This is a genomic window from Metabacillus indicus LMG 22858 (assembly GCF_000708755.2).
Classification (GTDB): Bacteria; Bacillota; Bacilli; order Bacillales; family Bacillaceae; genus Bacillus_P; species Bacillus_P indicus.
Map to the genome: position 1 here is coordinate 690223 of NZ_JGVU02000002.1, position 114757 is coordinate 804979.

Annotated in this window: 124 protein-coding genes and 1 pseudogene (2 of these 125 running past the window's edge); 30 read left to right on the forward strand and 95 right to left on the reverse strand. The window is 43.8% G+C overall.

All coding sequences use genetic code 11. The annotated features are described in order from the left end of the window. The 3 genes from AZ46_RS06575 to AZ46_RS06585 all read right to left on the reverse strand — a co-directional run. Window positions 1-950: the 5' portion of an LLM class flavin-dependent oxidoreductase gene (locus AZ46_RS06575; RefSeq protein WP_029280809.1), read on the reverse strand. It extends 58 nt beyond the left edge of the window; 950 of the gene's 1008 nt are visible here — the first part of the coding sequence; it begins with the start codon at window positions 948-950; the stop codon falls past the left edge of the window. 144 nt (window positions 951-1094) lie between these two features. Further along, on the reverse strand, window positions 1095-1667 hold the full coding sequence (locus AZ46_RS06580; RefSeq protein WP_029280808.1) for a YitT family protein: 573 nt from the start codon (window positions 1665-1667) through the stop codon (window positions 1095-1097). A 96-nt stretch (window positions 1668-1763) separates the two neighbouring features. Next, window positions 1764-2636 (reverse strand): VanW family protein, encoded by an 873-nt coding sequence (locus AZ46_RS06585; protein WP_051827197.1) that lies wholly within the window; start codon window positions 2634-2636, stop codon window positions 1764-1766. A gap of 239 nt (window positions 2637-2875) precedes the next feature. Between AZ46_RS06585 and AZ46_RS06590 the strand changes: the two genes are divergently transcribed. Then, window positions 2876-4810, forward strand: a complete 1935-nt coding sequence (locus AZ46_RS06590) for an LTA synthase family protein (RefSeq protein ID WP_029280805.1) — start codon at window positions 2876-2878, stop codon at window positions 4808-4810. Between the two features lie 42 nt (window positions 4811-4852). Here the strand turns inward: AZ46_RS06590 and AZ46_RS06595 are convergent, their stop codons facing one another. The 5 genes from AZ46_RS06595 to cdaS all read right to left on the reverse strand — a co-directional run bounded on the left by AZ46_RS06595 (window position 4853) and on the right by cdaS (window position 10736). After that, window positions 4853-5407: a superoxide dismutase family protein gene (locus AZ46_RS06595; protein WP_029280803.1), complete on the reverse strand. Its 555-nt coding sequence runs from the start codon at window positions 5405-5407 to the stop codon at window positions 4853-4855. A 498-nt stretch (window positions 5408-5905) separates the two neighbouring features. After that, complete coding sequence (locus tag AZ46_RS06600; protein ID WP_029280801.1) at window positions 5906-6934, reverse strand: C40 family peptidase; 1029 nt, start codon at window positions 6932-6934, stop codon at window positions 5906-5908. Window positions 6935-7344: 410 nt separating this feature from the next. Beyond that, complete coding sequence (locus AZ46_RS06605; protein ID WP_029280800.1) at window positions 7345-8541, reverse strand: MFS transporter; 1197 nt, start codon at window positions 8539-8541, stop codon at window positions 7345-7347. Window positions 8542-8672: 131 nt separating this feature from the next. Next, window positions 8673-10007 (reverse strand): NCS2 family permease, encoded by a 1335-nt coding sequence (locus tag AZ46_RS06610; protein ID WP_029280799.1) that lies wholly within the window; start codon window positions 10005-10007, stop codon window positions 8673-8675. A 126-nt stretch (window positions 10008-10133) separates the two neighbouring features. Continuing rightward, window positions 10134-10736, reverse strand: a complete 603-nt coding sequence (gene cdaS / locus AZ46_RS06615) for a sporulation-specific diadenylate cyclase CdaS (protein WP_051827199.1) — start codon at window positions 10734-10736, stop codon at window positions 10134-10136. 299 nt (window positions 10737-11035) lie between these two features. On the opposite strand from cdaS, the gene AZ46_RS06620 reads away from it, so the two are divergent. Next, window positions 11036-12397, forward strand: a complete 1362-nt coding sequence (locus AZ46_RS06620; protein WP_029280796.1) for an MATE family efflux transporter — start codon at window positions 11036-11038, stop codon at window positions 12395-12397. Between the two features lie 77 nt (window positions 12398-12474). On the opposite strand, the gene AZ46_RS06625 is transcribed toward AZ46_RS06620, so the two are convergent. After that, window positions 12475-12882, reverse strand: coding sequence for an Lrp/AsnC family transcriptional regulator (locus tag AZ46_RS06625; RefSeq protein WP_029280795.1), 408 nt, complete (start codon window positions 12880-12882; stop codon window positions 12475-12477). Between the two features lie 116 nt (window positions 12883-12998). Between AZ46_RS06625 and AZ46_RS06630 the strand changes: the two genes are divergently transcribed. Continuing rightward, complete coding sequence (locus tag AZ46_RS06630; RefSeq protein WP_029280793.1) at window positions 12999-13757, forward strand: MBL fold metallo-hydrolase; 759 nt, start codon at window positions 12999-13001, stop codon at window positions 13755-13757. A 45-nt stretch (window positions 13758-13802) separates the two neighbouring features. On the opposite strand, the gene bshB2 is transcribed toward AZ46_RS06630, so the two are convergent. The 4 genes from bshB2 to rarD form a co-directional block, all read right to left on the reverse strand. After that, on the reverse strand, window positions 13803-14468 hold the full coding sequence (gene bshB2 / locus AZ46_RS06635; RefSeq protein WP_029280791.1) for a bacillithiol biosynthesis deacetylase BshB2: 666 nt from the start codon (window positions 14466-14468) through the stop codon (window positions 13803-13805). Window positions 14469-14484: 16 nt separating this feature from the next. Then, window positions 14485-14835, reverse strand: a complete 351-nt coding sequence (locus AZ46_RS06640) for a YojF family protein (protein WP_029280790.1) — start codon at window positions 14833-14835, stop codon at window positions 14485-14487. Window positions 14836-14847: 12 nt separating this feature from the next. After that, window positions 14848-15120, reverse strand: a complete 273-nt coding sequence (locus AZ46_RS06645) for a hypothetical protein (protein ID WP_029280788.1) — start codon at window positions 15118-15120, stop codon at window positions 14848-14850. A gap of 86 nt (window positions 15121-15206) precedes the next feature. Further along, the gene (gene rarD, locus AZ46_RS06650) at window positions 15207-16139 is read right to left on the reverse strand and encodes an EamA family transporter RarD (protein ID WP_152554726.1); all 933 of its coding nucleotides are present in this window, start codon (window positions 16137-16139) and stop codon (window positions 15207-15209) included. Between the two features lie 136 nt (window positions 16140-16275). Here rarD and AZ46_RS06655 point away from each other — a divergent pair, with 136 nt between their 5' ends. Then, complete coding sequence (locus AZ46_RS06655) at window positions 16276-16743, forward strand: Hsp20/alpha crystallin family protein (protein WP_029280786.1); 468 nt, start codon at window positions 16276-16278, stop codon at window positions 16741-16743. Between the two features lie 72 nt (window positions 16744-16815). On the opposite strand, the gene AZ46_RS06660 is transcribed toward AZ46_RS06655, so the two are convergent. The 4 genes from AZ46_RS06660 to AZ46_RS06675 all read right to left on the reverse strand — a co-directional run bounded on the left by AZ46_RS06660 (window position 16816) and on the right by AZ46_RS06675 (window position 18694). Further along, window positions 16816-17055: a hypothetical protein gene (locus tag AZ46_RS06660; RefSeq protein ID WP_029280784.1), complete on the reverse strand. Its 240-nt coding sequence runs from the start codon at window positions 17053-17055 to the stop codon at window positions 16816-16818. 89 nt (window positions 17056-17144) lie between these two features. After that, the gene (locus tag AZ46_RS06665) at window positions 17145-17525 is read right to left on the reverse strand and encodes a DUF2188 domain-containing protein (protein WP_029280783.1); all 381 of its coding nucleotides are present in this window, start codon (window positions 17523-17525) and stop codon (window positions 17145-17147) included. A 120-nt stretch (window positions 17526-17645) separates the two neighbouring features. Beyond that, window positions 17646-18374, reverse strand: coding sequence for an SDR family NAD(P)-dependent oxidoreductase (locus tag AZ46_RS06670; RefSeq protein WP_029280781.1), 729 nt, complete (start codon window positions 18372-18374; stop codon window positions 17646-17648). Continuing rightward, window positions 18371-18694, reverse strand: a complete 324-nt coding sequence (locus AZ46_RS06675; protein WP_029280780.1) for a winged helix-turn-helix transcriptional regulator — start codon at window positions 18692-18694, stop codon at window positions 18371-18373. Before AZ46_RS06675 ends, AZ46_RS06670 begins: the two co-directional genes overlap by 4 nt. A 147-nt stretch (window positions 18695-18841) precedes the next feature. On the opposite strand from AZ46_RS06675, the gene AZ46_RS06680 reads away from it, so the two are divergent. The 3 genes from AZ46_RS06680 to AZ46_RS06690 all read left to right on the forward strand — a co-directional run bounded on the left by AZ46_RS06680 (window position 18842) and on the right by AZ46_RS06690 (window position 21652). Next, a complete protein-coding gene (locus AZ46_RS06680) occupies window positions 18842-19465 on the forward strand; it encodes a nitroreductase family protein (protein ID WP_029280778.1) in 624 nt (207 codons plus the stop codon). Between the two features lie 102 nt (window positions 19466-19567). Continuing rightward, window positions 19568-20854, forward strand: coding sequence for a GntP family permease (locus tag AZ46_RS06685; RefSeq protein WP_029280777.1), 1287 nt, complete (start codon window positions 19568-19570; stop codon window positions 20852-20854). Between the two features lie 21 nt (window positions 20855-20875). Beyond that, window positions 20876-21652, forward strand: a complete 777-nt coding sequence (locus tag AZ46_RS06690) for a 3-hydroxybutyrate dehydrogenase (protein WP_029280775.1) — start codon at window positions 20876-20878, stop codon at window positions 21650-21652. 40 nt (window positions 21653-21692) lie between these two features. Here the strand turns inward: AZ46_RS06690 and AZ46_RS06695 are convergent, their stop codons facing one another. The 3 genes from AZ46_RS06695 to AZ46_RS06705 all read right to left on the reverse strand — a co-directional run bounded on the left by AZ46_RS06695 (window position 21693) and on the right by AZ46_RS06705 (window position 25016). Further along, window positions 21693-22298 carry an alpha/beta hydrolase gene (locus AZ46_RS06695; protein WP_029280773.1) on the reverse strand — a complete coding sequence of 202 codons (606 nt, stop codon included), beginning with the start codon at window positions 22296-22298 and terminating at the stop codon, window positions 21693-21695. Window positions 22299-22359: 61 nt separating this feature from the next. Then, window positions 22360-22971, reverse strand: a complete 612-nt coding sequence (gene wrbA, locus AZ46_RS06700) for an NAD(P)H:quinone oxidoreductase (RefSeq protein ID WP_029280772.1) — start codon at window positions 22969-22971, stop codon at window positions 22360-22362. Window positions 22972-23612: 641 nt separating this feature from the next. Next, entirely contained in the window at window positions 23613-25016 is a 1404-nt protein-coding gene (locus AZ46_RS06705; RefSeq protein ID WP_029280771.1) for a S41 family peptidase, read from the reverse strand. A 181-nt stretch (window positions 25017-25197) separates the two neighbouring features. Here AZ46_RS06705 and AZ46_RS06710 point away from each other — a divergent pair, with 181 nt between their 5' ends. Then, entirely contained in the window at window positions 25198-25893 is a 696-nt protein-coding gene (locus AZ46_RS06710) for a class I SAM-dependent methyltransferase (RefSeq protein ID WP_051865312.1), read from the forward strand. A gap of 79 nt (window positions 25894-25972) precedes the next feature. Beyond that, entirely contained in the window at window positions 25973-26239 is a 267-nt protein-coding gene (locus tag AZ46_RS06715; protein WP_029280767.1) for a hypothetical protein, read from the forward strand. A 28-nt stretch (window positions 26240-26267) separates the two neighbouring features. On the opposite strand, the gene AZ46_RS22575 is transcribed toward AZ46_RS06715, so the two are convergent. The 4 genes from AZ46_RS22575 to deoD form a co-directional block, all read right to left on the reverse strand. Beyond that, window positions 26268-26522, reverse strand: a complete 255-nt coding sequence (locus AZ46_RS22575; RefSeq protein ID WP_412768594.1) for a uracil-DNA glycosylase family protein — start codon at window positions 26520-26522, stop codon at window positions 26268-26270. An 84-nt stretch (window positions 26523-26606) separates the two neighbouring features. Continuing rightward, window positions 26607-26798 (reverse strand): uracil-DNA glycosylase family protein, encoded by a 192-nt coding sequence (locus AZ46_RS22580; RefSeq protein ID WP_412768595.1) that lies wholly within the window; start codon window positions 26796-26798, stop codon window positions 26607-26609. Continuing rightward, window positions 26798-27613 carry a M15 family metallopeptidase gene (locus tag AZ46_RS06725; RefSeq protein WP_029280766.1) on the reverse strand — a complete coding sequence of 272 codons (816 nt, stop codon included), beginning with the start codon at window positions 27611-27613 and terminating at the stop codon, window positions 26798-26800. Before AZ46_RS06725 ends, AZ46_RS22580 begins: the two co-directional genes overlap by 1 nt. Window positions 27614-27769: 156 nt before the next feature. Continuing rightward, a complete protein-coding gene (gene deoD, locus AZ46_RS06730) occupies window positions 27770-28474 on the reverse strand; it encodes a purine-nucleoside phosphorylase (protein ID WP_029280764.1) in 705 nt (234 codons plus the stop codon). A gap of 180 nt (window positions 28475-28654) precedes the next feature. Here deoD and AZ46_RS22155 point away from each other — a divergent pair, with 180 nt between their 5' ends. Then, window positions 28655-28798 carry a hypothetical protein gene (locus AZ46_RS22155; protein ID WP_168713764.1) on the forward strand — a complete coding sequence of 48 codons (144 nt, stop codon included), beginning with the start codon at window positions 28655-28657 and terminating at the stop codon, window positions 28796-28798. A 33-nt stretch (window positions 28799-28831) separates the two neighbouring features. Here the strand turns inward: AZ46_RS22155 and AZ46_RS06735 are convergent, their stop codons facing one another. From AZ46_RS06735 to AZ46_RS22160, 10 genes are all read right to left on the reverse strand, one after another. After that, complete coding sequence (locus AZ46_RS06735) at window positions 28832-29140, reverse strand: hypothetical protein (protein ID WP_029280763.1); 309 nt, start codon at window positions 29138-29140, stop codon at window positions 28832-28834. 52 nt (window positions 29141-29192) lie between these two features. Next, window positions 29193-29816, reverse strand: a complete 624-nt coding sequence (locus AZ46_RS06740; protein ID WP_029280761.1) for a phosphatase PAP2 family protein — start codon at window positions 29814-29816, stop codon at window positions 29193-29195. A gap of 24 nt (window positions 29817-29840) precedes the next feature. Continuing rightward, window positions 29841-29987 (reverse strand): hypothetical protein, encoded by a 147-nt coding sequence (locus AZ46_RS21870; protein ID WP_161781200.1) that lies wholly within the window; start codon window positions 29985-29987, stop codon window positions 29841-29843. A 154-nt stretch (window positions 29988-30141) separates the two neighbouring features. Beyond that, window positions 30142-31011 (reverse strand): sulfite exporter TauE/SafE family protein, encoded by an 870-nt coding sequence (locus tag AZ46_RS06745; RefSeq protein WP_051865313.1) that lies wholly within the window; start codon window positions 31009-31011, stop codon window positions 30142-30144. 88 nt (window positions 31012-31099) lie between these two features. Next, window positions 31100-32134, reverse strand: coding sequence for a class I SAM-dependent methyltransferase (locus AZ46_RS06750; protein WP_029280758.1), 1035 nt, complete (start codon window positions 32132-32134; stop codon window positions 31100-31102). 780 nt (window positions 32135-32914) lie between these two features. After that, window positions 32915-33136, reverse strand: a complete 222-nt coding sequence (locus AZ46_RS06755; RefSeq protein WP_029280757.1) for a hypothetical protein — start codon at window positions 33134-33136, stop codon at window positions 32915-32917. A 37-nt stretch (window positions 33137-33173) separates the two neighbouring features. Then, window positions 33174-33464, reverse strand: a complete 291-nt coding sequence (locus AZ46_RS06760) for a hypothetical protein (RefSeq protein WP_029280755.1) — start codon at window positions 33462-33464, stop codon at window positions 33174-33176. A gap of 177 nt (window positions 33465-33641) precedes the next feature. After that, window positions 33642-34412, reverse strand: coding sequence for a sporulation protein (locus tag AZ46_RS06765; RefSeq protein WP_029280753.1), 771 nt, complete (start codon window positions 34410-34412; stop codon window positions 33642-33644). Continuing rightward, on the reverse strand, window positions 34399-35214 hold the full coding sequence (locus tag AZ46_RS06770) for a serine/threonine protein kinase (RefSeq protein WP_029280751.1): 816 nt from the start codon (window positions 35212-35214) through the stop codon (window positions 34399-34401). The genes AZ46_RS06765 and AZ46_RS06770 overlap by 14 nt, the downstream gene beginning before the upstream one ends. Beyond that, on the reverse strand, window positions 35214-35378 hold the full coding sequence (locus AZ46_RS22160; protein WP_087946320.1) for a hypothetical protein: 165 nt from the start codon (window positions 35376-35378) through the stop codon (window positions 35214-35216). Before AZ46_RS22160 ends, AZ46_RS06770 begins: the two co-directional genes overlap by 1 nt. Window positions 35379-35489: 111 nt before the next feature. Here AZ46_RS22160 and AZ46_RS06775 point away from each other — a divergent pair, with 111 nt between their 5' ends. Continuing rightward, a complete protein-coding gene (locus tag AZ46_RS06775) occupies window positions 35490-36581 on the forward strand; it encodes a DUF2515 family protein (protein WP_051865315.1) in 1092 nt (363 codons plus the stop codon). A gap of 24 nt (window positions 36582-36605) precedes the next feature. Here AZ46_RS06775 and AZ46_RS21440 read toward each other — a convergent pair whose 3' ends face one another. Beyond that, on the reverse strand, window positions 36606-36782 hold the full coding sequence (locus tag AZ46_RS21440) for a YozD family protein (RefSeq protein ID WP_081414131.1): 177 nt from the start codon (window positions 36780-36782) through the stop codon (window positions 36606-36608). 139 nt (window positions 36783-36921) lie between these two features. Here AZ46_RS21440 and AZ46_RS21875 point away from each other — a divergent pair, with 139 nt between their 5' ends. Beyond that, entirely contained in the window at window positions 36922-37092 is a 171-nt protein-coding gene (locus AZ46_RS21875; protein WP_161781201.1) for a hypothetical protein, read from the forward strand. Here the strand turns inward: AZ46_RS21875 and AZ46_RS06780 are convergent. After that, the gene (locus AZ46_RS06780; protein ID WP_029280748.1) at window positions 37089-37763 is read right to left on the reverse strand and encodes a hypothetical protein; all 675 of its coding nucleotides are present in this window, start codon (window positions 37761-37763) and stop codon (window positions 37089-37091) included. The two genes, AZ46_RS21875 and AZ46_RS06780, sit on opposite strands and share 4 nt — an antisense overlap. 162 nt (window positions 37764-37925) lie before the next feature. On the opposite strand from AZ46_RS06780, the gene AZ46_RS06785 reads away from it, so the two are divergent. Continuing rightward, on the forward strand, window positions 37926-38048 hold the full coding sequence (locus AZ46_RS06785) for a DUF4023 family protein (protein ID WP_029280747.1): 123 nt from the start codon (window positions 37926-37928) through the stop codon (window positions 38046-38048). A gap of 400 nt (window positions 38049-38448) precedes the next feature. On the opposite strand, the gene AZ46_RS06795 is transcribed toward AZ46_RS06785, so the two are convergent. The 4 genes from AZ46_RS06795 to AZ46_RS06810 all read right to left on the reverse strand — a co-directional run bounded on the left by AZ46_RS06795 (window position 38449) and on the right by AZ46_RS06810 (window position 41863). Continuing rightward, window positions 38449-39162 carry a YwaF family protein gene (locus AZ46_RS06795; RefSeq protein ID WP_029280745.1) on the reverse strand — a complete coding sequence of 238 codons (714 nt, stop codon included), beginning with the start codon at window positions 39160-39162 and terminating at the stop codon, window positions 38449-38451. Between the two features lie 94 nt (window positions 39163-39256). After that, on the reverse strand, window positions 39257-40051 hold the full coding sequence (locus AZ46_RS06800) for an ABC transporter permease (protein WP_029280743.1): 795 nt from the start codon (window positions 40049-40051) through the stop codon (window positions 39257-39259). 14 nt (window positions 40052-40065) lie between these two features. Beyond that, complete coding sequence (locus AZ46_RS06805) at window positions 40066-40854, reverse strand: ABC transporter permease (RefSeq protein WP_029280741.1); 789 nt, start codon at window positions 40852-40854, stop codon at window positions 40066-40068. A 13-nt stretch (window positions 40855-40867) separates the two neighbouring features. After that, a complete protein-coding gene (locus tag AZ46_RS06810; RefSeq protein ID WP_029280739.1) occupies window positions 40868-41863 on the reverse strand; it encodes an ABC transporter ATP-binding protein in 996 nt (331 codons plus the stop codon). A gap of 292 nt (window positions 41864-42155) precedes the next feature. On the opposite strand from AZ46_RS06810, the gene AZ46_RS06815 reads away from it, so the two are divergent. Together AZ46_RS06815 and AZ46_RS06820 are read left to right on the forward strand one after the other, a co-directional pair. Further along, the gene (locus AZ46_RS06815) at window positions 42156-45218 is read left to right on the forward strand and encodes an efflux RND transporter permease subunit (protein WP_029280737.1); all 3063 of its coding nucleotides are present in this window, start codon (window positions 42156-42158) and stop codon (window positions 45216-45218) included. 80 nt (window positions 45219-45298) lie between these two features. Then, window positions 45299-45868: a GNAT family N-acetyltransferase gene (locus AZ46_RS06820; protein WP_029280736.1), complete on the forward strand. Its 570-nt coding sequence runs from the start codon at window positions 45299-45301 to the stop codon at window positions 45866-45868. A gap of 24 nt (window positions 45869-45892) precedes the next feature. Here the strand turns inward: AZ46_RS06820 and AZ46_RS06825 are convergent, their stop codons facing one another. From AZ46_RS06825 to kamA, 8 genes are all read right to left on the reverse strand, one after another. Continuing rightward, the gene (locus tag AZ46_RS06825) at window positions 45893-47050 is read right to left on the reverse strand and encodes an MFS transporter (protein ID WP_029565881.1); all 1158 of its coding nucleotides are present in this window, start codon (window positions 47048-47050) and stop codon (window positions 45893-45895) included. 232 nt (window positions 47051-47282) lie between these two features. Then, a complete protein-coding gene (locus tag AZ46_RS06830; RefSeq protein ID WP_412768598.1) occupies window positions 47283-48746 on the reverse strand; it encodes an alpha/beta hydrolase in 1464 nt (487 codons plus the stop codon). Between the two features lie 194 nt (window positions 48747-48940). After that, window positions 48941-49234, reverse strand: coding sequence for a DUF3817 domain-containing protein (locus AZ46_RS06835; protein ID WP_029280732.1), 294 nt, complete (start codon window positions 49232-49234; stop codon window positions 48941-48943). A gap of 168 nt (window positions 49235-49402) precedes the next feature. Further along, window positions 49403-51031, reverse strand: a complete 1629-nt coding sequence (locus AZ46_RS06840) for an MDR family MFS transporter (protein WP_029280731.1) — start codon at window positions 51029-51031, stop codon at window positions 49403-49405. Window positions 51032-51041: 10 nt separating this feature from the next. Continuing rightward, window positions 51042-51467 carry a MarR family winged helix-turn-helix transcriptional regulator gene (locus AZ46_RS06845; protein WP_029280729.1) on the reverse strand — a complete coding sequence of 142 codons (426 nt, stop codon included), beginning with the start codon at window positions 51465-51467 and terminating at the stop codon, window positions 51042-51044. Between the two features lie 149 nt (window positions 51468-51616). Next, complete coding sequence (locus tag AZ46_RS06850; RefSeq protein ID WP_029280728.1) at window positions 51617-51850, reverse strand: YozE family protein; 234 nt, start codon at window positions 51848-51850, stop codon at window positions 51617-51619. 84 nt (window positions 51851-51934) lie between these two features. Then, the gene (locus AZ46_RS06855; protein ID WP_029280726.1) at window positions 51935-52216 is read right to left on the reverse strand and encodes a YokU family protein; all 282 of its coding nucleotides are present in this window, start codon (window positions 52214-52216) and stop codon (window positions 51935-51937) included. Next, the gene (kamA, locus tag AZ46_RS06860) at window positions 52209-53621 is read right to left on the reverse strand and encodes a lysine 2,3-aminomutase (protein ID WP_029280724.1); all 1413 of its coding nucleotides are present in this window, start codon (window positions 53619-53621) and stop codon (window positions 52209-52211) included. The genes AZ46_RS06855 and kamA overlap by 8 nt, the downstream gene beginning before the upstream one ends. 105 nt (window positions 53622-53726) lie before the next feature. Here kamA and AZ46_RS06865 point away from each other — a divergent pair, with 105 nt between their 5' ends. Continuing rightward, window positions 53727-54011: a hypothetical protein gene (locus AZ46_RS06865; protein ID WP_029280722.1), complete on the forward strand. Its 285-nt coding sequence runs from the start codon at window positions 53727-53729 to the stop codon at window positions 54009-54011. 283 nt (window positions 54012-54294) lie between these two features. Here the strand turns inward: AZ46_RS06865 and AZ46_RS06875 are convergent, their stop codons facing one another. The 7 genes from AZ46_RS06875 to AZ46_RS06905 all read right to left on the reverse strand — a co-directional run bounded on the left by AZ46_RS06875 (window position 54295) and on the right by AZ46_RS06905 (window position 62122). Continuing rightward, window positions 54295-55701, reverse strand: a complete 1407-nt coding sequence (locus tag AZ46_RS06875) for a sigma-54 interaction domain-containing protein (RefSeq protein WP_029280719.1) — start codon at window positions 55699-55701, stop codon at window positions 54295-54297. Between the two features lie 34 nt (window positions 55702-55735). After that, window positions 55736-56590, reverse strand: a complete 855-nt coding sequence (ablB, locus tag AZ46_RS06880; protein WP_035319141.1) for a putative beta-lysine N-acetyltransferase — start codon at window positions 56588-56590, stop codon at window positions 55736-55738. A 74-nt stretch (window positions 56591-56664) separates the two neighbouring features. After that, window positions 56665-58095 carry an aldehyde dehydrogenase family protein gene (locus AZ46_RS06885; RefSeq protein WP_029280715.1) on the reverse strand — a complete coding sequence of 477 codons (1431 nt, stop codon included), beginning with the start codon at window positions 58093-58095 and terminating at the stop codon, window positions 56665-56667. A 65-nt stretch (window positions 58096-58160) separates the two neighbouring features. Then, a complete protein-coding gene (locus AZ46_RS06890; protein WP_029280714.1) occupies window positions 58161-59429 on the reverse strand; it encodes a peptidase in 1269 nt (422 codons plus the stop codon). A gap of 22 nt (window positions 59430-59451) precedes the next feature. Then, a complete protein-coding gene (locus tag AZ46_RS06895; protein ID WP_029280712.1) occupies window positions 59452-60090 on the reverse strand; it encodes a 3-oxoacid CoA-transferase subunit B in 639 nt (212 codons plus the stop codon). Further along, a complete protein-coding gene (locus AZ46_RS06900) occupies window positions 60069-60767 on the reverse strand; it encodes a CoA transferase subunit A (RefSeq protein WP_029280710.1) in 699 nt (232 codons plus the stop codon). The genes AZ46_RS06895 and AZ46_RS06900 overlap by 22 nt, the downstream gene beginning before the upstream one ends. Then, window positions 60767-62122: an aspartate aminotransferase family protein gene (locus tag AZ46_RS06905; RefSeq protein ID WP_029280708.1), complete on the reverse strand. Its 1356-nt coding sequence runs from the start codon at window positions 62120-62122 to the stop codon at window positions 60767-60769. The genes AZ46_RS06900 and AZ46_RS06905 overlap by 1 nt, the downstream gene beginning before the upstream one ends. Before the next feature lie 231 nt (window positions 62123-62353). Here AZ46_RS06905 and AZ46_RS06910 point away from each other — a divergent pair, with 231 nt between their 5' ends. Then, the gene (locus AZ46_RS06910) at window positions 62354-62548 is read left to right on the forward strand and encodes a DUF6954 family protein (protein ID WP_029280706.1); all 195 of its coding nucleotides are present in this window, start codon (window positions 62354-62356) and stop codon (window positions 62546-62548) included. A gap of 37 nt (window positions 62549-62585) precedes the next feature. Here AZ46_RS06910 and AZ46_RS06915 read toward each other — a convergent pair whose 3' ends face one another. Both AZ46_RS06915 and AZ46_RS06920 read right to left on the reverse strand, forming a co-directional pair. Next, window positions 62586-63029: a GNAT family N-acetyltransferase gene (locus AZ46_RS06915; RefSeq protein WP_029280705.1), complete on the reverse strand. Its 444-nt coding sequence runs from the start codon at window positions 63027-63029 to the stop codon at window positions 62586-62588. Window positions 63030-63046: 17 nt separating this feature from the next. After that, window positions 63047-63757 (reverse strand): nucleotidyltransferase domain-containing protein, encoded by a 711-nt coding sequence (locus tag AZ46_RS06920; protein ID WP_029280703.1) that lies wholly within the window; start codon window positions 63755-63757, stop codon window positions 63047-63049. Window positions 63758-63953: 196 nt separating this feature from the next. Here AZ46_RS06920 and AZ46_RS06925 point away from each other — a divergent pair, with 196 nt between their 5' ends. The 3 genes from AZ46_RS06925 to AZ46_RS06935 all read left to right on the forward strand — a co-directional run bounded on the left by AZ46_RS06925 (window position 63954) and on the right by AZ46_RS06935 (window position 66123). After that, complete coding sequence (locus tag AZ46_RS06925) at window positions 63954-64613, forward strand: phosphatase PAP2 family protein (RefSeq protein WP_029280702.1); 660 nt, start codon at window positions 63954-63956, stop codon at window positions 64611-64613. Between the two features lie 116 nt (window positions 64614-64729). Further along, window positions 64730-65140, forward strand: coding sequence for an adenosylmethionine decarboxylase (speD, locus tag AZ46_RS06930; RefSeq protein WP_029280700.1), 411 nt, complete (start codon window positions 64730-64732; stop codon window positions 65138-65140). Then, entirely contained in the window at window positions 65137-66123 is a 987-nt protein-coding gene (locus AZ46_RS06935) for a spermine/spermidine synthase domain-containing protein (RefSeq protein WP_051865319.1), read from the forward strand. Before speD ends, AZ46_RS06935 begins: the two co-directional genes overlap by 4 nt. A gap of 596 nt (window positions 66124-66719) precedes the next feature. On the opposite strand, the gene AZ46_RS06940 is transcribed toward AZ46_RS06935, so the two are convergent. The 10 genes and pseudogenes from AZ46_RS06940 to AZ46_RS06985 form a co-directional block, all read right to left on the reverse strand. Next, a complete protein-coding gene (locus tag AZ46_RS06940) occupies window positions 66720-67148 on the reverse strand; it encodes a MarR family winged helix-turn-helix transcriptional regulator (RefSeq protein WP_029280697.1) in 429 nt (142 codons plus the stop codon). 21 nt (window positions 67149-67169) lie between these two features. Further along, on the reverse strand, window positions 67170-67880 hold the full coding sequence (locus AZ46_RS06945; RefSeq protein ID WP_029280696.1) for a GTP pyrophosphokinase: 711 nt from the start codon (window positions 67878-67880) through the stop codon (window positions 67170-67172). A 40-nt stretch (window positions 67881-67920) separates the two neighbouring features. Next, window positions 67921-68328: a transcriptional regulator Spx gene (spx, locus tag AZ46_RS06950; protein ID WP_029280695.1), complete on the reverse strand. Its 408-nt coding sequence runs from the start codon at window positions 68326-68328 to the stop codon at window positions 67921-67923. A gap of 336 nt (window positions 68329-68664) precedes the next feature. Next, window positions 68665-69254: pseudogene (locus tag AZ46_RS06955) on the reverse strand (GNAT family N-acetyltransferase). 162 nt (window positions 69255-69416) lie between these two features. Continuing rightward, window positions 69417-70910, reverse strand: a complete 1494-nt coding sequence (locus AZ46_RS06960) for an amidase (RefSeq protein WP_029280693.1) — start codon at window positions 70908-70910, stop codon at window positions 69417-69419. Between the two features lie 31 nt (window positions 70911-70941). Then, window positions 70942-71385, reverse strand: a complete 444-nt coding sequence (locus AZ46_RS06965; RefSeq protein ID WP_087946321.1) for an NUDIX hydrolase — start codon at window positions 71383-71385, stop codon at window positions 70942-70944. A gap of 170 nt (window positions 71386-71555) precedes the next feature. Further along, entirely contained in the window at window positions 71556-72233 is a 678-nt protein-coding gene (locus tag AZ46_RS06970; protein WP_029280690.1) for an amino acid ABC transporter permease, read from the reverse strand. 15 nt (window positions 72234-72248) lie between these two features. Then, complete coding sequence (locus tag AZ46_RS06975; protein WP_029280688.1) at window positions 72249-73097, reverse strand: transporter substrate-binding domain-containing protein; 849 nt, start codon at window positions 73095-73097, stop codon at window positions 72249-72251. A gap of 77 nt (window positions 73098-73174) precedes the next feature. Next, window positions 73175-73426, reverse strand: coding sequence for a DUF2164 domain-containing protein (locus AZ46_RS06980; protein ID WP_051827241.1), 252 nt, complete (start codon window positions 73424-73426; stop codon window positions 73175-73177). 78 nt (window positions 73427-73504) lie between these two features. Continuing rightward, window positions 73505-73855, reverse strand: coding sequence for a hypothetical protein (locus tag AZ46_RS06985; protein WP_029280684.1), 351 nt, complete (start codon window positions 73853-73855; stop codon window positions 73505-73507). Between the two features lie 114 nt (window positions 73856-73969). Between AZ46_RS06985 and AZ46_RS06990 the strand changes: the two genes are divergently transcribed. After that, on the forward strand, window positions 73970-74935 hold the full coding sequence (locus AZ46_RS06990) for a DMT family transporter (RefSeq protein ID WP_029280683.1): 966 nt from the start codon (window positions 73970-73972) through the stop codon (window positions 74933-74935). 426 nt (window positions 74936-75361) lie between these two features. Here AZ46_RS06990 and AZ46_RS06995 read toward each other — a convergent pair whose 3' ends face one another. The 3 genes from AZ46_RS06995 to AZ46_RS07005 form a co-directional block, all read right to left on the reverse strand. Further along, window positions 75362-76405, reverse strand: coding sequence for a serine hydrolase domain-containing protein (locus AZ46_RS06995; RefSeq protein ID WP_029280681.1), 1044 nt, complete (start codon window positions 76403-76405; stop codon window positions 75362-75364). A gap of 144 nt (window positions 76406-76549) precedes the next feature. Next, complete coding sequence (locus tag AZ46_RS07000) at window positions 76550-77992, reverse strand: PstS family phosphate ABC transporter substrate-binding protein (protein ID WP_235728206.1); 1443 nt, start codon at window positions 77990-77992, stop codon at window positions 76550-76552. 119 nt (window positions 77993-78111) lie between these two features. Beyond that, window positions 78112-78333 (reverse strand): helix-turn-helix domain-containing protein, encoded by a 222-nt coding sequence (locus tag AZ46_RS07005; protein WP_029280678.1) that lies wholly within the window; start codon window positions 78331-78333, stop codon window positions 78112-78114. 161 nt (window positions 78334-78494) lie between these two features. Here AZ46_RS07005 and AZ46_RS07010 point away from each other — a divergent pair, with 161 nt between their 5' ends. Continuing rightward, the gene (locus tag AZ46_RS07010; RefSeq protein WP_029280676.1) at window positions 78495-78773 is read left to right on the forward strand and encodes a hypothetical protein; all 279 of its coding nucleotides are present in this window, start codon (window positions 78495-78497) and stop codon (window positions 78771-78773) included. 190 nt (window positions 78774-78963) lie between these two features. On the opposite strand, the gene cysI is transcribed toward AZ46_RS07010, so the two are convergent. Both cysI and AZ46_RS07020 read right to left on the reverse strand, forming a co-directional pair. Next, window positions 78964-80682, reverse strand: coding sequence for an assimilatory sulfite reductase (NADPH) hemoprotein subunit (gene cysI, locus AZ46_RS07015; protein ID WP_029280674.1), 1719 nt, complete (start codon window positions 80680-80682; stop codon window positions 78964-78966). 25 nt (window positions 80683-80707) lie between these two features. Then, window positions 80708-82531: an assimilatory sulfite reductase (NADPH) flavoprotein subunit gene (locus AZ46_RS07020; RefSeq protein ID WP_029280672.1), complete on the reverse strand. Its 1824-nt coding sequence runs from the start codon at window positions 82529-82531 to the stop codon at window positions 80708-80710. 195 nt (window positions 82532-82726) lie between these two features. Between AZ46_RS07020 and AZ46_RS07025 the strand changes: the two genes are divergently transcribed. Further along, entirely contained in the window at window positions 82727-83635 is a 909-nt protein-coding gene (locus AZ46_RS07025) for a LysR family transcriptional regulator (RefSeq protein WP_029280670.1), read from the forward strand. A gap of 73 nt (window positions 83636-83708) precedes the next feature. Here the strand turns inward: AZ46_RS07025 and AZ46_RS07030 are convergent, their stop codons facing one another. Beyond that, window positions 83709-83993, reverse strand: coding sequence for a hypothetical protein (locus AZ46_RS07030; protein WP_029280669.1), 285 nt, complete (start codon window positions 83991-83993; stop codon window positions 83709-83711). 19 nt (window positions 83994-84012) lie between these two features. Further along, a complete protein-coding gene (locus AZ46_RS07035; protein WP_029280668.1) occupies window positions 84013-84882 on the reverse strand; it encodes a cation diffusion facilitator family transporter in 870 nt (289 codons plus the stop codon). A 320-nt stretch (window positions 84883-85202) separates the two neighbouring features. On the opposite strand from AZ46_RS07035, the gene AZ46_RS07040 reads away from it, so the two are divergent. Next, window positions 85203-86387 carry a M14 family zinc carboxypeptidase gene (locus AZ46_RS07040; protein WP_029280666.1) on the forward strand — a complete coding sequence of 395 codons (1185 nt, stop codon included), beginning with the start codon at window positions 85203-85205 and terminating at the stop codon, window positions 86385-86387. 446 nt (window positions 86388-86833) lie between these two features. On the opposite strand, the gene bioB is transcribed toward AZ46_RS07040, so the two are convergent. Next, a complete protein-coding gene (bioB, locus tag AZ46_RS07045) occupies window positions 86834-87832 on the reverse strand; it encodes a biotin synthase BioB (RefSeq protein WP_029280664.1) in 999 nt (332 codons plus the stop codon). A gap of 181 nt (window positions 87833-88013) precedes the next feature. Between bioB and AZ46_RS07050 the strand changes: the two genes are divergently transcribed. After that, complete coding sequence (locus AZ46_RS07050; RefSeq protein ID WP_029280662.1) at window positions 88014-88505, forward strand: hypothetical protein; 492 nt, start codon at window positions 88014-88016, stop codon at window positions 88503-88505. Window positions 88506-88532: 27 nt separating this feature from the next. Here AZ46_RS07050 and AZ46_RS07055 read toward each other — a convergent pair whose 3' ends face one another. Next, window positions 88533-89420 (reverse strand): peptidylprolyl isomerase, encoded by an 888-nt coding sequence (locus AZ46_RS07055; RefSeq protein ID WP_029280660.1) that lies wholly within the window; start codon window positions 89418-89420, stop codon window positions 88533-88535. Between the two features lie 185 nt (window positions 89421-89605). Between AZ46_RS07055 and cls the strand changes: the two genes are divergently transcribed. Beyond that, complete coding sequence (cls, locus tag AZ46_RS07060; RefSeq protein WP_051865320.1) at window positions 89606-90817, forward strand: cardiolipin synthase; 1212 nt, start codon at window positions 89606-89608, stop codon at window positions 90815-90817. On the opposite strand, the gene brnQ is transcribed toward cls, so the two are convergent. From brnQ to AZ46_RS07085, 5 genes are all read right to left on the reverse strand, one after another. Then, complete coding sequence (brnQ, locus tag AZ46_RS07065; RefSeq protein WP_029280657.1) at window positions 90814-92133, reverse strand: branched-chain amino acid transport system II carrier protein; 1320 nt, start codon at window positions 92131-92133, stop codon at window positions 90814-90816. The two genes, cls and brnQ, sit on opposite strands and share 4 nt — an antisense overlap. Window positions 92134-92332: 199 nt before the next feature. Further along, window positions 92333-93007 (reverse strand): DUF4352 domain-containing protein, encoded by a 675-nt coding sequence (locus tag AZ46_RS07070; RefSeq protein ID WP_029280655.1) that lies wholly within the window; start codon window positions 93005-93007, stop codon window positions 92333-92335. 86 nt (window positions 93008-93093) lie between these two features. Beyond that, complete coding sequence (locus AZ46_RS07075) at window positions 93094-94494, reverse strand: alkaline phosphatase (protein ID WP_029280653.1); 1401 nt, start codon at window positions 94492-94494, stop codon at window positions 93094-93096. Window positions 94495-94650: 156 nt separating this feature from the next. Then, window positions 94651-95841, reverse strand: a complete 1191-nt coding sequence (locus AZ46_RS07080) for an MFS transporter (protein WP_029280651.1) — start codon at window positions 95839-95841, stop codon at window positions 94651-94653. Beyond that, the gene (locus tag AZ46_RS07085) at window positions 95838-96884 is read right to left on the reverse strand and encodes an ArsR/SmtB family transcription factor (protein WP_029280649.1); all 1047 of its coding nucleotides are present in this window, start codon (window positions 96882-96884) and stop codon (window positions 95838-95840) included. Before AZ46_RS07085 ends, AZ46_RS07080 begins: the two co-directional genes overlap by 4 nt. Window positions 96885-97111: 227 nt before the next feature. Between AZ46_RS07085 and AZ46_RS07090 the strand changes: the two genes are divergently transcribed. After that, window positions 97112-97459: a cyclic-phosphate processing receiver domain-containing protein gene (locus tag AZ46_RS07090; RefSeq protein ID WP_029280648.1), complete on the forward strand. Its 348-nt coding sequence runs from the start codon at window positions 97112-97114 to the stop codon at window positions 97457-97459. A 572-nt stretch (window positions 97460-98031) separates the two neighbouring features. Here the strand turns inward: AZ46_RS07090 and AZ46_RS22430 are convergent. The 7 genes from AZ46_RS22430 to AZ46_RS07120 all read right to left on the reverse strand — a co-directional run bounded on the left by AZ46_RS22430 (window position 98032) and on the right by AZ46_RS07120 (window position 103237). Next, complete coding sequence (locus AZ46_RS22430; protein ID WP_267881646.1) at window positions 98032-98160, reverse strand: hypothetical protein; 129 nt, start codon at window positions 98158-98160, stop codon at window positions 98032-98034. Between the two features lie 430 nt (window positions 98161-98590). Further along, window positions 98591-99850 carry an FtsW/RodA/SpoVE family cell cycle protein gene (locus tag AZ46_RS07095; protein WP_029280646.1) on the reverse strand — a complete coding sequence of 420 codons (1260 nt, stop codon included), beginning with the start codon at window positions 99848-99850 and terminating at the stop codon, window positions 98591-98593. Window positions 99851-99854: 4 nt separating this feature from the next. Then, window positions 99855-100262 (reverse strand): PadR family transcriptional regulator, encoded by a 408-nt coding sequence (locus AZ46_RS07100; RefSeq protein ID WP_029280644.1) that lies wholly within the window; start codon window positions 100260-100262, stop codon window positions 99855-99857. Beyond that, complete coding sequence (locus tag AZ46_RS07105) at window positions 100263-100799, reverse strand: sigma-70 family RNA polymerase sigma factor (protein WP_029280643.1); 537 nt, start codon at window positions 100797-100799, stop codon at window positions 100263-100265. It abuts the gene before it with no gap. Between the two features lie 174 nt (window positions 100800-100973). After that, window positions 100974-101219 (reverse strand): hypothetical protein, encoded by a 246-nt coding sequence (locus AZ46_RS07110; protein ID WP_029280641.1) that lies wholly within the window; start codon window positions 101217-101219, stop codon window positions 100974-100976. A 60-nt stretch (window positions 101220-101279) separates the two neighbouring features. Further along, window positions 101280-102344 carry an undecaprenyldiphospho-muramoylpentapeptide beta-N-acetylglucosaminyltransferase gene (locus AZ46_RS07115; RefSeq protein ID WP_029280639.1) on the reverse strand — a complete coding sequence of 355 codons (1065 nt, stop codon included), beginning with the start codon at window positions 102342-102344 and terminating at the stop codon, window positions 101280-101282. Between the two features lie 14 nt (window positions 102345-102358). Further along, on the reverse strand, window positions 102359-103237 hold the full coding sequence (locus AZ46_RS07120; RefSeq protein WP_029280637.1) for a LysR family transcriptional regulator: 879 nt from the start codon (window positions 103235-103237) through the stop codon (window positions 102359-102361). A gap of 108 nt (window positions 103238-103345) precedes the next feature. On the opposite strand from AZ46_RS07120, the gene AZ46_RS07125 reads away from it, so the two are divergent. Continuing rightward, on the forward strand, window positions 103346-104452 hold the full coding sequence (locus AZ46_RS07125) for a citrate/2-methylcitrate synthase (RefSeq protein WP_029280635.1): 1107 nt from the start codon (window positions 103346-103348) through the stop codon (window positions 104450-104452). Window positions 104453-104463: 11 nt separating this feature from the next. On the opposite strand, the gene AZ46_RS07130 is transcribed toward AZ46_RS07125, so the two are convergent. From AZ46_RS07130 to AZ46_RS07155, 6 genes are all read right to left on the reverse strand, one after another. After that, on the reverse strand, window positions 104464-104859 hold the full coding sequence (locus tag AZ46_RS07130; protein WP_029280634.1) for a hypothetical protein: 396 nt from the start codon (window positions 104857-104859) through the stop codon (window positions 104464-104466). Window positions 104860-105129: 270 nt separating this feature from the next. Further along, a complete protein-coding gene (locus AZ46_RS07135) occupies window positions 105130-105735 on the reverse strand; it encodes a class D sortase (RefSeq protein WP_029280632.1) in 606 nt (201 codons plus the stop codon). Next, window positions 105732-106925 carry a processed acidic surface protein gene (locus AZ46_RS07140; RefSeq protein ID WP_029280630.1) on the reverse strand — a complete coding sequence of 398 codons (1194 nt, stop codon included), beginning with the start codon at window positions 106923-106925 and terminating at the stop codon, window positions 105732-105734. The genes AZ46_RS07135 and AZ46_RS07140 overlap by 4 nt, the downstream gene beginning before the upstream one ends. A 598-nt stretch (window positions 106926-107523) precedes the next feature. Next, the gene (locus tag AZ46_RS07145) at window positions 107524-108579 is read right to left on the reverse strand and encodes a glycerophosphodiester phosphodiesterase (RefSeq protein WP_029280628.1); all 1056 of its coding nucleotides are present in this window, start codon (window positions 108577-108579) and stop codon (window positions 107524-107526) included. A 126-nt stretch (window positions 108580-108705) separates the two neighbouring features. Then, window positions 108706-109932 (reverse strand): efflux RND transporter periplasmic adaptor subunit, encoded by a 1227-nt coding sequence (locus AZ46_RS07150; protein WP_029280626.1) that lies wholly within the window; start codon window positions 109930-109932, stop codon window positions 108706-108708. Beyond that, window positions 109929-110609, reverse strand: coding sequence for a YIP1 family protein (locus AZ46_RS07155; RefSeq protein ID WP_029280624.1), 681 nt, complete (start codon window positions 110607-110609; stop codon window positions 109929-109931). Before AZ46_RS07155 ends, AZ46_RS07150 begins: the two co-directional genes overlap by 4 nt. A 283-nt stretch (window positions 110610-110892) precedes the next feature. Between AZ46_RS07155 and ppc the strand changes: the two genes are divergently transcribed. Continuing rightward, complete coding sequence (gene ppc / locus AZ46_RS07160; protein ID WP_029280623.1) at window positions 110893-113643, forward strand: phosphoenolpyruvate carboxylase; 2751 nt, start codon at window positions 110893-110895, stop codon at window positions 113641-113643. A gap of 18 nt (window positions 113644-113661) precedes the next feature. Here ppc and AZ46_RS07165 read toward each other — a convergent pair whose 3' ends face one another. After that, entirely contained in the window at window positions 113662-114228 is a 567-nt protein-coding gene (locus AZ46_RS07165; RefSeq protein ID WP_029280622.1) for a hypothetical protein, read from the reverse strand. A gap of 251 nt (window positions 114229-114479) precedes the next feature. Here AZ46_RS07165 and AZ46_RS07170 point away from each other — a divergent pair, with 251 nt between their 5' ends. Continuing rightward, window positions 114480-114757, forward strand: partial view of an SET domain-containing protein gene (locus tag AZ46_RS07170; RefSeq protein ID WP_029280620.1) — the 5' portion only. It continues 112 nt past the right edge of the window; 278 of the gene's 390 nt are visible here — the first part of the coding sequence; the start codon lies at window positions 114480-114482; its stop codon lies off the right edge, out of view.

Here is a 114757-nt window from a genome sequence, read left to right on the forward strand (position 1 = left end):
TTAATATCGTAAATGTTGGTCAGGATAAGGGCTTCATCTGTCTGATAATCATCCGCAATCCGAAGCAGGTCCTCCTTTATCCTTTCCGGAGTGCCGATCAGCATACGCTTGCGGTTCATTCGTATTTTGTTCTTTTGATCCTCATTGAACTTTATTTTTCCGGCTTGATCCGGAGAAATGATTCTTGTATCTCCCCCGCTTTCAACCTGAAGCAGCCAGGCATCCTGACTGCTTGCCAGATACTCTGCCTTCTCCTGAGATTCAGCACAGACTGCAAAAATGCAGAAATTTGTCTTCGGTTCTTTTAAGTGGCCGGCTGGCTTAAATTGCTCTCTGTAATCTTTCATAGCTTTTTTCCCGCTGACAGGGTTGATAAAGTGCCCGTATGTAAATGCCATCCCATGTTCAGCTGCCACTCTGGCTCCTCTGTGCGATATTCCGAGCAGCCACAAATCAGGTGAGGACGACAGTGGATCAGGCATCGCCTGTACCCCAGAAAAAGCATGCTCCGCAGGGAGGCCGCTGCTTAAGTACCCCTGTAAGTCCTTTAGCTGTCTTGGAAATTCGTTCATGCTCTTTCGCAGACCGTCTGTCAGTGCAAGACGTGTTTCTGCTGAACCTCCGGGAGAACGTCCAATGCCAAGGTCAATCCTGTTTGGAAAAAGCGTTTCAAGCGTACGAAACGTTTCAGCTACTTTCAGCGGACTGTACTGAGGAAGCAGCACACCGCCGGATCCGACTTTTATCCGTTCGGTATGAGAGGCGGCATGTGCCATCAAAATTTCCGGCGCTGTGCTTGCAAGACCGCTCGTGTTGTGATGTTCTGCAAACCAATACCGGCAATAGCCCAGCTTTTCAGCCTCTTTTACAAGGTGAAGAGATTGGGCAAGCGCATCTATGGCAGTAAACCCTTCTGAAATGGGTGACTGGTCTAATATACTAAGTTTCATTGCATCTGCTCCTCCCACAGGTGTCATTCCGCTTATGCCGAAGAAAAATGCTTCCTGCTTATTAGATTTATCGCAATGGCCTTTAAAAATCAAACAATTGAACTGCGTGAAAACAAAAACAGATCCCTCAGGACCTGTTATCTGCTATTCTTCCGGCTTCATGACAATTGACGTAACCAGCCCGATCACTGCGATGGTTATACAGGAAAAAACAAAACTCCTAAGTTCAAGTGTTTTATATCCCGCAAGAACGACAAGCCCGTCTACTAAAAGGATTGCGATGCCGATATTTAAGCTGGTATAGTCTGAAATCAGGCGTGCAAGCAGATCCGTTCCCCCGGTGCTTGTATCATTTCTGAGCATAATCCCGATTCCTATTCCTATAATGCATCCGCCTATTAATGAACTTAAAAAGATGGGCAGATCAAATGACGTCCTCAGAGGATCGAGCAGATCAATAAAGAACGCAGAAACGAGCAAACCATGAAAGCTGCTGTAAAAATACGCCGGCTTATAAAACCAGGCATACATGCATAGCGGAATACTGAACAATAAAATACATAATCCAGTCTTAAAATCAAAGTAATAATGCATAATAAGCGCCGCACCATCCACACCGCCGTCAATCAGATGGTGAGGGACAAGAAATCCGTTAATGCCTATGCCGATCAGCAAACTTCCTATTATAATGGCGGCTATCTTCTGTGTGATAAGCATCACCTTGCCTAAGAAAAGAGTCTTCTAACTATATGTCCAGGCATATTCTTTCAGAAGCATCTTTTTCAGACCGGCAAAATCAGCCGCCGCAAATCGTTACTTATTCCTTTCTGCACTCTTTTCGTACAACACTTCCTTTGTGGAATAAATAGTCACCGTCACACTTGAGCTGTAAACAGCAGCCATTATCAGAACAGGCTCACTGTACTTGTTTGTGAACTTGAAATCAGGACCATACCAGCTGACGGTGGCATCCCGTCCCTTTGGCACATAGGGAACATTCCTCGAATGAGAAAACCGTTCAACTGTTTTCAAACCAGCATTGTCTGTCGCGTTAAATAAAGTAGACGAGACTTGGCAGATTCCGCCGCCAATTCCTTCCGCAAGCTCCCCTTTGATGATAATCGGAGCTTTCATATACCCTTTTGCAGCCGTTCTGTTCCCTACAACACCATTAAACGAGAAGGTTTCTCCAGGAAAAACAACTGTATTATTAATGGCTTCTGCTGCAAGGATTATGTTTTTAGTTCTTTGTACATTCCGTTTGTTGAAAAAAGTAGCATAGCTGCCGATCCGTGCTGAACGGATGCTAATTAAGAGATCACTGTCCACCCTGGGGTATAGATCCATTTTCGGCGCCTGGACTGTCATAGGCCCTTTCCCGTAAAAATAGGAATATAAAAGTTCGCGGAATTTTTCTCTGTGCAGCCTGTAGCCTTTTTTCTCCTGTATGATTGCCCCTGATTTACTTACCCAGGCATTTACAGGAGGCTTATACATTACGTTGTCCATTCGCGTTGACAGCTGATTAATTTTTTCATCGTTCATTATGTACATTTCTTCAGTAAGCTGCGCGAGGTCTTCCTTTGAAATGGTTCCAATAATCTTCGTCTGGTCTTTAATCAGCAGACTGTCATTCCCTGGCTGCTGAGTCAGCGCAATCAGCAAAGCGAAAATAGCCATTTTCATACACCATCACTCCCCTGCTTACTATTGGCTGCAGAGCATGACTTTATGTATGATTTACAAACAATTTCGCAAGAATTCATGATAGATTGTCAGATTGATTGAATTATAAGAAAGTTGACTTTTATACAGGGTATGCGTTATGATTTTTCTTATCTTTTGCTGAACAACTTCAACTTTTTCAAACTGACTGCTAACGACTTTTAAAAATGATACTAATTGATTACTAGAGGTGAAAAAAATTGAACAAATTACTTGCTAAGGGTTTTTTAAATAAGCATCTTGGCTTTTTTATTTTCGCGGTAGTCTTGCTGTGGATTAAAACCTATGCTGCTTATCAAACTGAATTTACACTAGGCATTGATAATGCCATTCAGCAATTTCTGCTGTTTGTCAACCCGATCAGCTCTGCTGTTCTTTTTCTTGGATTAGCTCTTTTTGCAAAAGGAAAAAAGGCATTTATCTGGATGATCATTATTGATTTCCTTATGTCCTTCCTATTATATGCGAACCTTGTCTACTACCGTTTCTTTAATGACTTTATTACGGTTCCAACATTGACGCAGACGAAGAATGCAGGCGATCTAGGACAAAGTCTTGGAGCTCTTGTTAAGCCATATGATGTCCTGTACTTCCTGGATGTTATTATTTTGATGATTCTTGTATTCGGTAAATTCGTCAAACCTGAAAATGTTCGAATGAAAGGCAAAAGAGTAGCGACTGTAATCGTTTCAGCTTTTGTTTTGTTCGGGGCAAATCTTGCTCTTGCTGAAATGGACCGTCCGCAATTACTGACACGGACATTTGACCGAAACTACCTTGTGAAATACCTTGGAATGTACAACTACACGATCTATGATGCGATTCAAAGTTCCAAGTCTTCTGCTCAGCGCGCACTTGCTGACAGCAATGACGTCACTGAAGTACTCAACTACACAAAAGCGACACAGGCCAAGCCTAACCCTGAATACTTCGGCAAGGCTGAAGGCATGAACGTCATCTATATTTCACTTGAATCGCTGCAGACTTTTGCGATTGATTATAAAATAAACGGCGAAGAAGTAACGCCATTCTTGAACTCACTGACGAAAGATAAAAATACTCTTTACTTTGATAATTTCTTCCATCAAACAGGCCAGGGTAAAACGTCTGACGCCGAGTTTATGGTAGAAAACTCATTATACCCTCTTCCGCAGGGAGCTGTATTTACAACAAAAGCTGAAAACACGTATCAGGCAGCACCGGCAATCATGGATCAAAAGGGTTATTCGACCGGCGTATTCCACGGCAACTACAAGTCGTTCTGGAATCGCGATGTGATGTATAAATCACTTGGATATGAACAATTCTTCGACGCTGAGTATTACTCAATGAAAGAAGAAGATGTTGTAAACTACGGATTAAAAGATAAACCATTCTTTGAAGAGTCGATTCCGCTCCTAAAATCAATGGAGCAGCCGTTTTACACGAAGTTCATTTCATTAACAAACCATTTCCCTTATCCGATTGAAGAAGATGAGGCAACCATTGACCCTCATACAACCGGAGACGGATCTGTTGACCGCTACTTCCAGACGGCACGCTACATGGATGAATCTCTTAAGCAGTTCTTTGAAGACCTGAAGAAATCAGGCATGTATGACAATACAATGATCGTCATGTACGGTGACCATTACGGAATTTCAGAAAACCATAACAAAGCAATGTCTCAAGTAATGGGCAAAGAAATCAACGGCTTTGAGCACGCACAGCTGCAGAGAGTTCCGCTCTTCATTCATGCCCCTGGGTTAAAAGGCGGAGAGCAGCACCAATTCGGCGGCACAGTTGATATTCGCCCTACTGTTCTTAACTTGCTTGGCGTTGATACAAAAGACTATATCCAAATGGGTACAGACTTAATGTCAAAAGACCACCAGCAAGTTGTACCGTTCAGAAACGGAGACTTCGTTACTCCTGAATTCTCTTCTGTTGACGGCAAGTTTTACGATACAAAAACAGGAGAGCTTGTAAAAGAAAACAAAGAAATCAAACAAACGGAAGAAATGGTAGACAAAAAGCTGACAATCTCAGATAAAATCGTCTACGGTGACCTTCTCCGTTTCCACACTCCTGAAGGCTTTAAAAAAGTTGATCCTAATCAGTACCGCTACATGGGTCCTGATGAAAAAGAAGAGTAATCAAAAGCTGATGAGATCTCATTCTCATCAGCTTTTTTGTATTCAGTTCACGATAGCCCCGCAGGCAATCCGGTTTCCTGCATTTCCTGCCGGATCCGTCTGATAATCATCTTTCGACTCGTGGATAATCAGCGAGCTTCCATCCTCATCAAGCAGGGAATTCTTTTTCCCCTGCATCAAGGTAACATCCGCTGTCTGCAGTTCTACATCCACCTTCCCCTTCTCGTTAATTTCAATGTTAGGAAGATCTCCTGCATGATAGCCTTTTGGATTGTCGAATCCATGCTGTTTTTTCTTCGGATTAAAATGACCTCCCGCCGTTTTAAAATCTGGTTTATCGCACTTTCCCGTTTCATGGATGTGAATGGCTTTTATGCCTGGCGGCAGCCCTTCCGCCTTCAGCCTGATTGATACGCCTTTTCCCGTGTCAGTAAATACGGCCGTTCCAATTTTAATACCCTCGCTGTTTATCATCTCTGCTGTAACCGGAGCAGCAGTACGCCCGCTCACAGGTGCTGACTCCTCACTTGAAGCTGAGCAGCCGCTAAGCGCCGTGACAGCAGACAGTAACACCGCTGATACAATATGTTTTTTCATGATCCAGCCTCCATTTCAAAAAATTCTCTAGTAGGTTGTGCATAATGGTGGGATTTTAAAACGGAGTGAGTGATTATGTGAATCTTTCTTGAGTGTTTTCTTTCTCTGAATGGGGTTGTACCGGTTTATTGAGAGAACCATATGTAAGGCTTTTTTTATGCTGGGAGGTTATATCATGTGGGTTTATGACCCTTTAGATACTCTCCTTCATGCTGAAGGGTTATATCATGGCTGCTTATGACCTTTCACACATTCTCTTCCATGCTGAAGGGTCATATCACGCGGGCTTATGACCTTTCACACACTCTCCTTCATGCTGAAGGGTTATATCACGCCTGCTTATGACCTTTCACACACTCTCCCTCAATCTGAATGGTCATAACTTATTTCTGAAATGCAAAAATATAAGTCTTTTGCAAACAACGTCTTCATTATTAAAAACAAAAAAATCCGCTCCCTCTTTTAAAAGGAACGGATTTCATAAAGCACAGCAGCTTCTTATTTTAAATATCTTTTAGCTCCCAGGTATCTTGCTTTCCAGTAGGAGTTGTCAAGCTTCGAAACGGTAACACCTGATGAGCTTGCGTGAATAAATTCACCATTTCCTAGGTAGATCCCCATATGGGATGGACCTGCTTTATAAGTAGTGAAATAAACGAAGTCACCTTTTTGCGGCGAGCTGACAGACGTCATTATGTCCCAGTAGCCTGCAGTGCTCAGGCGGGATACGGACGTTACTTTGTTCAGTACATAGTACATATAGCCGCTGCAGTCAAAACCTGACGGTGTATTGCCGCCCCAGCGGTACGGAACACCGATGTGTTTTTTGGCTTCGGCAATCATTGTGTCTATTTTACTGCTTGCAGATGGCTTTGTTTCTTCCACTTCTTTAGGCGGCTGTGCGCCTGAACCTTTAACTTTGAGAACCTGTCCTGCATATATGGTATCAGATTTCAGATTATTCATCGCTTTCAGTTCAGCTACAGTCAGATCAAATGCATTCGCAATTTTACCGAGATAGTCGCCAAGCTGAACCTTATATGTAGAAGTTTGATTCACCGGTGCTGCCGGTTTTGGACTCTGCACAGGGGCTGAAGGTGCAGCTGAAGGGGCTGATTTGCTGACCTTTAAAACCTGACCAGGCCGGATCAAATCGGATTTAAGACCGTTCCAGCTTTTCAGCTCGTTTACAGATACCTTATGTTTTGCTGCAATGACCCATAGTGAATCACCTGATTTGACAGTGTATGCAGCCGTTTCCGCAGGCGTTTGCACCGGAGCAGGTTTTGCCGCTGAGGGCTTAGAATTTTGAACACCTGAAATTTGAAGGACTTGTCCAGGGTAAATCAGATCACTCGTCAATTTATTTGTCTGTTTAATCGTTTGGATAGTTGTTTTATAGTCACGTGACAATTTCCACAGCGAATCGCCTTTTTGTATGGTTACACTTGCTGCTGAAGCTGCAGAACCAATGAGGCCTGAGCCTATGACAGCTGAAGCAGTCAACCCGAGAATCTTCTTTTTCATCTTCTGCTATGTACCTCCTTTTTTCTTACTTCACTATTTTAATAGATTAGGGCATTAATTACTACAAATTTCTAAAAATAGTATGATTTTCTTACTTTTTACGACGGAAAATGTCAATTTTATCCCGAAAAATCCCCGTAAAATGACATACTGATGCTTTTTTCCCTGGAGCATCTTTTGTCTCAGGAACATATACTATTTAAAAGGAAACAGGGTGTTTGGGATGGCAAAAAGATCAAGAGGCAAGACTTTATGGAGAATGGCATCACGGGCCAGGGGAACGTGCCCAATATGCGGAACACAGCGTATTAAGCTCCTTTACCCGAGCCTTCAGGACGGACAGAAGCTGACAGTCTGCAAAAAGTGCAGAAATAAATAAAACGAAAAAAAGAGAGGTCTCACCTCTCTTTTTACTTGCTTTCACTTAAACCAGCAATCTCATTTCTCTGAAAATACTTCATACCGTATAAAATGACGAGCAGGAGCGAAAGCGTGCCGAATATAAGGACCATAAACTGCAGTCCAATCGTATCAAGAAACAGCCCTGTACCCAGCAATACGATCTGAAACATGACCCGGTCAAGCATATTCCTGAATGAAAAGAAGCGTCCGTGATACTCTTTTGGTATTTTTGTCTGAAAGATGGTTGAAACGATTGGGAAGAAGCATCCGACGCCAAGTCCAAATACCCCAAACGAAACAAGTGACATCCACATAATATCACTGAAGAATAAACTTAAATGAGCAATGGAAATAACGAGCGCAAAGACAAACAGCATGTGAACAGATGAAAAACGGTGCGTAATTTTCTTAACGAAAAAGGCGCCGATCATAAAAGCAATTCCCTCTACCGTATACAGCAGTCCTTTAATGGATGTGCTGTCCTGCAGTTCACTGATGTTGATGACCATGAGATTAAAACCGCCGATAAAAAGCACTGGTATAATTGTCAGGACAAGCGCTGTGATCGCGATAGGCGCAGCCTTCAGCACCGGAAGAACTTCTCTGAAGGAACCCGAACCTCCTGTACCGTTCTTTTCTTTTTTCTCTTCCTCAAAATCAAGCAGGAACGTTGCTCCGAACAGTATGGCATAGGCAGCCATAGAAAGAGCATAGATGGATGTTAAACTCATAAAGACAAGCAGTGCCCCTGCCAGTGCCGTCCCAATGACCCTTGCAATGGTCGCAACGTTCATATGGACCCCGTTCATCTGTATCAGATCCTGATCCTTGACGATAATCGGAATAACAGCCTGCAAAGCAGGAAAATAAAAAGCAGCCGACAGCTGAATGCTGATCATAAACAAAACCATAAATAAGAGTGAGTCAAGACCGATTGCAATAAACATAAACACGACACTCACCATCCGCCCGAGGCCGGAGTAGATCAGCACCGTTTTTTTCGAACAGCTGTCAATCAGTCTCCCCGCCAATGGACCGACAAGCACTCCGGCAAGCAGACCAGTAAACAGAATGAGCGATTTCATAAAGTCTGATGGTACATTTTTCTGCATGAACTCAAGGTTACCAATAATTCCAAACCACAGTCCCAGTCCGGCAATGAACTCTCCGCTAAGCACAATCCAGACATTTTTATTTTTCCACATCGTATTGTCCCCGTTTTCTTAGCTGATCCAGCTGAATATTTTCTATCTATACTATAGCACCGGCTGATTTATTTCGCCACACGAAAAAAGTTGCTTTTCATACGAAAAAAAGAGACCGTTTTTGGTCTCTATTAAATCATTGTATAAAAGTTGATTAAGAACGCAGCCGTAATGACATACATCATCCAGTGAAGCTCTCTCACTCTGCCTGTAAATACTTTTAGGAGTGTATAGGAAATAAATCCGAAAGCCACTCCTTCCGCGATGCTGAATGTAAGAGGCATCATAATAATCGTTAAAAAGGCAGGTATCAATTCTGTCAGATCATCAAAGTGTATTTCCTTCAGCTCTGTCAGCATGAAGGCGCCGATGATGACAAGGACAGGAGCGGTAGCTGCATTTGGAATGAACTGAATGAGCGGTGTGAACAGGAGTGTCAGCAAAAACAGCAGCGCGGCGAAGACTGCTTTCAGACCCGTTCTTCCGCCTTCTGCAATTCCGGTTGCATTTTCAATATATGTGTTCATGGCTGTGCTGCCGAAAACGGCGCTTATCATGGTGCCGAGTGCACCTGTTGTAAGTGCACGCTTCATATGAGGTGTTTCACCGTTTTCATCGGTCAGATTGGCTTTTTTCGTCAGCCCGATTAATGTAGCAAGCGTGTCAAAAAGTTCAACAATCGTGAATGAAAAAATGACTGAGAAAATCCCGTATCCGATGGCTGCCATAATATCCAGCTTCAAAAACGTCAGTTCAACAGAAGGCCAGTCCGTCGAAAAGATGTCGCCTGCTGATGCCGGAACAGGCGAATGGCCGGTTGCCATTGAAAGAATGGTAATAATAAAAATGCTCAAAATCAAGCCGCCTTTGATGTTTCTCGAAACGAGAGCGGCTGCCAGTATAAGTCCAAGAAGCGAAAGCCACGTACCTTTATCCGAGATGTTTCCCAGTGCAACATAAGTGGATTCATCAGGTACAATAATTCCTCCGTTTTTCAGGCCGATAAAGGCTACAAAAAGGCCGATTCCGGCTGTAATCGATGCTTTAAGCGTTTTTGGGATAGCCGAAACAACTTTAGAACTTACCCCGGTAACCGAAAGCAAAAAGAAAACGAGTCCCGAGATAAACACAGCGCCAAGTGCTGTTTCCCACGAAAGGCCCTGTCCAAGCACCACCGTGTATGTAAAAAAGGCGTTGAGCCCCATCCCCGGGCCGATGACGATCGGCAAATTAGCCCACAGACCCATGAGCATTGTTGTTAAGACGATAGCCAAAATGGTACCCGCAAGTGCTGCCTCTTTCGGCATCCCCGCTTCTGAAAGAATAATCGGGTTGACTAAAATGATGTAGCTGACAGTCATAAATGTTGTCAAAGCTGCCAGAAATTCCGTCTTAACGGATGTATTCCGTTCATCAAGCTTGAAATAATCATTCAGGAGTGAACGGGATTTGCTGCTGTCTTTCATGTCTATTCTCCTCCTCAAGTTATGAAGAGCGCTGTCTTACTATGATGAAAGTTCAATCAAAGAATAAAGGCAAAGCTCGTCAATTAAAAACTACATTATATGCTTTTTTTCAAAAAAAGAAAAGCCTTAATCCGAGCTGAACGGATACAGCCCCCCGTCAATCGCAAAGGACATTTTCCCCGTTTCTTCTGATACAACTAAAGCGATGGCGTCTGTTTTCTCTGTTATGCCGAGTGCGGCACGGTGCCTTGTCCCCATCTTTGTTCCAGAATTTTTAATGGAAAGCGGGAGCACGTTTGCTGCTGAAACGATTCTTGTGCCCGAAATAAGCACGGCCCCGTCATGAAGAGGATTTCCGGGATAAAAAATGCTCTCAAGCAGTGATTCTGTTAGCTCTGCATTTATCTGAACCCCGTTTTGAAGTAACCCCTTCAGCGGATCTTTCCGTTCAATCACGATTAATCCGCCATGCTTATGCTTTGCAAGCTCCTGAATGACTTTGGAAAGCACCTCATAGTGCGGTGTATATTCGGACAAATAGGCCTGAAGATAATAAGACGAAGCCTGTGCCTGCAGCTGCTGGAAAGTTTTATGCAGCTCATCGAGTTCGCACAGGAGGCAATAATTTTTCACATGCAGCGAGGACATAAGCTGCTCTGATTCTTTTATGATCACGCCAAGCTGATGATAAATATGTTTTTTAATCGGGTCCAGCGGTTCATGTTCCACTCCGCACTCTCCTCTCCGGAAAATCTTTTTTAGTGTTTGAAACGAAGAGTCATCTCATGCAAGAAATTCCCAAAAACGGTTAATACTAATAAAAATTTTCGGGGAGGGTTTACCGTGACTGTTATGAAAATTGTTCAATATTTGTTCTCTGGAATGGGTGTCGTCATCCTTGGTTTCTTCTATTATCAAATGTTTAAACCGCAAAAAAAAGAGATGGAACAGAAACCGAAATAATGACTGGCCATTCTCTTTTCGTGGTATAATTCTTTCGTTACTCTACAGAAACGGAGAAGGCAGCCATGAAACAAACATATACGTTATGGGATAAAAGCAAACAGTTCTTCCACATTCTGCTTCCAATCTTAATTACACAAGTAGCGCTTTATTCAATGAATTTTTTTGATACCACGATGTCCGGAAAGGTCAGCCCTGGAGATCTTGCAGGTGTTGCCATCGGTTCAAGCGTATGGGTTCCGGTTTATACAGGACTGAGCGGCATTTTGCTTGCTGTCACTCCAATTGTCTCTCAATACGCCGGCGCAAAGCAAAGAGACAAAATTCCGTTTACCGTCATTCAGGGACTATATTTGTCTGTTCTTCTTGCTTCAGCAGTTGCACTCGCCGGATTTTTTGTCTTGGATCCGATCCTGCATTCAATGAACCTGGAAGATCATGTACGGGAAACAGCAAAATATTATCTTGCGGCGCTCGCTTTAGGAATACTTCCGCTGTTTTCTTACAATGTTCTCCGGTGCTTTATAGATGCGCTGGGCTTTACACGGGTGTCAATGTTTATTACCCTGCTTTCCCTGCCGATCAATATCGTATTTAACTATCTGTTTATCTTCGGAAAGTTTGGCTTTCCGGCTCTTGGAGGCGTGGGAGCTGGTGTAGCTTCTGCGATTACCTATTGGTCGATTATGCTGATATCCGTTTATGTCGTTCATAAAAAAGTTCCCTTCTCAGATTACGGCATTTTCAGCAAATGGTATAAAGCTTCCGTCAAGGCATGGGTTGAGCTTTTGAAGATCGGCATTCCAATCGGCATTGCCATTTTCTTTGAAACAAGTATTTTCGCCGCTGTGACCCTGCTCATGAGCACTTACGATACCGTGACGATCGCTTCCCACCAAATTGCCCTTAATTTTGCTTCACTCCTGTACATGCTCCCGCTGAGCATATCTATGGCCCTCACCATTGTCATAGGGTTTGAAGTCGGAGCAAAACGCTACAAAGATGCAAAAGAATACAGTTATCTGGGAATTGTGCTTGCTGTTTTGCTCTCGTTGCTGACAGCTGCTGTCATTTACTTTTTCAGAAGCGAAATTGCAGGCATTTACACAAATGACCAGGTTGTTGTCGCCCTATCGGCACAGTTTTTGATTTACGCCATCTTCTTCCAGCTTTCCGATGCGATTGCTGCTCCTATTCAGGGAGCGCTCAGGGGATATAAAGATGTAAATGTTACGCTATTAATGGCCCTGGTCTCCTACTGGGTGATCGGACTGCCAACAGGATACTATCTTGCAGCAAACACAGATTTCATGGCCTTCGGCTACTGGATTGGCCTGATTGCAGGACTTGCAGCAGCGGCAGTAGCTCTTTCTGCAAGGCTCTGGTTCATACAAAACAGAGTATATGGTGAAAAACAGCGGGGCTGAGCGTTTTCTGCACTTATTCATATAAACAAAACCCCCGGATCTACCGGGGGTTTTGTTTATAATCAGAACATTTTTTATCAGCTGGATTTGATAACGATTGAAAGTTTGTAGTTCGCATACAAATTCAAGCCATTTAGGAATTCATCCAGGTCTTCATTTTTATGAAACTTACATTCAATTAAGTAACAGCCTTCCCCGCTTATTTTATAAAGACTGGAGACATCTTTTTTATCAATAAACTCAAGCAGGGGTTTATGATTTTGGTTTCTTGTATAAACATTGATAAATGCATGAATCAGTTTTCCTGTTTTCTGATCATTTACATGGATGGTATAACCTTCGATAATGCCCTCTTCCTCAAGTTTGAGTACTCTGGCTGATGCTGCCTGACCAGTCAAATGAACTTTTTTGCCCAGTTCTTTCATCGTTATTCTTCCGTTTTTTCTAAGCTCCCCAATGATTTTAAGGTCCGTAGCATCCGGCACGCGGCAAACACCCTTTCAATAATCAAGCCAAATCGCCTAAAGACTTGATTTTATCTATGTATTACCTTCTGTCTGTATTTTATACTAATACAGAAAAGTTGAGAAGGAGGAACACAATGTACATTCAACAAATACGAAACGCAACTTTAAAAGTGCAATATGCAGGTAAAACTTTTTTGATCGATCCATTTTTCGCAGAAAAACACTCGATGCCTCCGTTTCCAAACACACCAAATCAGAATAGGAGAAATCCGCTTTTGGATCTTCCTGTACCGGTTGAAGAACTCATACACGCTGATGCTGTAATTGTTACACATTTGCACCCTGATCATTTTGATCAAGCTGCCGTCGAAGCTTTGCCTAAAGACATAACCACACTTGCGCAGAGTACAGAAGATGCAGAAGAAATCCGTAAATATGGTTTTACTGGGGTTTCAGCCATTGATGATGTTCAGTTTTTTGAAGGAATTAGGCTGATGCGTACATCAGGACAGCACGGAAGAGGAGACATCACTAAAATGACAGGGCCCGTTTCAGGGATTGTCTTTAAACATGATAATGAGCAGACGTTATATGTTGCCGGAGATACGGTCTGGTGCAGCGAGGTCGAATCAGCACTCAATTTTCATCAGCCGGATGTTGTGGTTGTAAACGGAGGTTCAGCTCAGTTTCTTGAAGGCGGCCCTATCACAATGACAGCTGAGGACATTATTGCTGTTAAGGAAGCTTCTCCTCAGGCCGAGGTCGTCGTTTCACACATGGAGGCTTTAAATCACTGCCTTTTAACCCGCAGTGAGCTTCACCTTATAATTAAAGAGAAAAATCTCGGCAACACTGTTTTTGTGCCTGCGGACGGGGAAACTCTGAAATTTTAGAAACAAATAAAAAACGAGGGCGGAATGAAATCCGCCCTCGTTTTTTTAGTCGTTCCATTTATATGTCCAGAAGATTTCCTTCTCAATCCATTGTGAGACTTCAGGATCTTTGTTCTTGAATTTCTCTTCCATTTGCTTCAGCATGCCTTCTGTCTGGCTGCGGTGAGCACGCAGCGCGTTGAGCTTCATATCAGCAACACCTGTAATATCAATTGTCACATCATGCTCGCCAAGAACCTCCGTACGGTTGCGGGTTATGGCGATGCAGTACGTTTCAGGTCTTTCTTCAATCGGCTTTCTCTTCAGGGCATGAATGACTGCTTCCCCAGTTGCATCATGATCCGGATGGACCCCGTGACCCGGATAAAATGTCACGACAAGCGTCGGTTTGATTTCATCAATGATTTCTTCAATGATATCTGCAAATGTGTCAATGTCTTCAAATTCAAGCGTCTTATCGCGAAGACCGAGCATTCTCAAATCCTGCACATTAAGCGCATCACATGCATCCTTCAATTCTTTTTTGCGGATTTCAGGCAGCACTTCTCTATTGGCAAACAGAGGGCTTCCCATGTTGCGGCCCATTTGTCCAAGGGTTGCACAAGCATAGGTAACCGGAATTCCTTCTTTTCGTTTTAAAGACATTAATCCCCCCACGCCGAATGATTCATCATCCGGATGAGGCAGGACAACTAATACATGTTCTCTCATCTTTTCTTCTCTCCTTCTACTCAGCAAACGGTGTTTCGCTGATCTGAAGCGCGATGGCAAGCTTTCCGTCGCGGTCATGCCCAGCCATCAGCAGCTGATTGTTTTCATTGTAAACCCAGTCAGTCAGACCTTCTGCGTAAATCCAGCCATGATCCATTTTAAGTCCGACCCGGTATGGGCCCTGTCCTGTAATTTTTGCCTGGTTAAACGATACTTTTGCATTTCGGATAAAAGCAACGACCGTCATGTTATTTTCATTCATATGGGCAGAATAGGCGCCAGTTGTTGTTTCAAGATGCACATATACTTCTTTGTTTACTAAAACATCCAGGTATTTCTGAATATCTTCTTTGGAAATTGGGACCATGTGATTGCTCCTTTATGTAAGTACTATCCGTTCTTCTGCTACTTTTATATGCAGGTCCATCAGTGCGGCTTTCTCCTGATCACTGAGTCCGGATGCTGAAATGCGCTTCATAGCGGAAAAGAATTTCTGCTCCGGCTTTTTGCGGAGCCTTGGATGGGTGTGTTCATCCCTGAGGTCTCTTTCAATGGCGTCACAAAGAGTCTTCATTTCGTCGGATGAAGCCTCCAGACTGCGGTTTGACCAAAGGTTTCTGTATGCATCAAGCAAGCTTCTATCAAAACTCATCTTCCTCAACCCTTCCTGCAAGTCTTATTGTATACCTAAAATTCATTTCAATGAAAGAAAAAAGCCTCGCACAGGGGCAGGCTTTCCTACAATTCCATTGTTTTCTTTTTTTTCCATTTCCATGCGCTTCCCTTCACGTGTGAGAAAGAGAATAGAACAAGCGCAGACCAAATTAGTGAGAATGTAATGATTTCCGTTCCTGAGAACGATTCATTGTAAACAATAACCCCGAGAAGCAGTGTAATTGTCGGGGCGATATACTGCAGAATACCGACCATAAATAAAGGAATGTGCTGTGCTCCTTTTGCAAACAGCAAAAGCGGAACAGCCGTGACGATGCCCGCTCCGATTAAAAAGGCATTTGTTGCAGGGGACCAGTCAAAAAAGGCTGACTGGCCTTTTGCCGCAATCGAGAAAATATAGATCAGAGCTGCCGGCATAACCATCAATGTTTCAAGTGTAAGCCCTATTGACGCGTCAAGCTTGGTTACTTTTTTCGTGAGGCCGTAAAAACCAAAACTTAAAGCAAGCACGATAGCAACAAATGGAAACTTCCCGTACTGAATTGTCATAAACAGCACTCCTGCGGCTGCAAGGCCAAATGAAGCATATTGCCACTTATTAAGGCGCTCTTTCAGGAAAATCATTCCGAGCAGAACACTGATTAAGGGATTAATATAATAACCGAGACTTGTTTCAAGAATATGGTTGTGGTTCACAGCCCAAATGTAGAGATACCAGTTTATGCTGATCAGCACAGATGAAAGAACAAGAGATAAAAGCAGCAGCGGTTTTTTCAGCATGCGTTTGATCACTTCCGCGAGCTGTCCCCACTGTTTTTTCATCTGGATCAGGAACATCATGAACAAGAATGACCAGAAAACACGGTGTGCCAGAATTTCCTCAGATCCAACATGCTCAATCAGCTTCCAGTAAATAGGGAGAATCCCCCATAAAAAATAGGCGAGTGCCGTATGCATCAAGCCTGTCTGATAGGTATCATATTGTTTTTGTTTCATTTTTACAGCACCTTCCTTTACAAGCAACATGCCCATTATAATCCTGAAACAAGGATTGCGACAAGAAAAAAATCTTAACCGTTGCCCTGAATCATTCATATAGTGAACTATACCTGCAAAAAAGGGCGTGACATGCATGTTTCCCTGGAATAAAAAATTCCCTTTCAATCAGACAGACGCACAGATGCCGGATGCCTTTAAAAACATGAACCCTAAAAATGTGGAGGATTATATACAAAACATTATGGGCAACGTTTTTGGCGAAGGATTCCAGACTCAATTTCCCTATCAGGGAAATGTAGCTCCGTCAAAAACACAGCAGACTGTCTCCCGGAAGCCTGAACTTTTTGAAACGAACGATCACATTTTTGTGAAAATCAGTGCAACGGAAGAACAGGCTTCAAACCTCAGAATACAGCACAACAGCAATCAGCTCTTCATTATGAACTACCCGGAGAACGGCGGGCAGGAAAAAATCATCCTGCCGTCACTTGTCAGGAGAAAAGGCACAAGGGCTTCTTACAAAAATGGTGTTCTGGAGATCCGAATGCAGAAAAATGAAGATCTTCAAATGTCAGAAATTGATGTTGTGTCAGAAAACTAAAACCCCGGCAATAATAATGGACCAGAGAATATACGCTCTCTGGTCCATTATTTATCAGCAGAATCGATTTCGTCAGTATGGTCCTCCCGGGTATGGTCCTCCCGGATAGCCCGGATAGCCGCCCGGTCCTGGGTATCCTCCATAAAATGGAGGCGGTGGCGGCGGATAATAATAAGGTCTTGGATAGTTAAACAAGGCACTGCCAAGAAATCCTCCAAGCAACCCTCCTACAAGCGGCGCTCCAAATCCAAAAAAGAATGGTCCTCTGTTGCCTCCGCCTCGGTAGCCTCTGGCTGGATAGTACGGGTACATGCATTCCCCTCCTCTTTATTGCTTACCTTATAAGGGTATTCACCTAAAAGGTTTTGGAGTGGGCACATGTCTTAAAAATCCGAAAATAATCACTTGCTGTTTACGGTGTTTTCAACAGAGCCGTCCTTCAGATGCACAACTAATGAACAGTCGTTGTTTCTTACAAGCTCCCTTCCTTTTTCAACAGCTTCCTGTTTGGTATCAAATCTGTAGCTCGCCCTCTTGCTTCCCTCTTTTTTAACCATCCATCCTTGTTCGTCAGAAACAACATGATATTCTTCTTTTGAATGGCTGTCATCCGGACTGCTGCCGTCTGCCCATTTTTCAGCCTGAGACAAGGCAATCGGTATGGCACGGCCTTCATCATATCCGTCATCTACAAGTGCATTTCCAATTTCAATTGCTTTGTCTCGCGTTTTTGCGGGCAGGTTTTTCATTGATTGGGGATAATCCTCTTTAGTCCATGGCATTTTCTTCATTCCTTTCCGATTTTTTCTTATCTATTACCCGCCCTGCACGAATGCAAACAGAGTTGTCCAGTTTCACTCTTCATAAAAGAACATAAAAAAAAGACTGTTTAACACAGTCCCTTAATGCTCATAGATCATTTTTCTGGTCATGCCCCCGTCTACCACCAGGTTTGTTCCTGTGACGAAGTCATTTTCGGGGTCTGTCAGATAAAAGCAGGCTTTCGCAATATCCGCAGGCTTTCCTACCCTCTTAGACAGGTGCTGCTCGTGGTCGACAGATCTCAGCTGATCGTATTCCTTTGTCTCAATCCATCCGGGCGAGATGCAGTTTACTTTGATCCGGTCATCGCCAAGCGAGGCTGCCAGCGCATGAGTAATGGCCACGATCCCGCCTTTTGTCGCTGCATATGCCTCGGAATTAGGCTCAGACATTTGCGCCCTTGTCGACGCTATGTTCACAATAAAACCTCCAGCTTTATTTTTCTTCATCACTCTGGCAGCTTCCTGAGAAGCAAGAAAAATGCTTCTTAGGTTTGTATTCAGCACATCATCCCAGTCTTCAATGGTTAATTCGTAGAAAGGCTTAAAACGGGACACACCTGCATTGTTGATAAGGATATCGATTTTGCCGGTTTTACTGGCAGCCGACTGGATCAGCTTCTGAATATCTTCCATTCTTCTGACATCTGTCTGAACGAAGTGAATGTTTTCAGAGCGGCCAGCAATGGTATTGCCTTTTTCCGCATCGACATCAGCAAGGAAAACGGCATCTCCTTTTTCTGCATATTGTCTGACGAGCTCTTCGCCAATTCCATTAGCTCCGCCGGTAATGATAACAGTGCGGCTCATTTCATTTCCTCCCCAAGACAAAATTTATCCGCCCATTCTTTTACCTCATTCATAACCTTTTCGAGAGAATAGCCCATTTCTGTGAGCTGATACGTCACTTTTACAGGAGTATCAGGGATGACAACCCTCTCGACAATGCCAGCGGATTCCAGTTCTTTCAGCCGTTCAACAAGCATCTTTTGACTAATACTAGGAATGGTATCTGTCAGATCTTTAAAACGTTTAGGTCCGTCAAGAAGCACGTGCACGATTAAGCCTGTCCACCGCTTGCCTAAAAACCCGAAAGCCTTTTCCATTTTAGGGCACAAGTTAGATTCCATCGCGAATCTCCTTTACAGCTTATTTCTTGACATCTATTCATCATCATATTATGATTTTTAACATCAACACTTACTAAAAGTTAGTTTGTAACTTTTTGTATATTATACCTTATTTAAAATACTTATTCAACTTTGGAGGTTTTTCACATGACAGCAGCAACAACTGAAAGCATCTTATCTATTATGTCTGAACGCAGTTCCGTGCGCAAATATGATCCGTCCGTCAAAATCAGCAAGGAAGAATTAAAAGAAATTCTGGAACTGACGGGAAAAGCTCCATCTGCATGGAATCTGCAGCACTGGAAGTTCATGGTTTTTCACAGCGATGAATCGAAAGAAAGACTTCTCCCTATTGCATACAATCAAAGCCAGATTACCGAATCGTCTGCTGTAGTTGCCATTCTCGGCGATCTTGAAGCAAATAAAAACACAGATAAAGTATATAATCCTCTTGTATCAGCAGGGTTCATGAAAGAAGAGATCAAAGATACACTGGCAGGCCAGATTCACGGAGCTTATCAAAATCCTGTTTTCGCACGTGATGCCGCATTCAGCAACGCGTCTCTTGCAGCCATGCAGCTCATGCTTACAGCTAAAGCAAAAGGATATGACACTTGTGCTATCGGAGGGTTTAATGCATCTCAGCTTTCAGAAACATTCAAAATTGAGAATCGTTACATCCCTGTTATGCTGATTACTATCGGTAAAGCAGCAAAGCCAGCTCACCAAAGCTCGCGCATCAGCATTGATGAACTAAGCACATTTTTATAAGAAAAAAACCGGCGGTTATAAAAACTTGCCGGTTTTTCGTTTTTTTCAGCTTCTTTTGGGGAAAGTAAGGTCAGATAAATCTACTTAAGGAGCTAATGCACCATGATAAACATCATCATCGGCTTAGTTTTGCTGATGGCACTTGCCTATCTTGGCTGGTCCATCATCTGGATTGCGCCGCTAATTGCCTTAATCGTAGCCGGCCTTGAAGGAGTTGACCTGCTTCCCGCCTATACAGAGACATATATGAAGGGGTTTGTCGATTTCACCTTCAAATGGTTTCCGATTTTTCTGCTTGGTGCTATATTTGGAAAACTGATGGAAGAAACCGGCATGGCGCAGTCTGTCGCCTTTAAAATTACACAGTTCATCGGAAAGAAACGAGCTGTTTTAGGCGTTCTTGTCGGGGCAGCTGTTCTGACGTACGGCGGTGTCAGTCTGTTTGTCGTCGTTTTTGCCATCTACCCACTTGCCATCGCTCTGTTCCGGTCTGCAGATGTGTCAAGAAACCTGATTCCCGCAACAATTGTGTTAGGTGCGTTTACCTTTACGATGACCGCGCTTCCTGGAACACCCCAAATTCAGAATATCATTCCAACCGATTACTTTGGCACAACTCCGACAGCAGGCCCGATTATGGGGATTGTTTCCGGTCTCATCATGGCTGCAGGGGGCTATTTCTATTTAGCCTGGCGAGGCAAAAAGCTTCAAAACAAAGGGGAGAAATTTACAGAGCCCAAGGGCGGTGATGAAGTAAAGGACATTGATCCGTCCCAGCTTCCAAACGCCTATCTTTCCATTATCCCCCTTATAGTCGTTGTAGTGGTTCTGAATGTTTTCAAATTGGACATTCTGCTTGCACTTGTTATTGGGATCTTATCCATCATGCTTCTTTCCATTACTAAATTTAAAATGTTTATCAAATCAATTAACGGCGGAGCGGCAGGTTCTGTCATGGCCATCGTCAACACAAGCGCCGCAGTTGGTTTCGGAGCGGTAGTGACAGCTGTACCGAGCTTTGAACAGCTTACTGATCTGATTCTTGGTGTTAAAGGGAACCCGCTCATTTCAGAGGCGATTGCCGTTCAGCTTTTGGCCAGCATAACCGGTTCAGCCTCCGGAGGAATGGGAATTGCCCTTGAAGCACTTGGAAGTCAGTATATGGAGCTTGCCAAAAGCACAGGAATTTCGCCTGAAGCTTTTCACAGGGTTGCAGCAGTTGCCTCCGGCGCCTCAATCCTTCCGCATAATGGAGCCCTGCTTACGCTCCTTGCGGTTACAGGACTTAAGCACAAACAAACCTACCTGGATGTTGCCGTAGTAGGACTGATCATTCCGATCATCGCTGTCATTGCAGCGATTGCACTTGCATCCATGGGATTATATTAAAGAATAAAGGAGCGGTTGAATATGTTAAAAGATAAAGTTGTATTTATAACAGGAGCGGCACAGGGAATCGGCTACGAGGTTGGCGAGCGGTTTGCTGAAAACGGAGCAAAAGTTGTTTTGACAGATGTAAATGAAGAAGGTGTAAAAAAAGCCGCTGAACAGCTCGCTCAAAAAGGTTATGAAACACTTGGCCTGAAATGTGATGTCACTAGCGAAGAGGAAATCAAAAAGGCCATCGATGACACTGTTGCCCATTTTGGCGCCTTTCACATTCTCATCAACAATGCAGGACTTCAATATGTATCGCCAATTGAAGAATTTCCTACAGAAAAATTCGAGCTTTTAATCAAGATCATGCTGACGGCGCCGTTTCTTGCGACCAAGCATGTTTTTCCGCATATGAAAAAACAAAAATACGGACGCATCATCAACATGGCATCCATTAACGGAGTTATCGGATTTGCCGGAAAAGCTGCCTACAACTCAGCCAAACACGGAGTTATCGGGCTGACAAAGGTTTCAGCCCTGGAAGGAGCTGCTGAGGGCATAACAGTGAATGCTCTTTGCCCGGGCTATGTAGATACTCCGCTCGTTCGCAACCAGCTTCAGGATCTTGCAAAAACGCGAAATGTGGAACTTGAAAAGGTGCTCGAAGAAGTCATCTACCCTCTCGTTCCTCAAAAACGTCTGCTTTCAGTTGACGAAATCGCTGATTATGCCGTCTTCCTGGCAAGCGAAAAAGCGAAAGGCGTGACCGGACAGGCCGTGCTTCTTGATGGCGGATACACGGCTCAATAATAAAGAAATTGCCTGGATTCGAAATGAATCCAGGCATTTTTTAGTTCAAGTTTTCTCTGTACCATGCAGCCGCTGCTTCCACCTCAGAAGATGTCAGCTGATGGCCGTGGTTTTCCCAGTGCACCAATACATTTCCCCCTGCACCCTTCAGCAAATCAGAGAGCTCCTCTGTTTCTTCCGGACGGCAGATCGGATCGTTCATGCCTGCACCTATGAAAATCGGCAAGTCATTCAGCTCTGGTACTGTTACACCTCTCCTTGGCACCATCGGATGATGAAGGATCGCTGCTTTTAATGGCCGTTCAAAGTGAAATAACAGGCTCCCTGCAATATTTGCCCCATTTGAATAGCCAATTGCCGTTACCTCTGAACGGTCAAATGAATATGTTTCTGCTGCTTCAGATAAAAAGGCATTCAGTTCATTCGTTCTGAAAATCAAATCTTCTTCATCAAAAACGCCTTCAGCGAGTCGTTTAAAGAACCTCGGCATCCCGTTTTCAAGGACATTTCCCCTTACACTGAGAATATTTGCTTCAGGATCAATATGTTTGGCAAGCGGTATAAGATCATTTTCATCTCCGCCAGTGCCGTGAAGCAGCAGCAGAGTTTTATTACGGTTCTTTCCTTTTTCAAAAAGATGTTTCATGATGTGTCCCCTTCCATGATGACAGGGTCTGGCTGCACGCAAAACCCCTTATTTTTGAAATTTATTGCATTCCTTTTTTAATAGAATCAGCTACCATCACTGTCCGTTTAGCCTGATACTTAACGGCTGGTTCAACATTCTCTTTTAAATTTCCGTCCTGATCTGCTGTAACGGAAGTGCCGTACGGATTTCCGCCAGCCTCAAACAGCACCTGGTCTGTGTATCCCGGAGCAGCAACAATTGCACCCCAGTGGTACATCGTTGTATAAAGGCTTAAAATGGTTGCTTCCTGTCCGCCATGAGGATTACTGGCCGATGCCATCGCACTTACTACCTTATTAGCAAGCTTACCCTGGAACCATAGACCTCCCGTTGTATCAAGAAACTGCTTCATTTGAGCAGGTACATTTCCAAACCGGGTCGGAACGCTGAAGATGATGGCATCTGCCCATTCAAGATCGTCAAGCGTAACTTCAGGTACATGCTGTGTGGCTTCGAGATGCGCTTTCCATGCTTCATTCGATTCAATCGCAGATTGCGGAGCAAGTTCAGGAACTTTTAACACTTTTACTTCTGCTCCCGCTTCCTTTGCTCCCTCTTCAGCCCATGAAGCAAGCTTGTAATTTGTACCTGTTGAACTGTAGTAGATGACGGCTAATTTAACATTTGACATTCCGGTCTCTCCTCATTTCGGTTCATTTTTTATCTTTAAGTAATATATCTCGAAGTCGAATTAATTATATGATGACCCTATAGAAAAGTCAACAATTAACAGTTTCTATAGGTAATATACCCATGAAAGCAGGGAGAAAACATGTTTTATTACAGTTTGTCAGGGTTAAGTTGGCCCGCTATGGTTTAGAGCACTTTCTGTGGTTGGATTCTTTACTGTTGTTGACTCCGGTTTAGAACACTTGCTGCGGTCGGGATGCCGAACTTAGTGTTGCTTACTCCGTTTTAGAACACTTTCTGCGGTCGAGATTCCCTACTTAATGCTGTTTACTCCGGCTTAGAACATTTTCTGCGGTCGGGTATCCCGACTTAATGCTGCTTACTCCGGTTTAAAACACTTTCTGCTGTCAGAATCCCCTACTTAGTGTTGCTTACCCCGGTTTAGAACACTTTCCGCGGTCGGGATGCTCGATTTAATGTAGCTAATTCCGGTTTAGAACACTTTCTTCATGCCAAATACCTGACAAAGTGCTGCTAACTCTCCATAGAACACTTCCCCCTGTTTCATCAAGAACCCCGGCTTAATCAGCAAAATCCATTACATAAAAAAAACCGAACTAATAAATAGTCCGGTTCGTTTTTTTACTTCATTTGCTCATTCAGTACTTCAAGCGCTTTAGACATCTGAGTGTCATTTTCTTTTAGTTTTGCTTGCAGGAGTTCCAGCATTTTAATGGTGGTTTCTCCTTTGATTGTTCCTGTTTGGCTGAGATTGTTTTCAGACTGGAACCTGGTAACGGCTTTTTTGGTCGTTTCTTCAAAAAACCCTTCTGTTTTAATGTCCTCATAGCCCAGTGCCTGCAGCATCTGCTGTGCTGCTTTTACTTCTGCTGATGAGTCTCCCTGTTTCAGTTCTTTTTCAGGGTTTAGGTACGGGAGATTGGCATACGCAGGAAGGGAAGCTTTATGCTGGGGCTCAATTCCCTTTTTATGAATCCATGATCCATCAGGCGTCAGCCATTTTGCAATCGTATATTTAATGGAAGATCCGTCTTCAAAGCTTTTGGCTGTCTGAATCGTTCCTTTACCGAATGTTTTTTCACCGACGATCGGGATGCCTGCAGACTGATGAAGGGCTCCGGCCATAATTTCAGCTGCACTTGCGGTTCCGTTGTCGACGACAACGACAACAGGTACGTTCACTGCTGAATCGTTTTGTGATTTTTGAACTTCTTTTGTTCCGTTCTTATTTTCAATCTGCATAATCGTTTTGCCTTTTGGAACGAAAATATCGCTCATGGCAATGGCCTGATCAAGCAGGCCGCCCGGATTCTGGCGCAGATCGAGAACGAGGCCCTTGACGTTCTGATCATTTAATTCGTTTAATGCATCTGCGAGCTCTTTGCCGGTAGTTTCAGAAAACTTGGTAATTTGAATTTTTCCGATTCCATTTTCTGTTTCGGTGTAAACCGTTTCAAGCGGAATGGTATCTCTGGTCAAATTAAAATCAAGCTGTCCGACTCCATCGCGTTCAATGACAAGCTGAACCTTTGAGCCTTTTTCGCCGCGGATCAGCATGACAGCTTCATTGACTGTCATTCCTTCCACACTTTTGTCATCCACTTTAAGAATTTTATCTTTTGGCTTAAGTCCCGCTTTTTCAGCAGGCGAACCTTTGATTGGCGAAACAATCATGATTTTGCCGTCAGATTCCTGAACTTCTGCCCCGATTCCTTCAAAAGAGGATGAAATGTTTTCATTGAAGCCTTTTGCTTCTTCCTGATCCATATAAGCTGAGTATGGATCGCCAAGTGACTGAAGCATTCCTTTAATGGCTCCGTCTACAAGCTTTTCTTCATTGGTATTCTGGTAAAATTCGCCCTGAAGCGTGTCGTATGTAGAATAGAGCTTTTCAAACGGATCATCGCCGGTTCTTTCAGCACCGCTCACTCCTGTGCCTTTTTGAACTACGGCAAACGTAATTCCTGCACTGATGACAGCTGTCAGCACAATGGCAAACAAAAATTTCAATTTGTTGTTGGACAAAGTAACACCACCCTCGTTATGTAATCATTATGAGTAACGGAGAGAAAAACGTCAACTAAAATCACCGTCAAACAGATTCCTTAAAACAGTATGTGCTATATATGAAAATCCATTCTTTCAGCCTGCTTCCTCACACCAAAAGCAGAGCCTTCATACCTTAATCAGAAAGGAGTGGTTCATGATGCCGACTTATTTGGATCTGCTGGCACAGCTCGGCGTTGGCGGCGCCCATCCAGGGGGCTTTATGCTGACAAAAGAAATCATTGAAGCAGAAAAAATCCCAGAAACGGCAGCTGTTCTTGATGCAGGATGCGGCACCGGGCAGACCATGCAGTTTTTAAAGTCCATGATTACGGACGTGAAAGGAATTGACCCTGATCCTGTCATGCTTCAAAAAGCAGCGAAAAGGTTAAAAGATTCTTCCTGTCTCATCAAAGGATCGCTTGAGAAGCTGCCTTTTGAGAGCCGCGCATTTGATTACGTTTTTTGTGAGTCGGTTTTAAGCTTTACTGATGCAGAAACTTCCATAGAAGAAGCATACAGAGTTTTAAAAGACGAAGGCATTCTCCTTGCAATAGAAATTGTAAAATCGGAAAATGCTGAGAAATTGATGGCAGAGGAAATTGAAACGTTTTATGGGTTTAAGTCCATGCTGAATGAAGTTCAATGGATGAATCATTTTAAAAGCGCAGGATTTACTGATATCACTGTTCATTCTCAACAGGACTTTCTAATAGAAGAAGATGAACCAACGACAGAATTTGATATGTCTGAGGATATTCCCTCCCTCTATTTTGACATGCTTGCAAAACATGAAAGTCTCAGGGAAATCTTTCACCGCGCCGTCCAATTTCGCATTTTCAGGTGCGTAAAATAAGGGCACCGGGGTATTCGTACAAACCCTTTATGCTGTTTTTTCATAGTTTATGGTGAAGCAGGTGAAGGGAGGAAAAAAAATGTCGCAAAATTATTATAATCTATGCTGCCAATACAACGGGCAGGTAGTGCGCATCAGCGACCGTTTCGGCAGACAGCACGTTGGAAGAATAACAAATGTCACTAGACAGCGTGTATTTATCCAGCCGCTTGGCGGAGGCGGACGAGGACGCGGAGGCTTCGGCATGGGCTATTATGGCGGATACGGACCAGGATACGGGTACCCATACGGCATCGGCCTGGCATTTGTAACAGGTGTTGTCCTTGGCGGATTGCTGTTCTGGTAATCAAATAGGGAATTAAAAAAGCAGTCCATCACCTTTCAGAGATGGACTGCTTTTTCTTCATAATCAATGGGATTTCTTTGTATATATCAACAATTTCGCTGATTTTCATCCTGACAAGTCCGCTGGAAGAAGGAGCCGCAAATTCAAGAACACCACCGGCAACCGAATCGGGCTGGAGTCCCCATGCGGCTTTTTTCTTGCCGCTGTATGCGAGGTAAACTCCCTTTCCAACAAAACAGGCAAGCTTGGGCTGATAGGTTTGAAGTTTATTGAGCAGCTGCACTCTGCCAGCTTTGTATTCGCCTGGAGTAATTTCAGCAGCCGTTTTAGTCGGCCTGTCAACAATGTTTGTGAAACCGATTCCCTGCTAAAGAAGATCCCTGTCTTCAAAAGGGGAAAACTGTCTTTCTGTAATACCAGCCTCATAAAGAATCCGGTAGAAACGGTTGTTTTTGCCCGCATAGTGATGCATGACCTGTGCGGAATACAGGCTGGGATTGTAGCCAATGAACAATAAATCCAGTCCGTGTCTGATTCGGTCGAGCTCGGGCCTGCTCATCAGATTTTCTTCACTTTTTTAAAATATTCTTCAAGAGTCAGCTGATTTTCATATATTTCTGTCGCTTCTTTTACTCCTACATAACGCAGGTGCCAAGGTTCATAAGAGAACTTTGTAATCTCTTCTTTGCCTTTTTGATACCGGATGATAAATCCGAATTTATGCGCGTTCGCCTGTACCCATTTTCCTTCGGGAGTATCTCCGAATTTTTCCGTAATATCCATATCAGCGCTTTTGCTCGTAACATCCATCGCAAGTCCTGTTTGATGTTCGCTTTGCCCCGGAAGCGCAACCGTCTCAAGTGCTGTTGTGTCTCCTTTTCGTTCCTTTTCTACATTTAGAATGCCGGTCTGGCGCTCATAAGACCTGTAACCGGAGACTGCAAATAATTCTATCCCCTCTGCAGCAGCCTGTGCGAACAATCGTTCAAGGGCTGCTGCTGCTTCTTTTCGAATATAGCGCTGAGGCACCTCTGCATCTCCAAAAGAAAATGGAACATTCGGGGAGACCAGATCAGCAGGCTCGTAGTCAGCCGGCAAGGAGAACTCTTTATTCACGAGTACCATGCGATTCTCGGGATTGGCGATCGTTTGCTTTCCATTTACCTCTTTAATCTGATTAAAAAACGGCTCTTCAAGTGTCAGAATTTCTTCTTTACCTTCTTTTTCGGGATCTATTTTCTCTTGATGCTCCTGTGTCTTTGCCTGTCCTTCTTTAAAAGGGTTCAGGCTTTTGGAAAAATCCAAGCCGGAACATGCTGAAAGCATCAGCGTCAGCGGCAAAACAGCAGCCATCGTTTTTTTCGTTCCATTCATTTGATTCACCTTACCTGCATTTTGACATTTCATAGCTTTTATTCTATCACTATTGCCTAAAATGAGGAAAACTATATCTGTCATTTGTGACAGATTTTGTCGAAAAATGAGAAAAACGCACGAAAAAGTTTCGCGCGTTTCTAAAAAACATTTAGTTTACTTTTTGATTGCTGCTTCAAGCGCAATTTCCATCATTTCATTGAAGGTTGTCTGACGCTCTTCAGAAGTTGTTTCTTCCCCAGTAAGAATGTGATCGCTTACTGTCAGGACAGAAAGTGCCTGGCGGCCAAATTTAGCAGCAAGTGTGTAAAGGGCAGCGGATTCCATTTCGATGGCAAGTACGCCGTATTTCGCCCATTTTTCCAGCTCTGAATTGTCGTTGTAGAACATATCAGCGGTGAACACGTTGCCGACTTTCAATTTTAAGCCCTTCTCGTTTCCTGCTTCATAAGCAAAGCGCAGCAGGTCAAAGTCAGCAGTCGGAGCATAATCAACTCCGCCAAATGTCAATCTGTTCATTTGCGAATCTGTTGATGCGCTCATCGCAAGAATAACGTCACGGACCTTTACATCCTGCTGAATCGCACCGCAAGTTCCAACGCGGATCAGCTTTTGAACGTTATAGCTTTGAATTAATTCGTTTACATAAATCGCGATGGACGGCACACCCATGCCAGTACCCTGGACGGAAATTCTTTCGCCTTTGTAAGTTCCTGTGTATCCTAACATACCGCGCACTTCATTGTAGCAGACAGCATCTTCTAAAAACGTTTCTGCAATATACTTTGCACGCAGCGGATCTCCTGGCAGCAGAATGGATTCTGCAATTTCATTTGGTTTTGCTCCTATATGAACACTCATTTTCATTCCTCCAGTTTCTATGTAAAAAAGGTGCTTTTTCAATATACCATAATCCTGCTGAAAAAATCTTTTCCCTTTCTACATTTTTCGGGATTCCTTTCAATTCTATACATGATACTTATTTACTGGTGTGAAAACGGCTTATTTCGAGAAAAATAGGTGGGAAAAGGAGGGATACTCATGGGTAAAAAACATCGAAACAGAGTCAATGGACAGAAGAAAAACAATCATATTCCGGCTGAGGCTATTGAGGCTGAGCATAATGCGCACGGAAAAGAAGCTTCCCCCGAAAAACGCAAAAACGGTCCTGGAAACCACATGTAAGGAAAAGAAAAAGGGCAGCCGCTGGTGCTGCCCCTACCTTACTTGCATTCTGCTTATTTTCTTCCAGCCGCCTGAAAACAGCTTATAAAAAGTCTGTCCTCTCTTCCGCTCATCAATCAGCAGAATATCCCCGGTGGCAATAAACCTTGCCTTGTAGTCTTTAGGAACTCTGTCTTTCACATTAAACATGCCAAAGATGAGGTGCATGGCATCAATGTGCCCCGCTGCTTCAAGATTCATCCTGTATACTTCCTGATATCCGATTTTTTGTCCATATTCCGGCGTTTGAAAAATGGTAACCTCATATGTCTGCGGCCTCTCTGCAAAAAGACTTATTCCCATACATGCCACCCCCTTCTTACATATTAGGTGACTGCCGCCTTAATTCCTTCGTCTAAGTTGCACTAGTTTTGTCGATTGACATTTTCATCCATTCATACAGACGGATCAGTATTAAAAGCAGCACAATGCCTGCCGAAAATCCCGCGGCTACATCAATGGCATAATGAACGCCTAAATACACTCTGCTTAACCCAATCAATCCTATAAAACAAACAGCCGCCCAAAACCTTTTCTTTTTGTTACGGCCCGCTGCTGATGTGTTTGCCAGCAATAGGTAGCAAATAAATCCATAAAAAACGGTGGAATTCATTGCATGGCCGCTTGGAAAACTGTAATGGGCAGCGTCAATGACCGCGTGAAAGGATGGTCTTTCCCTTTCAAAGAGATCTTTAAGTCCTGTGTTGAGATAACGTGCAGAATAAAACGCAATCCATAAAAAGGCTGGAGCCAGGACTTTTTTATTCAGCAGAAGAAGAAAGGTTGCAAATAAAAGCACTGGGTACTCGGCTTTTATGGAACCGGCATCGCTGACTGCCAGAAAAACAGCTGTTGCCGGTTCTGACCGCCAAGTTTCAGCCTTTTGGACAACGAAATTTTCAGCATGCTGAACACCATCTATCCTGTAAATACATGCAAGTAAAAGAAACAGGAGAAAAAAGGCGGCTATCTTTTTCACGGCTTCTCCCCTCCCAATAACTGCTTAATTCATTTTGTTTCGTTTATGTTCCTTATGTCCTGGAGCAGGCTGGGGTTTATGTGCGACTTCTGTTGAGTATTCTTCTTTATATTGACCCGGAGCTTGTTTTTTTGCTTTTTGCTCAGCGCTGTTCTGATGTTTATGTGCCATGGTTCATTCCTCCTGATAATAAATAGGTGCCTTCTTATTTTTGCTGAAAATACGGCAGCCATTCATGTGTTCAGGAGCCATTCTTTCCATAAATATGCTGCCTGTCCCTCAAAAAGAAGTGGGGTTTTCCTTTTCATACAACAAAAAAATCCGTTCACTTTGAACGGATTTCCTTTAGCTGCTTTCCAATTTTGAGACCCATTTTCACGTAGAGTCCTCCAATAAAAACGATAAGAACAATGATCCCGAGATATTCCAGGCCTGCAAGCTTCAATCCTGTGCTCAGCGCGGTAATGACATACAAACTGCCAAGCAGCGTCCTGATTTCCGTCTGTTCGAACCTGGATGTCAAATATGCTCCTGCCTGCGCACCTGCAAGTCCTCCAGCAATCAGCATAGCTCCAGCAGAAAGGTCAATCGGTGACTTTGCGAAATACGTGATAAAACCAGCCGTAACAATGAAAAGAACACTCATAAGACTTGTCCCCACTGCTTCCCTCGGTTTAAATCCGGAAAGGGAAATCAAAAGCGGAACAAGGATAAAGCCGCCTCCAACCCCAAGAAGAGTTGAAACAAAACCTCCGGTCGCGCCTGTAAACACAAGAATCAGCAATTTCATGCCCTTTTTTCTGCCTGATGATGTTTTCTTATCCTTCCTGAGAAGCAGACTCCATGAAAAATAGCCAAGAAGAAGAACATAAGCAAGGGGAATCACCGTTTCATCCAAATGATGATCATTTAAAAAGAAAACAAATGGATTGGCAGCCTGTGTAGCTGCTGCTCCGCTGGCGCCAATCAGAGCTGCATCCTTCCACTTGACATTTTTCATTTTCAAATGGGCGAATACACCTGAAACCGATGTTCCAATTGTATACATCAGACTTATCGTGATGGCAGTAATCGGATCGACTGAGAGCAGCAGGAGTACCGGGGTGAGGATAAAGCCTCCTCCAACGCCGAAAAACCCCGATAAAACACCAATCAGTAAACCGAGCACTGCGTATAAGATAAAAATAAGAATCACACCTCTGGTAAAATAGCCGTCAATTCCTATTTTATCGGTCCTGAGGAGAAAATAAAAGGTGATGCCCCTTAATCAGAATCTTTCAACTTCACCTTGGGCGTGCGATTACACCGTTATGAACTTTAATAAAGCCGTGACGCAGAATATCGAAACCGCTTTCATAAATATATAGGCCCATTTGCTGAATTGTCATTAATTCTCTGTACGTATGATTCATGACATCCGCCATGATCTGATAGTACAGTTTTGATTTTGCCTGTGCCCTTGGCGTTGTCAGAATGGCATAACCGCCGTCCTTTAAAAATTTCCTGTGCCAGTCGATGGCTTCGGGCTTTTGCTCATCGGGGAAATGCTCAATCATTCCAACGCTGATGACAATGTCGAATTCTTTGCCAAAAGAAAGATTGCGGATATCATCGACCAAATAGGTGATGTTAAAATCATTTTTGTAATAGACTTTGTGGCTTCCTGTCTGTGGGTTTTGGCCTAAAAAAGGATAGTGCTCAGGGAATTCTGCAAACCGGCTGTCCCTGCAATACGCATCATAATCAACCATAACCACTTCTGCACCAGGATACATGGCTGCAAGCTGCATAGCCTCATATCCTTCTGCGGCGCCGAGAAACAGTATTTTCGGTTTGCTTACATCCAGCCCTTCAAACAATGCACGTTTTCCCCGAGGGTCCCAAATACCGTCCTCCATCCTGTGGATGTAATTCCAGAGCCTCAGCTTTAATGAACGGCCCAGTACTTCCCTGACCTCTGCCGGACGAAAAGCAGAAAAATGCGTCCTTAATTCCTTGCTGAGCTCCTCCATTTCTCCCGGCACATCTTTTATGAACCACTCGTGAAACGATTTATTGAAATATTCCCAAGAGGTGTGTACCGGCATGGACAACCCGTTCTCTTTTTCCCATTCCTTCCGGTCCTTTGATAAAGTTTTCACTTCATAAGGTTTTCCTGTATCTTTCCAGGAGAGCTGCGACCAGTCACTTACAACATTTGACGTAAAAAACGTATCTTTCTCTTCATCTGTATATGTGCGCAAGTCAATTTTAAAACTTTCTGTCAAAGCTGTTTTACCAAGATCTTCTTCTGTAAACGGCCGATGTGCGGTGATCATTGCAGCACCTCATTTTAGTCAGAATTTTACATTCATTTTAACAACGTTTATCTGTTGAATCAATCAATTTGTCCAATCATCCTTTCTTGAAAAAAGCTGAAATACTTCGAAAAAACGAGTTAGAAAGAGCTGAGAACGGTAAAATGACTATATTTAGGTTTATACAGATAATTCTGAATCTTTAAATTATGTAAAGATTTTGTTAAGATGAATTTACTCAATCAAAGGAAGGCGTGATTCCAATGAAGACGGTCAGCGAAGCATATCAGTAGCAAATCTCGGAAAAGATCAGTCCGTGAAAACTGATTTTGAGATGTGTGGATATGCGGGAAATCAGTGAATCCGACTTTTTAAAGGGGATGATTCCAATGACTGACGTTAGCGAAGCATATTGTAATCATGCTGCCGCAGGAAAATAGCCGGTGAAAACTATTTTCGGAGCATGTGGATATGCGGGGAAGCCAGAGCAAGAAAGCAAGATAATTGGATGAGTTAGAAACAAAAGAAATCTGAATTAAAAGTGTGATGGTAAAACATTTCTTAGATTGAGTTTAAAGAGCAATGGGAATAAACTGATTCATCGTGCACTATGTTAATTGAAACAAATCAATTGATCGATAGCAGCGAATGGGTTTTAGTAAGAAAGGATCGAACTAAAAAGTGAATATGTTTGGATTGAAATAAGACGCTGTTTATGTCCGGTATACATAGACAGCGTTTTGTTGTGTTCTCATTTTTCCAGACAAAAAGACGCTTCATAAGAAACGCCTTTTTGCAATATCAGCCTGCAGCGTCCTCTGAAGAAAGAGACTCCTCCTTCAGAAACTCCAGAAATTGATCTCCTGCATCATGAACGGGTCCATTATTTCCCGTTTCCTGAATCCTTAATTTTGCAGCATCTATGTATGGAAAATAGGAAGCCGGTATTTCCAGATCTTGAATCAGCTGCTCTCTTGTTTTATCGAGGACTGTATACTTTTTTATCCAGACATTCTCGTGCATTTCTATTCATCCCTTCCCTTTTGCAGAACTTTTATCTTTATAGCGCCTTCTCATAAAGCAAAGAAGTCAAAAATGGAAACTTTTCAGTGATTTCTTCCCCGTACTCATCTTTTAATGCTTCTGTCAGCATAGACGGCACTGTTTCACGCTTTTGAATATCGAATGAAACGATTTCATTTGCATTAAGACCGAATGTAAGGCCTGTATGAGTATAACCGATAAAGAATCGGTCTGTCTGCAGACATTCTATGACTTCATCTTTTTCTTTTCCAAGGGTAATTAACGACAGTTTGCCTTTATCCGTGCCTATTTCTATTTCGTAAATCATGCTGCATCCTCCTCAGTTCTCTCTTTTCTGACCGGCCTGACTCCCTATACTATTCGAACAAGTATGGTTATTTTCTGACTGTCCTGAAGCCTCAAGCAGAAAAGGATGCTGGGCTGGATGAAAAAATGCTTCTTCCCGGAATAAAAAAAGCAGCAAGATGAACTTGCCGCTTCTACATCAGCTGTACCTTTGGATAACATCTTCCAGTGTTCTGCGGATGGCTTGCTGATCCGCATTTGGAATCATCACTTTAACAAGAGACTCATCCATTTCAAGCGCTTCTGACAAAAATCCTCCCAGGCCTCTTGCTCTCCTGTCAATTTCAAGCAATAGCTCTACTCCCTGCGGACTGATGTTCGAAATCACGACGTCCAGTTCATCCAATTTCCCCCTGAACGGACCTGCTGTCGGATAAAATTCAAATTCCTGTATGAATGGCAGTCTTTTTCTCAGATGGTATGGAGCTGCCTCGTTTTCTGCTTTGCGCAAATTGAATCCGAGATCTCTTAATGCGGCAAATACGGTTTGAACAATGGCGGGCGGAAGGACTTCAATCCGGTCTTTATCACTCGGATCAACGGCGCCTTTAATATCCAGCCCTGTTTCAAGCCACACTTTTGATGAGCCGAGGGTAATCGGCGTATCCGAAGGAAGCTGAAACGCAAACGGAATTTCTTTCACTTCGTTTGCCATGATGACGAACGGCTCATTGATTTTGATTTTGGTGATGGTTGCGTTTTGATAATACTTTTTATCATCCGTCTCTTTTAAGTAGCTTGTTTGCAGGGACAGATAGATCTCATCAATCTGCTGTTCAACATTTCCCCCCTGAACGTGAATAATGCCTTTTACTTCATCCATAAGAGCAATCCTGTCAGATGCAAGTCTTGCATCCACTTTTGCAGCCCCAATTCCTACGCTTGATAAAATCTTATTAAAAAACGACATTTTCTTCTCCCCTATCTGCACACTTCAAAACATCAGCTTTCAGGTCTTCTATCCTGTCATAAGGCTGCTGAAGCTTGAGCATCCGTTTAATCGTATCTTTTGAGTGCTGAGTTAACGCAAGTTCCTCTTCCCAGCTTCTGTTCTTTTTCGAAACCGGGACATATTGTGAATACAGCAGAAAAAGAACAAAGTGGCCAAGCGCATAAAAGTCGCTTTGAAAAGAACGTTCTCTGTAGTGTCTTTTTTCACGGGAAAAAGACTTCCCCAATTCTGCCGGGTCCGGCCCCTCACCGATTCTTGCCGCAAGTCCGAAATCAATGATTCTGATGGATTCATGCTTTAAAAGGATATTCGGAATCCTCAAGTCCCTGTGCACGATCCCTTTTGCATGAAGAACCTCTACAGCCTCTATTACTTTCAACAAAATACGGAAAGATTCCTTCTCTCCGAATGATTCTTTTTTCAGGAAGATTAAATCTTCAAACGTATCTCCGCTAATATACTCCATTGCAATGAAATGCTTGCTGTTCCAGATAAAAGAGCCTGAATATGCCGGAAAATACGGACTGCTGAGTTGTTCCAGCAGTTCTTTTTCAAGCCTGAATGACGAGAGGCCGCTATCTGATGCAGCCTTATATGCCCTAAGCTGTTTGAGCACAAGCGGCTCATCTCTTTTTGTTATTGCAAGATACGTTATGCCGTAGCTTCCTTTTCCAAGAACTTTCTGTATGGTATATCGATGATCGATTACATCACCGGCCTTTAGCGGCCGCTCTCCGTACTTTAGGAGAAGGTTCTTCATCAGCTGCTGTAGGATCCTGAAAATCTGCTCGATCTTGATTTGCGTTTGTAATGCTTATAGCCGTATTTTGAAGGATTTCCGTATGGTCTGCCTCTTCTGTCGCTGCTGCTGTATCTGCGGTGAGACTTCTTTCCTAGAAACGATTGAATCAGTTTTTTGAGCATGACAATCCCTCTTTCATTAAAAGTTCCTGCTCTTTTCATACGTGCCGCGAGAACAAAAGTTTCAGGTTTTTCATATGTAAGTAAGAGGCAAGGTTTTAGGAGCTGGCAAAAATGACAATCCTCCCCCTTTTAAAAAAACCAACGGTCGCATCTCTTATGGATCACGCAGAAAAAAAAGCATTTATAGATTCCTTGATTGCTGTTCAGCCGGGTCCATCTATTGTGTACGGTGAAGAATCAAAGATGATCCGGAACATCCAGGCTGTTACTGCATCTTGCAACCTGAATAATCTAACGCGGACAAAAGCTTATCTTTCCTTCTATTTAAAACATCCCGAGGTGCATTGGGCTTTTTTGGCCCACATGGTTTCCCGAAACGGCGGCTACAGCATGACTGATTTGAAAAACAGTCTGGTGAGCCACTTTCTATCCGAAAATGAACGAAACTCTCTGTTTCATTTTCTTGAAACTGCAAATGCCCTGATTTTCCACGATGCTTATCCTCAGCTTCTGCTTTATGAGGAGAGCAAAAAAAGAGGAAAGCCTTTCTTCCGGCTGCTTCCCGCCCTACATGTTTCGAGATTTATGGAGCCAGTCTGGGCGCAGTTTTATGAAAGAAAGCAATCTAATTTGCTTACCCTTGCGCTGATAACGAATGAACAGCAGTATGTCGAGCAGCAGCTTATATCAAAATCATCAGACATTTTAAAGTCCATTCCTTATCTGCTTCAAGAGAGGTGCGGTTTTACAAACGTTATTTTCCCCTTTAAAAAAAGAGGGTACGATAAGTATTTTTCACTGGCAGGAATTGAAATTGGACAGTTCAACGATCCGAAAGCAAGGATCAGCATTGGCAAATCTCTTTACAGCACCTTGTTTCATCCTGCGGTTTTCCCGTCAGCTCTTTTATTTGCAAAAACATTTCCTCATTCAGGCTCACGGGAGGATTACTGGCCGAACCTGTTTTCAGCGGATCCCCATCAAAAAATATACAGTCCGAAGCTGACAGATGTGTGGAATGATGTATCCCATAAATATTATCCGTGGCCTGACTGGCTGAAAGATCCGGAGATGGCAGCTGACTTTGACAGCTTTGATAAGAAGCAAGCGTACAGGGACATGACAAAAAACGTAAAAATGGATCTCTTGAAAATGGGGTCGATGAAACTTCTGACAAAGCCCTTCTTAAAACGCGGCATGTAAAAAAACGGCGAGTCATCTCGCCGTTTAATCAACATCTTCCAGGTCTTCGTCGATAATGCACTTTTCAAGCAGATAATCAAATGCAATATCCGCGATCGTATCAAGCTCCGATTCCGAGGGAACATATCCCCGCTTTGTCAGCTCATTGTAAAAGAATTCAGCCATTTCTTCGGTATCAATGATTACTTCAATTTCTTTCACAACATCGCCCCCTTAGTAATTGTTTATATGTCCAACTTGTGTAATCTATGTCTTGCAAAATAAACATTTTTCTTTTCATATCCTTTTTGCGGCCTGCATACGATGTGATAAATAGATCAACAAAAAAGGAGATGCTGAAATGAAAAATGGACAAGCTGCTGCAAAACAGGAAACGAATAAATTGCTTGCTTTTTTGGACGGAGAGGGATTTGAATGCGTTCACAAACAGATGATTGCATGCCTTCAAACACTCATGGTGTATGGATGTATTCCGTTTTTCATTTACGTTCTTATATCTTTTTTTAACTAAGCGTTCGTATATTTTCTTAAACTGTCGATGATAAAATCCATCATTTCCTTATATTCCTGATCTCCAAACAGTTCATACATAAATAAATAGTCATTATAGATATCTAAAAGTTCATCCACGATATCACGTTTGCTGCGCTTGACTTTCTTCGCGGGGAGCTCTTGCTTTGGCAGCTTTTCTTTTGACAGAAGCTGCTCAATTCCATTTGTTTCCTGCGAAACAATATGCATCAGGCTCAGCTGCTGGACAAATGTGCCTGCCTGCTTTTTCCCCATGACGAAAACAAGCTCTTCTTCGGATGCTTCCAGCCATTCCCCGTCATTGATTCTCATCAGTTCATAAATGATATCTTCCCAGCCGTCTTCTGTATATCTCCAGATTTCAGTCCGGAATCCAACCACCTTGAAAAGCTCTTCTTCATAGCCCTTCACCTGAACAATATCCCCGATATGGTATTGAAACTCAATTTCAATCTTCTCTGAATCAATCACCTTTCCGGTGTATTCAGAGTATAGCTGTATCGCGTTTTCAAAGTACAAAATCTCGCTGTGGTTCACTTCGTAAAGATAATGCTGATCGATCTGATGAACGTTCGTCACTGTCCCGACCGTGCTGTACATAACAATCACGACAATATCCCCGACTTTGTACTTTGGTATTTTTTTGTTCACGATAGATCCTCCTTTGCCGCGATTCATAAAAGTTAAAATAGTATATGCCGGAGCGCAAAATAAGTAATAGGCAAAACAGCAAAGGATTCCGAGTTGGACTCATGAATGTTCATCAAGAAGGAAATAGTAAGAACCTAAAAAACAATTCAAGGAGGACTCACCGTGGAAAACACATCAAACTTCGTGAACAGCCTGCAGCAAAAACAGCAAAAAGACGAATACAACCGCGAGCACCAAGGCAGCAGCAACCCTGGGAAAAAGAAGCCTAATAAGACGAATAAATAAGAAAAGCGGAGCCGACTGTTCAGGCCTGGCAGTCAGATAAGAAATCCGCCGAAAAGTCCGGTTTTGACTTTTTGGCGGATTTTGTTCTGACAGAAGGGCTAGGAGGCGGAACTGGACAATGAGAAATGCGGAAGCGCTCGTTTAGCTCCGGGAGTCAGATAAGGAAACGGCGGTAAAGGCGCTTTTTTGCCTTTGCCGACGGTTCCGTTCTGACAGAGGAGCTGAGCGCTGGAGCTGGACAATAAGAAAAGCGGAGCCGACCGTTTAGCCCTGACAGGCAGAAAAGAAATCACCCGAAAAGTCCGGTTTTGACTTTTTGGGGGATTTTGTTCTGACGGAAGGGCTGGGAGGAGCTGGACAATAAGAAAAGCGGAGCCTTTAAGCTCCGCTTTTCCTATGATCAATGATGCAGTCTTCCTTTCTTGTACACCCAAAACAACAGTAGAAAACTGACAATCATGATGAGCTCTGCCCAGATTAAATACCACGGCCATTTGCCAAGTACGTTAAGCAAGGACATACCCTCAGGCTTTTTCATAAGGAACATATAATTTGACCCCAGCCACTTGTTCACAGCAAAAATGATGACGGCATAAAGGTTAACAATCAGAACACTTTTCCAGACGGTCCGGAAGGTTACACGATAAGAAAACGCCATGAGCATGACCACCACCGCTAAAATAACGGTCCCATGTGAGATAAAAAAGACGATGTACTGAAAATGCGGAAAATGATACGTGCTGAGGTCTGGGGTCAAAAGCGCCTGCACAGAGCTTGCGATGCCTGCGAAATACAAAAACTGAAAGAGTTTTTCCGACCCGTTTAGGAGCATGATGAAAGCGAGTATGACGGACAGATCGCTTAAATGCAGTGGCAGTGCAGATGCTGCAGACCACGCATGTTCGGTCAGCAGCCACATTTGATGAGTGATCAGCGCAAGAAACAGCACAGCTGCAAGAGCCAGCCTGATGGGATGCTGATACGGCATCCAGCTCTTTTTTAACAGCATCATTCCAACAATGATTACAGCTATGATTACAATCGTCCATATGTGCTCTGCAGAAAACAGGATGAATTTTTCTCCCTCCGGATGAACCTGCAGGTATTTTCCCATGCCACTCGCCTCCTTCTCTTTTGATATTAGAATTCACTTCTGCAGAAACTCTATCCAATAAAAAGAGCTGAACGAATTCGTTCAGCTCCCTCTCTTACGTTCCGGTACTCGCGTATGCCCGCAATCCATACAGCCAGAAAATATACGCAAGCGCAATGCTGCCTAAACCGACCAGCGGGGACATGATGCCGACAAAAGCATACCCCTCTCTGTCAAGGAACCACGCCGCCGGATAAAAGGCCGTAAATCCGTACGGAATGACCCATGTTAAAAAGACACGAATGGTTTTGTTGTAGATTGTCAGCGGGTATTTAGCAAACTCACTCAGATTAAAAACAGCATACACAATAGGCAGACTGTCGATCATCCAAAAGGAAAAGGTGGCAAAAAACAGGTTGATGGCAATGTAAATCAAACCGCTTGAAACAATCATCACAACGAGCATCAGCCAATCTGCGAAGCCGAATGCCAGATCCAGCTGCGGAAAGGCTGCTGCCAGAATAAGTATCCCGATCACAAGCTGACCCAGTCCGTCCTGCTGCAGCCTGTCTGCACACACGTGAAACAGCGGATTGATCGGCATGATGAGTAGACGGTCCATCTGCCCGGGCCTTACATACTGCCACCCAAGCGTCCATAAATTATCAAAGAATATATGATGCAGAGACCTGCCCGTTGCGGCAATACCGTAAATAAAAAGAATTTCATAGAACGTCCAGCCGTTAATTTGCTCAATATGATCGAACACCACTTTCACAAAAAAGATGCTTGCGAACTGCTGGAGCATCACGCTGATCACACCGATGAAAAAGTCCACCCTGTATTCCATCATCACCTTAATGTGATTTTTCGCAAAAATATAATACAGCTTTGTATACCGTTTCAGCATTGTTTATTACCCCCTTACCCGCCGAAAATGGTCACTTTTTTGATCGCCTGGGACCAAATCAGTTTCATGATGAGAAACATTCCGAGGCACCAGCCAAGCTGAATCAGCACGGCAATGTATGCATCACTGCCTTCCAGAATACCTGTATATATAGAAACAGGCGTAAATACCATCGCCTGAAACGGCAAATATGAGCTCAGCGTTTCAAGCCACCCGGGAAAAAGCGTAATGGGAACAAGCGCTCCGGAAAAAAACGTGATGACTCCCTCTTTCAGGACTCTCAGACCCCAGACATTTACTGTCCAAAAGGCAATAATGCCAATCATCAGATCAAAAAACGTGCCAATCCAGACTCCAAGTGCCGCACTGATCAAAAACAGGAGCGCAGCTTCCGCCGAACCTGGAAGAGACAGATCGATGAACACAAAAGCAATCACCATCAGAGGGAGTGTTTCCCTGAAAAAATGAGTGATCTTCCCTCCGAAATCCATGAAAATCAGTTTAAAAATGACATCATATGGTCTCATAAGCTCAATGGCAATGTTCCCGTCCCGGATATCATGCGCAAGTTCGTTTCCGACTCCAGAAACATACCCCTGTATAAACATGGCCACCACAATATACGTCAGCATATCCTGGAGCGTAAGATTCTGAATGGTGTCCTTGCCGTCATAGACCGCATGCCAAAAATAAAACATGATCATCAGACGCATGATGGATGATGCCGTTCCAGCCCAGTACCACGCGGAGTATGCAGTGTTGATCTGCATTTGGGATTTTGCAAACATCAGGTATTTCGTCATTTCTATACCCCCCCTATAGCCCGCGGTTATAAATTTCTTCTACAATGGTTTCAATTTTTGGATCGTTTAAAGATAAATCGATAATGTCATTTTCAGATAATACGGCGGAGATCACTTCTGATGCAGCCACATCCTTTTGAGAAAATGCAAGAATGACTTTTTGCTGCTGGTCTTCATCGACTGCCCTGAGCTCTGTTCTGTCCTTAATAGCGGCCGGGTATGAGAACGATTGCACACTTTCGACTTCAAAGTGGATTTCCCGTTTGGCCGCGAATGTGTCTTTAATTTCATGGAGGCCGCCGTCGTATAAAATGGAACCATTGTCAATGATGATGATTCGGCTGCAGATCTCTTCAATGTCCTGCATATCATGCGTTGTCAAAAGCACCGTCGTACCAAACCGGGCATTCATTTCCTTAATAAATTTCCGTATCCGCACTTTCACTGCTACATCAAGCCCGATTGTCGGTTCATCTAAATATACGACATCCGGCCTGTGGAGAAATGCCGCCGCAAGCTCACATCTCATTTTCTGCCCCAGTGAAAGCTGCCTTACCGGTATCGAAAGAAGCGGCTTCAGCTGCAGAACCTCTGTGAACAATTCAAGTGTTTCCTTAAACTGTTCTTCAGGCACTTCATAAATATGTTTAAGCAGATCAAACGACTCAGATACCGGGATGTCCCAGAACAGCTGTGTCCGCTGTCCAAAGACCGCACCGATCTGTTTCGCATTTTGTTTTCTGTTTTTATAGGGAACAATCCCCCCAACCTTTACTTCCCCGGAAGATGGAGTCAGAATTCCTGTCAGCATTTTGATGGTTGTAGACTTTCCGGCACCATTTGCACCGATGTACCCGATCATTTCCCCGCGTTCAATCTTGAAATTGACTCCTTTGACAGCCGTCTTAGTCACGTATGTACGTTTAAAAAGTGCTCTCACTGCGCCTCTTAAGCCGGGATCTCTCTTTACAAGCTTGTATTCCTTCTTTAAATCTCGCACTTCGATCAATCTGATGTTCCCCCTTTGCTGTCTGTATTTTTTGCAACTATAAAATTATAGAACTAGTAGAAAATTTTGTAAATCATTTTTTGATGCGCTTTCATTTTTTTCTTTTAAAACAGCTTCACGTGCCTATTAGCCTTTAAAAAGACTCGCAGATGCAAAAACATGAATAAGAGTTTGCCAATATTGACTTATACAAGTTCACAAATTTTTAACACATTCGGAAATGAAAATCACGCAGCAAGTGTGCTATAGTTTACTTAGTCAAATTTGACCTAATTGAAGGAGGAACTTATTTATGTTCGAGAGCTTTCTCAAACGCGGAAAATTAATTATCATCTTATTTTTCGTTATTATTCTTGTCGGAGGCTATTTGTTTTACCAGCTTCCCAAACGCGAACTGCCCGAGTTCTCGCCAAACATCGTAACCATTTCAACGGTTTATCCGGGTGCAGATGCATCCGTTGTTGAAAGTGACGTAACAGAAGTGCTTGAAGATGCCATTAATAACTCCGATGGCGTTGCGAGCCTGAATTCTGTTTCAGCAAAGGAGTTTTCAAATGTCATAGTTGAAGTAGAAGATGGTGAGGATCTGGAAAAGATCACATCCGACCTAAAACAAAAAGTATCGGATGCCGCTTCCAAACTGCCTGATGAAGCATTTGATCCTGAGGTCAAACAGGCTCAGACAGGGCTGCCTGTAGCCTCATACATGTTTACAGCAGATAGCGCAGATACGCTTAAACAGAGCCAGGAAGAAATACTCCGTTTAAAAGAGAAGATTCAGGAACTTGATGGCGTATCAGGCGTTACTATAAAAGGATTCAAAGAAAAAGAGGCTGTCCTGGAGCTTGACAGTGAAGCTCTTGCAGAAAATGGCCTGAATGTCTCTAACATTATTGAAGCCATCAACAGCGAGTACAAAACAACACCGCTTGGCGAAACGTCCCAAAATGGTGAAACGATCCGTCTCACTCTTGATCAGTTCAAGGATATTGATCAAATTGAAGACATAACTGTACTGTCTCCGATCACTAAGGAAGCTGTCAAAATCGGAGATACGGCAAACCTTGTGCTGACGGAAAAAACGCAGGAAGATATCGTTTCATTTGAAGGCAAACCTGCCTATTCATTCACCGTAAATATCGAATCCGGTCTTGATATTCCTGCCACTTTTAAAAAGGTCGATAAGGAATTAAAAGACGAACTCAGCCTTCCGGACAATGTGGAACTGAAAACCTACTACTCGCAAAAAGCGGATGTAGACAAAATATTTGATGAGTTGATTAAAGAGGCTGCTATTGCTGTACTGGCCGTTATTCTTATTACTACTCTCGGTCTTACTTTGAGCGGAGCCTTTATCGTGTCACTTGCGATTCCGCTTTCAATCACGCTTGGAACTCTTCCGCTGCCGTTTTTGGACGTAGATCTAAATCAGATCTCAGTCATCGGCCTCATCATCGCGCTTGGAATACTTGTCGATGACGCGATTGTCGTCAATGACAATATATTAAGGCAGTATAAGCTTCAGAAAAACGGCAATGCCCTGCAGGCAACCAAGGATGGCGTGAAAGAGGTTTGGGGATCCATTGTGACTTCTACACTCGCTGTTATCTTTGCTTTCCTGCCGCTTACTCTCTTATCAGGTGCGAATGGTTCATTTATCCGGTCCCTGCCATCTGTACTGATTCTGACGATTGCGGCTTCAATGATCATTTCATTGACCCTTGTGCCTGTTTATCAATATGCCGTCAATAAGCGCAAAATCCGTGTCAGTGAAAAAGAACCCGGCTTCCTTGGCAGGCCATTGCTTAGATTATCGAATTTTTATGCTGATACACTGCTTGCAAAAATCGTCAAACGTCCGGTTCTAATCGGAATTACAGGGATTGTCGGAACGACGCTGATTTTCCTGCTGGCATTCTTTGTGCCGTTCGAATTTTTCCCGTCAGCGAACAAGAAAGAAGTGACCGTGACGGTTACCATGCCGACAGATTATACACTGGAAGAAACGAATACTGTCCTTGAAGAAATGGAAACTGATCTTCTTGCTATTGAAGAAACAGAAGAAACAGCTATTTTTGCAGGCTCCGGTGTTCCCGGTCTCTTTAGTGAAACGGTTGAAAATGCAGGTCCAAATACGGGACAGATTGTCACTCGCATCGACAACGAAGCCGTTACAGCTGACGCATTTATTGCAGAACATACAGATACACTCAGGGAAAAGTATCCTGAAGCCGAAATTTTCTTAACAACGATTGTTCAGGGTCCTCCAACGGGTGCACCTGTTACTGTGAAATTAAGCGGCGAGGATTTCAATAAACTGAACGAGATTAAAAACAAACTCGCTTCTGACATTAAAGAAGCAGACAGCGGGCTGATTATTGATAATGTGAAAGAGCCGGTATCTTCTGTTCAATATAAGCTTGACCGTACAGCTTTAACAGAAAGCGGCCTGGATCCGAAATTTATAAGTGATCAGATCCGTCTGGTAACCGAAGGCGTGCCTATGGGAACCTTCAAAAGCAACAACGAAAACATTGACTTATTGATTAAGCAGGACCCTGCTGTACATGAAGAAGGCATCAAACTGGATGAAATTCTGGTACCCCTTCAATCTGAAGGTCCAGTGCCTCAAACAGCTCCCCTAAGTCAATTTATCGAAACTGACACAGTGGAGCAGTATCAGACCATTCCGCGTGAAAACGGAGAACGTACGATTACACTAAAAGCATATCCTGGTGAATCAGAAACGTTCAAAGAGGATGTTGCATCCATCGTAGATGACTATAAGGAGAATTATTCCGGTGAAGGTTATACATTGACTCTCGGAGGAGAAAACGACGATCAGACGAAATTCTTCGTTGAAATCAGTCTTCTGTTCTTAGTTGTACTCGTTCTGATCTACATCACGATAGCGTTCCAGTTTAATTCTCTTTCCCTTCCATTGCTTGTGCTTGGAACAGTCTATCTTGCAGTTGCCGGTGCTGTTGCAGGATTATTCGTTACTCAGACACCGTTCAGCTTCATGGCCACAATGGGAATCGTTTCTCTAGCTGGAATCGTGGTCCGGAATTCTGTTGTTCTCTTTGAATTTATCGAACAGCGGATGAGAGCTGGTTACGACCGTGCCGAAGCGGTTATTGAAGCCGGACGCGCAAGAATCCGTCCGATTTTACTGACAGCATTCACGGCGCTTGTTGCCCTTCTGCCTGTGGCATTCAGCAACGATCCGCTCTTTAAACCGCTCGCCATCAGCATCGTTTCAGGGGTTCTCTTCTCGACAATCCTGACCCTGCTGATTGTGCCTGCCCTGTTTATTACGGTCGATAAACTCCGTTCAAGAAAGAAAAAAGCATGATTTAAGTAAGGCTGCCGGGATTGGCAGCCTTTTTCTTTTTATGTATAGTAGACGAATAGACAAAGATTGGGGGAATTTCAATGTTTATACATAAGATTAATGATGAACTCTCACTTAAATTGACGGATGTCAGAGATTCAAAGCAATTGTTCGAACTGACAGACGGGTCCAGAAGTTATCTGAAAGAATGGCTTCCGTGGCTTGATTTTACGGTCAAGGAAGAAGATACAAAGGCATTTATTGAAGGCACCCTCCGTGGATTTGCCGATCATAAAAGCTTAAGCACAGTCATTCTTTTCAAAGGAAAAATAGCGGGTACAGCAGGATTCAATTCCATCACCTGGCCAAACAAAACCGCCTATATCGGATACTGGCTCGGTAAGGATTTTCAAGGCAACGGCATTATGACAAAAGTGGCGGAAACACTGACTGAGATTGCGTTTAATGAATATGGACTGAACAAAGTAGAAATAAGGGCTGCAGTAGAAAACATGAAAAGCAGAAGCATCCCCGAACGCCTCGGTTATAAGCATGAAGGCACCATCCGCGAGGCAGAATGGCTGTATGATCATTATGTTGATCATGCTGTATATGGAATGCTTGCACGTGAGTGGGAGCAAAAAAAACACTCAACTAAAAAGCAGGTCTGATGGATGTTCAGACCTGCTTTTTTATCACGTATTCTCTTTTAAAACCAAATGCTCTTTTTTGCTTAGTTTTTCTTCAAGAAGCGTCAGCACCACCGGAATAAGCAGAAAAATGCTGGAGATTTGAAAAAGCACGGCCGTTTCGACAAACTGAGCAAGAATCCCGAAGACAATTCCGCTTAAGCCGATTCCAAAATCGATCGCAGAGAAGTACATGCCGTTTGCCACACCCCTTCTGTTGTCAGGGGTCATGGAGAGCGTCCATGACTGAAGCGTCGGAAGCAGGGAACCAAAGCCGATTCCAAACAAAATTCCGGCAGCAGCTATTCCTGCATTTGTATGGGAGAATGACAGAACCCAAAGACCCGAGAAGGTTAAGACCGAACATACAATAATTAAACCCTTCGGCCCCTTCTGATCAAACCATTTCCCTGAAATCGGTCTTGAAACAGATGCCATTATGGCATTAAACAGGTAAAACAGAAAAATCTGCTCAATCCCCCGTTCTTCACCGAATATCACAATGAATGTCACAACCGACCCATAACCAAACGTCGCGATCATCGTTATGAAAGCAGGATACCAGCTTGATTTTTCAACAAGCGAACCAACATAGGAAAATGTTAAATCTTCCTTTTTAGTGTTCGTCACTGATTGAGGCGTATGGTAACGCACAGCAGCAAGCAATCCAATCGCAATCAGACCGAGTGCACATGAAATGTAAATTAAGTTGTTAAATGACGTAACCCCAAAAAGATATATTCCAAGGCTTGGAGCAATAATCATGCCAAGCGTAACGGACAGGCCAAAATAGCCCATGCCTTCACCAAGACGCGATTTCGGAATCACATCTACGGCAGCCGTACCGTTTACTGTTGTTGAAAACCCCCAGGCAAGACCATGCACAAACCGAAAAAGCAGAAAAATAAAAATCATGCTCGATAACGGATATACGATGGTAATGGCAAGAAGGGCTGCAGCTCCGGCAAGCACGAGCGGCTTGCGTGTCCGGTATTCGAGCATATAGCCTATAAACGGCCTGCTTAATACAGCGCCTATTGAAAACAGTGCAGTCACAAGCCCGATCTCAAGACCTGAGGCCCCAAGAGACTTTATGTAGGGCGGAAGTGTCGGGATCAGCATCTGAAACGACATAAAAATAAACAAATTTCCAACCATGAGCATCACAAACGACTTTGTCCACAGCGGTGCTTTTACTAATGTACTCACTTTATCTCTCCTAAATTATCTGTGTATCTGCCAATATATTTCGCATTCCTAAATAATAGCACAGACAGCGTCTGGATTATACTGATTTAGCTCCGTGAATTATTGACAGAAAATTTCGAAAGGATAATTTATACATTTCCAAAGATAAAGCAAAAAATCCCGTATATGAACGGGATTCTGTCAATTTTCAATACGGATCTGTCTCTTTTCCAGTTTTTAAATCAATGACCTTAACTGGATCCGCCGGTGCGGGAATGTTCTTGCTTTCTGGAGGCCTTGCGCCGTTCTCCACCCAGTCTGTAAGTAAATCAAAGGATTGATGGGCATACGGCAAAAGCGGCTGGAGCTTCTTCCCGGCATCCGTTGAAGCATTCCAGACCAAGCTGTCGACATGATTGCCATTTTCAATGTAATACATGCGGTGCAGTTTATCCTTCCCTGCTTTTTTAACAAGCTTCTCATATCCCGCTGCATGAATGTCAGGGAAAATCAGAGTGTCAAGGGTACCCGTAAAACTGATAAGCGGAACATCGATACCTCCCGTGTTCGCAACCTCTTTAATGCTTTCTTTTACGCTTTTAGGACGGGATGGATAGCGGTAGTTTTCGAAAATAGAGTCATAGGTTCGGTCTCTCACTCCATTAATAAAATTCAAGTAATTTTTCCAGTCAATCCGTTCAGGTGCATTAGGATCAAAATGATCGCGGTAAATATTTGCAGTAATAAACCAGTACACCTGGTCATGATAGCTCCATAATGCTTCTGATCCTTTTGGAACCCCTGCTTTATACAACTCTTTTACCGCTTTTTCTTTCTCTTTTCCACTGCCGTATATGGCAGGCTCGGCATGATTGACAACCGCTGTCAAAGAGGAAATCAGGTTGGGCTGCTTCTCTGTCCAGAGAACACCTTCCCAGTCAACGCCGCCATCAAACAGCCTGTCTTCTTTTTTCTGGCGCCCGTCATGCTCAAGCGCGTACCTGACCACATACCCTCCGTTTGAAATTCCAATTGCATATGTAGGAACACGGTGGTTTTTTCTAATAAGGTGATGCGCAGGATTTGACTTGTCTTTAGGCGAGATAAGCTTGTCCGCATAATTTTCCTGGAGGTAAGCTTGAGCTGACGCCGTTATCTGCCGGTACCTTTTGTGCCATTCGGCAACCGAATCATCTTCTTCAACAAGAGCATTTTTTGCTTTTGCAAATGGATCTGCAGGATCTAATCTACCTTGTGTTCCCTTATCAATGGCCGCAAAAGCGTATCCTTTTTCCAGGACAAAATCACTGAAGAGCAAGTCTGTCGAGGTTTCATTGCGCGTTGCAGGAATTCCGGCAGATACCAGTTTCCCGTTCCAGTTATCGGGAATCCGGATCACAAATTGTGCATCCTCAAATGCTCCATTAACCTGAGTTCCGGTGACTGGGGCTGGATTGTACATTTTGTGCCAGCCTGTTTCATCTTCTGCACTCCCCCACAAATGCGGCGTCAATCCGAGATTCCCAAAAAGAGTTGCCTGCTGATATTGAACGGGATTCTTTGTCGTTAAATAATTCTCATTTATTCCGTCAAAATAAGTTTTTTTCAAGCTGTGTGCATCAGGAATAGAAGCTTCTTGTGCGGCAGACACTTTGGCAGGCTCATTTGTCATGGGGATAATAGGCGCAAGCAGTGCTGCTGATAATGTAACCGCTATCATTTTTCTCCTCAAACAACCACACCCTTTTTAGAATTTTCTGTAAACCGAACATACTCAGTTTACTCTTTTTGGGAGCGTAGGGCATGGGACGAAAGATGCAACTATAAAAAGCAAAAAAATAACCCGTATTTGGGTTATCTCTTTAACTATAAATTGGCTTTTTTTAGTCTTGAATCAAGAACCATATTCCCAAATGGAATAAATGCAACAGCCACTGCACTGAATACCCAGGCAAAAGACCATCTGATTTTATACGTTGTATATGCAATGATCAGGAGGTAGGCAATAAAGAAGAATCCGTGCAATGAGCCGACAATCGTAACGGCCATTGGAATATCCGCCCAGTACTTCAGCGGCATGGCAATAAAGAGAAGGATAAGCAGCGAAGCTCCTTCAATGAATCCCATAAATCTGAAACGCTCAATCGGTGTTTGAGGCATAGGTGTTCCTCCATCAACTTTTTTCTTCATTATAAAGCAGGATTTTAGCAAAAACCACTCTTCCCGGACAGACGTCATAGAATGTTCAATTCTATATGTATGTCCACTGCACCGCTTTATACCTCTTCACGCAGGAAAAACCAAGGTGCTCATGCACCTTGGTTTCCATTAGTTTTCGCTGCCCTGCAGTTCTCCGGTTTTTATTGCTTTTTCTTTTTTTACTGAAGGCTGATCCTTTGCACTTCTTAATGGAATTTCTTTAATAAAGAAGGTTAAGAGAATCGCAAGCGCCATTGTAATCGTCACGAAGATGAAAACACCGGATAACGCGTAGCTGAGGGAATCCTGCAGCTGACGGATGACGTTTTCAAAGAAAGGCACCGCTTCAGGAGGAAGTGTGTTCTTTAAGCCGTCAAGCTTCTCATGATCAAGCAGCAGCTGAGGGTTTTGCAGAGATTGAAGTTTCCCCGCAAGCTCAGGTGATGCTGCCATCTGATTCGTGTCACTGGCGCTGCTCATTGAAGCCATTTTATCCTGCATGCGCGAATTAAGAAGTGTTCCCATGATGGCAACTCCAACAGTCCCCCCGACGGAACGGAACAGCTGTGAGGATGCCGTTGCGACACCAAGCAGCTTCTGCTCTACCGCATTTTGCACTGTAAGCGTAAAGACAGTCATGCCAATTCCGATGCCAAATCCGACAAGTGTCAGGTAAAATACGAGCAAATACTGCGAGGTGTCTACCGTCATGGTTGACAGCAGGTAAAGGCCTGCTGCAGATATGCACAGCCCGATGATTGCCTGCAGTTTGTACTTTCCTGTTTTAGAAATAATCTGTCCGCCAAGAGCACTTGCAAACACAAGGCCGAGCGTCATGGACATTGTCAGGAAGCTGGAATGAGTAGCCGAGTAGCCGAGTACACCCTGAATGAAATAAGGAACATACATGACACCTCCGAACATGGAGACCCCAATGACAAACCCGATGACATTTGAAATGGTGAAGATGCTGTTTTTAAACAGATCGAGCGGCAGAATCGGGCTGACAGCTTTTCGTTCGACTAAAATAAAGATGATCACGGACAGAGCTGCTGCCGCGAATAGAGAAAGGATTTGTGCTGAGCCCCAGTCATATTTCGTTCCTGCCCATGAGAACGCGAGAAGTGCTGCAACAATGGCTGATGAAAGGAATAACGATCCAAGATAATCAACCTTCTGGCCGGGCTTTTTCTCCGTGGACGGGAAAAGCTTCCAGATAAGTACGAGCGCGACAATTCCAAGCGGAAGGAAAACCCAGAATACCCACTTCCATTCAAGGTTATCGACAATGTATCCGCCGAGCGTCGGTCCGAATACACTTGAAACCCCGAACACGGCACTCATGGCACCCTGCCACTTGCCCCGCTCTCTTGGAGCAAATAAATCCCCTACAGCCGTAAAGGCAGTTGACATGATCATACCTGCTCCAAAGCCCTGAATCCCGCGGTAGCTGATCAGCTGAATAATGTCAGTTGATGTACCTGCAAGAAAGGCTCCAATAGAAAAAATGATGATCCCGATGATAATGAAAGGTTTCCTTCCATACATATCTGATAGCTTTCCGACAAGAATGGTTGTAATTGCACTTGTCAGCATATAGATGGTGAAAACCCAGCTGTAATAATCAAGCCCTCCAAGCTCTGAAATGATTTTTGGAAGAGCATTCCCTACAATTGTCTGATTTACTGCCGCAAAAAACATCGCTGCAATGATGGCAATCATTATCGTTATTTTTTCTTTATGACTTAAATGTTCCATGATTCCACCTCTAGTTTTCTTCTAATAATTTTTTTAAAAGGCGATTAAATACAATCATTTCATCATCGGTTACGTTTTCCAGTTTCCGGTGAAAGTATTCTGTGATGGTCGCCTCTACTGTTCTTGCCACTCTCTCTCCTTCTTCCGTCAGCTGAAGAAGGACAACTCGTCTGTCGTCACTTGCCCTGACACGTGTTAAGTAGCCTTTTTTTATCAGCCGTTCACTGACTGATGTAATATGACTGCACGAAACGCTCAGCAGATCTGCAATCCGGCTGACATTTGGATGATCCTGTTCATGCACGAGCCGAAGCACCATAAATTCATTGAACGGCAGCATGGGTTCAAGCATGTCATTCAAATGTGCCCTGGTCATCTTGTTCAGCTTTCTGTAATTCGAGAGAAATTCGTAGGTGAGCTCCTGGCGTGTATTCATGTTCCCCTCCCGTTTCCAAATCAATTTAATACTTAACTTACTTAACTATTAACTTTATTAACTATATGACGGAGCTGAAAAGTTGTCAAGGAATAAAGCATAACAACATTTCTTTAAAGCAAAAAAAACAGCCCTGGCCAGGACTGCTCTCAAAATGCTGATTTTTTTACTATTTCCGCTTCATACAAGTCCCAGGCGTCATCAAATACGACAAGACCCGGGAGGTATGAGCCGTTAAGCTCGAGGTATGAGCTGATTTCGTGGTAATCGTCGGATGATTTTGGAAAGCTGTGATCATCGTAAGCATCATTGGCAAAACGGCTGATGTCATCCTGAGGCTTTGGATGCCTGAATTTCATCAGGTAGTGATAAAAAGATTTCATGCGGGTCCCCTCCGTTGGGTTTGTAAAGTGCCCCTATTATAACGTGGATTGGACAAGAAGAAAACCTCAGAATTCTCTGAGGTTTCACGTAAAGTCAAAATAATTTCGCTTTAAATGGCGCTTCCATTTCATGAGCTCATCAAAATTGACCCGGTTTGGCAGTTCTTTCACATTAATCAGGAGGAGCTGATTTTCGATTTCATTAATTGTATCCTCGCTCTGATAGCTGATGCCGCAATCTGGACATTCCGTACAGGGCGTTTCAGAAATTTCGATGGCCCGTGATCCATCGGGCAGCTCCCAGTGAACAAGGTTGCTTGTTTTTACGGCCTTTTCCGATTCACACCACTCGCAGCGCTCACTCATTTTCTGCCGCCTTCTTATCTTCGGATTTTAAAAGCTGGGCACGGTACTTTTTCTCTTTTAATTCGTCCCGCTTTTCCCGCTTGTTCTTTAAGCTTGCATGCTCGGGATTCGTTTCAAACGTTTTTCTTCGGCTGATGCGTCCGATGCCCTCAGGAATCAGGTTAAACTGTGCATCTTCATATAAACCTGCAATGCCTGACAATGATTTTTTCGAATCTGAGTCCGGATAGATTTCATTGAAATAATCTTCAGCAAGTCCCGGGACATAATTCTCCGGCTCCGGATACGTTGTGATCACACCTTCGAAGTTTCGAAGAACGACTTTTCCCGGACTTTGGGAAATCAGATAGTTTGGCTGCAAAGCGATTTTCCCTCCGCCTCCCGGTGCATCCACTACGAATGTCGGCACGGCATAACCGCTTGTATGACCTCTCAGGCCTTCAATAATTTCAAGCCCTTTTGAAACAGGTGCACGAAAATGGCCGATGCCTTCAGAAAGATCACATTGGTAAATGTAATACGGGCGGACTCTGATCTTTACTAAATCGTGCATGAGCTTTTTCATAATTTGTACGCTGTCATTGATGCCGGCAAGGATAACTGCCTGATTGCCGACAGGCACACCTGCATTAGCGAGCATCTCACAAGCCTTTTTGGACTCTTCTGTAATTTCGATCGATGTATTGAAATGGGTATTCAGCCAGATTGGATGGTATTTCTTCAGGATATTGCAGAGATTTTCGGTAATGCGCTGCGGAAATACGACCGGAGCACGAGTGCCAATCCGGATAATTTCAACGTGATCAATGGCTCTCAGGTTCTTTAAAATGTACTCTAAAATGGTGTCATTGATTAAAAGACCGTCACCGCCTGAAATGAGGACATCCCGCACTTCCGGTGTTTGAGCAATATAGGCGATGGCATCGTCAAGCTGTTTCTTTGGCACACCCATGCCGATTTGTCCTGAAAAACGTCTTCTTGTACAGTAACGGCAATACATGGAGCATTGATTTGTCACCAGGAATAGAACACGGTCCGGATAGCGGTGGGTCAGGCCGGGTACAGGAGAATCTTCATCTTCATGCAGCGGATCTTCCAGGTCATACTTTGTTTTATTCAGCTCCTGTGAAATCGGCACCGACTGCATGCGGATCGGGCACCTCGGATCATCTTCGTTCATCAGCCAGGCGTAGTATGGAGTAATATTTAAAGGAATGGTTTTCGTAGAAATTTTGACTCCTTCCTCTTCATCAGGAGTCAAGTTCACAACTTTTTTCAAATCTCCGAGTGTCCGGATCGTGTTCGTCAGCTGCCACAGCCAGTCATTCCACTGCTCTTCCGTCACATCTTTCCAAAGCTCAATATCTTTCCAATGGCGTTTCGGCTTATACAAGTCGTATCTCACAGCAGTTCCCCCATTTCGGTCTTTACCACTATTACATGCAAAAAGCGTGCCAGCGTGACTCGAAAAGCGGAAGCGCTCGTTTAGCTCCGGGAGTCAGATAAGGAAGTGGCGGAAAAGGCGCTTTTTGCCTTTACCGACAGTTCCGTTCTGGCAGAGGAGCTGAGCGCTGGAGCTAGACAATGCGAAAAGCGGAGCCGACTGCCCTTTCAGTCAGAAAAGAAATCGATCAGAAAGGCCGGGTTTGCCTTTTTGGGCGATTTTGTTCTGACAGAGGAGTTGGGCGATGGAGCTGGACAACACGAAAAGCGGAATCAGCCGGTTAGCTCCGATAGGCAGAAAAGAAATCGACCAGAAAGGCCGGGTTTGCCTTTTTGGGCGATTTTGTTCTGACAGAGGAGTTGGCTGATGGAGCTGGACAATACGAAAAGCGGAAGCGCTCGTTTAGCTCCGGGAGTCAGATAAGGAAGTGGCGGAAAAGGCGCTTTTTGCCTTTGCAGACAATTCCGTTCTGACAGAGGAGCTGAGCGCTGGAGCTAGACAATGCGAAAAGCGGAGCCGACTGTCCAACCCTTTCAATCAGATAAGAAATCCAAGGAAAAATCCGGGCTTAGCTTTAAAAATAATTTATTTTGCCCTCCACAAAAATACCACCCAACCCCACCCCAAACTCCCCCTACCCCTTTGATTCCACTGCCGAATATTGGTCACTAAGATATTTTTTGAGCTTGTACTGCAGGGTTTGTCTTGGGATGCCGAGAAGCTTTGCAGCTTTCATGACATTCCCATCTGTTTGTTCCATTGCATCAAAGATCAGCTTGCATTCATATTTTGACAGCCTGCTTTGCAGGGAGCCGCCTCTTTCATCTGATTCATCCTCATTCATCAAGTACGGCGGGAGGTGGCTCGGCAGAATCTGCCCTTCATCACACATGTTCATTGCAAATTCCAGGCAATGTTTGAGTTCCCGCACATTGCCCCGCCAGCGCTTTCTGCCAAGCAGGCTCTCCGTCTCTTTTGATAGGCCTGATACACGTTTGCCGAATTCCTGATTGTATTTTTTGATAAAAGCAGCCGAAAGGAGCGGGATGTCTGCTGGTCTCTCCCTGAGGGGAGGAAGGCTGAGGCCGAACACATTAAGCCTGAAATAAAGATCTTCTCTTATCTTATGTTCTTTTAAACATTGCTCAGGCGGGATATTCATGGCGGCAACCACTCGGACATCAACGTTTATAGCCCTGCTGCTGCCGATTCTTCTGATTGCCCCGTCGTCAATGACGCGAAGAAGCTTTGCCTGCAGGTTCAGGGGCATCGACTGAAGTTCATCCAAAAAGAGAGTGCCTCCGTGGGAAAGCTCAAATAAACCAGCCCGGTCTGCAGCGCCTGTATAGCTCCCTTTCACCGTGCCAAACAGCAGGCTCTCAAGCAGGGCTTCCGGAAGGGCGGCACAGTTTTGTGCAATAAAAGGTGACTGTCTTCGCGCAGATTCATTATGCACCGCCTGAACAACCAATTCTTTTCCCGTTCCTGTTTCCCCGTAGACAAGCAGATTGGAAGATGTTCTTGCGGCCTTTTTTATCAGTTCTTTTACACGGAGCAGATTGCTGCTGACTGTCAGTATGTCTTCTAGCCTGTACACGGTGCCGTTGACAGCTTTTGCTCTAACGGGTGACGATATTCTTGATTGAAGGTCTGCCAGTCTTTCTGTCAGCTGTTTGATGGCAGAAAAGTCCTTTGCAATTTCAACTGCTCCGATGACAGTGTTTCCTGATAAAATGGGCAGGCTTGTATTCACGGTTTCAATTTTTTCGCCTTTTACATTTATGTAGGTCTGCGAGTGATGGTAAATCGGCTTTTTCGTCCTGATCGCCTTTAGAAGGGTGCTTGTTTCTTCTGACAGAGAGGGAAAAGCGTCAAATAAATGTTTCCCCAGGACTTCTTCCGGTTTCAGTCCGTCGTGATAGGCTGCAATCTCATTGTAGAAAACCGTCATCCCTTTTTCATCAACCGCATGAATGCCCTCATCAATTGTTTCTAAAATATGCTGAATGATTTTCTCTCTAGTTTGGTCTGCCAATGAAATTCCTCCTCAGTGCCAGCTTTTCGGCAGCAAATGCTCATTTTCCGGCAGACAGGTCTTTACACCATACATTCATATTTTCATAGTCCGTGCTGATGATGCAGTTATTTGTGAGCCTGCCGGTATAATCATAATCCAGCTGATAAAGCACCGCGTTCATCCCGAAAGAGGCCGCCCTTGCGATAGAATAGGCACAGTAAATGCCCTCTTTCCTGAGCACGTCTTCAAGCTTCAGCAGCAGTGTTCTCATAAGCCGGTGCTTTCTCGCTTCAGGAAGCGTAGCACAGTCTGTCAGTTCTGCATTATGATAAAATCTGTTCAGCTCCGCTGATGCTGCACTAACGATCTTCAAATTCTCTTCGGCCAGTAAATAAATCGTTCCTTCTTTCATTGTCTTTACAATATAATCCGGAGAATGAAGAGGAGTCGGATACACTTCGAATACCGTTTGGTAAAGAGAAGCCAGCCCTTCTGCGTCCTTTTCTTCCGCTTTCCGGAATATAAAATCTGACGTGTCCGGACATGCCGACTTTTCTTTCTGATATATGGCACTCATCATGCTGTCCTGCTCCGTCCATGCCGTTGTAGTTCTTCTGTCCTCGCTGAAATATTTTGTAAAAAAACAGGCGGGGTCACCGTGGAAATATCCTCTGATGACCGCTTCGAGCTGATATTGTTTGTTAAGAAGCTCTTCAATCGACGAGCTTTTTCCCTTTACAATCAACTTTGTGAAACCTTTGTTCAAAGCGGCTTTTTCTGCATCAGCAAGGAGATCTTCCATATTTCCCCGGTAATCATCAATTCTCATCCGGCTGTTAAAATGGTCAAAAACCGCTGTCGCCCTGTATGAGATGCCTTCCAGTTCTTTTTCCTCTGTTTTATATTCGTTCACGCTCTTTCCCCCTTTTGTTCACTCCAGAAAAAAAGAGTGCAGAAATCGCACTCATTCTTCTTTTCACGGCTTCTTTATCTATGCGCATGATTAAATGAAATCAGTTTCAGCTCGGTCAGCTCTTCCATTGCGTATTTAATGCCTTCTCTTCCAAACCCGCTGTCTTTGACACCGCCGTACGGCATATGATCAACGCGGAATGTAGGGATGTCGTTGATCATCACCCCGCCGACATGAAGGTCTTTTGCCGCTTTAAATGCAAGGTCCACTCTGTTTGTAAATACGCCGGCCTGAAGTCCGAACCGGGAGTTATTGACTTCTTCAATGGCTTCATCAAATGTCCGGAATGAATTGATGATGGCAACAGGTGCAAATGCCTCCTGGCAGGAAAGACTGGCATCAGAAGGCACATTCAGTAAAATGGCCGGTTCAATCGTCTGATTTTCTGACCCTTTTCCTCCGCAGGCGCGCGTTGCACCTGCTGCTTCGGCTTCCTCAATCCAGGCGAGGGCGCGATCCACATCATCACCTGAAATGAGTGACGATACATCTGTCTGCTCATCCAGCGGATTCCCGACTTTCAATTTCCGTGTATGTTCAACAGCCTTAGACACGAATTCATCAAATATAGCCTCATGCACATAAATACGCTGTACCGAAATACACACCTGCCCTGCAAACGCAAATGCTCCGGTGACGCATCTCGCTGCCACTTCATCTGCATTTGCATCATCATTGACGATCACTGCAGAGTTCGATCCGAGCTCAAGAAGGGTTTTTCTCATGCCGGCTTCCTGCTTCAGCTTTTTCCCTACCTCCGGGCTGCCTGTAAATGTCAGGGCTTTTATCCGGTCATCCGATGTAAAATGCTTCCCTATTTCGCTGCCCTTGCCTGTGACAATGTTCAGGGCGCCGGCGGGCAGTCCCGCTTCGTGAAAAAGCTCTCCAATGAAATAGGAACTTAAAGGGGTTTGGGTTGCCGGTTTCAAAACGACCGTATTTCCCGAGGCAAAAGCAGGACCCAGCTTGTGTGCCACCAGATTCATAGGAAAGTTAAACGGGGTAATGGCTCCAATCACACCAATAGGTTCCCGCACCGTATAGGCTGTGCGGTTTTCCCCTCCTGGAGCTGCATCCATAGCTATTGTTTCACCGTCAAGCCTTCTTGCCTCTTCAGCCGCAAATGTATAGGTCATGACTGTGCGGTCTACCTCTGCCCTGGCCGTTTTGATCGGCTTTGCCGCTTCTTTTGCGATGATTTGAGCCGCTTCCTCTTTTCGTTCCGCAAGAAGCTCTGCCGTTCGTTTAAGAATCTCTGCCCGTTTATGTGCTGGAAGCTCCTTCATTTTTCTGAACGCGTCAGCTGCAGCGTCCACGGCTGCTTTCACCTTGCTTTCGTCTGCGATAGCGACTTCTGCAAGCAGATCCTTTGCGAAGGGAGATTTTAGTTCTACATACGTTTCTGATTCTTCATGTTTACCATTAATCCATAAATGCTGCTTCATTTCCGGTCACCTCTATTAGTAAGTCGTTTCCTGTACTTATTTCCCCTCTCCCAAGCCATAAAACATCACTCAGACACTTCGCACCAGTTTAATAAGAAGGCTGCAATCACTTTTGTGCAGGAGATCATCTGATCGATGTCGATAAATTCATTTGGAAAATGCGCCATCTCTGTTTCCCCCGGCCCAAAGACGATTGAGGGTATGCCGCCGGCTTGAGAAAGGAGACCGGCATCCGTCCCCCATGGGGATGCTTCTATTACAGGCTCACTTTCCAGAATGTCGACATATGCTTTTGACAATGCCTCTGTCAGCGGATGCGTGCCTTCAATTTCATTCGGGAGCCACCTTGCCCCAAACCATTCAAGCTCAGCCGGATGCTCTTTAAACCATTCATCTTTAGAGGACAACTCGTCTATCCATCCTTGAAATTCGGCCTGTACGTCCTCTATTTTTTCATTCGGTGCAATCCCGCATCTTCCTTCAAGTGTCACAAGATCGGCGACAGAAGAGGGCCATGTGCCTCCTTCTATTTTACCGATATTAATAGGAACTGGAATAGGAATTGTCTGATAGAGAGGATCGGTAATCCGTTTATTCCTTTTTTGTTCAAGCTGGAGCAAATGCTCTACAACTAAGGTCGTTTTCTCAATGGCACTTACGCCTTCATACCTTGTTCCTCCGTGTGCAGAGCGCCCTTTCACCTTGAGCCTGAACCACATCGACCCCTGCTGTTTTTGAAAGATTTTCATTTTAGTAGGCTCCGGAACAATGGCTGCATCCGCTTTATACCCGCGGAGAATCGCTGCGAGTGTTCCTGCTCCACCGCTCTCTTCTTCTATAACACTCTGAAAAATCACATCACCCTTAAGTGAAATGCCTGATGCTTTAATGGCTTCCATGGCCATTAACAGACAGACATTCCCTCCTTTCATATCTGTTGATCCGCGGCCGTATAGCCGGTTATCCTTCACAACAGCCTGGTAAGGATCAACTTCCCACTGTTTGAGATCTCCCTCGGGAACAACATCTACGTGTCCGTTTAAAATAACAGACTTGCCGCCGCCCGACCCTTTCATCACCCCAACAATATTCGGGCTGTCCTTAAATGAGGTTCTTGTCGCAACGAAATGGGGATGCTGCTTCAATGCTTTTCCTCCGGGTTCCCATAAATCTATGTCCAGGCTGAGCTGACGGCACTTCTCAAGGACGACAGCCTGGGCTGATGCTTCATTCCCCTGAACACTCCGCTGTTCGACCATTTTCTTCAGCAGCTTAATGGAGCGGTGCCGGTTGTCATTGATCCAGGCGCAAACTTGCTTTTGTGAGTCTTCCATCCCTTCACCTCTTCACTAATTTTCAGGTTTCAAGCTTCACCCCTGTATGTTTGATCACATCCTCCACTGTGAAAGGAGGCATGACCTCAAGCAGCTTCAGACCACCCGGCTGCACTTCGAGCACAGCCATGTCTGTAATGATCATATTGACACATTTTTTTGAAGTGAGAGGCAGCGTACACTCTTCAAGAATTTTCGGTTCACCGTTTTTATTAACATGGTTCATCACAACGATGACCTTTTTTGCTTTGGCAGCAAGCTCCATGGCTCCTCCCATTCCAGGCACTCTTTTTCCCGGTACAATCCAGTTCGCAAGATCTCCTTTTCCGCTTACTTGTAGAGAACCCAGAATCGTCATATCCACGCAGCCCCGGCGGATCATGCCGAATGCCGCTGCAGAATCAAAGTACGAGGCCCAATTGCCGGTGGTGACCGGATAGCCCGCTGCATTGCACAGAGTGCCATCTTCTTCACCGGCTGCAGGTGTCGGGCCTATCCCGAGAATTCCATTTTCAGCCTGAATCATGACCTGCGGCTTTCCTGTTAAATAATTCGGCACGAGCGAAGGAATGCCTATTCCGAGGTTGACGATCATGCCGTTCTCAATTTCCTGTGCAGCCCTTCTCGCAATTTTCTCTCTCACTTCGGCTCCCATACCCATTTCCAGTTCACCCCTTCACTTTGGACAATTGCCTGAACAAAAACGCCCGGCGTAATAATCGTTTCCGGGTCGAGTTCTCCGGAACCTACAATCTGATCGACCTCTGCAATCGTATAATCGCCTGCCATTGCCATTAAAGGATTCATATTTCGGGCACTTTTTTCATAAACAATGTTCCCGAATTCATCTGCTTTCCTGCCGCAGATGATTGCTACATCTGCCGTTAAAGCCGTTTCAAGCAAATAGGTCTTCCCGTTTACAGTCAGCCGTTCCTTTCCCTTTTCGGCAATCTCGCTGCCTATTCCCACGTCACACAGGATCCCCCCAAGGCCCATCCCGCCTGCCCGGATTCTCTCTGCAAGCGTGCCTTGAGGAGAAAACTCAACATGTAGCTTTCCTTCTGACATCAGAGCCCCTGCTATAGGATTTGATCCTATGTGTGAAGCAATCAGCTTTCGGACTCTTCCCGAAGAGACGATCCTTCCAATGCCGATATGGGGGAAACCGGCATCATTACAGATGATTTCAAGGTCCCTGACCCCTTTTTCAAGAATGGCATCTACAAGTGTCGGGGGAGTGCCTACTCCTCCAAATCCTCCGGCCATTAGAGTGCAGCCATCATTTACTTTGGATAGTACATCGTCTATTTGCCTGATCTTTTGAAAAGCATTTGAAATCATACGCACTCTCCTTTATTACGGATAATCTCAGCCTCTATCTCCGAAATAGTTTTGGAAAAAAGCCGGACCAGCTCGGTCAGCTCTTCCTCACTGATCGTAAGCGGCGGAGCAATCAAGATTGCATCTCCGTCTCCCCCTTCAATTCCAGCTGCAGCGGGATAAACGAGCAGTCCGTTCATCTGGGCTTTCTTTATGATGCGGCTTGTCAGGTGACAGGCTTTTGAAAAAGGCTTCTTTGTCGCTTTGTCTGTAACAAATTCAATGCCGATCATAAGTCCCATCCCTCTGACATCCCCAATAATGGAAGTCTTTTTCTGCAATTTCTGAAGCTGTTTCATCAGTGTTTTTCCTTTTTCCGCCGATGCGTCATTCAGGCTGTTTTTTTCGATATAATGCAAAACAGCAAGACTGGCTGCGGCAGATTGGGGATTGGCACTGTAAGTATGGCCGCTCATAATCAGTTTAGACCCCTGCTGAATCGGCCTCATCACTCTGTCGCTTACAAGTGTTGCCGCTATCGGTGCATACCCTGCGCTCATTCCTTTGCCGAGGGCCACAATATCCGGCAATACTCCCCAATGCTCCATTGCCAGAGTTTTCCCTGTTCTCCCTATGCCGGTCATGACTTCATCTGCAATCAGGAGGATATCATACCGGTCACAAATATCCCGGATTTTCTCATAATAGCCTTCAGGGGGAGTAAGCGCCGCTCCTGCTGCACCTACAAGAGGTTCAGCCACGAATGCGGCAATATGCTCTGCACCGGTCCTTCTGATTGCCGTTTCAAGTTCGTCTGTACATTTTGCGTTGCAGGATGCCGGGTTTAGTCCAAATGGACACCGGTAGCAGTATGGCGGGGAAACTTCCGGATTTGACTCAAGCAGCTGCTGAAAGCGGAACCGCCTTTCAGGATGGCCTGAAAGGGATAAGGCGCCTAATGTAATGCCGTGATAACTCATCCATCTCGATATGATCTTCGTTTTCTGAGGACAGTTCTGCTCCTGGAAATACTGAATGGCTGTCTTCATTGCCGTCTCAATTGCCTCTGACCCGCTGTTAACAAGAAATGTCCAATTAAGGTCACCCGGTGTAATTTCTGAAAGCTTCTTTGCAAGTCCTTCAGCTGCATGGCTTGAAAACTGGGATCTGTATACAAAAGAAACGGCATTTGCCTGCTTGCCCATCGCATCAATGATTTCCGGTACCCCGTGGCCTATTGAACACGTAACCGCTCCTGAAGAAGCGTCCATGTATTTTTTTCCATCCGTATCAAAGAGATAAACACCTTGTCCATGGCTGACTATTTTATAGCTCTCATCAAGCATGGGTTTGATTAAATAGTCCCTCTCCACCCCGCCATTCACCCCAACCTTCTAATGTATCTTGCTCATTAATACATATGTGGAAGACAAAGCGGTTATTTCTCATGAGCAATCAAAGCCATCGACAAACCATTTTCGGGCTCTTTACAGAGGGCTGACGCCTACAGTACCCACAACGCCGTATTTTTTGTAAGCGCTGTCATTAGTTTGTAAACAAATTTCTTTTCACCTGCATACCATATCTTATTGAAGGGTCAGGTGATGGTTGTGCTGAAGTGGCTGTTTCACGGTGTCTTTTTCGCGATGTTTATTCTGCTTGCCTATTTTGGAGGCGGATCAGTCCTGTTTGCAGACGGGGAGACAGGGGAACGCGTCGTTACTGCTTTTTTTGTCATAATGACAGCAGCTTTTCTCGGAATGGTCTACCATTCTCTTTGCAGGCATTTTTTCAAATAAACGCTTGGAAATTTTCCAAGCGTTTTTATCTGCCATTTTATATGGAATAGGTGAGGAATTCACCTTTTTTTCCGCCCATCCTGGCATAAAAACGCTGAGCCCTTAGATTGCTTTCGGCGGTCTCCCATGTCATGGCAGTGAAATGATGCAAGGCCGAGTATGTATGGCAGCTTTTAAAAAGCTGTTCAGCAGCACCTTTCCCCCTGAATTCTTCCTTTACATATAAATCATTCATTACCGCAATCTCGCTTGCTCTTGTTGTGCTGTACGTGAAATAAAGGGTTGCAAATCCGACAAGGTTATTTCCTGACTGTGCAACAAACTGGATGCCTTTTTCTCCTTTTAATAGGGTATCAATAAGATTTTCCAGCTGTTTCTCAGGAGGTTTTTCACACTGATAGAAATCAACTATATATTCATACATCAGCCCCATCAATGCTTCTGTGTCTTTCTTCTCCGGATGCCTTACGATTGTCTCCAAAATGATCCATCCCCTTCTTATTCGTTTTTCCCTAATGAAAACCCTTCAAAAAATCTTCCTCCATACGGCTTTAAAATGTCATCAGCCAGACGGATGACGCTGTCTTTTTCCCCCTGGCGGTAGTAATCCTCAAATGCGGCAAAAAATGATTCAGCCAAATGTTCGTCAAATTGTTTTAACGCTCTATGTATCCATTTTGATTTACCTATATATCTTCCGTTTGTAAGGAGAACAAATTCATGGAGGAGTTCAGCAAGATTCCCTGCAACATGAATGCCCTCTGCGCGATTTGCACACCCGGTAAAGTCGTCCAAAGCATCGGTAATAAAATAGCGTCTGCTGTCAATTTCCTTTTGTGTCAGGGGCTCAGGACCCTTTTCAAGGAGGGCTGATGCTTCTTTTTTAATCGGGACAAGCCGTTCTTTCCCCTTCAGCACAATTCCTTCAGCTGTCATTCTTGGCATGGATGGTGTTCCGCTTTTGCAGTCTTCCTCAAAAAAATAACGATAAGATGAAAAGTTATGTACAAATGCCTCTACAGGCCAGCCGAAATCGACAAACGATTCTCTGTATGACTCCTTAATGCTCTCATCAAATATGACAAGATCCAAATCTGATGTAGGAGTGCCTTCCCCTCTCACTACACTGCCCGCAAGTACAGCTGCTGCACATGAAGGAAACCTTTTTTCAACGATTTTCAATGCTGCCTCTGCAGGCTGAAGCCTCATATTGATTCCCCCTTATCTCTCTTTTTAAAAATAGATTTCTTTTTTTCACTGAAGCAGGTATAGTAGGAATGTTCTGTCTCCATTATACTCATAATCTGGAAGATTGTAAGATCATGATTTCCAATTTGATACAGATTAATTTGACGTTAGGCAGGGTATAACATTTTTATCAAACTTATTGCAGGAGCGTTTTCTTATGACAAAAAACTATATTCTTAAAATAAGAGACTTATCAGGGTTTCTCGTATTTCCCCTTCTCGGACTGATGTATGAATTTTTAAATGAAAGGCAGACAAATGCGGTAGACATGACCGCTCCGGCAGATGCTTATATTCCATTTGTCCCGGTTTTTATTCTTCCGTATATCATCTGGTATGTGTATATGTTTGGGTTTCTCCTGTATTTCTGGTGGAGGGATTCACACATTTACTGGAAAACTGTGATTGCCCTGACGGCAGGAGAATTAATCTGCTTCGGTGTTTATTTTTTCTTCCAATCAACCGTTCCAAGACCCGAACTGACGGGTGATGGCTTCCTTATTCATCTTGTTTCGGTGATTTATCAGAACGACCAGCCGTTTAACTGCTTCCCAAGCATTCATGTTCTGACAACCTTTATCATCATGCTCGTCCTTCCAAAACTCAAGCTCAGCAGAATGGTTTCCTTTCTATCTCAGCTGACGGGAATTTTGATAATCCTGTCAACATTATTTGTAAAGCAGCATGTCATTTATGATGTGATTGCATCGATTGCCCTTGGCCTTTCACTCTGGTATGTCCTTTTTGAGCTTAAGCGAGCCCCGGCACGTTTGCCCTCCGTCATCAAAGAAGGAGTTTCTGAAAGGAATGCCGGCTGACTTAAAGAACCTGATTGGGTTCTTTTTTTTTATAAAAATGGAGATATCTGTACAGGCATGCTCCGAAATTCGACATACACTGTATGAAATATGTCGAAAAAGGAATGATGCAACCGTTGAATATTGAAGGAAAACATTTAATTATTGATGCTTTTGACTGTAACCCTGACCTTTTGAACAGCAAAGATTACCTTGAGCTTCTCATGCTCCAGGCAGCGAATGACAATGGCATGCAGGTGCTCTCTTCGTATTTTCATCCTTTTCATCCCCAAGGTGTGACAGGTGTGCTTGTTTTATCAACTTCTCATATGTTGATCCATACTTGGCCGGAGGAAAACTATGCGTCTCTAGATTACTACACGTGCGGAGATGCTGATCCTGAATTTCAGACACGGTCCTTATTAAGAGGGCTCGGCGCAAAGAGAGCTCTTGTTTACACGGTTTCAAGAGGAGTAAACGGGACACAGCTGATCTTCCCAAAAGAAATTTTTGTTTATGATACGTCAAAAGGAGGAGATTCAAAATGAACCATAATCAGCATTCCAAGCCCTGGGTGGCTTCAGACTTAAATGCCGCTCAATCACGCTCTACAAACAGGCTTGAAAAACAGGAAGCGGATGAAAATGTTCGTGGAGATAAATGGGATCAAATTGGACTGGATGAAATGAAAAGAAGAAATCACCGTGATCTTTTTGACCAAAAAAGCAGCTACCAAAAGATCCAGATCTTAGAGGCAAATGATTTGAGAATGTATTTGAATGGACAGCTTCAGTTCAGCTCACTGGATGAAAAGCTCTACCATGAAGCTCTCGTTCATCCTGCATTTGCAGCGTCTCCTGCGCATGAACGCGTGTTTATTTTAGGCGGAGGAGATGGTCTTGCCTTAAGAGAAGTGTTAAAATACAGCCGGGTTAAGCACGCTGACTTAGTGGACCTTGATCCTCTGGTGCTGAAAGCAGCAAAAGAAGTAAAAAGCCTTGCATCTTTGAACGATTATTCGCTCCGAAGCAGACGGGTTACCGTCCATCCTATGGACGCTCAGGCATACCTTGCTTCCGAACCTGATCCCTATGACATCATTTTTGTAGACTTTCCTGATCCTACAGGCAAAACCATCAGTGATCTTTATACGACAGAATTTTACTCCCTTTTGAAAAAATCGCTTAAACCCCATGGTGTTTTTGTGTGTCAGGCGAACTCTCCTGATGAGACCCCTCTAGTTTTCTGGACAATTGGAAAAACAATTGAAAGCGCAGGTTTTGCCGTAACAAGCTATCACACAACCGTTCCATCATTCGGGGACTGGGGCTTTCACCTGGCATCCGCATCGCGCAAATCCCTCTCAGGCAAAAAAGCTCAAGTACCCGCAAAATCACTTCCATCTAATCTTGGTGACCTTTCCAAATTTCCTACCTATGTCACAGAAAAGAAAAATCAGGGGATCATCAATACGAAAAACAAATCTGTACTCCATGCCATTTTCAAAAAAGAAAGCTTTTATATGGATTAACAGAACAAAAGCGCAAGCGTCAAGGCCCGCTCCGATAGGCAGATAAGAATCCGTCGGAAAAGTCCGGTTCCCGCCTTTTTTGACGGATTTGTTCTGACAGAGGATCTAGGCGCTTCCGCTTGCCGATGATAACTTTGTTATGTTATCCACAGTCTTTTATTCTTTATAACTTCCTGATTAACAACAAGAAATGGACAGCTCTCTGAAGCTGTCTATTTTTTTTAATCGATCCGGATTATTGAAAAAATATTTTTTCTGAAGAAAGGCATTCACGGCGTATCTGTCGAATTACTATCCATCACTTATTAGTACACTTCAAAGCGGCACAGGGATAAATGTGGGAAGGTTTCCATTCCATTATGGAGGGGTATATTTACCATCATAATCATAGGTATTAATATGGCTTCTGCTCGGATGGGGACTTTGAATGAAGGAGGCTGAAGGATGAATAACGAAAATGAAAGAGAAGACCTTTGTGATGAGTGTTCTTTTCACAAAAAGCTGACGTTTTCAGAAACAGAAGAGTTATGGCTGTGTGAATCCTGCGCATCAGAAGAATAATAAACAAAAAAGCCGGAATTTTCCGGCTTTTTTGTTTATTGACCCATCAGACATTTGTAGAAAATGTCCCGCAAATTTTGAATCTCCTCATCTGAAAGCATGCCGAACATGTTTTCAATCTGCTGGTTGATCTGCTTTCTTGCGGAATGGAGCAGTACCTTTCCTGTCTCTGTTATTTCAAGGTTATAAGCTCTGCGGTCCCTTTCGCTCTGGCACTTTTGAACGAAGCCGTCTTTAATCAGCTTGCTAGTCAGTACGGTGACTCCGCCCGTCGTTATCTGCAGCTGCTCTGCAAGCAGCGAAGGACGCTTGAGCCCTTCTGTCTCGAGAATCTGCAGGATGAGAATATGGGTTTTGGAAAGTCCCACCTGATTCACATGGTTCCAGTCATTCATCCATTTGCGTTCCAGTGAAACAAAAATCTCAAACAGGGAGACGATATTTTCGTTTCGTTTCGTATTCATAGGGGTCATCTCCAGCATGCGTTATACTTTTGTCTGCCTAAGTTTAGCGAGCAGTTCTAAAGGAAGCAGCATTTGTTCCTCAAGAGGATTCTGTTGTTCTCCGTTTTTTTTCAAATCAGTGATCTCATTGTGCAGCCTTTCCATCTTCCGATCAAGCTCGGCTGCAGATAATGCCGCTTCTCTGAGTTCATCAGTCAAATGTTCAGGTATTGCCTGGTTATATTTATAATAAATTTTATGTTCAAGACTTGCCCAGAAATCCATGGCTATCGTCCGGATTTGAATCTCAACCATCACATTCTCCTGTCTGTCAGACATAAAAACAGGAATTTCTGCCAATAAATGAAGGCTTTGGTACCCATTCGGCTTTGGGTTCTTAATATAATCCTTGCATTCGACGATGTGAATGTCTTTCTGGTTTTGAATCATATCGCTGATCTGATAAATATCAGATAAAAACGAGCATGTTATACGAATTCCCGCTATATCTTTCATATTTCTTCTGATTTCTTCCAGTGAAAAAACATAGTTTTTACGATGCATTTTTTTCATGATGCTTTCAGGCGATTTGAGCCTCGAGCTTACGTGCTCAATAGGGCTGTAATCATGAATATATTGAAATTCCTGTTTTAAAATATTTATTTTCGTATTCATTTCTTCAAGTGCAAACTTGTAGGACATCATAAAGCGCGTGAGTTCTCTCTTGATGGTCTTAAGCTTCTCTGCACTCATTTCCGGCACTTTAAAATCTTCCACCGTAAAACCCCTTCAGTTAATTTGGAAGCATCGTTTTTGCTTCAAGCAGTCTAAGTAAGTATGCCCTGATATTTCTGGGCAAAAACTTGCGGATTTCATCTTCATTGAATCCTACAAGGAATTTTTTTTCATCCATGACAATCGGGCACCGGAGCAAACCGGGTTTGGACTTAAGAAGCTCCAGCAATTCGTGCATGTGCAAAGAATCGAGGTTAACGTCAAGCTCCTGAAACTGCTTTGACCGGGTTGAAAGAATTTCATCTGTTCCTTCTTCTGTCATACGCAAAATCTGTTTAAGCTCTTTCATTGTCAGAGGTTCAATTAAAAGATTTCTTTCTGTATATGAAATATCGTGCTCTTCCATCCAAAGCTTTGTCTTTCTGCAGGATGAGCAGCTGCATGATGTAAACAACGTAATGGCCATAAATGATTCCTCTCCTTCAAAGATTGATCATAAGTTCCACCTGTTTGTAAAACATGTACGATATATATATCTTACAAGTAAGATATATATAAATCAACTAATATGCTTTTACTTGTTCATGTGTTTTTATGCAAGAAAAAAGCCATCACTTAAAAAGGGATGACTTGACAGGCCTTCTGCGGCTGTTTGTTCTAAGGGATCTATCCGGGTATAAAGCCAGAATGGAATCCATTACGCTGTGTCCGCACACCAGACACTTGCTGTCTTCGTGCTGCTGTTCACACTTGCATTTAGGACAATGTTTTTGTTCTTCCATAGGATATGCTTCCCTCCTGCTTAGATATCTTTCTTGGTATTATCGGCTGATGTTTTAATTTCTTTACTGCGCCAATCCATTTTTAAAAGTGAATACATATACAAATCTTCAAATTTTCCGCAAGTGTATTCATAATGTCTAAGCAGGCCTTCCCTGATAAACCCTTGCCTTTCCGCAAGCTTTATAGAAGGTGCGTTGGAAGGTTCAATTAAGGCTTCGATTCGCTCAAGGTTCAAATGATCAAAACCGTAGCTGATAATGGCCTGAAGAGCTTCAGAAGCAATCCCTTCCCCCCAATACTCACGGCTTAATTCATAGCCAATTTCAGCGCGGAAATGGTTAGGTTTTCTGTTTAAGAGCCGCAGCTTCCAATCATGATGCCGGATCCTTTAAGAGAGATTGCCCATCTGATGCCAGTGCCTACTTGGAAAATTTCCCGGTACCAATCCAATTCGCCGTAAACGTCCTGTAAAGAATTAAATGGATTCAGACCCATATGCCGGACAACTTCTTCATCAGACAAGTAGCGGAGCATGTCCGCTGCATCTTCTTGAACAGCCTTTCTCAAAAGCAATCTCTCTGTTTCAATAACAGGAAATGATGTTTCCACTGTGATGCATCTCCTTTGCCTGACTGTTCACGAATGCTGGCAGAGCGGATATTAAAAGGTTTTTTTCAGCATTCAGACACACAGCAGTCTCTTTGATACGGAATTATTCGCCATGTTTTTACAATTATCCTTCTTTTTCTCTCTATTTCTAAGTTCCGCTGGTCAAAAAAACGGATTTCCTTCCATCCCAATCCACAATCGCGTTTGTTCAATTTCCCCTGCAAGTGAAATAAGCAAGTCTTCTCTTCCTTTAGGCGCTATAAACTGAACTCCAAGCGGGAGTCCCTGTTTTGTCATATGAGTCGGCACACTCATTGCAGGCTGTCCCGTCAAATTGGCCAGCTGAGTAAACGGCGTGTACGTCAAGCTTTTCAGGAACATATCGTAGACAAATGGAAGATGCTCGTCCTTATGGCGTTCGCTGATTTTCAGCAGCGTCTGAATTTCTTCTTCTGTTTGCATTAATTCTCCAATTTCCGGTGCGGCAAAGGCAGTGGCCGGTGTCAGATACAAGTCAAATGTCTCATGGAAAGCAGCCATTTGAGCCGCTGCGAAATCCCACTCTGCAAGACTCTTAGAAAATTCGGCCGCTGTTACAGAATGCCCGGCCGTACTCAGAACCCAGGTCACAATGTCCACATCATTCGCGGTAATCGGCCTCCCGAGCATCTTCTCAAGATCCAGGATCGTTGCCGACATTTCCCCATTGTTCATCGTATAATAATTTTCCATGAGCCTGACTCCGTCTATGCCATTGCCGCGTTCCTCTACTTGGTGCCCATTGCCCTCAAGCCATTCGACCATGCGATGAACGGCCTCTTCTGCTTCGCTGCTTACTTTTGTGCCAACTGGAGACTGGGTCTGAAAAGCAATCCGCAGCGACTGTTTTAATCCTGATTTCAGGGTGTCCGTGTATTTGCCTTCAAAAAGCGGTGTATGAAATGCTGCTTCCGGCTGAATCACTTGCAGATGATCAAGCATCGCAGCACTGTCCCGCACTGATTTTGTCAGGACAAAATCAATGGATGCCCCGTGCCATTGCCTGCCCACACTTGGCCCGACAGGAGTTCTTCCTCTTGTAGGTTTTAATCCGAAAAGGCCGGTAAAAGAGGCCGGGATCCGGATGGAGCCTCCTCCGTCGCTTGCACCGGCTATCGGCACCATTCCTGATGCCACAGCGGCTGCTGAACCGCCGCTTGAACCGCCGGCTGAAAACTTTGTGTTCCAAGGATTTTTAGTTGCACCGTGCAGTTCTGGTTCCGTAATATTTCTCAAGCCGAATTCCGGTGTGTTTGTGTGGCCGATGAAAGTAAAACCTGCTTTTCTTAACCGCGCGACAAAATGGGAATCTCTTTTCGCTGTATGGTTTGTAAGAAGTTTTGAACCCGCAGTCAGAGGTTCTCCTTCAATTGCCTGTGAAATATCTTTCAGCAGCATTGGTACACCCGCAAAAGGCTGGGAACCATCCAGCTTCAGCTTCTTTATTTCCGCTTCTGTCTTTTCCTGCCTTGTTCTGACCACACCGTTTACTAGAGGATTGACATTTTCGATCTGTTTAAAAGCAGCAGCGGCCAGTTCTTCCGGGGAAACCTCTCTTTTTTTGACCAGTTCAGCAAGGCCGGTTGCATCGCAGGATGCGTATGTATGCAAATCCATCGTTTTTTTCATCTCCTGTCATTTTTATTTGTCATAGCATTCCAGTCAGCTCTTCTGACTCATTACCTTTAAATTCAACATAAAAAGGCTGCATTTCTTCGTTTAAGCAATATTCGATTCTCTGTCTGAAATTTTTCCAGGTGACCATTTCAAGTGCTATCTCAATCGGGAAATACCCTACTTCTAAACTCTCAGGACTTGTCTCGGGCTTTCCTCCAACCGGCTTTCCCTTAAAAAGTGTATTGCAGATTGAGCGGTCAACATTTTGAAAAATCCCGCAGAATTTCGTTACCTCAATGATAATTCCCGATTCCTCATGCGTTTCTCTGATGGCCGCTTCTTTCAGTGATTCCCCTTCTTCTACCTGTCCTCCGGGAATTTCCCATCCTCTTTTTGGTCCTTTTATCAGTAAGATTTCTCCCTGTTCATTTAGTACGATGGTCGCTGCGGAAACAATATGTTTTGGCGGCTGCATGACCGGTTCCCCCTCTATTATCATTTTTTCTTCTTCCAGAATTTTAACATGAATATCCAGTTTTGATTACATCGTGATAAAACTTTGAGTATTAAAAAAAACGGAAGACAGCACCATTATTACCATTTCAAAAAAACCAGATGCTGCATTTGCAGCAATCTGGTTTCTGATTAAAGCAGGTATTCATATCTTCTCTCAAGATAATTTTGAAAAAGAGTAAGCAGGGAGCAAATCCCCCAGTAGATGAATGCGACGAGAATATACATCGTCATATAGTCCAGCTCTCTTCCTCCAACGATTTTTGCCTGCTGGAACAGCTCAGGCACTGTAATCATTGCTGCTAAAGAGGAGGCTTTTGTTAAGTCGAGCAGTACATTCGACAGCGGCGGAAGCGCTATTCTAAAGGCTTGAGGAAGAATGATTCCTCTCATTGTCTGCCAGTACGACATTCCAAGCGAACTTGCTGCCTCCCACTGCCCCTTGTCAACAGATGCGAGTGCAGAGCGGTTGATTTCAGCCATATAGGCAGCACTGTTCAGACTGAAGCCAATCAGTGCTGCGGTTACCGCTGTAAACTCAATTCCGATGATCGGAAAACCGAAATACAAGATAAACAGAATCACCAGAATAGGAACGCCGCGCATAAATGAAATGTAGATTCTCGCAGGCCAGCTGAATACAGGAGATTTGGACGTTCTTCCTAAAGCAAGGAAGAAACCTAGCACCAAACCAATGCCCATGCTCACAAGCGAGATAAGCAGAGTGTTCCAGATTCCTTTCAATACAAAAGGAAAGGATTTGACGGCAAGCTCCCAGTCAAAGAGGTATTCCCATTGAATCGCATCCATTGCCGTCACCTGCCGCTACTTAAAATCAGCATCTGTTTCTTTTGAAACATCTGCCCCGTCAAAGAATTGCTTCGAGATTTTGGCAATCGTTCCGTCTTTAAGCATTTCGTTCAGTACAGTATCAATCTCTTTTTTCAGCTTGGCACTGTCTTTTTTCATAATGATGCCCTGGCTGACTGGATTGAATTTGATATCAGGATGAATGGTAATGTTCAAATCCGGAAAAGCGGCAACAGCCAAGCGCTGCAGATAATAATCATTTAAAATGACATCCGTTCTTCCAGTTGACACGTCACGCAAGTACTGATCATTTGTTGCATTGTCGTAAATGACTTCTTCAGCTCCGTACTCGCGGGCTACAGCCATATAAGTCGTTGTTGCTTCTCCTGCTGCTTTTTTCCCTTTCAGGTCTTCAAGTGATTTTATGCCCGAAAGATCATCTTTCCGCACCATAGCTGTCCCGTAAGAGTGTTTATAAGGCACGGAAAAGTCGAACTTTTCTTTCCGCTCATCAGTCATCGTAATATCATTTGCAGCAAGATCAACTTTGCCGCTTTGAACAGACGTCAGCATACCGTCAAACGCCATTTCTGAAAATTCAGCTTCAAGATCCATGCGTTTCGCCATTTCTTTGACCACTTCCACTTCAAATCCAGTCAGCTCATTTGTTTCTGAATCATGATAGGAAGCAGGATATAGCGTGCCGGAAGTTGCTACTTTCAGCTTGCCTTCTTCTTTAATTGTGTCCCAGGCTGTTTTTTCTTCCTGTTTTTCCTGAGAACTGCTGCAGCCTGCAAGCATAAATGCGAATGCCATTATTGCGAAAATGACACCTGTTTTATTTAGTGAAAAAATATTCTTCATGCAAATCCACCTTTTTTCTATAATCCTATAAAAGATAGCATTACAGGATGAAATTCGCAATATTTATGATTGAACCTCTACCTCTTCACAGTCCGTTCAAGGGCGTACAGATCTTCCTCCATGGACTGCATTCTCTGTTCGACCAGATTTTTCGCGTCTTTTACAGCCTGGTTATAAAAATGGGGACCGATGGATTCTTTAATGAATTCAAGCAGGTTTTCAGCTGCAAGTTCTCCAATTTCATCTCCATTTTCCTGATAATAATAGCGCTGAATATCTTCAATCATCATCATCTTCTGTTCTTTCGTAAATTGAATAAACACGTTCATCAGCCTTTCCTGTTATAGATTCAAGCCTGAGGATATCAGAAAATAAAACAGATTGTCAGACTGTATTTTTCAAACATTTTATGTACAAGGAAGGATTTCTTCGATGACAGACTCTCCCTCTGTCCGCTCCTCATCCGTCCACTGCCATTTTTCAAAAAGGCGGATTCTCCCGTCAGCAAGCTTTTCAGGTTCAGAGCAGCAGCGGCCTCCCCTGATCTGATTCTTATCATTTATATGATGATAGCTGAATTCGAGGGATCCGTCTTCCTTTACCAGCCCCATCAGCGACCCTTTCAGGATTTCTCCTCCCTCATATGATCCTGAGAGAATGTTTCCTTCCTGCTTGTAAATAAAAATCGTCTTTGAAGAAACTTCCCCATTTTCAGAATTTGATACAGCAGCAAAACGGCGGTTATCATAATTTATCATGAGCAGCATCCTTTCAGCATGTTTTTGCTATCGTATCATATTTCTTTCGTATTAACTGAATTTTCCGTCTGGATATTTGTATAATAGAGGCACACGATTTAATAGGAGGAAGCTATGAAAGAAATTGGTACGGGCATCATTGCCTCCATGTTTTTTGCTGTAACATTTATCTTAAACCGGTCAATGGAGCTTGCAGGCGGCAGCTGGCTCTGGAGTTCGTCGCTCAGGTTTTTATTTATGATTCCGTTTTTGGTTCTCATCGTTGCTCTTCGAAAAAACAGCAGACAGCTCTTCTCTGAAATGAAGGATCAACCCTCTAAGTGGGTTCTTTGGAGCTTCACAGGGTTTGTGCTTTTTTATGCGCCCATCACATTTGCGGCTGCATACGGGCCCGGCTGGCTTGTAGCGGGTACATGGCAACTGACCATTGTTGCCGGAACATTGCTTGCCCCGCTTTTTTATGAAAGTTCAGAAGGCGTGAAAAACAGGAGGAAAATCCCTCTGCCTGCCCTGCTCTTTTCTGTTATCATTTTTTCGGGAGTCGTTCTCATTCAAATGAAGCATGCATCGGGAGCTGGAAGCTGGGCCCTTTTGGCGGGTGTTCTTCCGGTTGCAGCTGCAGCGCTTGCTTATCCGCTCGGGAACAGGAAGATGATGGAGGTTTGCGGGGGAAGGCTTGATACTTTTCAAAGAGTGCTCGGCATGACACTTGCAAGCACTCCATTTTGGATCATTTTGGCGGTATGCGGGTATGTTTTCACAGGCCCTCCTTCATCCGGTCAGGTCGTACAATCCTTTATCGTGGCCGTCAGTTCAGGTGTAATAGCCACGACGCTTTTTTTCATTGCAACAGACAGATCACGTCATGATGAGGGCAAGCTTGCATCTGTTGAAGCTACTCAATCAACCCAGGTCCTTTTCGTCCTTGCAGGGGAAATGATTCTTTTTTCAAGCCCTTTTCCCGGAGGCATTACCCTCGCCGGAATCGGACTAATTATCGCCGGAATGTTTATGCACAGTTATTTCAATGAAGGCCGTTTAAAAAGAATCTCCTATTCACGTGCAGCTAAAAACCTTTAGTTGAAGAAAAATCAGCCTTGCACCGCTTTTTGCGGTGTTTTTTTGACTCAGTAAACAAAATAATAAATGGGAAAATAACTAATAAAAAACAGAAGAGAACCTACTAAGAATGGGCTGACAATCAAGTAACTTTCCTCGCGCCTGGGCTGGTAGCTTCCTGCCATCGCCGAGAAAACAGAGAACTCAGCGTTATTGGATAGAAATCCACCCGAAGAGCTTATGATGAAAGCAATTAACAGAAATATGAAGGAGCCAAAAAACATGGTTTCAGGAAAAGCCGTGTTCCATATAAAGATTGTTCCGGTTATTAATAAAGACTCAATGATCACTGTCAACAGAACAAAAAACAGGTATTTTTTCATTTTGCACCCCGCAGTCTTTGAATGACCATATATACGAAGCGGCTCCATTAAAAGTTTCATTTTTCTAAAAATTTACAACCCACTCCCTGTAGATCTCTCCGATTATCCCTTCCAGCTGATGTACACCGGTATCCGTATTTGTCATAATCACTAAACCCTTTTCTAAAAACGGGTATGCCACCAGCATACATTGAAAACCGGCTCCCCAGCCTAAAGATGAGATTTCAATCCCTTTTTGGTTATGATCAAGAAAAACACCCAGCCCGCTCCATTCCTTGCATCCCTGGGATTCAATCACTTCCATTGCTTTTTCTGCAGAAAGCTTGAGGCTGCTTTCACCTTTAATGGCATTCATTAGTTCTATCACTAATAGAGCTAAATCTGCCGGTGTTGTCCAAAGTCCCGAAGCTGCAGGAAAAGGATATACAGGATATTTTCGTTTAACAAGATCACCGCTTTTGCTGTGACCGCATGAGAAATTCCTTTTTTCTAAAGATGATGCCGGTAAATCAAACGTGCTGTCCGACATATTTAAAGGATGGAAAATATGATCATGTACCAGCTTTGTGAAAGGTATCCCGGCAGCGTCCTCTATTACGAGCTGTATGATACTGTAACCTGCGTCCGAATAGCGGAATTCGCTCCAAGGTTCATATTTCAGTTCAATTGGAGCTTTGCAATAGGGAGTCATACCTGCTAATAGCTCTGCTGTCTCAGGGCTGTCTGTCATCGAAATCCTTTCGGTAAAACTATCTGGAGGATCAAGCACGCCAGACTGATGACAAAGCAAATTTCTTACCGTCACTTTTTTCTTATTGTTAAACTCATGATCAGGTACCTTCCATGAAGTTAGTTTTTCATTAACATCCTCATCTAAATCAAGTATGCCTTGATCGGCCAGTATCATCACAAGCATTGACGCTACAAATTTACTGATTGAACACGCACTGAAAATCGTATTCCGTTTGACCATTTTATCCGTTCCGGCTTCAAGCAGACCGAAACATTCAGCGCTGCATATCCGGCCTTGATCAATTGATGCCAGGCTTAATCCCGTTATCTGAAAATCGACCATACTTTTTTGAATGTTGACGCTTAGCGGTTTCACACTAATCCCCCCATATACAAAGTACCTTTATAAAATATTTCTTTACTGTGATATAAAATGTTTATTACGTGCCGGAAAGACATATAAGAGATACCGAACTAACAGCAGGCACCTCCTTTAGATGGAGATGCCCTTTCTTGACCCTTATTGATCCGTAAGCTTTACATACCCAACCTCTTCAACAAGTTCCTGTCCCTCGGGCCCCTGCATCCATTGAAGGAATGGCTCAATCTGTTTGTTCTGATTGGATTTAAGCGTAATGGCATAGAGGGATGCAGTAAACGGATAAGTTTCATTGCTGATGTTTTCAGGATCAGGCTTGATCCCGTTTACCCCAAGCAGCTTAATGTCTCCATTTTTCCTCATTCCTGTCGCAAAATAACGGAAGGAAAAGCCAATGGCGTTTTCAACATTTCGGTAATCTGCCACTTGTTCGATAATTCCCCCCATCCCCTGCACCACTTCTTCTTTCAGCGGTTTTTGAATGGGAGTGTCCCCCATAATTTTCTCAAGCAGCGTTTGGCTTCCTGAATTTTTCGGGCGCTGAAAGGGCATGATTTCTTCCTCTTTCCCTCCTGCGTCTTCCCAATTTTTGATTTCACCGGAGTAAATTTTCTGGATTTGTTCAACATCCAGGTTTTCAACCGGATTATCCGGATGAACAAAGAATACAAATGCTTCTTTTCCAATTGGGGTCATGACAAGCTCTTTGCCGGCTTTTTCAGCCATCATCTGCTGTTCCTTTGAGGGTTCAGCACCAAAGTATATATCTGCCTCACCCGAAAGCAAACGTTCATAGGCATAGATTGTATTTGTGAAACTCACGACCTCTTTTTCAGATGTCATGACATTGCTGACATTTTTGTAGACCGAGTTGGCAAAAGCAGAATAAACCGGATAAGCAGCTTCTGCTCCGTCAAGGACTGGCATTTCATCTGAGTTCTCAATGATGAACGTTGACCGGTCTTTTAAAGTCGGCAGCTTGTGATTAGGGTTGGTTACTTCATATGGCGTCAAATCTGTACTGGAATAGCCTCCTCCGTGTTCATACCCGTAGGTAGGAAGCACGTTTTTGCTTCTTTCAGCATGTATGTAGGTGCCTGCACTTAAGCTGATGCCAATGATGGCTAATAGAGTCACAGCTTTTTTTGCAGCAGGTAACAAACCGGTTCGATTTTTCAGCATTAAAATCGTACATGTGATGCTGAATGCTCCTCCATATGCAATTGGAGCCCAAAAAAGGGTTTTCAGTTCACCGGCAAAAGCTGACATGAAAAATCCCGGTGCATACGGCAAGTGCAAAATCCCATAGACTACCCAGCTGTCGTGACCGTAAAACCCTCCGCTGATCCACATAAAGATTGCCCAAAGCAACGCTGTATAAGCAAGCGGAACAAAGGCTAGAAATTCTTGTCCCTGAACTCGATGTTTAAACCACCTGTACCCAAAGACGAGTCCTCCAATAGAAAAAACAGCGATGGACGAATATAGAATGAAGTGAACACCCGCCATCATAGAAATGACCACCAGCAGTGATAAACTGAATGGGATAAGCCCAAAATACATAAACAGCTTTACAGCTTTCAAATCTTCTTCTCCTCACCTTCCTTTTGTTAGTGTAATTTTACACTTTAATCCTAATTTTTACAATATATTTTTTCGGAATTTAAAAATGCCCTTCATTTAGAAGGACACCGTCATAGATTTCAGCTCTGTTTTCTTGCCAGTTCTTCTTTACTGATTAATTCCGAAGCCGGCACATCCAGCACTGTTGAGAGTTTTAAGATGGTTTGCGTATCAGGGATTTTTTCTCCTGCTTCATACTTTTCAATGGTCTGACGCCCAAGTCTCGCTTTAAAAGCTAGCTCCTCCTGGCTCATATTCTTCTGTTCGCGGTAATGCTTTAATTGCTGGTGAAAAGCAGCCATCATCCATTCCTCCCTAAAATCATCCAATTTTATACTTTTAGTGTATCACTGCTGCAGCCATTTGCACCATTGTAAACGTGAACATTATGTTACTAAAATACACTAATATTCTTCTCCTGTGCGGGCAACCTAAAAGGGAAAAACAATACAGGAGGTTTACGATGAAAAATAAAATTCTAATTCTCATCATGGGTGTCCTTTTTTCAGCATTTATGATGGCAGGCTGCAATGCAAATGACGATCAGGATCCGGCACCGCCTGAAAACCAGCAGGAAGAAGAACAGGATCAAATGGATGAAAACAACGAAGATGAAAATGCACCAGGCATGGATGAAGATGATACAATGATGAAAGATGATGAAAAAGACGCAGATCCGGACCCTGAAGATCCAATTGAAGATCCGGAAGATATGAATGATAAAGACCGAAAAGACGATTGAGTCCTGGAAAAGCCTTCTGCTGAAGGCTTTTTTTGTGGCTGATTTTGGGGTGATACACTGTGGGAATGTTTTTTTGGTGCCCTCTATTTTAGTCGAGTTAATTTATAGGCTTCCATTTAAATGACTCCGCCGAAACTCTCTTCTTCACCCTCTTCAACGCAAAAAAGACAGGGTCTCCCCTGTCTTTTCGTCAGTCGTGAAAATTAGTTCCGTCTGTTACTGCTTTTACTGTCCCGGTCCGGACAACAAAGTCTCCGAAGTGTTCTCCCGGCTCCCGCTCTTTTGCAAATTGGGCAATCAGGACGCGAAGTTCGCTGAGAATTTCTTCTTCTCCGATGTTTTCGCGGTATAATTTGCTCAGTCGGCTGCCGTCGAATGCGGCACCGAGATACATATTATATTTTCCAGGCGCTTTTCCGATAAAGGCAATTTCACCGAGGGCGTGGCGGGCACATCCATTTGGACAGCCTGTCATGCGGATCGTGATTTCTTCGTTGCGCAGCCCGTTCTCATCCACGATTTCTTCAATTTTGTCGATCAGTCTCGGCAAATATCTCTCTGCTTCTGCCATGGCAAGACCGCACGTTGGAAGAGCCACGCAGGCAATGGAGCTGCGGCGCAGTGCAGAATAGTGTTTGCCGTCTGTTAAGCTGTACTTCTCCATAAGCTCATTTATTTTTTTCTTTTGCTGAGATGACACGTTTGAAATGATCAAGTTTTGGTTAGGCGTCAAACGAATGTCGCCCTTAAGCACCTTTGCAATTTCGCGCAGGCCAGTCATCAGCGGGTACCCGTCGTAGTCAGCGATGCGGCCCCCTTCTACAAACAGCGTGAAATGCCATTTGCCGTTCCCGCCTTTTACCCAGCCGTAGCTGTCGCCATTGCTGTCAAAACGGAAATCTTTTGCTGCGCCGAGCCTGTAGCCAAGACGGTTCTCAAGTTCTTCTTTCACATTCTGAAGACCTAAACGATCGACCGTATATTTAAAACGGGCATATTTTCTGACAGACCTGTTTCCGTAATCACGCTGGATGGTAATAATTTTTTCAGCCACATCTACAAGTCGATCCGGGGCAACAAAACCGATGACTTTTCCAAGCTGCGGGTAGGTTGCCTTATCACCGTGAGACATGCCCATTCCTCCGCCAATGACAACATTGAAGCCTGAGAGCTTATTATCCTCAACAATAGCGATAAACCCAAGGTCCTGAGAGTAGACATCAATATCATTTGACGGCGGTACAGCAATCCCGATCTTAAATTTTCTCGGCAGGTAAAGCGGGCCATACATTGGCTCGACTTCTTCTGCATCGGGTGTGCCTGCTACCTTTTCTTCATCAAGCCAGATCTCATGGTAGGCTCTGGTGCGAGGAAGAAGGTCATCGCTCAGTTTTCTTGAAAGCTCGTACACTTCAGCATGAAGGTCAGATTGATAAGGGTTGACATTGCACATGACGTTCCGGTTTACATCTCCGCAGGCGGCGATTGTATCCAGCATGGAAGCGTGGATTTCCTGAATCGTCTTTTTCATGTTCCATTTCAGAATTCCGTGCATCTGGAAAGTCTGGCGAGTTGTCAGTTTAAGCGTGCCGTTTCCGTATTTTTGGGCAAGCTCATCCATGACCAGCCATTGATCCGGCCTTGCGACTCCCCCTGCCATGCGGACGCGCAGCATAAACTGATAGGCAGGCTCAAGCTTTTGTTTCTGGCGCTCGTTCCGAAGGTCGCGGTCATCCTGAAGATAACTGCCGTGGTGCTTCATCAGGCGATTATCATCGTCGGGAATACCGGCGGAAATGCGCTCCTGCATCACTTCTGCGAGTGTCCCGCGCAGATAATTGCTTCGCTGTTTAATATCTTCTACATCACTCGGAGGGCCTTCAGGCGCACTCAGTACTTTATTTGACATGATGGTATACCCCTTTCAATCGTTCTCAATAGACGTCGCGCTGATAGCGTTTTTGCTGCTGCATGCCGGCAAGAACTTCTTCCGCTGCCGCGCGGCTCATGCCGCCCTCATTTTCAATAATGCTGATAAGCGTGCTGTGAACATCATGGGCCATGTGTTTTTCATCTCCGCAGATGTAGACATATGCCCCTTCTTTAATCCAAGCGTACAGCTCTTTGCTTTGCTCAAGCATGCGGTGCTGAACATACACTTTTTCTGCTGTATCCCTTGAAAAAGCGACGTCCATTCGTGTCAAACTACCATTTTCAAGAGCCTTTTGCCATTCCGTCTGATAAAGGAAGTCTGTGACAAAGTGCTGATCGCCAAAGAACAGCCATGACTTCCCTCCTGCTCCTGTTTCTTCTCTTTCCTGAATGAATGAACGGAACGGGGCGATGCCTGTTCCGGGTCCGACCATAATGACCGGCACATCAGGATTCTCAGGCAGCTTAAAATTCTGGTTTTTCTGTATGTATACAGGGAGGGTATCGCCGGGCTGAAGCCGCTCGGCTGTTAAAATGGAGCATACCCCGCTGCGCTTTCGTCCGTGTGTTTCATACCTGACTGCGCCGATGGTCAAGTGCACTTCATCGGGATTTGCCGTCAGGCTGCTCGCAATCGAATAAAGGCGCGCCGGCATTTTGCGGAGGTTTTGAACAAATTCCTCTGCCGAAACAGTCCAAGGACCAAAATCTTCAATCAGATCAATAAGGTCGCGGCCTTCAATGTACGCTTTGAGCTGATCTTCTTTTCCAGGTGAAACAAGCTCCTTAAGCACGCTTTGATCTGATATGCCTGCCAGTTTTTCTAAAAGCGGCTTTGAAAGCACAGTTACTTCAAAATGAGTTAAAAGGGCGTTCCGCAAGGACAAACGGTCTCCCTGTTTATTGATCGTCACACTGCTCTCGGGATCCCATCCCGTTTTTTCAAGCAAGAGATCAACAAGCACGGGATCATTCTCGGGATAAATGCCAAGACTGTCTCCGGGTTCATATGTAAGACCTGAGCCTTCAAGGGACAATTCAAGATGACGGGTTTCCTTATTTGACCCGCGTCCATTTAAGTTGATGTTTTCAAGTACTTCTGCACGGAAAGGATTTGTGCGGGAGTAGGCAGAAGGCTGTGCTGATTCAGCAGACACTTCACCAGCAGGAGCGGCATTGTCCCCCTGCTTCTCTTTTAAGCAAGTAATCACACCGCTGATCCATTCTGCAGCCGGCTCATCAAAATCAAGATCGCAGTCAGTGCGCGGAAAGATTCTCGTTCCACCCAGTTCTTCCAGCTTCCCATCAAAGTCTTTGCCGGTCTGGCAGAAAAATTCGTACGAGCTGTCACCAAGTGACAGAACGGAAAAATTCAGGCCATCAAGCTTAGGTGCCCTTCTTCCATGCAAAAACTCATAGAATGAGAGCGCATTGTCAGGCGGAGTTCCCTCACCATGTGTACTGACGACAATCAAGAGGTTTTTTTCTTTTTTCAGCTGATTCGGTTTATAATCGTTCATAGAAGAAATAGTTACTTGAAAGCCTTGTTCGGACAGTGTTTTTGCTGCGTTTTCAGCAAGGCTTTGTGCATTTCCCGTCTGTGAGCCGTATAGAACGGTCACTTCTTTTGAAACGGGTGCTGTGTTTTGAACAAGTGCCGACTCTCCTGCCTTAGGCGCCAGAACACCAATAGGTCCAGCAGCCTGTGCGGCTGTCAAATATCCCGTCAGCCAGATCTTCTGTGTTTCTGATAATGTTGGCAGAAGGCGGTTAAGAAGCTCTGCCTGCTCCTGATTAAACGGACTGTTACTTACCTGAAGTTGCAACGATACCCACCTCGCAAACGAATTTGGAACTACCAATACAATTAACCCTATACGCAAAGTCGGTTTTATGACTTTGTTTTATAAAGCCTTTATAAAAAAATACTATTTCTACTTTACCTGAAAACAGAAAATTAGTAAAATACATTTAATTTATGATGATTATTAAGATTTCTAATGATAAGGTGGCTTTCTATTTTGCACTATGATGCTTTGAAAACATTTATTACTCTTGCAGAGGTGAAAAACTTTACAAAAACAGCAGAAACGCTCCGCATGTCCCAGCCGAGCGTCAGTCTTCATATTAAAAACCTTGAAAAAGAATTTGAGACAAAGCTTTTTATCCGGTCTCCCAAGTTTCTTCAGATTACCCCAACGGGCGAAATTCTGTATGACCGTGCAAAAAGGATGATTTCTTTATATGAACAATCCAAACAGGATATTCTCGAACACCAAAATGCCATCCGCGGGGAATTGAAAATTGGCGCAAGCTTTACAATTGGAGAGTATATCCTCCCTTCCCTGCTGCTTGATCTGCAAAAAGATTATCCTGAGCTTGAACTGCAGGTACTGATCGGAAACACACAGGAAATTGTACAAAGCGTGCGCATGCATGGGGTCGATATTGGTCTCATTGAAGGGCATACGAACGAAAGTGAACTTTCCGTCCACCCGTTTATGCAGGATGAGCTTTTTATCGTTGCCTCCATGGATCATGAGCTTGGTCTGAAAAAAGAGGTCACTTTTGCCGACTTGCACAACCAGCCGTGGGTCACCCGCGAAGTTGGTTCAGGTACACGTGAATATTTAAATCACGTCATACGGACGAACGGCCTTAAAGTAAAATCACTGCTTACCATCAGCAGCAATCAGGGAATAAAAGAAACGCTAATGAACGGAACGGGCCTGTCCTTTCTTTCAAAAAGCGTCATTGAACGGGATGTTGCAAATAAAGACCTTTCAATTATTCATATGAAAAATCAGCGGTTTACAAGGACTCTTTCCTACCTGTACTCGCCTGTTAGTGAAGATAAGAAGATAGTGAAAACGTTTATTAATTCACTAAAGAACAAGTGGCCGGATGAGATGAGGCTGGCAAAAAAATAACGGCGAGTGAGTAAGACCGGAATTCAAGTTTTGCGCCATACGAAAAAGGCCCAGCATGTGCTGGGCCTTTTTGCTAATTCTTCTTTTTATTGAAAAACAAAGCAGCTATAAGACTCAGCATACAGCTGAGCATCAGGGTCATTGTAAAATACAGCGTCAGCAGCACATCATTCAGATCCTTGTCATTTCCCTGTAAAAAGGTTGGGATGACGTATACAAGAGCTGCTAAAATGGCGAGTGTCACAGGCGGTATAAACCTTCTGCTATAAGGAAGTTTCAGAGTAAGAAAGACCGAAGCCGCCATAACCAGAAGCGGAAGGCCTATACGAATAAAATTTGACATGAGTTCAGAATCCACTTGCACACCCTCCTTTCTGTTAATTCGGTTCTACATGTACATGTACATTGTACACTTCATGCTTCTTCATTAAAATCGTTTCGACTTTTGTAGAAATATCGTGTGCATCACGGATATCGAGATTGGAATTCACCAGGATCACGATGTCTACTACTGTATTGTTTCCATAATTTCTCGCCTTAATTTCCTTTACCCCTTTAACCCCGTACAGAGAAAGGGCCGTTTCTTTAAAAGCCTCTATTTCCTCTTCGTCAAATCCATCCGTTAAATGGTGCGAAGCTTCCCTGAAAATATCCCATGCTGTTTTGCAGATCAGTAATCCGACAATGACGGCTGCAGCCGGATCCAGCCATGGAAGGGAGAATTGAGAGCCGATAATGCCAATCGCAATCCCAATACTGACCCATGCATCTGACAAATTATCTTTCGCAGCCGCAGTCACTGCCTGGCTGTTAATTTTTTCTCCAAGCCTTTTATTGTAACGATAAACAAGATACATAACGGCAGCACTGAATAAACCGGTCCATGCCGAGATCATGTCCGGTGATTCCTGTTTCCCTTCAAACACTGACAATACAGCTCCGTACAATACTTGAAGTCCTACGGCCATCATGATAAAAGATGCGACAAGCGACGCAACTGTCTCCGCTTTCCAGTGGCCGTATGGATGATCTTTGTCGGCAGGCTTCTGTGACAGCCGAAGCCCTATGAACACAGCAACTGAAGCAACGATATCTGTTGCGTTGTTTAAGCCGTCCGCTTTAAGTGCCTCAGAGTTCGCTGAATATCCGATCAGCAATTTCAGAGCCGATAAGCACAGGTATGCAGCAATGCTGATGATCGCTCCCCGCTCGCCTTTTTTTAAATCTGCATATTTTTGTTGTTCCATCAAATGATCCTCCGCGTTTTCGTTCCTTGAACATCTTACCAGTCAAGGTTTGAGTGAGTCTACAGCAACCTTTTTTCGCGGTTCAACAAGAGTAACAAATGTCTAAAAAAGTTTGCTCAGACAAACTTTTCTTCTTTTGCACATCTATTTCTTTCGTAAGACGAAAGAACTTTCTCAAATCTAGGCAAAAGGTTGGCAATACCATTAAAATCCACTATTTTTCTGAACCTATAGCGTCATTTCTGTCAAAAAACAAGGAATACCCTCACTTATTGCAGAAAATTCTGATTGTTCAACAAAAAATGAAGAGGTGAGCTTATTTGAAGAAGAAAACATTTGTTAAAGCAGCAGGTACAGCCTTGATGGCAGCTGCACTCGTCTTTCCGCAGGCAGGCAGTTTCGCTCCGCCTTCACAAGCTGCAGCAGAGACGCTTGAGACACAAGGGTTTATAAGCTATGCAGAGCTTCAGAAAAAACTGAGACAGCTAGAACAGACAAGCGGAGGAAAAATTTCAGTTGATGTTGCCGGATCTACCAACCAGGGACGAGAAATATATACAGCAAGGGTTGGCACTGGAGATAAAGTACTGCTAGTTCAAAGTGAAATTCACGGCAATGAAAAGACCGGTACAGTGGCGCTTTTGAACATCCTTCAAAAGATCGGATCAAGCAATTCGGAGGCAGCAAAGAAAATACGTGAAGAGATGACGATTGTTGCCATTCCGATGATGAATGCAGATGCTTCTGAACTCGACCGCCGCGGAAATGACATGAGCTGGTCGGAGGTTACGGAGCAATACCCGCAATTAAGTTCAGCAACCCCTTCCTGGAATTACTATACAAGGGTTCTCCAGGGGGATGACTATGCAGCTAATCCGGGCTTTGATGTAAACCGCGATTTCCACCCTGATTTAGATTACGTTGCTAATGCAGCAGATTTTCCTGGAGCTTCCAACAAACCTGGCTGGTACATCACGCCTGAAGCCCAGACTGTACGAGACGTCTATAAAGATCTGATGGCAGAATTCGGAAAAGTAGATGTCTTTATGGACATGCATCATCAGGGCTTCCCTTATGTCGGGGATACAGGTGAAATCGCTACAATGTCCATTTCCGCTCAATTTGTACCTGATCCGGCAACTCCTGAAGGAGATAAATATGCCCAATACGCGAACGGGTACGATTATGATTTTTCAAGGCAGCTGAATGTTGCCGTCTATGATGCCTTGCAGGCAAAAGGAGATTCCGTATTTACAAACATTTCACTCTATCAGCAGGATCTCGACCTTCCTGGAACAGCTCTTGGGTCCTTTGCATTAAACGGAAGCGGAACCGTTCTTTTTGAAGTCAAAGGCCAAACACAGAACTTTGGCCAAAAGCAAAAAGGGATGCTTGTCAAAACGGTTGAAACCGGATTAATGGGCGTAATCAACGGTGTAACTGACGGCACCGTATACTCTCTCGATCCTGAAAAGTATGAAGAAATTCCGGAATCCACTTATTAATATACGCAAAAGAAAAATCCGAACTTGTATGGAGTTCGGATTTTTCTTTTGGAAACGGGATGTGTTTCCTGCTTTGTACGTTTATGACCCTTCAGCTCACTCAGTCCAGCATGAAGGGTCATTTCACGCCTGCTTATGACCACTCAGCTCACCCTGCCCTGCATGAAGGGTCATATCATGCTCGCTTATCACCACTCAGCTCACCCTGCCCTGCATGAAGGGTCATATCATGCTCGCTTATGACCACTCAGCTCTCTCTGCCCTGCATGAAGGGTCATATCATGCTCGCTTATCACCACTCAGCTCACCCTGCCCTGCATGAAGGGTCATATCATGCTCGCTTATGACCACTCAGCTCACTCCGCCCTACATGAAGGGTCATTTCACGCCTGCTCATGACCACTCAGCTCACTCCGCCCTGCATGAATGACTCCTACAGCCAGCAATCAGACCCTAACTGCCTCCTGATCTTCAAAGTCAAACTCCACTTCAAAACCGAGGTCTTTCAGCATCTCATGGTCACTCGTGCTTTCTTGTCCCCTGGTTGTTAAATAGTCTCCCACAAAGATCGAGTTGGCTGCATAGAGCCCAAGCGGCTGCAGGGATCTTAAATTGACTTCTCTTCCTCCGGAAATACGGATTTCTTTCGTCGGATTGATGTAGCGGAAGAGTGCGAGCACCTTCAGGCAATACCTCGGGTCAAGTTCATCCGTTCCTTCAAGCGGAGTACCGTCAATGGCGTGAAGGAAGTTTACAGGAATACTGTCTGCGTCTAGTGCGCGCAGGCTGAATGCCATATTGACGACATCTTTTTTTGTTTCTCTCATGCCGATGATCACACCCGAACACGGAGAAATACCGGACGCCTTTACAGCTTCAATGGTTTGTACGCGGTTATCATATGTATGCGATGTTGTAATAGATTCGTGGTGCTCTTTTGATGTATTAATGTTGTGGTTGTAGCGGTCGACTCCGGCTTCTTTGAGGCGTTCTGCCTGTCCCGGCTTCAACAGCCCAAGGCACGCACACACCTTAAGACCGAATTGATCTTTGATGTCTTTTACGGCTGATACAACTGTGTCCAGTTCTTTTTCAGAAGGACCTCTTCCGCTCGCAACAATGCAATAGGTTCCGACCTTCAGGTTATAGGCGCGTTCTGCTCCTTCTAAAATGCTTTCTTTGTTCATCATCCTGTACTTTTCAATAGGTGCCGTTGAAATGCTTGACTGAGAGCAATAGCCGCAGTTTTCAGGACAAAGGCCTGATTTCGTGTTTACGATCATGTTCAGTTTTACTTTTTTCCCGTAATAATGCTTTCTGATCAAAAATGCTCCATGAAGAAGACTAAGAATCTCATCATCTTCGCTTGTTAAAATTTCAAGTGACTCTTCCTCTGTTAATACCTTGCCGTTTATGACTTCATTTGCAAGCGTTGACCAATTCATTGCATTCCCTCCATCTCGTCGTTCTCTTCCATCGTAAAGAATAGCAAGGATTTATGTCAACTTATTTTTATTTAGGTTAACAAAATTATGTAAACGTTCTTAAAACGTTCAATATATACAAATTATTACATTTATATGAATGGTACGATTAAATCAGCCAATCATTAGGAGGAAAAAGAACATGCTAAAAAGAATGATGAATACTCCAAAGAAAAAAACAGCCGTTTTTTTTGCTCTATACGCAGGTCTAATGGCGTGGCTGATTCTTATGGCCGTAAATTTCACCACAGTTAAAGAACAGAAGACTGATTTTGCAGGAGAATTTGCCGAGCAAGTCAAGGTACAGGAAGCTAAAAGAGAAGAAGAGAAAAAGCGGGAAGATAAGCCTCTTTGGGAAGTCTCTGATCGAACAGCCATTATCGCCGTTACAGCTGGAGCAATCGCAGATATCCTGGTTGTTTTATGGTGGGCAAGAAGAGAAAACAGACGTATGGATGAGAAGCAGGATGTACCGGCTAAGAAAAGATGGCGGGACAGCAAATGGTTCTGGTACATCGCAGCAATGGGTGTTATTCAGCCCTCAGGCAGCCGCTACATCATTAATTGGAAAAACATGATTGCCTCCGCGGTACTAATTCATGTACTTCTTTATTTGCTTATCAAAAATGCATAAAAAAAGGAGAGGTTTCCCCCTCTCTTCTCAGCTCTCTAATGAATTCTGGATTTCATATTCTTCTTTTTTCTCTTCCATCCAGCCAGTATAGGCTGTCTGCATTTTCTGATCAAAAAGTGCTTCCTTGATTTCCTCTTTTTTCTCAGCATATACAGCCGGGACTGCCGCTTTTTTGTCTTCGAATTTGATAATGTGATAGCCAAACTCTGTTTTTACAGGATCACTGATTTCCCCTTCTTTCATAGAGAAGGCTTTTTCTTCGAATGCTGCCGTCATCTCGCCTTTTGCGAAATAGCCAAGCTCTCCGCCATTGCCGCTGTTAGAGGTATCTGTTGAATATTCTTTGGCTAGCTCCGCAAAATCAGCTCCTCCATCAAGTTTGCTTTTGACTTCTTTTGCTGCCGCCTCATCTTCCACTAAAATATGGCTTGCATTTACTTGTTCTGGTTCAGAAAGACTTTCTTTGTTTTCTTCAAAATAGGTTTTCATCTCATCTTCCGAAATGTCAATCTCAGGCTCGAGCAGTTTTTCAATTTTTAAATTTGTTTTCAGTTCCTCTTTTACCGCCTCTGCAGAACCGCCGGAAGCCTCAATCTGCTGGAGAAAGGCCTCTTCTCCCCCGTACGATTCCACGATTGTTTGATACTCTTTGTCAACATCTGCATCAGATACTGTAATCTTCTTTTTTTCCGACTCCTGATTGATGATTTCTTCTGTAATTAAGTAGTCTACAAGCTTAGATCCGCCCTGATCTGCAAGCAGCCCGTAAAGCCTGTCCTGACTGATTTTTTCGCCGTTCACACTGGCTACAGCCCCGTCGTCATCCGCAGAACCGACAGCCCAGCCGATTCCCCCGCTGAGCATACCTGTCATTAAAAAGGCGTACGTCAGTTTATTTGCAAGTATGTTTTTCATTTTGATAACTCCCAACTATTTTCTTCCTATCTTTTGCTGAACACCTTCCAGTATAACGGGCAGTTATGAATAAACTATGAACAAAGAGAGAAGAAGATATGAAAGTGATATTCCAAAGATTCCCTTCGTTATTTAGAAGGAGATTATCAAACCATAAGAGATAACTACGTTCCGGGAGTTTTTTTATGCTGAGAAAAATGATGATTATGTTTGGAGTATGCATTTCACTGGTGATTTGCACTTTTTTCATTCTTCAGTGGGATGTAAAAAGCGGATATAAGGACTATACCAATGAACACGGCATGATTAAAACCCCCGTATACCACGGGGATCTGACCCTGTTCCCCGAAGGTGACAGCCTTTATAAATCACTCTTTCAAGATATTAAAGAAGCTGAAAACTACATTTATATTCATTTTTTTATCATCAGGGACGATCCTGTCGGCCTGAACTTCTTGTCCCTTCTTCAAAAAAAGGCCGAAAACGGAATAGATGTGATGCTTTCTGTCGACCGCATCGGCGGAAAAGAGATCAACAGGAAAATAATTAATCGCCTTGAAGCGAGCGGTGTGCACTTCACGTTCAGCAGGAAAACCGGAATCACTCATCCTTTTTACAGAATGAATCACCGCAATCACAGAAAGCTTGTCATTATTGACGGAAGGGTGTCTTATTTAGGCGGATTCAATATGGGAGAAGAATATCTGGGCCAGGATAAACGCTTCGGGTACTGGCGGGACTATCACCTGCGGATTGCCGGTGAAGGCGCGTATGAAGTGGAGGAGCAATTTTTGAAAGACTGGGAAGAAGACACCGGGCAGAAAAGGCCTCCTAAAAAACATCAGCCTGTCCGGACGGACGGTTCTGAATATCGGCTGTTTTTCTCAACCGGAGGAGAATGGGAAAAAGAACTCCTGTCTTTAATAAGAAGTGCAAGAAAACAGCTTGTTATTGCAACTCCCTATTTCATACCAAACAATGAGATGATGGATGCGCTGATTGATGCGCGGAAAAATGGCGTCAAAGTTGAGATCCTCGTCCCTGACCATACAGACGCATGGTTTACAAAGCCTCCAAGCTATCCAAAAACAGAAAAGCTGTTAAACCGCGGCGTGGATATTTATTTGTATACAAAAGGATTTTTTCATGGGAAAGTGATGCTGATTGATGGTAAAACGGCGAATATCAGCACAGCAAACTGGGATCCGCGGAGCTTTTATTTAAATGATGAAGCGAGCTGCCTGATCTACGACACAGAAGTCATCAAGACCATTTCAGCTGAGATTGAAGAGGATAAAAAAAACAGCCGGAAGCTGAACGAAGCGATTATAAAAGAAATTCCATCCTGGGAGCGTTCATTTATGAAAACCCCAGAATGGATTTATTATTATTTTTAAGCTGGAACGCGTGATGGTTTTCTTTTTCCTAAAACCAGCCCAACAGCAGCTCCCAGTAATGCCGGAACAAGCCAGCCAATGCCTTCGCCGTAAAGCGGAAGGTAGCTTAGGGCAGGTGTCAGTGCTTCACTGAGAAATGTTTGATTAACTGTATCCGCCAGACTGAAGAGGCCTGTGAAAAGAACCGTAGTTACATAGATGTAAGGACTGTTTTGGATGAAAGAATGAACCAGTGCAAGAATGATCAGCACGATGGCAATTGGGTAAATCATGCCCAGTATCGGCACAGAAACGGTCAAAATCTGAGTCAGTCCAAGATTTGCAACGGCTGTGCTTGCCAGACATAAAATCAATACCCATACCTTATACGGCACTCTAGGCACAGCCCCTGCAAAAAACTGGCTGCACGATATCACAAGCCCAATGGATACGCAGAAACAAGCCAGTGTAAAGACAAGCCCAAGTATGACGCTGCCGCTTGTACCGAACAGGCTCGTCATAATATTCGTCAGAATCTGGGCGCCGTTTTCAGATGTTCCAAGAGATGCGCTCGCTGCACCCATTGTGCCAAGAAGAATGTAGATGATGGTTAAAAGCAGGCCTGCTCCCATTCCTGCAAACATCATATAGCGGGATAGTGCTTTTTCATTTGTTACACCCTGTGATCTGATAGCAGTTGCTATCACAATACCGAAAGCAAGCGCGGCCAGTGCATCCATCGTCAAGTATCCATCAAGAAACCCCTGAAAAACAGGACTCGAGCCATAATTGCCTGATGCCTGTCCACTTTCTCCAATCGGTGTAATCAAAGACTTCACAAAAATAACCAGAATCAGCGTCAGCACAATCGGCGTAAGCAATTTTCCGAATAAGTCCACAAGCTTAGACGGGGACATGCTGAGCCAGTACACTAAGCCAAAAAAGACCGCTGTATAAATGAACAGTGCTGCAGGAGCACCCGCAGCCTCAGCGGGAAGAAAAGGCGCTGCCCCCATTTCAAAAGCTAAGCTTCCGGCTCTTGGAATCGCAAGTCCAGGTCCGATCGAAACGTAAATAATAAACGGGAAAATAAGGGCAAATACAGGGTGAACCCTTGAATTTAATTCATGAAAGCTCCCTGCTTTAGCAACTGCGATAACCCCGAGAATGGGAAGACCCACCGCGGAAAGAATAAAGCCTGCAAGAGAAGGCCAAAGATTGTCCCCTGCTGCCTGTCCAAGAAAAGCCGGGAAGATTAAGTTCCCTGCTCCAAAAAACATGGAAAATAACATAAGACTGATAAACATGATCTGTTTTGCTGAAAATTCCTTTGCCATACAAAAACTCCTTTAAGATGAAGGTTCTATGATGAAAATAATAGTTCAAAGTATAACAGCTAAAAAATTGATTGACTAGTTCCTTTTTTCAGCATTTTTAAGCGCCTTTTATCAAACCTTGTTCTATAGGCAATGAATGCGTTTACCTTCATTTTATAAATTTTTTCCAAAAGAAAAGACAATACTTGATCGTATTGTCTCATTTGAATGGAACTGTTATTTTCTGAGCTTTGCTTTCTGTTTTCTGATTGGCATTCAGCACATCGCTAGTCAGCATCGTGACACTTTTAACAGGCTCTTCGGAATGTTCCAGAATAAATCCGATGTTACCCTTTTTGGTCTGATTTGCCCCAAGTTCACCGTTTAGATCTTCAAGGTAAATATCGGATTCCCAGTCAAACCGCTGGCCGCTGTTTGTTTCCAGCATAGCAACAGGTGAGAAGTAGACGGGCTGATCTGACGTGTTTTTCACTTCTACCTCCGCTTTGATGATGTCAAACGTTTCATCATGTGTGAATGTGTGAAAAAAATCAATCATGCTGTAGGCAGGCGTATGCTCGATAATTTTCACATCTTTAATCGTCAGTTCCACATCGCCTGCTTTAATTGTCTGATTCAGGCTGCTGATGGCTTTCAGCTCAGCTGCGCCTTTGTCATCTTTCACGGTTTGACCCGGTTCAAGGAGTGAACGGTCATCCGTTATCTGCGGGTTTGGTACGTAGCTGTCTTCAGCGGCTTTTTGATTAGAGGGTGATGGTGCGGCCGTTTCAGTCTTCTGTTCTTGTTTCTTCTCAATTTGGGCAGGTTCTGTCGCCTGTGCAGAACAAGCAGAAAGTACGATTGTCAGAGATAGCAAAAGCCATGCATGTTTCATCGTGTAGTCCCCTTTCTCCATTTGCCAATCTGCCGGCATGAACACAGACTCCGCCGCCCATGCGGCAGAGTCGTGATACAGCCTGGTTATTTCTTTTTGCTTTTTTCTAGGATATCAAAGATGATTTCTGCGTGATCTGTGTTGTCTTTATGACCGGCGAACAATTCTTTACCTGGTCCGTAAGCAAAGACAGGAACGTCTTCCCCTGTATGTCCGTCTGTCGTCCAGCCTGTATTGGAGCGCTTATTAAAGATGGCTTCTATCGCATTATCAACACGGAGAATTCCTTTATCTTTGTCTGCTTTCCCTTTTTCTGCTGCATCTTTGACAGCATTGATTTCCTCTGCCGTCAGTTCAAGATCGATATACTGTTTTAACGTTTTTTCAGGATCTGCGCCTTCTTCAACGATTTGGGAAGCCATAAAGTCAGGTGTGCGCTTTGCAGCTTTAATCGGCTCTCCAAACCAGTTGTAATCACCGTCAGCTCCGATTGAATAACCGCCAGTTGAATGGTCTGCTGTAGCCACAACAAGGGTATGCTTGTCCTTTTTGGCAAATTCAATCGCTGCTTTGTAGGCTTTTTCAAAATCCTGCATTTCACTCATGGCTCCTACAATATCGTTGTCATGTCCGGCCCAGTCAACCTGGCTTCCCTCAACCATCAGGAAAAACCCGTCTTTATCTTGATTTAGTCTTGAAAGAGCTGAGCTAGTCATGTCTTCAAGAGAAGGTGTTTCTTTTTCGCGGTCAATCATTTTTGGAAGGCCGCCATCCGCAAACAGTCCAAGAACCTGCTGATTTTTATCCTTCATCATTTCTTCTTTCGATGTCACATAGCTGTACCCGTCTTTCTGGAATTCTTCTGTAAGGTTGCGGTCAGCCCGGTCAAAGTTGCTTAAGCCACCGCCCAGCATGACATCCACTTTATGTTTGCCGTTGATCAGTTCATCATAATAATCATCTGCTATTCCATTCATGTTTTTCCGGCTCATATCATGGGCACCGAATGAAGCAGGTGTAGCATGAGTTATTTCAGACGTAGCAACAAGACCTGTCGCCTTTCCTTTTTCTTTTGCCGATTCTAAAACCGTTTTTAGCTCTGAACCGTCATTGTCTACGCCGATTGCAGCATTGAAAGTCTTATATCCTGTTGACATCGCTGTAGCAGCCGATGCTGAATCTGTTACATTTTCTTTAGGATCTTCAGGATAGGTCATTTGATTGCCGACAAGGTGCTGATCAAATTCTGTACGCTCAGCCTGCGGTGTAGAAGGATCGTCTTTCAGATAGCGGTATGCTGATGTATATGATACACCCATTCCGTCTCCAACCAGGAAAATAACGTTTCTTATTTCATTCGGTTTATTTCCAGCAGCTTCTGCTTCACTTGCCTTCGCATTTGGAAAATTCCCAATGACACTTGCGGCAACTACAGCTGAAAGCACTGCAACCGGAACAGTAATTTTTCCAAGTTTTCTATTAAACAATCAAAAAACCTCCAATAGAATGTTTTTGTATACAAGTACTAGTCTATGGGAAGAGTTTTAAGGAAGTTTTGAGAGATTGTAAAGTATAGATGTCCGTTGTTTACAGTTTCTTTACAGAAAACAAATAGAAAACGATTGCATTTTTTACCTTTACAGTCACTTAAGCTGAAAGACAGATGATCTGCGTCTGAATGCAAAAAAAAGAAGTCCTCCCCCCGAAACGGTGCAAATGATGGCACCAATTGAAAGAAAAAGAAACTGTATACCGAATTGAGCAGCACATACAGTGCCGTAAACAATTCCAAGCGGCGCAGCTGCCTTTGTCATAAGAAACCTGACTGAGAAAACCTGCCCAAGAATGGACTGCGGCACAAGCTTTTGATAAAGCGTCGTGCTGTAGACATTCCAAAAGGGCATAGCTGCACCTGCTGCGATTTCAATGACCATCGCCGCTGCCAGAGTCTTTGCATCACCAAGCGCCAAGTAAGTAGAGCCTCCTATAAACAGGGCAAGCATCATGATTTGATAGATGTATGTATCTTTTACTTTTATTCTGGATGCCGCAAAACTGCCGGCTATGTAACCAAGGGGAAAAGAAGCGGCAAACAGGCCATACTCAAATGATGAACCTCCCAGTACTTCTGAGACAAATGGAATATACATGGTCTGGGCAGCAAACACGCCAAAGCTTGTAATGGAGACAAGCCCGCCGAGGAACAGGAGTATTTTATGTTTACGATAAACGAGAGTGCCTTCTTTGAATTTCTTTATCCATGTTGCTTTGTCATCGATTTCTGTATGCTTTTCGAGCAGAAACCCTATCATGATGAATGAAATTGAAAATGCACAGACAATAAGAATGAGAGAACTTTTTCCATTCAGAACCGATACAAGAAACCCTGCTGCGGGCAGCGTCAAAAACCGCATCAGCTGCACACCTCCTGAAATTCCTGCATTTACTTTAACCAATTCCTCCTTATGCACAAGCTTTGGAACAAGTGCTGCCGCAGCAGGGTCATATGCAGTAATGGAGGTTAAGAAAGCCGCTGCATATAACAGGGCCGCCTCATGGAACCCGACTGTAAAAAATAGGAGAAGCAGCAAGTATACGAAAGCCCTTAATGCCTCTGACGCTCTCATTACTGTTGTTCTTTTAAACCGGTCTATATAGGGTCCTGCTATAAACTGAACGATCAGCTGCCCCGAAATGCTGACCAGCCACAAGGTGCCCATCGCAAGCTTAGAACCGGTCTCTTCATATAGGATCCACGAAAGGAGGAACGTTCCGAACGTGCTTGAAAAGACCGACAAAAGCTGATTATAAAAAAGCAGCTTGACCGGTTTCATGTTTCCTTATGCAGAAAAGTAAAGATTTCCTTTTCTATCCCCTTAATTGAGTCTCCAGCTGCTTTATAAACACTGCCTTTAAAGTGAACAAGTCCAGCTGCTTTCAAGAGGGTCAAATGATGATGGACTGTCGTTTTCCCCATTCCGACCAGAACTGTCACTTCTTTTAAAGTCAGCTCTTTTTTTACAAGAAGTTTGAGAATCCTGAGCCTTTTTTCATCGCCAATTGCTTTAAGCTTTTGCACAAGCTGTCCCGGCGGTTCAAAAGGATCCGTGCTCTTCATTAAGCTGCTGTCGCTTACAGGGTAGTAAAAAACCTTTGCAGCAGGCAGGTCTGCCTGAATCGTCCAGGGCCTGTATGCCACGTGAGGAATTAAAATCACATCGGCAATTCCCTGTTCAGGCTTATAATCAATTCCAGCAGCTTTCAGGACCGTTTTATGAGGACTTTCTAATTGGCTAATGCTTCTCTTTTCAAGAACATCCCTTTCCAAAACACCGCTGGTCCAGTCCTTTTCAGGCAGAATGACTTCGTTATACCAGCCGTCTACTAGCGCCTGGAAATGATTGAGCAGTTCAGTATGTTTGCTGCTGCATACAAAATGAATCAATTGCGGAAAAAAGACATGACCCTTGCAGGCCAGAACCAAATCATTTTCAGCTTCCCTATCCCCTTTAGAAGCTGCAAGACGGTTTTTTTCCTGCATGATATCCACGAAAGGCAGTGCGTAATATTTAAGCTCACTCTCTGAAAGTGACTTTAAGAACTGATAGAATTCCCCCGGACTGGAGAAGTCTTTCACATGAAGCAGCTGAAGCAGCATTTTCCACGTGTTGTGCTCCTGGCAGTAGTCAAGCTCTGCTGTCAGTTCACTGGAAAGCCGCAGCTTGAGCTCATCCAGTTCCGCCCTCGTCATTTCAAGCTGATCATGAAGCTTAGGATAGGTAATCATGGCGATGCCAAGAGCACATTCAAACAACAATGATGTTTTAATCTGAACGCCGTATGATATCCGTTCAAATGACGTATTCAATAGATTCATATTTTTTCCATCTCCTTTCTTTTCATTCTAAATAATTAGAATGATTAATTCAATACTTTTAGAATAAACTCCCTTGCAAAAATAGGTGATAAAACGCCTTTTTCTGCAGATTGGCGGGCTTTTTGACTTTCTTTGTCTGTTTCCCTCGAATGGAAATTCTTTTCCTGTTAATTAGATTCAAGTATGTTACACTGAAGTCAGGTCACATGAGATCGGAGGAAATCATCATGACAATCAGTGTCTTTATGGATGATTACCGGACCTGCCCCAGCGGATATGTTTTGGCGGAAGATATAGACCAATGCATTGCGCTATTAGAAACTAATCGCGTAGACCATCTGTCCCTTGATCACGATCTGGTCAGCAAGACCAGAAACGGGCTCATGCTGGTACAGTACATGGTCAGGCATCATCTTTATGCAAACCGCATTACCATCCACTCGGCCAATGCAGCCGGAAGCAAGGCGATGTACAGGCATTTTAAACAGGCACAGGAAGACTTCGAAATGCCAAAATCAATAAAAGTGATTCTCAAACCAATGCCTCTCCATGCTTCGGATAGAAAAATGCGATAACATACTAAATTATTGAGGGACTCTCCGGGGTGCCTCTTTTGTTTTGCCTTAAGAAAGAGAACTTTGCTCGCAGCCGTTTTGGGCATTTAACGCTTGAAAACGTGGACCTGGGCAGCAGGCAGTGCGTTACTTGCTGCATAGGGCGAAATACTTGCTCGAATGCCTCTTTTACTAGAAAAAGAAGATTCGTTACTTGCCGGAAACAGAGGTTTTCTTGAAAATTTCCATCTGCCTCCTAAGTGACAGAGTGCACCATCTATATTTGTGTCTTACTCGCAGAAGGTTTTGGGCATTTAACGCTTGATAACGTCGATCGAGGCAGCACCCAGTGCGTTACTTGCCGCATAGTGCAGAATACTTGCTTGAATACCTCTTTTACTTGAAAAAGAATATCTGTTACTTGCTGGAAACAGACGTTAACTTGAAAATTTCCATCTGCCTCCTAAATGACAGAGTGCACCATCTATATTTGTGTCTTTCTCGAAGACGGTTTTGGGCACTTAACGGTTGAAAACAAAATTCGCCGTAAATTCTCCATATAAAAAGACTGCCATCAGCAGTCCTTCCAAAGCTTATTTCTTCTTTTGCTGGCTTTTCGCACGGTTGCTGTCAAGCTCAGCAGCATATTCCTCCTGCGTTTTTCCTTGTTTCTGGCTTTCTGATTCAATCTTTCTGAACTTATTGTCATTGCGGTTTGGCATGTGTCTCCACCTCCCCTCTAAAGAGTATGATGCTCATACTCCAGAGTAGAGATTCATTAAAATATCTCCTTGTTTATTGTATCCTTCTTATGTAAACCAATTTGTTGAAAGCTAATGATTAAACTTTTCTTGGCAACTAGTTTGTCTTTTCAAGTGTGATTATTTGGAACACAGTTTTTTTAGTTCATCATTTAGAACTTTATGTGCTGAATCAGTACTCAAGTTTCCAGAGGATGTTTTGTTAGAACATAGTTTATTTAGAATAAAAAACAGGCATTCAATTTTAAGAGAATTATCTTATTTTCTTTTAGAACATATATTAATTTAAAAAAATCTTGCACTGGAGGTAAGCTCATTTTCCCAATAAAAAAATTCCAGTTTCATCAACTGGAATTTTTTTTAACATGTTCCATTTATTCTTTTCTACCTATTACCTGGATTCGAAACCTAACAGATCTTTTCGCCGATATACACTTAACACTACCCCAGTTAAAACTGAATTTAAAAGGACAGGCATCAGTCCATAGCTTATAAATGGAAGAGACATTGTCATTAATGGAAGCAGTCCTAGAGCCATACCAATGTTTACGGCAACCTGCATTGCAAAAAGTGAGATTGCGCCTGCCAACAGTAATCTTCCAAATGTATGTTTCATCCTTGGCACATAAACCGCAAGACGGAAGATAAAAAGGAAGAGCAGGATGACAACTGCACCGGCAACCAGCCAGCCGAAGCTTGCTGTAATTGAAACAAAGACAAGATTTGTCAGTGAATCACCCATTAGAAATTCATTTTGCGTCTGACCAAACCAGCCTGCATCCAGAATAAAGTCTCTAATATAGAGGATGGGAAAACCCGCGTCGTTTGAGTGCTTTTCAGGGTTAAGAAAAGCGTCAAGACGGCTTTTTCTCTCAGCTGATGAGAAGACAAATACGGAAAAAAGCAAAATGCCTGCCAGAACACCTCCCGCTGTCAATAATGATAGGATGACTTTTTTTGAGAACTTGCTGAAGCAAACCATAGAAATGACCATGACCGTATATAGTACAGCGGCAGATACAGCAGGCAGCTGGGCAAAAAGCAATATTGGCACGATATACAGCAAGATGGCGTGCCAAACTTTTAAGCTGCGGTTATTCAAAAAAGACGCCCAGCCCACGAAAAAAAATGGGATGCTTATAAGACTTTCCAATCTGAAGAAACCGATCTGTATGGATAAACTTCCATTAATAATTTGGTTTGCAAAAGCTGGTACGATAAGCAAAAAACCTATTCCCAGTATGTAAAAAACCCAGCCCGTCCTTTCTAATCTTCGGTAGTCGACCATCATAAACACGAATAGAGTGATTGCTCCAGCTATAGAAATCAGGATTTTCTTAACCAGCATAACAGGTTCTCCAATGAAAACCGGAAGAAATCCTGCCCCCATACATAGTGTGAATAAAAGAATCAGCACCCAATCTGTTTTTGGCCGGTGAATCTTATTCATATCCTTTCCGATTCCTACAGGATTCCCCATTTGGGCAATGGCTTTTGTTTCTGCTTCATCTGCGGTGAGACCATTCTTCACCAAGTCTTCCTTTATGCTTTCTATATGAGCATTTAATTCCATTTCAACCATCATTCTTGCATCTTTTGACTTTATTTGTTCTTTTACTTTACTAAGATAGGAATTCCTTGTCTCTCTCATATTTTTATCCCTCCAATAGTTCACTGAGGGAGATTTCTGTACCTGCGGATTTTTTTTCTTCACGCTTTAATATCTTCTTTCCCCTGGAAGTAATCACATAACATTTTGATTGCTTTCCTTGCCAGGATGACTGGATCCATTCTTTCTTTTCAAGCTCATGAAGAAAGGTGTAGATTGCTCCCTCATTTTCATCAAAAGCTGAATTGCCTCTTGCTCTTAGGAGAACGCTCAGTTCATACCCTGTTTTCTCATGAATCAGAAGCTGCAGAACATCTTTCAGGAGACAAGAAGGTGATTTCTCCTTTTTACCGATGCGTTTCCATACGCCTTCTCTGTGTTTTTCTGAAAACGTCAATTTGTCAAAATTCTGGTTCCCGGAACTTTCACTCAGCTTTCTTAATTGTTCTTCCACCTACAACTCCTCCTTCAGGCCCGCTTTTAAAAGCTGTTTTGCACGTCGCATTCTTGTTTTTACCGTGCCTGCCGCACAGCTTGTTATCCTGGCAATTTCATCTATAGAAAGCTCTTCAAAATAATAAAGATAAATGACCTCCCGGTAGTTTACAGGCAGATTCATTACAGCAAAAAAGAGTTCAGACTCTTCTTCTTTTTTTATAACAGCGTATTCTGTTTCCTCACTTGAAGGTGAATCTTTCCATTGATCATTTGACGGAGTTACATGTTTATAATCCCAGCTCTTTAAATAATCCTTGCACTTATTGATTGCAATTCGCCATAACCATGTTCTGAGCTTTGATTTTCCGTTATATGTATGAAGCGACCTGTAGCATTTAACAAATATGTCCTGAGTCAGGTCTTCAGCTGTCTGCTGATTTCGGACGTAAGTGTACACAAGCTTCAGAATTTCAGTGCCGTATTCGTGCATGATTTCATCTATAAGAGTTTCATAGTCTTTTGTTTCTATGAAATCTGCTGCCCACTCTTCCATTTATCCCCCTCCTTTCCTTTACTTAGACGATTCTGAATGCGACTTGGTTTTTGATTATGTAAAAATAGTGGCCACATTTGCCTGAAACCGAAAAAAAATGCCCAGCTGCTTCGCTGCGCATTCTATTATTTTTCCGAAAAAGTTTTTGTGATGAAAGCTGTGATCTTGTGCAGCTTACCCCTTCTCATTTCCCCGTTTAAAATTCCCAGTGATTTTAGCCATGATCAGCTGCTTTGCTTTTTCATCTGCTGCAGCCTCCATCTTTTTCAGGAATTGTTCCGCTTCTTTTCCTTTTAGGATTTTTACCTGCTTGTGAAAATAATTTATAAACACGATGCCGTTTTTCGTGCTGCTGCAGCTGAATGGGAGTTTATCCAGCTGATTGTGCTTGTCAATGCCGGTTTGCTTTTTTTCACTCATGAAAACACCACCTCGTCCCTGTTAAAAAACACGCCATTTGTCATGACGTGTTTTGTTTAGCTATCCAATCTTATTGATTTCTTCCACAAGGATGCCGATCGCATCTTTTTTATTCAGTCTGTTCATCGTATCTTTCATGTCCATTTTGTTCGTTTTCAGATCGGCCAGATGGGTAAGTAGAGATTCTTCTGTCAGGTTTTCTTCTTCGAGCATCATCGCATAGCCTTTTTTCTCAAATGATTTGGCGTTCATGATCTGGTCTCCCCTGCTCTGGCTTCTTGTCAGCGGGATGATCAGCATCGGGATTTTCAGTGCCAGAAACTCAAAGATTGAGTTAGAGCCGCCTCTTGTAATGACGTAGTCAGTGGCTGCAAGATAGTGGGAAAGCTCGCCGTGTACATATTCAAACTGTCTGTAATCCTTGTTGCCGATCAGGGATTCGTCCACGTTTCCTTTTCCGCAAAGATGGATGATCTGATAGTCTTTCAGCTTAGGCAGTGCCGCTCTTACCGTTTCGTTGATTTTTCTGGCGCCAAGGCTTCCGCCCATGATTGTTAGAACCGGTCTTCTTCCATCAAAGCCGAGAAGTTCTCTTCCCTTGCCAGGTGATCCCTTTAACATTTCGCGGCGAATCGGAGAGCCGATCGAAACGGTTTTTTCATTAGGGAAATAGGCCAATGTTTCTTCAAATGATGTGAAAATTTTTGTCGCAAAGCGCTGGGCAATTTTATTGGCAAGACCCGGTGTCATATCACTTTCGTGGATGAAAACCGGGATGTTGAGAGATTTCGCTGCAATAATCACCGGAACGGTAACAAAGCCGCCTTTAGAAAAGACAACTGACGGCTTCAGCTTTTTTAAGACTCTTCTGGCATCAAGGCAGCCCTTCATAACCCGGAAGATGTCCTTCACGTTTTCAAGGTCAATGTAGCGTCTTAATTTCCCGCTCGAAATGCCGTGATACGGAATCTGGATATTTTCAATCAGTTCCTTCTCGATTCCTTTTTTTGAACCAATGTACTGGATGTCCCAGGCACTGCGGTCAAGCTCATCAATGATGGCCATATTCGGTGTAACGTGGCCTGCAGAGCCGCCTCCTGTAAAGACAATCGTTTTTTTCATCAGGCGTAAGCCCTCCTTCAAATTCTGAATTGCGCTAAAAAAGCCAAAAATTCTTTTTGTTTTTTATGAACGTCTTTCATAATGGCATATGTACAGGCTTCAGGCAATGGAAGAAATGGACAGTCCACTTCAAGCAATCTTCCTTCAAGCAATTCTCTGCGCACTGTTGAGGCAGGAAGAAAGGAAACGCCAAGCCCTTCTGCGATAAAACGTTTTGTGATGTGGATCTGAGTGACTTCCATCATCCGTACTCCGGGAATTTTCATTTTAACTGCTCTGCACAAAGAATCCCAGTATACAGGATGATTATGTGTGAGAAGGTAATTTGATGTCAAGAGCTCTTCCGGGTCAAGGGGCAGCGCACTCTCTGAATCCGCACCGTCGTGTGGAGCTGCAAGAAGAACCCTGTCCCTGTAAAGGATCTGCGAAGTGAGTTCACTGTGAAGGCTGTCCATGCAGGATAGACCAAGATCTGCGTTCTCACTCAGCACTGCATGTTCAATTTCTGCCGATTCTACTATTTTAACGGATATTTCGACCTGTGGATACGTGGAAGTATATCTTTTTAATACAAACGGCAGGATTGTATCGGCAATTAAGGGCGAAATGGCAAGGGTAAGGTGTGAGGTATATCCCTGTTGAAACGTGTTTAGCTTGAGGATGCCCTCCTGATAAACAGCCAGAAGTTCTTTCGCATGGGTAAGGTACACCTTCCCCTCTTCCGTCAGCCTGACCTTTCTTCCTTCGCGAAGAAAAAGCAGGATTCCAAGCTCTTTTTCCAAAAGCTGAATATGAACCGTCACAGATGGCTGTGAAATAAACAGCAGTTCTGAAGCCCGTCTGAAATTTTGACATTCGGCAGCTGTTACAAATGTTTGAATCCAGGAAAATTCCATAAGCCCCTCCTGATTAATTATCTTAATCAACCCAATTAAAAAGATTTAATTTTCTTAATAATCATTATTTTATAAAATAAAGACATCAAAGGAAAGGGGAGATTTTTCATGATTCATTATGGATTAAAGGGAGTAACGGCAGCCGAAACACGAATCAGCTTTATTGATGGTGCTGAAGGAAAGCTTATTTACAGGGGGTATGACATCAGCGAGGTATCTCAGCGCACATTTGAAGAGGCGGCTTATCTGCTTTGGTATGGAGAGTGGCCGGATGCGGAACAGCTTTTAATGTTAAAGGGAAAATTACAAAAGGGACGGGAACTGCCGGGTCACGTGGCATCTCTGTTAAAAAGTCTGCCTCGCGAAATGGATTTGATGAGTGTGCTTAGGACAGCAGTATCAGCTCTAGGTTCAGGTCCTCCGTCTATTGAAGAAGCCATTCGCTTGACTGCCGTCGTCCCTGTCATGATTGCCTGCCGAAAAGCCTGGATGGATAACCGCGTTCTTCCTGATTCCGTTAATCATCTTGATCATGCAGAACATTTTCTATATATGCTCTTTGGCAGCATGCCGACTGAAACACAAAGAAGGGCCCTTGAAACGTATATGATTTTAACGATGGAACATGGAATGAATGCATCTGCTTTCTCTGCCAGGGTCACGGCATCAACGCTGTCAGATATCCATTCAGCCGTAACATCTGCTATTAGCACGATGAAAGGGCCTCTTCACGGGGGAGCACCTTCTGAGGTACTATCCTTTTTAGCTGAAGCGGCAGAAAGCAGCGATATTGAAGAATTAATCAGGCAGAAGGTGTGCAGAGGTGAACGGTTAATGGGGTTTGGGCACAGAGTCTATAAGACCCGGGATCCCAGGGCAGAAGCACTGAAAGCGGTTTTGCTTTCAGAAGCGGGAGATGATGATTGGATGAAGCTTTCGTTGAAAGTGGAGGAAGCTTCTGTGAATATTCTGTCGGAGCTGAAACCTGGAAGAGCTTTATATACAAATGTTGAGTTTTATGCAGCAGCCATCATGAAATCCATGAACATGAAGGCTGACCTGTTTACGCCGGTCTTCACTGCTGCCCGGATAACCGGATGGACTGCCCATATTCTTGAGCAGGAAGGCAATAACATTTTGTTCAGACCAGATGCGCAGTATGTTGGTCCCTGGCGTGTGCCGAACGGGCATTCTTCCCAGGAGAAAAAATCCTAATTTCTGAGTTTCTAATGGAAAATAGCTTCCTCTTCTTCTGGAAGCTTTTTATAAAAATCATCAATAAGAGGATATAAATCAGGCTCTGTTTGATAATAGGTTCCATCTACTTCATTTATACTGAATTGAAAAGTTTGTGTTTCTCCTTCAAAGAAGGCAATGGCATATCTGAATCCTGAGCGGTCCTCCTGATTCTCTTCTTGAATAAAGGTGACATTTTGCATCCTGTTCATCAATTCTTTTATTTCTTTTTGGTCGCTGATTGTTTTTCTATATCCTGAACTGCCGTCTGTGATGACGGCTTTTGTTACTTCATCCAGTGTGCCTGTATAAAATTCGGTCAGATATTTTGGCTCCATAGAGCAGCCGGATAGAAATACAACAATTGCCAATAAGAGTTTCTTCATAAAAATCCCCCTCAAACATATGACGTTTTTAAGAAGGATATCGTTACAACTAATCAGGCAGAAAAAAGCTTTTTTATTTTCACAGTTCCGGGTGACGTTCGTCAGCGACCTCTCCCAGAGCCCTTTATGTAACGGAGAATTTTTTTAATAGTAAGCATGAGGATTCTCCTTTGCTCCTTATTCTCCTAAACAATACCATACATTCAGCCTTTATGGACTATTGGATTGCAAAAAAAGACGCGCCTTTATGCGAGGCGCGCCATTCACATTTTATTTTGAAGCAAGCAGGTCTGCTGTTAGGATATAACGCTCAGGGGCAGGCCCCGCAAACGTAAATGGATAACAGGTTGAAACTGTAAGGACTGCTTTTGGTTTCGGTACAATGACGGTACGGTCATCTTTGTCAACAATCCGGACCTGCCTCACTTTATAAGTGAATTCTCCTGCAGATGTCGTCACAATGAGAAGATCACCTTTCCCAACTTCTCCGAGCTTTCGAAAGACAGTATCCCTGTGTCCGGATAGAACAGAGTTGTCCTTTTCGCCAGGCAACACGCTTCCGGCGTAGTGGCCGACTCCCTGTTCTAATTCTTCTTCAGCTGTTCCGTGGTAAATGGGGAGATTTGCTTCAAGCTTTGGAATGTAAAGATTACCTATTTGATCGCCTTTTGCCGGTCTTTTCGGATAGAGAATATCCTCAGCTGCAGCTGTCTGCTTTTCAGCTTTGTTTTTCTGTAAAGTCTCAGCCTTTGGTTCAGAACTGATTTTGTAGAGAAAATACCCTTTGGCCATGGTGACAGCATTTGTTGTCGTCAGCCATATTCCGCTGCTTATTAGAAGGACGGAAACAAGCAGAAAGAGATTCCTTTTTTTCATGACTGGCGTGATTGAACCTTGTTTTTGCGGAAAAACCAGCTTCCTGCAAGAATCAGCGCCATACCTGCAAGTACGTATCCTGCAGCACCTGTTGAGGTTTCAGGGAGCTCTCCGCCTTTTACGGTCTTAACCGCAGGCTTGGTTTCAATAACAGATTTCGTATAGATAGGATGCTCTTTAACGATTTGATTTGCTTCCTTTAAATCTTTCCCTGTTTCCTGAATGAGATCTGAACCAAACATTTCAGCTGTGACGAGAATATCTGCCAGTAATTCCTCCTGCAGGTTTGAAAGTTTAATGAGGAGACGGGAGCCTTTCTCAACATTTACTGTAAGGATGCTTTTTAGAGATACCGGCTGCATGTTGCCATCCTTCACTATATAGTAGTCTGTTTTAATCTGCAGAAGATCAAGCATGCTTTTGAAAATATCCAGAAGCTCTGCCATTTGCTCAGCGGACAGATCATTCAATGACTCAAACTCTTCAAAAGCCATCATTCGTTCGCTGAGTTTAATCATTTCCTCTTCAATCATAGGATCATCCATTTCAAGAGTTGAAAGATAGGTGAGTAGCGCTTCTATCTCTTCATCAGTCAAACCAATTTCAGAAAACAGTTCCGAAATTGCATCCTCAGCTTCGGAGCCGTTTATATAAAAATCGACCGCATAATCAAGATCTTCAATGAACTCATAGTTTTCAATGGAATCCTCATGTTCTCTTAAAAACTGCTCAAGTTCTTCTCTTGATTGGAACCCGTAAATGTCCAGGAGTTCTCCCAGATTTTTCTCATCAATAGGCGTTCCTTCCCATCCATTTATGTAAAAATCGATAAACATGTCCACATCTTCAGCAAAAATAAGATATGTGCCATCCAGGACATCCTGCCCCTCTTCGATGTCACCGTTTTCACTAAGCAGCTCGTTCAGCTGTTCGCGGGACAATTCATAGTTTCCCAATATTACTGAAATAGACTCTTCAGAAAGAGGTGTTCCCAGTTCATCAGCCGATTCAAAATCAGCAAGTGACCATCCTTTGCTTTCAAGATAGTTTAAGTAGTCCTTTTTCCCCCATCCAATCTCTTTAAGATGCGCTTCAAAATCAGCTTCATCCGGTCCGATCGCAAATGCCCCTGCCGGCATTAGAAAAAAGGTTGCGGCTATAGTCAATAAGAATGATATTATGTGTTTCATGGCTTCTTCCCCAGTCATAGTAAAATAGTATGAGATCAACTAGAATAGTATAATCTCAGCAGATGAAAAAGAGTATCTGTATAATTTCCCTTAACTGGTTGCTTTTTCATATTACAAATACCCCTGTGACTTTTCGTTATCTGTAATTCATGGACTCTTTTTTATGGGGATGCATTTTCGCTATCCTCTAATACTGAAAAGCGGGGTTGGTTGTAAAATGAGGAAAGTTGGTAGTTACGCAATGATTGTTGGTTGTAAATCGAAAGAAGCTGGTTGTGTTCACCGGATTATCGGTAGTTACGCATCCTGCCCGAATAATCGCATCCGTTCCGTCACGGATTTTGTTGACTTACATAGTCTAGGACTAGAAGTCAACTGACAAATACCCAAGACCTTGCTAGAAAAAGAGGTATTTGAGTGTTAAAAAGGGGATTGGTTGTAAAATCAAGAAAGTTGGTAGTTACGCAATGATTCTTGGCAGTAATTCAAATGAAGCTGGATGTATTCGTCGGATTGTCGGTAGTAACAACCCTGCCCTTACTTTCCAAAAACCCGCAGAAAAAAGCAGTCCCAATTCTCCAGGACTGCCGAATGTTCATTATTCATTTTTTGGTGCTTTATACGATTTCGGAAGCTTGTACCCGCGCTCTTCCATGACGTTCCGCAAACGGTCAGGATAATCGGTAATGATGCCGTCCACACCGTCATCAATGAGTTTGTTCATTGTCGGAGTGTCATTTACTGTCCATGGAATGACCTGCAGGTCTGCTTTGTGTGCACGATCAACCATTTCTTTTGTCACATAGGGTTCATACCCACCCTCTGTAACAGCTCCATTTTGCGGAAAGCCGTGTACAGGCGAGATGGCGTCTGCTCCAAACGATTTGGCTGCGGCAACAAGGTCCCCGTCAAAATCATCAATATCAATGCCGCCGAGCCACGGAGAAGCCCCCGGCTGTCCCGGCTGAAGAAATTGCGGGCCGTTTGTAAGAGCCACAATCGGCAGGCTTGGCTCCACCTCGCGCATTCTCATGAGGGAGCCCCAGTCAAAGCTTTGAATCGTCACTCTGTCCAGCATATCCGCCTCGCGGACCTGTTTTGCCACAATCTGCACAAATTCTTCTCTTGGAGCCGTTTCGTGAGGAGCTCCCGCTTCTACTTTTGTTTCAATATTCATTTTTACTTTTTTTGCTTTATATGAATCTACTAAATCAAACACTTCAGTAAGCAGCGGCAGTTTCGCTCCGGGACTCACTTTTTGACCCGGATATTGCGGTTTGGTCACTGAGCCGCAGTCCATTGTCCGGATTTGCTCAAGTGTCAGATCTTTTATGTATTTTCCCACATAAGGAAATTCCGGATCACCAGGAAAAGCAGGTTCCGTATCGCGGCAGTTTCCGCCTGATATTTTACGGTCATGAGTCACAACGGCCTGTTGATCCTCTGTGATTTGCACATCGAGCTCCAATGTATTCACACCTAGCTCTAAGGCGTGTGAAAATGACGCAATAGTTGATTCTACTGTCAGTCCCATTCCCCCGCGGTGAGCCTGGAGATCAAATTCTCTGTCCGCTGCCGAGGCACTGCTTTCCGGCATTATTCCTGCAGAGATTAAAAGCATGGCCGCGAGTGCTGGTCTTGTCCATCTTTTCATAGCATGTTCATCTCCTTCATCAGATTCACTTTCCAGTGTAAAGGTCAATTGTTAACTGAAGATAAAGGATTTAATAAGTTGCGTTAAAGAATGACGCAAAAAAAAGAAAGTGCTTTAAAAGCACCTTCATTTCACCATTCCGCTGATAATCAGGCGGATTTTCTGCTCGTTTGTAAATGATTTCAGTGTTTTCTTTTCAAGGTAGTGATGATTCATCGGGATAAATACTTTCATGTTGTTTTTGAGGTCTGGAGATGGATTTGTGACAATGCGTTCACCTTTTTCAAGACCCTGAAGGACTTCATTTCGGCTGTTTATTTTCAGGCCGACATCAAGCTTTCTTTTTTCGAGTTTTCCTTTTTTCAGCACATAAATGTATTGGCTGCTCTTTTGTTTTTTCATCACTGTGTCGTCGATGACGATGACCCCGCTCCGCTCTTCAAGCACGATGTCCAGGCCGACATGAAATCCGTGATGCCAGTTTTCTGAGGGTTCAATCAGTTCAGCGAGAAACGGATAATAAGTTTCGCTTTGATCTACGGAAGGCTTGTCGATTGGAGTCATCGTCACTTCCCTGATGATCGCTTCTTTTTCTGTATTTGCTAGGGCTTCTGCTTCGGCAGTTGCCTTTTGACCCTCTTTTACCAGAACAGCTTCTTTTTCGGACAGCTTGCCTTCTATTAGGAAGGGCTCGCTGGATTGAATGACAATCATAGGATCTTCGGGATTTTGCGGAAACGGATTGACTGCTGTTACAATCCCATCCATTTTGCTTGTCACATTATAAGCTTCCTTTTGAGCTTGCAGTCTTGCTGCTTTCTGCTCGTTGCTGTCAATCTGCTGATTTAAGTAGGCAATTTGATCCTGCTTATCGCCAATTTGACTGCTTATCGCTTTCTGGCCCGCGGAATCATCCAGGTAGACGCCTTCTTCCACTTCAACAGGAACGCTTGCCTCATCCAAGTCGTCCTGCAGATCAGACAGGTCTGATTCTGCTGAGGATATTCTGGACTGAAGATCCGCATTTTGAGCCTGCAGTTCTTCTATTTCAGCGTCCAGGTGGCCGGTTTCATAAGTAATGAGAGGATCTCCTGTCACTACGGCATCACCTTTGCTGACAAGTACTTCCCGAAGCGTTCCAAGGTCTTTGCTGTACATGACCTTATAATCTGAAGCAGGAACTACCACCCCTTTTGTGAAAAGAAGTTTCTGCAGCTCTCCCGTTTCCGCTTTTGTAAACTGACTGATTGATTTTGATCTCTCGATTTTGTCTGATGTGAAAATAACGGCTATGTTAACGGCTATAAATAGAACGGCTAAAGAAATGATTCCGATCATTGCTTGTTTTTTCATACGTCCCCCTGAAGCGAGATCCCTATATCCTGCACAAGCACTGTAAAGACAGCTGCAAGCAGAATATAAAGAAGGTTTGAGAAGATTACGGTTCCTGCAGCATGCTTCCATGATTTATCCGAAAGCATTTTGAGTCCAATGATCTGGACATATGCGCTCCAAATAAGGAACACCGTTATAAAGCTGACTAACGTTACGGCGAAGATCTGATCTGTCATAAGCTGAATCAGAACGCCAAATCCAAATGGCGAAGAATCACGCTGCACGCCAAGTAAATGAAAAAACGGAAAGTTCAGCAGTTTTTCCATCGTCATTAAAAACAACGGAAACAGCTGAAGCGTGATCAGCTTGTCCCACTCTATATCTCTATAAAACACTTTAAACACGAAAGTAAAAAAGAGAACCATAATGAGCGGTGCAGCAATGGAAGCAACGATGCCGCCGATGCCGAATAATAGCTTGGCAAACTCAAATTTCTCCCTTTTTATCAAGTCAAGATAAGCAGTAATGTCCTCTGTATGTACACCGAGGTAAGCACTTGCTGCTGCAAGAATCACGCTGAGCACGATCAAGGCTGTAAATCTTGCGTAAAATCCTTTAATGGCTTCAGCTTTTTTCAATTTTCCAAAGTAAGCAGAGGGTTCTGTTAAGCCTTCTACTATACGAACGTGGTGCATTCTATTTCCCCCTGTCAAAAAAAAACGATTACTAGAAATTTATAGCATATTTCCGGCATGGTTAATAGTCACTTTTGGCATATTATGAAAAATCAGCACAGATTTCGGTCTATTTTAAGACATTTTTCAACCACCTGCGACCAATTTTTTCAGTAAATTGGTTTGATAGATAACCTCACACTATGCATCTTTATACGTTTTATGGTAAACTTATCATTATTTTAATTTTCAAAAAACATCTTCAATTAGAGATGGAATCCATTCCAGTAAAGAGGTGCTGAATATGACAGCTAAAACAGAAACGATCAAGGAACGCGATCATCACGCTGCTTTGAGGCGCGATGTGAAGTTTTTAGGAAATATGCTTGGAGATGTTCTTGTTCATCAGGGCGGTCAACCGCTGCTTGAAATGGTAGAAAAGATTAGAGAGATGACAAAATCACTTCGCAGCCATGCGGACGAAAGCATATACGCAGACTTAAAAGCTGAGATTTCGACACTTGACCCCGAGCTCAGAAAACAGGTGATCAGGGCTTTTGCTGTTTATTTTCATCTGGTGAACATCGCAGAACAAAATCACCGCATCAGAAGAAGACGCGAGTATCAATTTCAGGAAGACTCAGGCAAACAGCCGGGCTCCCTTGAACATGCTGTAGCTTCGCTGAAGGAAAACGGCGTTTCTTCAGAAGTAATTCAGCAGCTTTTGAAAACTCTCTCCCTTGAGCTGATTATTACCGCCCACCCGACTGAAGCGACGCGCCGCAGTGTTCTTGAAATACATAAACGCATTGCCGGCCTACTGCACAGTCTTGACCAGCCAATTCATACAGAACGCGAGCGTGCAGAACTTGAAGACAGGCTGTTCAATGAAGTGGTTATTCTGTGGCAGACGGATGAACTGCGTGACCGTAAACCTACCGTAATGGATGAAGTCGCAAATGGACTTTACTATTTCGATGAAACTCTCTTTGAGGTGCTTCCGCAAATTCACCAGGAGCTGGAGCTTTGTCTGTCTAAAAATTACCCGGGACAGGAATGGCATGTTCCAAACTTCCTCCGCTTTGGTTCATGGATTGGCGGAGACCGCGACGGAAACCCTAATGTTACACCTGAAATCACGTGGAAAACCTTGACGAAACAGAGAGCGCTTGCCCTCAGGAAGTACAGAGAATCGCTGAAAGTCCTCAGAAAACGTCTTAGCCAGTCGACGAAACGGGTTGCTGTCAGCGATGAACTGCTTGCGTCTGTGCAGGAGGAAACCCCTCTTTTAAGCAAAGGAGAAAGATGGCAGGTAGAGCATGAAATCTACCGCTGCAAGCTGACTATCATGCTGAAAAAACTTGATCAGCAGCAGGCCATCTGCTACAGAAGTTCTGATCAGCTGCTCCAGGATTTGAAAATGATCCAGCAGAGTGTTCTGCTTCATCATCCAAAAGGGTACGAACTGAAAAGCCTGCAAAAACTGATCAGGCAAGTGGAGCTGTTCGGTTTTCACCTTGCAACGCTTGATATCCGGAACCATAGCGGAGAGCATGAGGCTGCTATCAAAGAGATTTTTCATTCTGTTAACCTTGCAGAAGACTATTCAAGTCTCACAGAAGAAGAAAAAATGAAGCTGCTGCAGGATGTGCTTCAGGATCCAAGGCCTCTCGTTTCATTTAAAGAGAACTATTCAAAAGAAACTCAGGATGTTTTGGATGTTTTCCATATGATCAGACGCGCCCATAAAGAATTCGGTACACGTTCGATTGAAGTTTACTTGATCAGCATGACCCAGTCTGCAAGCGATCTTCTTGAAGTGATGGTGCTTGCAAAGGAAGCGGGCATCTACAGGCTTCATCCTGACGGCAGAATCGAAAGCAGGCTGAACGTCGCTCCGCTGCTTGAGACGATTGACGACCTCGTGGCAGGACCAAAAATTATGGAACAGCTGTTTCAGCTTGATTTTTACCAAAAGCATCTGAGCGAACAGAATAATCTGCAGGAGATCATGCTCGGCTATTCCGACGGCAGCAAAGACGGCGGAACGCTGACAGCGAACTGGAAGCTTTACAAAGCGCAGCAGGAAATCCATGACATGGCTAAGCATTACAATGTGAGGCTGAAATTTTTCCATGGACGAGGCGGTTCCCTCGGACGCGGCGGCGGTCCGCTTAATAGAAGTCTTCTTTCTCAGCCTGCTGAAACACTTGGTGACGGGGTGAAAATTACAGAGCAGGGTGAAGTTCTTTCTTCCCGCTACGGCTTATATGATATTGCCTACCGAAGCCTTGAACAGGCGGCGTCCACTCTGATAACAGCCGCGGCCCATGTTTCAACAGAAGCTGAACAGTCCAACATCCGGACCGGGGAATGGGAAAAAGAAATGGATGAAATCTCATCTGTCTCCCTGAGCAAATATCAGGAGCTGGTCTTTAAAGATCCTGACTTCCTGACCTATTTCAAAGAGGCCACACCGCTTCCAGAACTTGGTGCCCTCAACATCGGCTCGCGTCCAATGAGCAGAAAAGGCAGCGAACGGTTTGAAGATCTCCGCGCAATTCCGTGGGTATTTGCCTGGACTCAAAGCAGACAGCTCCTCCCTGCCTGGTATGCAGCCGGCACTGGATTATCTGAAGGAAATCTTGATAATTTGAAACAAATGTACAAAAAATGGCCGTTCTTCCGTTCGACCATTGATAATCTTCAGATGGCCCTTCTGAAAGCAGATTTGATGGCTGCAAGAGAGTACTTGGCGATGGTGGAAAATAAACATGCTGCCGAACGCATCTTCAACGATATCGAAACGGAGTATGTGCAGACAAAAAAGGCGCTTCTTGCGATTACAGGCCAGAATGAACTGATGGATCACATTCCTAATATCCAGGAATCTGTCAGACTCCGTAATCCTTATGTCGACCCGCTGAGCTTTTTGCAGGTGGATGTCATTTCAAAGCTTCGCAAAACAGATGAAGAATCAGATGCAGGAGAATTGTTAAGCGAAGTGCTTCTTACAATTAACGGCATTGCCGCAGGACTCAGAAATACAGGCTGATTGACCAAACCGGACGCGTCATGCGTCCGGTTTTTTTCGAATTTTTTCATACACCCAAATTATGAGGCCTAAAAACACAACGCCAAAACTGGCATAAATAAGCGACCACTTTATAAAGGAAAAAACAGGCGTGAGTTCGGCTGCGACGGGCGTTTTGGCAGGATACATTGCCATTACCGCTGAAGCACTGATGTTTTCCAGAAAGTCAAAGGCTGCTCCTCCAAACGGAAGAAGATTAGCCAATTTCAACAGCTGCGGTTTGAGGCGGCGCAGGAAAAACGTGATAACGGATGCGAGAAAAAACAAATAAACAAGAGGCCAGATGACATCAAACGTGAACCTTGCTTTGATGTAATGGTCCCTTCCCTTCTCACCATAGCTTTCAGCAATTTCATAAAGAGTTTGTGCTGAATAAAGGTATGACCCGTCCGGTGATTCTCCTGTGCCTGTTGCCTCCTTGCTCGATTGTGCAGCATTCGGCAGGACAAAAACCATAAAGAGTATGAAGACAGCCGAAGCAGCAAAAGCAGTTTTCCAGCCGGTTTTTTTGTAGAGCCAGGCTGAAAACACATGTACATTTTTCATCTAAAATCACTCCTGTTGTTTTTTAGAATGTATTCAAGGAAAAGCGTTTCCCTTACAAACAGATTAACAGTCCGGATATGTTTTTTAACAGTCCAAATACTCTGTCTTACAATCCGGACATGTATTCTAACAATCCTAATACACGCCTCACATGATAAAAGAATTTCCTTAAAACAGTTGCTTTTTTACCAGTAAACTGTCAAGCTAGGATAGGTATAAAAACGCAGCAGGAAAGAGAAATAGGTGACAGAATGATTGAAATCAAAACATCCTCCCTGAGTGACGGGGAATTTAATAGAGGCGTTTTCGCAACGCGCGACATAAAAAAAGGCGAGATTATCCACGAAGCACCGGTAATCCCCTACCCTAACGCAGAGCATGCCCACATTGAAAAAACAACACTGGCTGATTATGCATTCGAGTACGGAAAAAACCACACCTGCATTCTCCTTGGCTACGGAATGCTCTTCAACCATTCCTATACACCGAATGCCACGTATGACATCAGCTTTGAAAAACACGTTTTTAT

Bases quoted from the DNA above. Each gene is read 5' to 3' on its own strand.
- AZ46_RS06580 (WP_029280808.1), bottom strand. From the start codon at position 1,667: ATGCTTATCACACAGAAGATAGCCGCCATTATAATAGGAAGTTTGCTG.
- AZ46_RS06585 (WP_051827197.1), bottom strand. From the start codon at position 2,636: ATGAAAATGGCTATTTTCGCTTTGCTGATTGCGCTGACTCAGCAGCCA.
- AZ46_RS06595 (WP_029280803.1), bottom strand. From the start codon at position 5,407: ATGAAAAAACATATTGTATCAGCGGTGTTACTGTCTGCTGTCACGGCG.
- AZ46_RS06600 (WP_029280801.1), bottom strand. From the start codon at position 6,934: ATGAAAAAGAAGATTCTCGGGTTGACTGCTTCAGCTGTCATAGGCTCA.
- AZ46_RS06605 (WP_029280800.1), bottom strand. From the start codon at position 8,541: ATGTGGAAAAATAAAAATGTCTGGATTGTGCTTAGCGGAGAGTTCATT.
- AZ46_RS06610 (WP_029280799.1), bottom strand. From the start codon at position 10,007: ATGAAAGACAGCAGCAAATCCCGTTCACTCCTGAATGATTATTTCAAG.
- AZ46_RS06620 (WP_029280796.1), top strand. From the start codon at position 11,036: ATGAAACAAACATATACGTTATGGGATAAAAGCAAACAGTTCTTCCAC.
- AZ46_RS06630 (WP_029280793.1), top strand. From the start codon at position 12,999: ATGTACATTCAACAAATACGAAACGCAACTTTAAAAGTGCAATATGCA.
- bshB2 (WP_029280791.1), bottom strand. From the start codon at position 14,468: ATGAGAGAACATGTATTAGTTGTCCTGCCTCATCCGGATGATGAATCA.
- AZ46_RS06640 (WP_029280790.1), bottom strand. From the start codon at position 14,835: ATGGTCCCAATTTCCAAAGAAGATATTCAGAAATACCTGGATGTTTTA.
- AZ46_RS06645 (WP_029280788.1), bottom strand. From the start codon at position 15,120: ATGAGTTTTGATAGAAGCTTGCTTGATGCATACAGAAACCTTTGGTCA.
- rarD (WP_152554726.1), bottom strand. From the start codon at position 16,139: ATGAAACAAAAACAATATGATACCTATCAGACAGGCTTGATGCATACG.
- AZ46_RS06655 (WP_029280786.1), top strand. From the start codon at position 16,276: ATGTTTCCCTGGAATAAAAAATTCCCTTTCAATCAGACAGACGCACAG.
- AZ46_RS06660 (WP_029280784.1), bottom strand. From the start codon at position 17,055: ATGTACCCGTACTATCCAGCCAGAGGCTACCGAGGCGGAGGCAACAGA.
- AZ46_RS06665 (WP_029280783.1), bottom strand. From the start codon at position 17,525: ATGCCATGGACTAAAGAGGATTATCCCCAATCAATGAAAAACCTGCCC.
- AZ46_RS06670 (WP_029280781.1), bottom strand. From the start codon at position 18,374: ATGAGCCGCACTGTTATCATTACCGGCGGAGCTAATGGAATTGGCGAA.
- AZ46_RS06675 (WP_029280780.1), bottom strand. From the start codon at position 18,694: ATGGAATCTAACTTGTGCCCTAAAATGGAAAAGGCTTTCGGGTTTTTA.
- AZ46_RS06680 (WP_029280778.1), top strand. From the start codon at position 18,842: ATGACAGCAGCAACAACTGAAAGCATCTTATCTATTATGTCTGAACGC.
- AZ46_RS06685 (WP_029280777.1), top strand. From the start codon at position 19,568: ATGATAAACATCATCATCGGCTTAGTTTTGCTGATGGCACTTGCCTAT.
- AZ46_RS06690 (WP_029280775.1), top strand. From the start codon at position 20,876: ATGTTAAAAGATAAAGTTGTATTTATAACAGGAGCGGCACAGGGAATC.
- AZ46_RS06695 (WP_029280773.1), bottom strand. From the start codon at position 22,298: ATGAAACATCTTTTTGAAAAAGGAAAGAACCGTAATAAAACTCTGCTG.
- wrbA (WP_029280772.1), bottom strand. From the start codon at position 22,971: ATGTCAAATGTTAAATTAGCCGTCATCTACTACAGTTCAACAGGTACA.
- AZ46_RS06710 (WP_051865312.1), top strand. From the start codon at position 25,198: ATGCCGACTTATTTGGATCTGCTGGCACAGCTCGGCGTTGGCGGCGCC.
- AZ46_RS06715 (WP_029280767.1), top strand. From the start codon at position 25,973: ATGTCGCAAAATTATTATAATCTATGCTGCCAATACAACGGGCAGGTA.
- AZ46_RS22580 (WP_412768595.1), bottom strand. From the start codon at position 26,798: ATGAGCAGGCCCGAGCTCGACCGAATCAGACACGGACTGGATTTATTG.
- AZ46_RS06725 (WP_029280766.1), bottom strand. From the start codon at position 27,613: ATGAATGGAACGAAAAAAACGATGGCTGCTGTTTTGCCGCTGACGCTG.
- deoD (WP_029280764.1), bottom strand. From the start codon at position 28,474: ATGAGTGTTCATATAGGAGCAAAACCAAATGAAATTGCAGAATCCATT.
- AZ46_RS22155 (WP_168713764.1), top strand. From the start codon at position 28,655: ATGGGTAAAAAACATCGAAACAGAGTCAATGGACAGAAGAAAAACAAT.
- AZ46_RS06735 (WP_029280763.1), bottom strand. From the start codon at position 29,140: ATGGGAATAAGTCTTTTTGCAGAGAGGCCGCAGACATATGAGGTTACC.
- AZ46_RS21870 (WP_161781200.1), bottom strand. From the start codon at position 29,987: ATGGCACATAAACATCAGAACAGCGCTGAGCAAAAAGCAAAAAAACAA.
- AZ46_RS06750 (WP_029280758.1), bottom strand. From the start codon at position 32,134: ATGATCACCGCACATCGGCCGTTTACAGAAGAAGATCTTGGTAAAACA.
- AZ46_RS06755 (WP_029280757.1), bottom strand. From the start codon at position 33,136: ATGCACGAGAATGTCTGGATAAAAAAGTATACAGTCCTCGATAAAACA.
- AZ46_RS06760 (WP_029280755.1), bottom strand. From the start codon at position 33,464: ATGATTTACGAAATAGAAATAGGCACGGATAAAGGCAAACTGTCGTTA.
- AZ46_RS06765 (WP_029280753.1), bottom strand. From the start codon at position 34,412: ATGTCGTTTTTTAATAAGATTTTATCAAGCGTAGGAATTGGGGCTGCA.
- AZ46_RS06770 (WP_029280751.1), bottom strand. From the start codon at position 35,214: ATGAAGAACCTTCTCCTAAAGTACGGAGAGCGGCCGCTAAAGGCCGGT.
- AZ46_RS22160 (WP_087946320.1), bottom strand. From the start codon at position 35,378: ATGCTCAAAAAACTGATTCAATCGTTTCTAGGAAAGAAGTCTCACCGC.
- AZ46_RS06775 (WP_051865315.1), top strand. From the start codon at position 35,490: ATGACAATCCTCCCCCTTTTAAAAAAACCAACGGTCGCATCTCTTATG.
- AZ46_RS21875 (WP_161781201.1), top strand. From the start codon at position 36,922: ATGAAAAATGGACAAGCTGCTGCAAAACAGGAAACGAATAAATTGCTT.
- AZ46_RS06795 (WP_029280745.1), bottom strand. From the start codon at position 39,162: ATGGGAAAATACCTGCAGGTTCATCCGGAGGGAGAAAAATTCATCCTG.
- AZ46_RS06800 (WP_029280743.1), bottom strand. From the start codon at position 40,051: ATGCTGAAACGGTATACAAAGCTGTATTATATTTTTGCGAAAAATCAC.
- AZ46_RS06805 (WP_029280741.1), bottom strand. From the start codon at position 40,854: ATGACGAAATACCTGATGTTTGCAAAATCCCAAATGCAGATCAACACT.
- AZ46_RS06815 (WP_029280737.1), top strand. From the start codon at position 42,156: ATGTTCGAGAGCTTTCTCAAACGCGGAAAATTAATTATCATCTTATTT.
- AZ46_RS06820 (WP_029280736.1), top strand. From the start codon at position 45,299: ATGTTTATACATAAGATTAATGATGAACTCTCACTTAAATTGACGGAT.
- AZ46_RS06825 (WP_029565881.1), bottom strand. From the start codon at position 47,050: ATGCTCATGGTTGGAAATTTGTTTATTTTTATGTCGTTTCAGATGCTG.
- AZ46_RS06830 (WP_412768598.1), bottom strand. From the start codon at position 48,746: ATGACAAATGAGCCTGCCAAAGTGTCTGCCGCACAAGAAGCTTCTATT.
- AZ46_RS06835 (WP_029280732.1), bottom strand. From the start codon at position 49,234: ATGCCTCAAACACCGATTGAGCGTTTCAGATTTATGGGATTCATTGAA.
- AZ46_RS06840 (WP_029280731.1), bottom strand. From the start codon at position 51,031: ATGGAACATTTAAGTCATAAAGAAAAAATAACGATAATGATTGCCATC.
- AZ46_RS06845 (WP_029280729.1), bottom strand. From the start codon at position 51,467: ATGAATACACGCCAGGAGCTCACCTACGAATTTCTCTCGAATTACAGA.
- AZ46_RS06850 (WP_029280728.1), bottom strand. From the start codon at position 51,850: ATGAAATCTTTTTATCACTACCTGATGAAATTCAGGCATCCAAAGCCT.
- AZ46_RS06855 (WP_029280726.1), bottom strand. From the start codon at position 52,216: ATGAGTGAGCGCTGCGAGTGGTGTGAATCGGAAAAGGCCGTAAAAACA.
- AZ46_RS06885 (WP_029280715.1), bottom strand. From the start codon at position 58,095: ATGAAGCAGCATTTATGGATTAATGGTAAACATGAAGAATCAGAAACG.
- AZ46_RS06890 (WP_029280714.1), bottom strand. From the start codon at position 59,429: ATGGAAGACTCACAAAAGCAAGTTTGCGCCTGGATCAATGACAACCGG.
- AZ46_RS06895 (WP_029280712.1), bottom strand. From the start codon at position 60,090: ATGGGTATGGGAGCCGAAGTGAGAGAGAAAATTGCGAGAAGGGCTGCA.
- AZ46_RS06910 (WP_029280706.1), top strand. From the start codon at position 62,354: ATGGTTGTGCTGAAGTGGCTGTTTCACGGTGTCTTTTTCGCGATGTTT.
- AZ46_RS06920 (WP_029280703.1), bottom strand. From the start codon at position 63,757: ATGAGGCTTCAGCCTGCAGAGGCAGCATTGAAAATCGTTGAAAAAAGG.
- AZ46_RS06925 (WP_029280702.1), top strand. From the start codon at position 63,954: ATGACAAAAAACTATATTCTTAAAATAAGAGACTTATCAGGGTTTCTC.
- AZ46_RS06935 (WP_051865319.1), top strand. From the start codon at position 65,137: ATGAACCATAATCAGCATTCCAAGCCCTGGGTGGCTTCAGACTTAAAT.
- AZ46_RS06940 (WP_029280697.1), bottom strand. From the start codon at position 67,148: ATGAATACGAAACGAAACGAAAATATCGTCTCCCTGTTTGAGATTTTT.
- AZ46_RS06945 (WP_029280696.1), bottom strand. From the start codon at position 67,880: ATGAGTGCAGAGAAGCTTAAGACCATCAAGAGAGAACTCACGCGCTTT.
- spx (WP_029280695.1), bottom strand. From the start codon at position 68,328: ATGGCCATTACGTTGTTTACATCATGCAGCTGCTCATCCTGCAGAAAG.
- AZ46_RS06960 (WP_029280693.1), bottom strand. From the start codon at position 70,910: ATGGATTTGCATACATACGCATCCTGCGATGCAACCGGCCTTGCTGAA.
- AZ46_RS06965 (WP_087946321.1), bottom strand. From the start codon at position 71,385: ATGCAGCCGCCAAAACATATTGTTTCCGCAGCGACCATCGTACTAAAT.
- AZ46_RS06970 (WP_029280690.1), bottom strand. From the start codon at position 72,233: ATGGATGCGATTCAATGGGAATACCTCTTTGACTGGGAGCTTGCCGTC.
- AZ46_RS06975 (WP_029280688.1), bottom strand. From the start codon at position 73,097: ATGAAGAATATTTTTTCACTAAATAAAACAGGTGTCATTTTCGCAATA.
- AZ46_RS06980 (WP_051827241.1), bottom strand. From the start codon at position 73,426: ATGAACGTGTTTATTCAATTTACGAAAGAACAGAAGATGATGATGATT.
- AZ46_RS06985 (WP_029280684.1), bottom strand. From the start codon at position 73,855: ATGATAAATTATGATAACCGCCGTTTTGCTGCTGTATCAAATTCTGAA.
- AZ46_RS06990 (WP_029280683.1), top strand. From the start codon at position 73,970: ATGAAAGAAATTGGTACGGGCATCATTGCCTCCATGTTTTTTGCTGTA.
- AZ46_RS07005 (WP_029280678.1), bottom strand. From the start codon at position 78,333: ATGGCTGCTTTTCACCAGCAATTAAAGCATTACCGCGAACAGAAGAAT.
- AZ46_RS07010 (WP_029280676.1), top strand. From the start codon at position 78,495: ATGAAAAATAAAATTCTAATTCTCATCATGGGTGTCCTTTTTTCAGCA.
- cysI (WP_029280674.1), bottom strand. From the start codon at position 80,682: ATGTCAAATAAAGTACTGAGTGCGCCTGAAGGCCCTCCGAGTGATGTA.
- AZ46_RS07035 (WP_029280668.1), bottom strand. From the start codon at position 84,882: ATGGAACAACAAAAATATGCAGATTTAAAAAAAGGCGAGCGGGGAGCG.
- bioB (WP_029280664.1), bottom strand. From the start codon at position 87,832: ATGAATTGGTCAACGCTTGCAAATGAAGTCATAAACGGCAAGGTATTA.
- AZ46_RS07050 (WP_029280662.1), top strand. From the start codon at position 88,014: ATGCTAAAAAGAATGATGAATACTCCAAAGAAAAAAACAGCCGTTTTT.
- AZ46_RS07055 (WP_029280660.1), bottom strand. From the start codon at position 89,420: ATGAAAAACATACTTGCAAATAAACTGACGTACGCCTTTTTAATGACA.
- cls (WP_051865320.1), top strand. From the start codon at position 89,606: ATGCTGAGAAAAATGATGATTATGTTTGGAGTATGCATTTCACTGGTG.
- brnQ (WP_029280657.1), bottom strand. From the start codon at position 92,133: ATGGCAAAGGAATTTTCAGCAAAACAGATCATGTTTATCAGTCTTATG.
- AZ46_RS07070 (WP_029280655.1), bottom strand. From the start codon at position 93,007: ATGAAACATGCATGGCTTTTGCTATCTCTGACAATCGTACTTTCTGCT.
- AZ46_RS07080 (WP_029280651.1), bottom strand. From the start codon at position 95,841: ATGAAACCGGTCAAGCTGCTTTTTTATAATCAGCTTTTGTCGGTCTTT.
- AZ46_RS07085 (WP_029280649.1), bottom strand. From the start codon at position 96,884: ATGAATCTATTGAATACGTCATTTGAACGGATATCATACGGCGTTCAG.
- AZ46_RS07090 (WP_029280648.1), top strand. From the start codon at position 97,112: ATGACAATCAGTGTCTTTATGGATGATTACCGGACCTGCCCCAGCGGA.
- AZ46_RS22430 (WP_267881646.1), bottom strand. From the start codon at position 98,160: ATGCCAAACCGCAATGACAATAAGTTCAGAAAGATTGAATCAGAAAGC.
- AZ46_RS07095 (WP_029280646.1), bottom strand. From the start codon at position 99,850: ATGAGAGAGACAAGGAATTCCTATCTTAGTAAAGTAAAAGAACAAATA.
- AZ46_RS07105 (WP_029280643.1), bottom strand. From the start codon at position 100,799: ATGGAAGAGTGGGCAGCAGATTTCATAGAAACAAAAGACTATGAAACT.
- AZ46_RS07110 (WP_029280641.1), bottom strand. From the start codon at position 101,219: ATGAGTGAAAAAAAGCAAACCGGCATTGACAAGCACAATCAGCTGGAT.
- AZ46_RS07120 (WP_029280637.1), bottom strand. From the start codon at position 103,237: ATGGAATTTTCCTGGATTCAAACATTTGTAACAGCTGCCGAATGTCAA.
- AZ46_RS07125 (WP_029280635.1), top strand. From the start codon at position 103,346: ATGATTCATTATGGATTAAAGGGAGTAACGGCAGCCGAAACACGAATC.
- AZ46_RS07130 (WP_029280634.1), bottom strand. From the start codon at position 104,859: ATGAAGAAACTCTTATTGGCAATTGTTGTATTTCTATCCGGCTGCTCT.
- AZ46_RS07135 (WP_029280632.1), bottom strand. From the start codon at position 105,735: ATGAAAAAAAGGAATCTCTTTCTGCTTGTTTCCGTCCTTCTAATAAGC.
- AZ46_RS07140 (WP_029280630.1), bottom strand. From the start codon at position 106,925: ATGAAACACATAATATCATTCTTATTGACTATAGCCGCAACCTTTTTT.
- AZ46_RS07145 (WP_029280628.1), bottom strand. From the start codon at position 108,579: ATGAAAAGATGGACAAGACCAGCACTCGCGGCCATGCTTTTAATCTCT.
- AZ46_RS07150 (WP_029280626.1), bottom strand. From the start codon at position 109,932: ATGAAAAAACAAGCAATGATCGGAATCATTTCTTTAGCCGTTCTATTT.
- AZ46_RS07155 (WP_029280624.1), bottom strand. From the start codon at position 110,609: ATGCACCACGTTCGTATAGTAGAAGGCTTAACAGAACCCTCTGCTTAC.
- ppc (WP_029280623.1), top strand. From the start codon at position 110,893: ATGACAGCTAAAACAGAAACGATCAAGGAACGCGATCATCACGCTGCT.
- AZ46_RS07165 (WP_029280622.1), bottom strand. From the start codon at position 114,228: ATGAAAAATGTACATGTGTTTTCAGCCTGGCTCTACAAAAAAACCGGC.